The following is a 113,306-nucleotide window of genomic DNA, read 5'->3' as shown; positions in this document are numbered from 1 at the left end:
CGATCTGGCCCGCGCCATGGCTATCCCGCACGCGCGACAGGCCTTGGGCGACGGCTTGCAGCGCATCGGCCCAGGAGGCCTCTTGCCATTTGCCGTCGGTGCCTTTGATCATGGGTACGGTCAGACGATCACCGCTGTTCAGACCCTCGTAGGAAAAACGATCGCGGTCGCTGATCCAGCATTCGTTGATGGCCTCATCCTCGAAAGGCACGACGCGCATGGCGCGCTCGCCTTTGACCTGTACCACCAGATTGGCGCCCAGGCTGTCGTGCGGGCTGACCGTACGGCGGCGCGCCAATTCCCAGGTCCGGGCGGTGTAGCGGAACGGTTTGGAGGTCAACGCACCGACGGGACAGAGGTCGATCATGTTGCCGGAGAGCTCCGACTCGACCGAACGGCCCACGAACGTCGTGATCTCGGAATGCTCGCCACGGCCCAGCATGCCCAGTTCCATGACGCCGGCGATTTCCTGGCCAAAGCGCACGCAACGGGTGCAGTGGATACAACGTGACATTTCCTCGGCCGACACCAGCGGGCCGAGATCCTTGTGAAAGACCACGCGCTTTTCTTCGCGATAACGCGAAGCAGAGCCGCCGTAGCCCACAGCCAGATCCTGCAACTGGCACTCGCCGCCCTGATCGCAGATCGGGCAATCGAGCGGGTGATTGATCAGCAGAAATTCCATGACCGATTTCTGCGCGGCCTTGGCTTTTTCTGAGCAGGTGTGCACCACCATGCCATTCGTGGCCGGCGTAGCGCAGGCGGGCAGCGCCTTGGGCGCTTTTTCCACTTCAACCAGGCACATGCGGCAGTTGGCCGCGATGGACAGTTTCTTGTGGTAGCAGAAATGGGGCACATACAAGCCGATCTTCTGGGCCGCATGCATCACCATGCTGCCCTCGGGGACTTCGACCTGATTGCCGTCGACGGTTAATTCAACCATTGCTGTTCCTGAGACCTACAGATAATGCGGAACCACACACGATTTGTGCTCGATGTGGTGCGCGAATTCGTCGCGATAATGCTTGAGAAAACCGCGTACCGGCATAGCGGCAGCGTCACCCAGTGCGCAGATGGTGCGACCCATGATGTTGCCGGCCACGTTATCGAGCAGATCGAGGTCTTCTTTGCGACCTTGGCCGTGCTCGATGCGATGCACCATGCGGTAGAGCCAACCCGTGCCTTCGCGGCAGGGCGTGCATTGACCGCAGCTTTCTTCAAAGTAGAAATACGACAGCCGCAGCAGCGATTTCACCATGCAGCGGGTTTCGTCCATGACGATGACCGCCCCCGAACCCAGCATGGACCCGGCCTTGGAGATCGAGTCGTAGTCCATGGTCGTGTCCATCATGATGTCGGCGGGCAACACGGGCGCGCTCGAACCACCGGGGATCACTGCCTTGAGTTTTTTGCCACCGCGCATGCCGCCGGCCAGTTCCAAGAGCTTGGGGAACGGGGTGCCCATCGGGATCTCGTAGTTGCCCGGACGCTCGACGTCGCCCGAGATCGAGAACAATTTGGTGCCGCCGTTGTTGGGCTTGCCAACCTCGAGGTAGGCCTGGCCACTATTGCGGATGATCCAGGGCACCGCCGCGAAAGTCTCGGTGTTGTTGATGGTGGTGGGCTTGCCGTACAAACCAAAGCTGGCTGGGAACGGCGGCTTGAAACGCGGCTGGCCCTTTTTGCCTTCGAGGGACTCGAGCAACGCGGTTTCTTCGCCGCAGATGTAGGCGCCGTAGCCGTGGAAAGCGTGCAGCTGGAAGCTGAAGTCGGAGCCGAAAATCTTGTCACCCAGAAAGCCGCCCGCGCGGGCTTCTTCGAGGGCCTCTTCGAAGCGCTGATACACCTCGAAAATTTCACCGTGGATGTAGTTGTAACCCACGCTGATGCCCATGGCATACGCGGCAATCGCCATGCCTTCGATCACGATATGCGGGTTAAAGCGCAGAATGTCGCGATCCTTGAACGTACCAGGCTCGCCTTCGTCGGAGTTGCACACCAGGTATTTTTGGCCTGGGAATGCACGCGGCATGAAGCTCCATTTCAGACCCGTCGGAAAGCCCGCACCGCCACGGCCGCGCAGGCCAGAGGCCTTGACCTCGGCGATCACGTCCTCGGGCTTCATGCCCGTGGTCAGGATCTTGCGCAATGCCTCGTAGCCGCCGCGCTTGACGTAGTCTTGCAAGTGCCAGTTGCTGCCGTCGACGTCCGCCATGATTTGCGGCGAGAGGTGACGGCCATGCAAACACATGGAGCTCGACAGATCGTTCAGCGGGTTGGGATCCAGCCCCTGAGCCAGTTTTGTGTACAGATCGGGCGCGTTCATGCCGATTCTCCTTGCGCTTTCAGGCCTTGGACCAGCGCGTCGAGTTTTTCTTCGGTCATACGCACACACATATGTTTGTTGTTGACCAGCAGCACGGGCGAATCACCGCAAGCCCCCATGCATTCGCCTTCGACCAGCGTGAACAGGCCGTCGGGGGTGGTCTCACGGAACTCGATACCCAGCTTGCGCTTGAGGAAATCGCCCGCCTTTTCGCCATCGCGCAAGGCACAGGGCAAATTCGTGCACACGGAGATCTTGTGCTTGCCTACGGGCCGGGTGTCGAACATGTTGTAGAACGTGGCGACTTCCTGCACTGCGATAGGAGGCACGCCAATGTAATTGGCCACATCTTCGAGCACCTCGGGAGGGAGCCAGCCTTTTTCTTCTTGCGCGATGGCAAGCGAAGCCATGATGGCCGACTGGCGCTGGTCGCCCGGGAACTTGGCAAGTTCCCGATCGATTTTCTGATAGGCCTGTGCGGAAAGCAGCATAGTTTGAATCCGGGTTATGCGGGGCGGTCGGGCTGAGGGTTCAGCGGTCGATTTCGCCGAAAACGATATCCTGCGTGCCGATGATGGTGACGGCGTCGGCGATCATGTGACCGCGGGCCATCTCATCGAGCGATTGCAAATGGGCAAATCCTGGCGCCCGAATTTTCAGGCGGTAAGGCTTGTTGGCGCCGTCGGACACGAGATAAATGCCGAATTCGCCTTTGGGGTGCTCCACCGAGGCGTAAGCTTCGCCAGGAGGAACGTGGAAACCTTCGGTGAAGAGCTTGAAGTGGTGAATCAGCTCTTCCATGTTGGTTTTCATGTTGGTACGGCTGGGCGGCGCGACCTTGTGGTTCTCGATCATGACCGGACCGGGGTTGTTGCGCAGCCACTCCACGCACTGGCGGATGATGCGGTTGCTTTCACGCATTTCCGCCACGCGAACCAGATAACGGTCATAGCAGTCGCCATTCACCCCCACCGGGATGTCGAACTCGAGCAGATCGTAAACCTCGTACGGCTGCATCTTGCGCAAGTCCCAGGCTATGCCCGAACCCCGCAACATCGGGCCGGTAAAGCCCAGGGCTTTGGCACGATCGGGATCGACCACGCCAATGCCTACCAGACGCTGTTTCCAGATACGGTTGTCGGTCAACAGCGTTTCGTATTCATCGACGCAAGCCGGAAACCGGTTGGTAAAGTCCTCGATGAAATCCAGCAGCGAACCCGAGCGCGCATCGTTCATGATGCGCATTTCCTTGTCACCGCGGTATTTGCTGCTGTCACCGTATTGCGGCATGGTGTCAGGCAAATCGCGATACACGCCACCCGGCCGGTAATAGGCCGCGTGCATGCGTGCACCCGAGACCGCTTCGTAGCAGTCCATCAGGTCTTCGCGCTCGCGGAAGGCATACAGGAACACCGCCATGGCGCCCACGTCCAGGGCGTGCGAGCCCAGGGACATCAGGTGATTGAGCAGACGCGTGATCTCATCGAACATGACGCGGATGTACTGCGCGCGCAGGGGTGCTTCGACACCGAGGAGCTTTTCGATGGCCATGACATAGGCGTGCTCGTTGCACATCATGGACACGTAGTCCAGGCGATCCATATAGGGCAACGCCTGGATGAAAGTCTTGTGTTCAGCGAGCTTTTCCGTGGCGCGATGCAACAGGCCAATATGAGGATCGGCGCGCTGAATCACCTCGCCATCGAGCTCCAACACCAGACGCAGCACACCGTGCGCGGCCGGGTGTTGAGGACCGAAGTTCAGAGTGTAGTTCTTGATTTCTGCCATGATTTAACGCCCCAGGCCGTAGGAGTCTTCGCGTACGACACGCGGGGTAATTTCGCGCGGATCGATGGTGACCGGCTGGTACACCACGCGGCGCTGTTCCGGGTCGTAGCGCATTTCGACATTGCCCGACAGGGGGAAGTCTTTGCGGAAAGGATGACCGATGAAGCCATAGTCGGTCAGGATGCGGCGCAGATCGGGATGGCCTTCGAAAACGATGCCATACAAATCAAAAGCCTCTCGTTCGAACCAGTTGACCCCGGGCCAGCACCCTAGCAGCGAGGCCACGATGGGGAATTCGTCATCGGGCGCAAACGTACGCACACGCAGGCGCCAGTTGTGCGTGACGGACAGCAAATGCACCACCACCGCATAGCGCAGGCTCGGCGCGCCGCCAACCGCACTATCCGCCTCGAGCTGACGGCTGCCGTTACCCCAGGTCAGGTAATCAACGCCGCACAGATCGATACAGGTTTCGAAGTGCAGGCTGGCATCCGTACGCAGCTTGTTGCAGACCGTGATCCATTGATCGGCCGGCACCTCGAGCGTGAGCTCGCCGTATGCCTCGGTCAGGGCGATATCCGCCCCCAACGCAGCCTGCAGGTTATGTTTCAGGGTTTCGAGCCTGGTCATCGTCATGTCGCTTAGGTAAACCGATATGCTGACGGCACCGCCGGCGCACTACATCGCGCGGCGGAATGCGGTCAGCGGGCAATAGTGTTGGTCAGTCGGATCTTGTTCTGCATTTGCAGCAAACCATAGACCAATGCTTCGGCCGTAGGCGGACAGCCCGGCACGTAAACATCGACCGGCACAATACGATCACAACCACGCACCACCGAGTACGAATAGTGGTAATAACCACCGCCGTTCGCACACGATCCCATAGAAACCACCCAGCGCGGCTCGGGCATTTGGTCGTAGACCTTGCGCAGCGCGGGCGCCATTTTGTTACACAGCGTGCCGGCCACGATCATCAGATCGGACTGACGGGGGCTGGGGCGGAAAATGATGCCGAATTGATCCAGGTCGTAGCGCGCCGCACCGGCGTGCATCATTTCCACCGCACAACAGGCCAGACCGAAGGTCATGGGCCACATGGAGCCCGTTTTTGCCCAGTTGAGGAACTTGTCGGCACTGGTGGTGATAAAGCCTTGCTTAAGGATGCCGTCTATAGCCATAGTTGTCTCTGATAGCGTGCAGGAGAGCCTTGGGTTATTCCCAATCCAGCGCGCCCTTTTTCCATTCGTAGATGAAGCCGACCGTCAGAATCGCCAGAAAGACCATGACAGTCCAGAAACCGACGAGACCAACCGTGCCATGAGCAATCGCCCACGGGAACAAAAAGGCGATTTCGAGATCGAACAGGATGAAGAGGATGGCTACCAGGTAGTAGCGCACATCGAACTTCATACGAGCGTCTTCGAAGGCCTCAAAACCGCACTCATACGCTGAAAGCTTTTCAGCGTAGGGGCGGCGAGGCCCCAAGAGCGAACCTGCCGTCAGCAGCGCAAACCCGATCAGGGTAGCCACTGCGATAAACAGCAGGACGGGAAAATACTGTTGCAAGTTCATTTTGGCGTCCGTCAAATGCGCAAACCTTCAGATTGTAGCATTTGCAAAGTGACGATGCGCTGAACCCAGCCGCCCAAAAACAAGGAAGCGCGAACAAAAATGCCTTCGCGCCACCCCTGCGGTTTACAGCCCTCGCAGAGAGGACGTCCCCTCATTTTAAGACACCGCAACGACAAGAAAAGCCCATGAAAAAAGCCGCCCCGAGAGGCGGCTTTTTTCACAAGCAGACCAAAGGCCTGCTTATGCGCAATCCATCGAAGCGAGGCTTGCGCCTCGCAGTCGATTAGAAGCGGTGACGGATACCCAGACCAACAGCGGTGCTCTTCACACCGTCGATGAACGCGTAGTCCTGGATGTACGAACCGTAGGCGTACAGGTTGGTACGCTTGGACAGGTCGTAGGTGTAGCCCAGGCTCCAGACGTTCATGGTTTCGTCGCCGCCAGTCAACTTGTCGTTGCTGGGGTCAACCATTTGCCACGAACCGAAGATCTTCGAAGCGCCACCGATGGGGGCGGTCAAACCGACCATGTAGGTGTTCGACTTGAAGCCGTCAGCAAACATGTTGCTGCCCAGACCGTTTTGGCCCGGCAGGAACGACGTGCCGTTGATGCCTTGGCCAGCGAACCAGCCGTCGGTGGTACGGCCGTAGGCCAGCGCCAGTTTCACGACTTCGAAGTCGTACGAACCGCCGATGGCGTACATGCGCGGCGTGGCATCTTCGTCCAGGTTGTGCGGAGCGCTCAGTTGGTCAAACGAGAACGCAACGTTCAAAGGACCGTTCTGGTAACGCAGACCAGCCGTGATAGCACGGGTGTTGTCGTTGGTCTTGAACGAGCTGTCGCTGTTGTCGTCAGCGTTGAACGAGTAGCCGACGCCCAATTGGAAGCCGCTGAACGACGGGGTTTGGTACAGAACCAGGTTGTCGTAGCGAACCGTGTTGGCAGCGCTCAGGCCGACACCGATGTTGGCTTGGTTGAAACCAGCGCCGAACGGATCGATCGAACCGAAGTACTTGGACGAGATGTTGGTTTGACGGCCCAGATCCAGACGGCCCCAGCTGTCGCTTTGCAGACCGATGGTGGCTTGACGACCGAACAGACGGCCGCCTTGGGCGGAATTACCGTTGCTGGAGTTGAAACCGCTTTCCAGTTGGAAGACGGCTTGCAGGCCATCACCCAGATCTTCGGTGCCACGCAGGCCCCAACGCGAACCGTTCTGCACGCCATTGATCATGCCGACACGGCTACCGCTGTCCCAGCCGTCGCCCTTCACCTTGTTGTAGCCGATACCGGTATCGATGATGCCGTACAGCGTCACCGAGGTTTCTGCCTGGGCCACGCCGGCAAAGCCAGCGAGCAGGGCGGCAGCGAGCAGAGTCTTTTTCATTTAAGAAATCTCCGTTGATTTGAGTGACAAGGGCGCCTGGTTTTGCGAAGAACCTGCGCCCCCCTAACTCCGCGAAGGGAAGTTGACGCTATTGCATCAAAAAACCCTCGTACTGGCTACGGTTCCCCCCATAAAAGGGGGTGATCGATGCCCGAGATGTTGGGATACTGCAACACTCAACGATATCGGCCTAATTCCTCTAAGTGTTTACCCTAAACCCCTGTGAGAACCAGCATTGGCGCGACCTGACGTCCAGCTGATGATTTGCCTGCCGGTCTGCTACGCTCTTTCTTTAGTAACTCGAAACAATACTGGATACAGGTCTGCACAGACTGGAAACAACTCGCCAGGGAACACCATGAGCTCTTGCACGGACCCGACGTCCGCTCCCCAGCCCGCACGCATCAGCGTGACTGACTTTCAACGCCTGCTGGCGGAACAGCATCCATTCGCCGAGGTGTTGGGCATAGAAATTACCGACATTGGCTATGGCACCGCCCGCGCAGTACTACCCGCGCGGGACAGCCATCAACGTCTGGGCGGCATTGTCGCGGGACCTATGCTGATGGGGCTCGCCGATCTGGTGCTCTACGCGGCCGTGGTCGGTGCCACCGGCCAGGCGAACGCCGTAACGGCCAGCCTGACCATCAACTTTTTGCGCAAAAGCCCCGCCGGCGCCATTATTGCGGACGCCCGATTACTCAAGGTCGGCAGAATGACGGCAGGCGAAGTATTGCTGCACGGGGAGCGCTCATCCGAGCCTGTGGCCCACATCGTCAGCACCTGGTCGGTGCCTGCGTCTCATCACCCCAAGACATAGCGACAGCCAGGCCAGGCTCAAGGCAAAACCGGCCATCACATCGCTCAAATAGTGCACTTGCAGCAGTACGCGGCTGGCGCCGATCGCAGCGATCAGCATCGCACCGCTCACCAGGCAAACACGATGCCAACGTGCGGGCATCATGCGCACGGCAAGATAACAGGCGAATCCGTACACCGCCATCGACGCCGACGCGTGCCCACTGGGAAAGCTCCAGCCGACTTCCTGGACGTAGCCATGCACATGTTCCGGGCGAATACGCTGAAACGTGAATTTCATTGCCGTATTCAGGAGGCCGCCACCGCCCGTCACCACCGCACAGAGCAGTGCCATCGCGTATTCTCGCCGCCACAACAGCCATAGCGTCAACGTGATGGCGATCAATGCCAGTAGATTGCGATTCCCCAGATAGGTGAACCAAGACAGCACCCACAACAACGACGATGACATGGATTGCCCGAGCGCCGCAGCCAGCAGATTGTCGAACCGCACCAAGGGGCTGCCCAGACTCATCGCCACCGCGACCATGAGAAAAACGCCGCCCGCCCCCACGGCCACCAGCCAATATGGCGCCTCTCCGGCCAATGGCGACCGGGCGTCCCAGCGTCGGCTCAACCAGCCGACCACTCCCCCTGCCAGCGCCGGCACCGCCAATAAGATTAACAAGGGATAGGCAGCGGCCCAGTGCGCGGCGGTGTCCATACAAGGTCAACGAAAAACAAAAAATAAGAACGACGGCGATCCAGGGCCGTCGCTAACCCGCAGCCAGATGCTATTGCGTGCCACGGCGCCAACCCAACGTCTGGCTAGTGGCGCACGCGAACGCCTGGAGATCAGCCATATAGTCCCAGCGCTGGATGACGCACTGGTGCTGCCCTTGCCTGACCTCGTGTTCGATCAGATTGATCGAGTTTGAAATGCCGCCCCGCACGCGCCGTGACACTGCTGTCCCCGCCTGCACCACCCAGGCCCGGCGTCCGGCGTCGGCAGCGCCTGAAACCTCTGCGCTACTCGATGCATTTGCGCGCGCGGCACTGGCAGCCTCCGCGGCTTCCCATTGTGCAGGCGTGTTCATTGCGTCCAAGGCATTCGCAGGTATCGAATCCGCGGCCAGGCCAGGTGCTGCGACAGAGAGTTCTGACGCGGGCAGCACATACGGCAAATGAATATGCCCACCCAATATGAGATCCACACCGGCCTCGATCCAGGCGGGCACCGCCCACTCGCGGCCGATCAGTAAATTGCGCTGATCGCTTTCTACTGCGGCCCGCACAGGATGATGCAGCACCACAATCCTCAGACAATCAGCACTCGATTTCTTGAGCCGCTGCACGACTCTATCTACCTGCCTGCGATCCACTTGGCCGTTTTTATGCCGGCCTGGCCGGGTCGAATTCACCCCGATCGCCAGAAGCCCCGGCATCTCGACCGCCGGCTCCAGCACAGGGCCCATTGCCCGGCGATACCCCCCGTACGGATTCAACCAACGCGCCAGCACATTGAATAATGGAATGTCGTGATTGCCTGGCACGGCCAATACCGGCCGCTGTAATGCCTGCACGAATCGCCGCGCCGCTGCGAACTGACCATGCCGCGCTCGCTGAGTGATGTCCCCGCTCAGCAGAACCAGATCGGGTTGCCACTCACCCGCCAGCCTCAACAGCGCCTGCAGCACAGGCTCGCGCTCGGTACCGAAATGCGTGTCTGAAAGATGCAGAATCCGTGTCATCGATGTCTTTGCCATCCTCAAACGCGCTCTGCACGCAGAGATGGCGGAGGCACCAATAATTGCAACGGTTGATCCGACACCCGAAATTCCAGTGGCGCATCCAGCCAATGGATTTCTCCATCCAGGGCGACCTTGATGCGCCGCTTTGTCCGCGATACACGCACTGTCAGGTGTTCAAACCCAAAACTGAACACGTGATCCGCGTCGCCCAAACGACTGAGCCAGCCACGCAGCACCAATCCATATAGAGCCCATGTACCCACCGGCCGAACGCCCATCGCGACGAGCTGCCCTTGCTGCAGCGCGGCCGATTCGGCAATCCCGATCTGCTCCAACTGCAACTCGTTGTTACCCACGACGATGGTTGGCGTACGCAAGGTCCGCACCTGTCCTGCATGTTCGAGTTGCACGGTCAATTGCCGGTGAGCCCGGGCCAAGGTCACTAAGGCAGACCAGACCGCGACCAGCCGGCTGCGGCCATACCGCTGCTTGTACGCCTCGCGGTCCTCGAGCAATTGCGGATACAACCCCAGGCTGGCATTGATCAAAAACAGTCTGTCGTTGACCAATCCCACCTGCACCGGCTGCGGTTGTGCTGCCAGCAAGCATCGGGTCGCCAGTTCGGTGTCTTGGGCAATGCCGTAGGTACGCCCAAAATAGTTGAAGGTGCCCTGAGGCAAAATGCCGAACGGCAAGCCGCTGCTCAATACCGTCTGAGCCACTGCGCTCAACGTGCCATCACCACCCGCCGCCACAACGATACCGCCCTGCTCGCGCGCACGCGCGACCGCCTCTTGCGCCATGGCGGGCAACTGCCGGCCATCGTGAACCGGCATCAAGGTATAGCGGCGTCCCGCCTCGTCCAACACGCGCTGAATGGTCGCCTGGACATCACTGGCGTCATCCCGGCCCGAGCCTGTGTTCAGCACAATGAAAAATGGCTCGTCGCCAGTCAAATGAAGGGGCTTCATGCGGCAAAGATAGCGCGCCACGCCCCCGGCAAGCAAGCAGCAAGGGACTAGAATAGCGCCTGATCTCATTTTTTGGCCCCATCGTGCAGAGCCCCGACGCGCCTTTCAGTTTAAAAAAAATAGCCGTTCCGGCGTTCGGCCCATCGGTTCTCTACGGTGTCAGTAACGGCGCCATCCTGCCTGTGGTGGCCCTGAGCGCCCGCGAATTGGACGCCTCTGTCGCCACATCGGGGCTCATCGTGGCGCTGATCGGCATCGGGTCGCTCGTCAGCAATATCCCCGCTGCGCTGGTGACCTCGCGCTATGGCGAGCGGCACTCCATGGTCGGCGCGGCGGTGCTCAGTGTGCTGGCCCTGCTCCTGTGCATCTTCGCCAGCCATGCCTGGATGCTTGCGGTCGGCGTGTTCTTCATCGGCATGGCGTCGTCGATCTTCATGCTGGCCCGGCAGACTTACATGATCGATGCGGTGCCGGCCTATATGCGGGCCCGGGCGCTGTCGACGCTGGCCGGCACGATGCGGATCGGCGCCTTTGCCGGGCCGTTTGCGGGCGCCGCCTTGATCCATTTCATCGGCCTGGACGGGGCCTATTGGGTGGCGATCGCCGCCATGATCGGCGCCGGCCTGATCGCCTATCACGCACCCGATATGGCGCCGCCTGAGCGTCAACGGGGCAGCGCAGCCCACGCCAAGCCACGCCTGCTGGATATTGCACACTCGCACAGCCGGGTGCTCTTGACCCTGGGATTGGGCATCCTGCTGGTCAGCGCCGTGCGCGCCTCGCGGCAAGTCGTCATTCCGCTCTGGGCTGACCATCTGGGCATGAGTGCCAGCACGACGTCTCTGATTTATGGCTTGGTCGCGGCGATCGATATGTCGGTGTTCTACCCTGCCGGCACGCTGATGGACCGGCGTGGACGTTTGTGGGTCGCGGTGCCGTCTACGTTGCTGATGGGCCTTGCCCTGATTGGCACCTCGTTCAGCACGGGCGCCATCGGCTTTATCGTGGTGTCGATGATGCTGGGCCTGGGCAATGGCATCAGCTCCGGCATCGTCATGACACTGGGCGCAGACGCGGCCCCCATGAAGGGGCGTACCGAATTTCTCGGAATCTGGCGCCTGGTCGCCGACATGGGCAGCAGCCTGGGGCCCGTGGTACTGTCGGTCATGACAGGCGTTGCGTCGCTGGCCCTGGCCGTCGGCACCATGGGGATATTCGGCCTGGGGGCGGCGGCGGTGTTCTGGCGCTGGCTGCCGCGGGGCAACCCTTCGGTGAAGAACGGGTAAAGCGACCGTCGCCCAAAACGAAGATGCCGGTGCGGTCCCCTATCGGACCGCACCGGCATCTAAACCCTGTTTCGATTAAAACTACTTGCTATGCTGAGCGTGGTCTGCCTCGTGCATCGCCAAGCGCAATAGCATCAAGACACAGGCCAACAATCCAGCACCAGCCAGGATCCAGCCTTGTGGCTCACCGATGAGAGGCACTGCCAACAAGGGTGCTGCCAAACCCGCCAAAGGCGCCAGTAGCATGATCATCCAGAAAATCGCGCCACCTTGGCGAGCATGAACTGGTGCTGCTACCCGTTGTGCTGCTGCCGCGGTTGCGCGCTGATATGCTTTTGCGCGCTGTGATTTAGCACGGTAAGTCTTGACAGTACGGCCACCTTTGCCGCGCTCACGTACAAAATCCGCGTATACCACTGCCATATGCGCCTCCTCGCTCTACGCCTATGCAGACACATTGCCTGCACAGCTACTGGCCTGGCACTTCAGCGTGGCCGGACTTCTGCTGCCCCGGTCCACCAAAACACCAGCGTGTTAGTCACGAACTGCTGTTAGGTATAGAAATACTCCTATCCGGCGCGGACCGCAATGATAATTTGCACAGAAAACACAATAAATGGCAATGCGACCAATTGACGCACACCATTTCCCCCTCAAAGTCCCATTTAAATCGGCTCACGATGGAAACCTCTCGTAATTAACGGTGACACAGTCAATCACGACACCGAAGTCTCCAGAGACATACTGGCACCCGGCGGAAATAACGAGAGGAGAGAAGTATGTCTACGCAAGATAGCGCAGAACACCCCCAATTGAAACGGGTAATGGGGCCAAAGCTGCTGCTGTTGTTCATTATTGGCGACATTCTTGGCACGGGAATCTATGCCCTGACAGGACAAGTCGCGGCAGAAGTCGGCGGGGCGGCATGGGCGCCCTTTTTAGTAGCGTTTTTTGTGGCGTTGCTGACTGCATTTTCCTATCTGGAACTGGTCACCAAATATCCGCGCGCCGCTGGCGCCGCACTTTATGTGCATAAAGCCTTCGGCATCCATTTTCTGACGTTCATCGTCTGCTTTACGGTGATGTGCTCCGGGCTGACCTCTGCGGCTACGGCCTCAAGGGCATTTTCTGCCAATCTGTTTGTCGCACTGGGACTCGAGAATGACCCCACGGCCGTGACGATGGGTGCTCTGGGATTCATGCTGCTGATCATGATCGTCAATTTCCGTGGCGCGTCAGAAAGTGTGAAAGCCAACGTCGTCCTGACGCTGGTCGAGTTGAGCGGTCTCCTGCTGGTGATCCTGCTGGGCTTTTATGCCATCAGTAACGGCCAAGCCGATTTCTCGCGCGTCGTGGCATTCGAAACCCCGGAAAACAAGAGCGTCTTCCTGGCAGTGACTTCTGCGACCGCGCTGGCATTTTTCGCCATGGTCGGGTTTGAGGACTCGGTCAACATGGCCGAAGAGGTCCATGCCCCGCATCGCATTTTTCCCAAAGTCATGTTGACCGGTTTGGGCATCACCGCCGTCATTTATGTATTGGTATCCATTTGTGCCGTCGCCTTGATTCCGGTCGGTGAACTGGCCGCGAGCTCCACCCCGCTCGTGCTGGTCGTCCAACGAGCCGCTCCCGGCCTGCCAATGGAAACCATCATGCCGATCATTTCGATGTTTGCGGTGGCGAACTCGGCCCTGATCAACATGATGATGGCCAGCCGGCTGCTGTATGGGATGTCGCGCCAAGGCGTGCTGCCGAAGTTCCTGTCGTATGTGCATGCCCGCAACCACACCCCGTGGTCGGCGATTCTCTTTACCACTGCGCTGGGTCTGGGACTGATCGTGCTGGTGTCGTCCAGCAACTCCAAGGCAATCAGCGCCCTGGGCGGGACCACGGCACTGCTGTTGCTGGCGGTATTTGCCTTTGTCAACGTCGCGGTACTGGTGCTGCGCAAGGATCGAGTCGAACATGAGCATTTCCGCGCCAATACGGTGCTGTCATGCGTGGGCGCCGCCGCCTGCGTATTTCTGGTCACCCCGCTGACGGGCCGCGATCCGATTCAGTATCAAGTCGCGGGATGGTTGCTCGCGCTGGGGGTCGTGATGTGGGGCATCACCGTGCTGGTGCATCGCAAAGAACACCGTCACCTGGATCCGGAACACTTGACCGAGGATTGATAGACTAACCTGCCGCCATACGCCAAAAACGCCCCGCTCCCCCAGAGAGCGGGGCGTTTTTGTTGCATTTCGTCATGCCAGCAACCCTCGGCTGCTTGTTTTGGCACCCCGACAGAACGGCTGCGGCATACACTTGGTTCGCTGGTCGAATACTCAAAACAAGCAGGAGTCCATTACCATGCGCGCATCTTCACTAGCTACTGTCATTCTGGCCGCGATCTGCCAGGTCGCACTCATCAGCCAGCCTCTGGCGGCGCCCCCCGAGGGCAAGGGCAAGCCGTCGCAGTCCAGCCAAGGCGGCGGAAATGGAAATGGAAACGGTAAGAGCAAGAACCAGGGCAATGGCAACAGCAGCGGTAAAAGCAAAGGCCAAAGCAACGACAACCACTCCAATAAGTCATCCGGCTCAAAAGGCGGCAACAACGGCAAAGGCGGTCATGGCGGAGACAGCGACGTCAACATTTCGCTCACCTCTGCAGGCATCACGCTGTCGACTGCCCGCGGTTATGCTGTCGACTATGGCGCCACTCGATACACAGCACTGCCTCCCGGGATCCGCAAAAATCTGGCGCGCGGCAAACCCTTGCCTCCGGGGATAGCCAAAAAAACGATACCAGGCCCCATGCTGGCTCATTTACCGGTCCATCCAGGCTATGAATGGCAAGTGGCCGGCACGGATCTGATCCTGGTGGCCATTGGTACCGCGATCATCGCCGATGTGCTGTTTGACGTATTCGAATAGCGGGAAAAACGCTCAACACAACGCAAAACCGGTCGCCAACAGGCGACCGGTGCATCATGCTATTCCCTACGACACGGGAATCACTGCACGTCGAAACGGTCCAGATTCATCACCCGGCCCCAGGCGGCGACAAAGTCGCGTACGAACCGTTCTCGCGCATCCTCGGCAGCGTAGACCTCTGCATAGGCACGCAGGATCGAATTCGAGCCGAACACCAGATCATTGCGCGTGGCGGTGTATTTCACCTCACCCGTCTTGCGATCGCGCCCGGCAAAGACTTCGGCGCTGTCGTCGGTCGCCGTCCATGCCGTATTCATGTCGAGCAGATTGATAAAGAAATCATTGCTCAGGACCCCGACACGATCGGTGAACACGCCATGCGTACCGCCATCGTAATTGGCGCCCAACACACGCAGGCCGCCGATCAGCGCGGTCAACTCAGGCGCGGAGAGTGTCAATAACTGTGCACGATCAATCAGCCATTCCTCCGTGCGTACGCCATTGCCGCCCTTGCCGTAGTTGCGAAAACCGTCAGCGACTGGTTCCATCAAGTCGAACGTAGGTACATCGGTCTGTTCCTGCGTCGCATCGACACGGCCCGGCACGAATGGGACCTCGATTGCCACGCCGGCCGCCTTGGCGGCTTGCTCGACGCCGGCCACACCCGCCAGCACGATCACGTCGGCCAATGAAGCCTTGCCGCTGGCCTGCTGGATGGCCTTGAGAGTGTCCAATGCACAGACCGCCGTCTGGTTGACCGCCCAATCCTTTTGCGGCGCCAAGGCCAGGCGTGCGCCATTAGCCCCGCCTCGCTTATCGCCGCCGCGGAACGTTGCCGCCGAAGCCCAGGCCACCGAGACCAATTGACCCACGGTCAACCCGGATTCAGCGATGCGGGCTTTCAGATCGGCGATATCAGCAAGGGTCGGCGCATGCACCGGCGCGGGCAACGGATCCTGCCAAATCAAATCTTCTTTCGGAATCTCAGGTCCGAGGTAACGCGCCTTCGGTCCCATGTCGCGATGGGTCAGTTTGAACCAGGCTCGGGCAAAGGCTTCGTTGAATGCCTGCGGGTCCTCGAGGAATTTACGCGAGATTTTTTCGAACTCGGGGTCAAAGCGCAACGTCAGGTCCGTCGTCAACATCGTCGGTTTGCGCTTTTTCGACGGATCAAACGGGTCAGGGATGATGGCCTCGGCGTCGCTGGCTTCCCACTGAATGGCGCCTGCCGGGCTGCGTGTCTGCACCCATTCGTACTTGAACAGATTCTCGAAAAAGTGGTTGCTCCACTGGGTCGGCGTTTGGGTCCACACGACTTCGAGTCCCGACGTCACGGTATCTGCGCCTACTCCGCTGCCATAGCCGGAGGACCAGCCCAAACCCTGAGACTCGATCGAAGCGACCTCTGGCGCCTCGCCAATCTTGTCGGCCGGGAAAGCGCCATGGGTCTTGCCCAGCGTGTGACCGCCCGCGATCAGCGCGACGATTTCCTCGTCGTTCATCGCCATATTGCCAAAAGTCGCACGGATGAACGGCGCCGCTGAGACCGGGTCGCCACTGGCCTCTGGCCCCTCGGGATTGACGTAGATCAGGCCCATCTCCGTGGCCGAGAGCGGACTGCCCGTCAACGCCTCGGATTTGCGATGCGCCAGCCAGGCTTTTTCATTGCCCCAGTTCACATCCAGGTCGGGTTCCCACACATCCTCACGGCCGGCACCGAAACCAAAGGTGCGAAAACCACTGTTTTCCAACGCCACGTTGCCCGCTAATTGCATCAAATCGGCCCAGGAAATCGCCTGCCCGTATTTGCGTTTGATTGGCCACAGCAGGCGGCGCGCCTTATCCAGGCTGACGTTGTCCGGCCAGGAGTTCAAGGGCGCAAAGCGTTGCTGACCACGGCCACCGCCGCCACGGCCATCGACCATGCGGTAGGTACCGGCACTGTGCCAGGCCATGCGGATAAACAAACCGGCATAGCTGCCCCAATCTGCCGGCCACCAGTCCTGTGAATCGGTCAACAACGCACGCAAGTCTTTTTTCAGTGCGTGGTAGTCGAGCTTTTTGAATTCCTCTGCGTAATTGAACGTCTCGCCCAACGGATTGGAACGGTTGGAATGTTGATTGAGGAGATCAACACGCAATTGATTCGGCCACCAGTCCTGACTGGTAGTACCGCTGCCTGCGACGAGATGAAAAGGACACTTGGCTTCAGATGACACGATGAGGACTCCCTGGTGTGACTGGTGTCCACATCTTACTCAGGCTTTGTTAGGAGATGAAATTGAACTAAATAAAAGGATAAATAGTTTTTAACTATTTATAGAAATAAATAATTCACAAAATCAATGGTCAGGCGCTCAAAATCCGCACATCGCCGCCAGCGTTTCCCAGTTCAATTGCAAATCCGGCCGCATGTACCCGAGGAACCCCAGCGCGAGCACGGCCACCAGCGCGATCCCGCCCAAGGCCCGCCAGAAAGAGCGGCGCCTCATGTCAGGCCGCCGCCTGCGGTAGCGGCTGCGGTTCCAGCGATTGCTCGCGCACCGGCAGGCACAACAGCGCCGCAATGATGGCCAGCGCAATACCGATCCACCACATCAGATCGTAGTTGCCGGTTGTGGAGTAGACATAGCCTCCCAGCCATACGCCGATGAAACTGCCTACCTGATGGCCCAAAAAAGCAATGCCAGACAGGGTAGCGGCATATCGCAACCCATAAATCTGACCGATCAGTCCCTGGGTCAACGGCACCGTACCCAACCAGAACAATCCCATCCAGGCTGCAAACGCATACAGTACCCAAGGCGAAAGCGGCATCACCAGCAGTAACAACATGCCAAAGGCGCGCAAACCGTAGACGCCTGCCAATAGCTTCTTCTTGCTATAGCGCCCTCCCAGTTTGCCGGCGTAAAACGATCCCAAGACATTGAACAAGCCAATCAGCGCAATCGCCGTGGCCCCCTGACTGGCATTCAATCCGCCGTCGGCCACATAGGCGGGCAGATGCAAAGTAATAAATGCCGTGTGGAATCCGCAAACGAAATAACTGCTCGCCAAAAAATGAAATGACGGGTGCTGCAAGGCCTGACGGATGGCGGCAGACAGCGACTGGCCGCTGGCGTGAGCCGCAGGCTTGCCTCGCAAGTAGTAGGCCAATGGAATACCGGCCGCAGCCAGCAAGGAAAGCGCCCACAGTGCCCCGGTCCAGTCCAGCCCACTAATCAGCATTTGCCCTGCGGGCACCACCAAAAACTGCCCCATCGAGCCGCCCGCGCTGGCAATACCCATGGCCGTACTGCGAAATTCAGGCGGTACCGAGCGCGCCACCACAGGCAGAATCACAGGAAAAGTCGTACCTGCCTGCCCCAACCCCACCAATACACCCGCAGTCATGTACAGGCTGAATTCGTCGGTCGCCAGGCGCGTCCCGATCATGCCCACTACGTAGAGCAACGCCCCCAGCGCAATCGTGCGTCCCGAACCATATCGGTCGGCCAGCATGCCCATGAAAATACAGGACACGCCCCACACCAGGTTTTGCAGGGCGAACGCCATCGAGAACACATCGCGCCCCCACCCGTGCGCCAAGCCCATCGGCTGCATAAACAGGCCAAACGTGGCGCGCACGCCCATGGCGAGCAGCACGATCAACGTGCCCAACCACAGGGTACGCAGTGAAACCGATTGCGAGGAAGACATCTGATCTGCCTAGATGATTAGCGCGGGCGCCGAGATGGTGCAAAGCGCAGGCTCGAGCACCAATATTGTGCACATAACGAAATTTTGCCCATCATATACAACCTGCCGTAATAAAACGGTTTAGCCCCTGTCCAGGAGTGGGGTATCAATCCGGCTTTGCACGCAGCCAGACGGACGGTTCTTGCAATGCATCAAAACACCTTCGGCCAGATGCTAGAATTCGGCTCTCGCAAAGCGAATGGCCATGCCAACGATATGCTTTGTTATCAGGAACTTGCGCGTTCCGAGCCCGCCTCGCCGTAGTTAAATGGATATAACAGACCCCTCCTAAGGGTCAGTTGGTGGTTCGATTCCACCCGGCGAGGCCATCCGTTCAGAGGCCTCTATCTCAGGGCAAAAAAGCCACGCTTAGGCTCTGTTGCAATCCCGCGCTTGCGCCACAGTTAAAAAAACTGTTTAAATTCTGCACGTAAGTCTATAATTCATCTGACTTTTTCCCGGCTCCGCTCAAGCCGCCCTCTGACCAGTCCGGTCGCGTACCCTTTTTTGTCTCGGTAGTCTTATGGTGTTTTTCTGGAAACGCGCCGTTGTAACCATTCTGGTGCCTTTGACCATGGCACTGGCGAGTGTGCTGCCGGACGCGGCATATGCGGCCAAGGCCGATCCCTGCAAGACCAATGCAAAATCCGCAGCCTGCAAGGCGGCGAAATCCAAGACGACCGCGACGAGCAGCAAGTCCACCGCCAAGAAATCCACCAGGGCCACGGCAAAGTCCAGTACCCAGGCAAAAAAGACCTCGGCCAAGACCAGCGCTAAAAAGTCCGCGAGCCGCGCCACGAGCAAGAAAACCGCCGCGCGCAAGAGCACGATCATCGCACGCCAGCGCACCGCGGCCGCACATGCCAGCGCCGCCGCCCTGCCCGCCGCCGAAGCCTCCATCCGTGAGGAAATCCGGGCCTTGCGTTCCACCACGGCCTACGCCCAGGACCTGGAAACCTCGACAGTTCTGTTCGCCAAAAACGAAAACGTCGTGCGGCCGATCGCCTCGATTTCCAAGCTGATGACTGCGCTGGTCGTCGTGGACGCCAACCAGCCCATGGACCAGACCCTGGAAATCACTGCCGAAGACGTGGATGTCCTCAAGCACACGACTTCGCGCCTGCAGGTCGGAACGCGTTTGAGCCGCGGCGACATGCTGCATTTGGCATTGATGTCTTCCGAAAACCGGGCGGCCCACGCGCTGGGACGCAACTATCCGGGCGGTATCCCTGCCTTTGTGCGAGCCATGAACGACAAGGCGCGCGCGCTAGGCATGTCCAGCACTTACTTCATCGAGCCGACCGGCCTGTCCAGCCAAAACGTATCGTCGCCCCATGATTTGGCGCGCCTGCTGCGCGCAGCGGCCCAGCGTCCCCTCATCCACCGCTATTCCACCGACGACGAATACGAAGTCGACGTCGCCAACCGTACCCAGACATTCCGCAACACCAATCTGCTGGTGCGCAAGGCGGACTGGGACATCAAGGTTTCAAAAACGGGTTATATCAACGAGGCCGGCGAGTGCCTGGTCATGATGACCCGCATCAACGGCCGCGATATTGCCATCGTGCTGCTGGACTCCCAAGGCAAGTACTCGCGCATCGGTGATGCCGTGCGCATGCGCCGCATCCTGCAAAGCGACGTCGCCTCACTGGACCCCGCAACCGGCTCGAAAGTCATGTCGATGCGCTAGGCCGAGGGCGCCTGCCATCGACCTGGCGCGAAAGCGCTGCGAATAACGAATACGCGCCACGCCTGACGCCGTTCACTTGATAGCGTGATATCGCTGGACCAGCTCGAACCGTCAATGATCAAGCCGCAGCGCGCTGCAACACCGCCCCATCGTGCAGCGTTCCGGGCAAGCCGGCCAGCACGGCCCTGGCATCCAACGAACGAAGCGGGACGTCCATATCGGCCGGAATACGGCCGTCAACCTGCAGCACCTCATATCGCAGGCAACACACGCGCAAGAACGAGGTGAAATTCGCCGCCTCGCCCCGATACTCGATCAGCTCGTCATAAAGCCGTTCGATGAGTTGCGTCACCCGCATGCCGTCACGAGCGGCGATTTCCTCGAGCACCGACCAGAACAGACGTTCGAGCCGGACACTGGTGGCCACGCCGTGCAGCCGCAGCGAGCGGCTTTCGGGCGCATAAGAATCGGGATGGGCACGAATAAAGATTTCACACATGGCGCAAGTTCCTGGTAGCTCAACGTCACTGTACGATTGTGACGCTCCCACGGCAAGCCAGGCGGCACGACGTCAGACACGATACACGTCATACACGACACGCGACACACGTCATATGCGTCATATGCGTCATTCACGTCATGCGCGCAAGGGAAATCTGGCGATTTCCCGCCAAGCTCCATTGCCCTCGCGCGGGCAGGCACTGACAACGATCACACAGGCCGTGATGGCGATACCCGTAGCTGCTCGATGAGCAGGCAGGGGCCGGCCTGGAGATGAATCAATGTGTGATCTTGGTGCCCAGGACCTGCAAGAATTGCGCCAACCAGGCCGGGTGCGCCGGCCAGGCAGGCGCCGTCACCAAATTGCCGTCTGTGTGCGCCTGATCGATCGCGATCTCGGCGTAGGTGCCGCCCGCCAGACGGACCTCCGGCGCACAGGCCGGATAGGCCGAGCACGTACGCCCCTGCAAAATACCCGCTGCGGCCAACAACTGGGCGCCATGGCAGACGGCCGCGATAGGCTTACCCGCCTGATCGAACTGCTGCACGATCTCCAGCACGCGCTCGTTCAAGCGCAGATATTCCGGTGCACGCCCACCGGGAATCACCAGGCCGTCATACGACGCCACATCGACCTGCTCAAAATCATGATTCAGCGCGAAATTGTGCCCGCGCTTTTCACTATAAGTCTGCGCGCCCTCAAAATCGTGAATCGCCGTCGCCACGCTGTCACCGGCCTTCTTGCCCGGGCAAACGGCGTGCACCGTATGTCCCACTGCCAGCAGCGTCTGAAACGGCACCATGGTTTCGTAGTCTTCGGCGTAATCGCCGACCAGCATCAATAGTTTCTTGGCCATCGTTGTCTCCCTGTTCCTGGTTGCGACGCGACAATCAGGCTGATGGCGCTCGACGCCTCGGATCCAGCCTGATTGAGAACAGTCATTGTGCGGCATGAGCCGGCACAAGAGGTAGTAACCGAATACCGCTTTGACAGGAATCCGGCCGGACCGAAATTCCCGCACTACAGCCGCATGGCAACATGCATGGCAGCCACACGGCAAACCGTCGCGGCCACACGCGGCAACAACTATTCCAGCGCGACCGACACGGACTTGGCCCCCAACAAGCTGACCAGCACCTTGGGATCGATGCCGATCAAATACCCTCGACGTCCACCATTGATATAGACCACCGGATATTCCAGCACCTGCGCCTCGACCCACACCGGCATGCGCTTGCGCGTACCGAATGGCGAGGTCCCTCCCACCTGATACCCGGAATGCCGCTGCGCGACCTCGGGATGACAAGGCGCGACCTTTTTCAGCCCTGCCTGGCGAGCCAGATTTTTCGTCGAGACCTCGCGATCGCCGTGCATGACCACAACCAAAGGCCGCGCCGCCTCGTCTTCCATGATCAAGGTCTTGACCACGGCATGAGGGTCCAACCCCAACTGCCGGGCCGCCTCGCCTGCGCCGCCATGGTCGACATAGTCGTAAGTATGTTCGGTGTAATCCACCTTGTTTTTCTTCAACAACTGGGTGGCGGGCGTTTCGGAAACGTGACGGGCTTTACTCATGATGCAAGCAGGGGTTAGGCATAATCCAGAAGCTCGTTAGTGTAGACCTGGACGGCAAGTCAGAGCGTGCTTGCATTCAAGCGCGGGGATGATGCGCTGCATGCAGCGCCTTGAGCCGCTCGCGTGCCACATGCGTGTAAATCTGCGTCGTTGAAATATCTGCGTGTCCCAACAGCATCTGCACAACACGCAAGTCAGCCCCGTGATTCAGCAAATGGGTGGCAAAAGCATGACGCAACACGTGCGGCGATAACGGGGCCCGCACCCCTGCAATGATGGCGTACTTCTTGATCAATTGCCAAAACGCCTGACGCGACATCGGCTGCGCACGTCCCGTCAAAAACAAGGCGTCGCTCACGCGCGCGCCGGCAAGCTCGGGGCGTGCAGCCTGCATATAACGCTCGATCCAATGCGCGGCCTCAGCGCCCAACGGCACCAGGCGATCTTTGCCCCCCTTGCCCATCACGACGCGCACCACGCCTTCGTTCAAACTGACTTCGAGCACCTTGACGTTGACCAGCTCAGACACGCGCAGTCCGGTGGCATACAGCGTTTCCAACATAGCGCGATCCCTTAAACCGCGCGCGGTATTCAAATCGGGCGCTGCCAACAATGCCTCGACCTGCGCCTCGGACAGCGTCTTGGGCATACGGGGCGGCTGCTTTGCGGCGCTGAGCGTCAGACAGGGATCTTTTTCCGCACGGTGTTCCCGCAACGCCCACGCATAAAACCGCCGCAACGCTGCCAACCGGCGATTCGCAGTCGTCGCGCGGCTCTCCGCGTGGCGCGCGGCAAACCACGCCTCGATATCACCGGCCACGACCTCTCGCAACTGGCTCGACATTGCAGCCCCGCCATGCTCAGCGGGATTCTCCAGCCACTGTGCAAAGGCAGTCAGATCGCGTCGATAGGCCGCCAGCGTGTTCGCGGCCAGACCGTCTTCCAGCCATACCGCGTCAATGAAGGCGTCTATGTCAGGCTGTGAGGTTAATGGTGTGGAAGTCATCAGTATCTGAGAGATCATCTCTATTAAGGCGTCCCTGTTGTGTGCCTGAGTGTGGCGCTGGGCCTATCGCACGGACTCGCCCCATGAGCAGGGGGCTCGGCCTCGCTGCGCGAGGCTAAATCCGTGCTCAACGGCCCAGCGCCACACTCAGGCACACAACAGGGACTCACAATGGTGACATGCCATCGATGCCTGCACCCTATACCCACGCGCTTTCCCACATCGATGAATACGAGACGCTCTGAGCCGGGGATCGTCGTGTAAAGGGCGCGCTGGCCCGTAGAGCCTGCCGAACCTGCCTTGTCAGGCGGGGGGAAGTCGGCTGGGCATGTCTGAGTGGAGCGCAGCGGAGCGAGTTTGCCCAGCCGCCCCGCCTGACAAGGCAGGTGAAGGGAAGTCTGGCCGCGCAGGCGGCCAGACCGGGCGATAGGGCCAGCGCGCCCTTTACACGACGATCCCCGGCGCCTAAAGAACCCCGACCACCGCATTGCAAACGCCCCCCTACGCAACCGACCGCAACCACCGCTCAAACACCCTCAACGCCTCAGACCGTTCATCCCGTTGCGAATACCCAAAGTAATACCCCTGCCCCACCGTCAACACTTGCGGCACCGGCTGCACGAGCCGACCCTCCTCCAGTGCCGGATAAGCCAGAAAATGCGGCACCAACCCCACCCCTAACCCGGCCTCCGCAGCCGCCAGCATCATGGTGAAAAGCTCATAACGCGGCCCACCCGCCGCGTGCGGCCCGTAAGATTGATCATTAGCCGCATACCAGAGCCGCCAGGCATCCGGCCGGGAGCTCAAATGCAGATGAGTCAACCCAGCCAGACCGTCCTCCTCGCGGCGCGGCAAATGCGGCGCGCAAACCGGGACAAGTTCCTTTTCCGGAAATAGCAACACCCCTTGAGTCCCCGGCCAGAGACTGCTGGCGTGATACAGCGCGCCGTCGAACGGCTGATCCTTGAACTGAAATGGCAAAGTGCGAACAGACAAGCTCACACTAATGTCGGGATACTGCTGCTGAAAACCTGGCAAACGCGGAATCAGCCACGTCGTCGCCAAGGTCGGCACCACCGCAATGTGAATGCTGCGCCCCATGCCGGTGCGGCTGACCAGGCCGAACGTGTCCTTTTCGATCTGATCCAGATGATGGCGAATGCGGCCGGCATATTCGGCGCCGTGCTCGGTCAGCACGATACGCCGGCGCACACGCGTAAATAATTGCACGCCCAGGCGCGCCTCCAGGCTGGCCACCTGGCGATAGACCGCGCTATGCGTCAGTGCGAGCTCTTCCGCGGCGCGGGAAAAGCTCCCCAGCCGGGCAGACGCCTCAAAAGCCTGCAAGGCGCTCAGGTTCGGAATGCCGTTACGCATAAAAGAAACATCGCAAGGTTGAACACTACGTGCTGACAGGTCACTATATTGTGCAATTTTATCAATTGCATTGTGCAAGCGAGGAACATTATGCTCAGTAGCTTGCTATCCGGCTGATTTTGCCTGCCCGCTTATTTAATTACCGGCTTACCTATGACTATCGCGACGACTCCCTCCCGTGCCCGCCTGGGCGGACACATTCTGGTCGATCAACTGGCCGCCCACGGCGTCAAACACGTGTTCTGTGTCCCCGGGGAAAGCTACCTCGCCGTGCTCGACGGCCTGCATGACGCCAAGATCGACGTCACGGTATGCCGCCAAGAAGGCGGCGCGGCCATGATGGCCGACGCACACGGCAAGCTCACCGGCGAGCCCGGCATCTGCATGGTCACGCGCGGCCCCGGCGCCACCAACGCCATGGCTGGGGTGCACATCGCCAAACAAGACTCCACGCCGATGATCTTGTTTGTCGGCCAGATCGAACGTGGCATGCGCGAGCGCGAGGCCTTTCAGGAAATGGACTACCGTGCCGTGTTCGGCACGCAGGCAAAATGGGTCACCGAAATCGATCAGGTGGAGCGTATCCCTGAGCTGATCTCCCGTGCATTTCATATCGCCACCTCCGGCCGCCCGGGTCCGGTCGTGATTGCGCTGCCCGAGGACATGCTGACCGAGACCGCCACGGTAGACGATGCGCCGCATTATGAGGTCATCGAAAGCGCTCCGACCGCAGGCCAACTGGGCGATCTGGAACAATTGCTGTCTCAGGCGCGTTCTCCCGTGGCCATCCTGGGCGGCACACGCTGGAGCGCCGAGGCGGTCGAGCAGTTCACCGCCTTTGCCGAACGCCTGTCCCTGCCCACCGCGGTATCGTTCCGCCGCCAGATGTTGTTCCCCGCGGATCACCCCTGCTTTATCGGTGACGTAGGCTTGGGGATCAACCCGGCGCTGCTCAAACGCGTGGCCGATGCCGATCTGATTTTGCTGGTCGGCGGCCGCATGTCGGAAAACCCCAGCCAGGCCTATACCCTGCTCAACATCCCGGTGCCGGCCCAGAAACTGGTACACGTACACCCGGACAGCGCCGAACTGGGCCGCGTGTATCGCCCCACCCTGTCCATCAACACCTCGCCCGCCGCCTTTGCCCAGTCCCTGGCTGACGTCAAAGGCCCTGCGCAACCCGCCTGGGCTGCCGACACGGCGACCGCCCGCCAGTCCTATCTGGCCTGGAGCGATCCCACCACAGTACACACGCCGGGCCAGCTGCAGTTGGGCGAAGTCATGGCCTATCTGGAAAAAACGCTGCCTGCCGATGCCATCATGACCAACGGCGCGGGCAACTATGCCACATGGCTGCACCGTTTCCACCGCTTTACGCGCTACGGTACACAGTTGGCCCCGACGTCCGGCTCCATGGGCTACGGCCTGCCGGCAGCCGTCGGCGCCAAACGCGTCCAACCCGAAAAAACCGTCGTGTGTTTTGCAGGCGATGGATGCTTCATGATGCATGGCCAGGAATTCGCGACGGCCGTGCAATACAACCTGCCGATCCTCGTCTTGCTGATCGATAACGGCATGTACGGCACGATCCGCATGCACCAGGAAAAACACTATCCCGGCCGCATATCCGCCACCCAATTGCAAAACCCCGACTTTGCCGCGTACGCGCAGGCCTTTGGCGGCTATGGCGAGCGTGTCGAAACGACAGAGCAGTTTGCCCCGGCGTTTGAACGCGCCCTGGCCAGCGGCAAACCCGCCATCCTGCACTGCCTGATCGACCCGCAAACCATCACCCCGTCGACCACGCTGGACAAGATCCGCGACGCCGCGCTGCAGGCACAGCAATAAACAAATCAACGTATTAACCCGATATACGCATTCCCCGTATTTCGCTCTATACCGGAGACCCGCATGTCCTCGAATCCTTCTTTTCACTGGCAAGACCCGTTGTTGCTCGACCAGCAACTGACCGACGAAGAGCGCATGGTGCGCGACGCTGCTGCGGCCTATGCGCAAGACAAACTCGCGCCGCGCGTGCTCAACGCATTCCGCAACGAACAGACCGATCCGAAGATCTTTGCCGAGATGGGCGAGCTGGGTCTGCTGGGCGCCACGATTCCCGTCGAGTACGGTGGTGCTGGCCTGAACTACGTCAGCTACGGGTTGATCGCGCGCGAAGTCGAACGCGTGGACTCCGGCTATCGTTCGATGATGAGCGTGCAATCGTCGCTGGTCATGGTGCCGATCAATGAATTCGGCAGCGAAGTGCAAAAGAAAAAATATTTGCCCAAGCTGGCCAGCGGTGAATGGATCGGCTGCTTTGGCCTGACGGAACCCAACCACGGCTCCGACCCCAACGGCATGGAAACCCGCGCCGTGCTGACCGGCGACCGCTACAAGCTGAGCGGCGGCAAGATGTGGATCACCAACTCGCCTATCGCTGATGTATTCGTGGTGTGGGCCAAATGCGTGGGCGGTGAATTCGACGGCAAGATCCGTGGTTTCATCCTGGAAAAAGGCATGAAAGGCCTGTCCGCTCCGGCGATTCACGGCAAGGTCGGCCTGCGTGCGTCGATCACCGGTGAAATCGTGATGGACGAAGTCGACGTCCCGGCCGATCAGATGATGCCTGGCGTGTCGGGTCTGCGTGGCCCCTTCACCTGCCTGAACTCGGCTCGCTTTGGTATTGCCTGGGGTGCGCTGGGTGCCGCCGAGGCCTGCTGGCACACGGCTCGCCAATACACGCTGGACCGCAAACAGTTTGGCCGCCCCTTGGCTGCCAATCAGCTGATCCAAAAAAAACTGGCCGACATGCAAACCGAGATCACCTTGGGTCTGCAAGGCTGCCTGCGTTTGGGCCGCATGAAAGACGAAGGCACCGCCGCTGTCGAAATCACCTCGATCATGAAGCGCAATTCGTGCGGCAAGGCACTGGATATCGCGCGCCTGGCTCGCGATATGTTGGGTGGTAACGGGATTTCTGACGAGTTCGGCGTGGCGCGTCATTTGGTCAACCTCGAGGTGGTTAATACCTATGAGGGTACGCACGACGTGCACGCGTTGATTCTGGGTCGTGCTCAGACGGGGATTCAGGCGTTTAGCTGATCCTTTTCTTCGCGCCTTTTAGTTCTTTTTAGAATTCGCCTCAGCATCTTTGGATGCTGGGGCGTTTTCTTTGGGCAGCTCCTGGACTCGGGCGCTCAGGCCCTCACCAGCAGCGGCCAGGCCGCCATGGCCGAGGTGACGGCAGAGTTCAGCTCTTCCGAGCCAGTCCCGCCTCGCGCGCTAAGACTCAAACCCTTGTGGACGGTTGCATAGAAAGCGGCAACAGCGCGGATGTCGGTTCCGGCGGGAACATCGCCGTCCTCAACCCCCTGACGCAGCCGTGCCGAGAAGTTCTCGTCATTAGCTGCGCGCATTTCGCGAAGGCTCGCCACGAGTTCGGGAGACATATCGCAGGCCTCCCCGGCCGTCTGTTCGACCATGCATCCGCTCGGGAAATCGGTACGGGAAAAGACAGTGACGGCGTTGCGCAACAGGCCTTCAATACTTTCATGCGCCGTCGGCAATTCCATGATGCGCCGTACTACCTCCTTGTGAAGCGCCACGTAGTGTTCGAGGGCCGCCCGATAGAGGCTCTCCTTGGACCCGAAGGCCGCGTAGAGGCTGGGCGAGGCGATGCCCATGGCTGCAGTGAGGTCACTCATTGAGGCGCCGGCAAAACCCTTTGCCCAGAACACGCCCATTGCCTGTCCCAGCACCTCGTCACGATCGAAACTGACAGGGCGGCCCCGCTTCGGAGTGCGCGGCGTCGATGGAGGCTGCATCATAAGGTCCTTTTTTTACCGATCATTACATAATTATCTTTGCACTGGCAAAGCAAAAGCAGATACTATTTTTGTAATGATCAACACATAAATAATTTAACACAGGAGTCTCTCCATGAACATGCCCACCCTTCCCCTCGCTGGCAAGCGAGCCCTCGTTACCGGTGCAGCACGCGGCATTGGTGCGGCCATCGCACTGAAGCTGGCCGAAGACGGCGCAGACGTCGCTATCACCTACGAGAAATCGGCCGAAAAGGCTGAGGCGCTCGCTGCCAAGATTCGCGCCCTGGGCCGCAAGGCAGTCGCCATCCAGGCAGATGCCGCCAGCCCTGAAGCCGCGAAGACAGCAGTAGAACAGAGCGTCGCCGACCTTGGCGGCCTTGACATCCTGGTCAACAACGCTGGGGTTCTCTTTTCGGGTGACTTTGCCGAGCAATCACTGGAGGAAATAGATCTGCAGTTGAACGTCAACGTGCGCGGCGTTTTCGTCACCACCCAGGTTGCGCTCAAACACATCCCGAATGGCGGGCGCATCATCACGATCGGCAGCAATGCGGGCCTGTCTGTTCCGTTCACGGGCATCGCAGTCTATGCTGCCACCAAATCCGCGATGGAGAGCTTCACCCGTGGCCTCGCCCGTGAACTCGGCCCTCGTGATATTACCGTCAATCTGGTCCGCCCTGGCCCGATCGACACCGACATGAACCCTGCCGACGGCCCGCTCGCGCCCGCTATCCTCCCGAGCCTGTCGATTGCCCGCTACGGTAAACCCCGAGAAGTCGCCGAGGCCGTCGCCTTCCTCGCCGGGCCTGGCGCCGCCTATGTTACCGGGTCGGGCATTCTTGTCGATGGCGGCATAAGCGCTTGAGTTACCGCCCGAGGAGGACCGGCCTCCTCGGCCCTGCACTCACAACAAATTCAGTAGAGCGAAGAAAGACCATGACAAAGATGATTGTCGTTTGCGCTGGCGACGCCAACGTGAGATTTGATCGAGACTACTATGCGAACGATCATTTCAAGTTAGCGATGGCATGCTGGGAAGAGTATGGACTTCAATCGGCGGAGGCATTTTTTCCGTACGCTGAAGCCGGCAGCTGGAAATCCATTGGCATATACACCTTCTCGTCGGCAGAAGGAGTACATGCCGCGCTGAAGAGCCCAAAAACACAGCAAATAATGGACGACGTGAAGAATTTCACCGACGCCCCAATCGTGCTGCGTAGTCTGTTCACGGAGTTTTGAGGAATACGATGTCAATCGACGCGGGACGTTGACCCGTTGTGCACGTCCCTCGTCACTTCTTGGGATCGGCAGCCCAGCCAACGAAGGTACTCGCAAGCTGCCGACTACCGTCTCCAGCTGAGTCCAACTGCCAATGCCAGCGACGCGCCGATTGCCAATGAGGCCACTGCAAATCCGAGCTGCACTTCATGAGCGGCTGCGCCGTCAGGCGCGATCGCGATGAACAGACCGCCAATGATCGCGACGCATACTGCAGCACTAATCTGCAAAGTGGCAGTGACCAAACCCGAGGCCAACCCGGCCCAACGTGCATCGACCTGATCCACGTTCAATCGCACCAAGGCAGGCAATGCGATGCCTTGTCCAGCGCCAATCAGGAACAATGGCAACGCGAGCCAGGTCGCCGCATCGACGAAGGCGAGCGCTGCGACCATGACCAGACCGAACACTTCCAGGCTCATGCCGAACGCGGCGGTACGTGCCCCGAAGCGCCGGGCGATGCGTGGACCGCACAGCGGACCAAGAAAGAAACCGATACCAAGCGGCAGAATCGCCAAGCCGGTTGCCAACGCATTATTTCCCAGGCCTGCCTGTTCGTACGCCGCAAACACCAGGAAGAACGCCGCGAGAGCGTAAAAGAAGAATGTTGCTGCCAGGCTGCGCCTCAGTCCGGGAGCAGCGAGAATCGAGGGCAGAATCAGAGGCGTTCTGTCAGCGAGCTCCTGTCTTTTTTCATACTTCCAGAACATACACAACAACGGTATGCTCAAGCCAAGTAACGCGACGCACCACCACGGCCAGTGGTGCTCCCTTCCCTCGATGAGAGGCACGACCAAGGCCAGCAAGCCCGACGCTAACAGCAAAGCTCCTGACACATCCAGACGAGCAGAGCGCTCGGCCCGGCTCTCACGCAGCAGCATCAGTGCAGCAGGAACCGCAACGATGATGACCGGGATATTGATCAAAAAAACGCTGCGCCAGCCCAACCCCCACGGACTGGCCGAAACCAGCACGCCGCCCAGCAGTTGGCCACCCACAGAAGCCAAGCCGAACGTCGCACCATACAGACTGAGCGCGCGATTTTTCTCGCTTGCAGGAAAAAGGGAGTGTATCGATGCCAGCGATTGCGGCGCCATAATGGCCGCCGATATACCTTGCAGCAATCGCCCGCCAACGAGCATGCCCGGTGACGGCGCCAAACCACACAGCGCTGAAGCAACGCCAAAACCAAGCATACCGCCAATAAAGACTCGCTTGCGCCCATACAGGTCGCCAAGACGCCCTCCTAATATCAAGGTGACCGCATAGGCTGCGGCATAGACCGAGATCACCAGTTGCGAGACATCTGAAGATGCCCGCAGGTCAGTGCGAATGGCCGGCAACGCCACATTGACGATGAAGAAGTCCAAGGGCGGCAACATTGTGCCGGTCAGCAGAACAACAAGGGCGAGCCAACGGCGCGAATCAGGAGCCACGGGCTCGAACGCTTGAGTCAACGTATTCATGATTTGTAAACCTGTACCAGCGAACTAAAGAGCAACTGCCCGAACGCGCTGAGGTGTCATGGCGGTAAAGTGCGGCACATCGGCCATTACGGCGGAGACCTCCGGTGAGGCAAACGCGGCTTCGAACGCCGCTTCATTCCGGAAAACGCATTCACAGATGGCGATGGTCCCTTCCCGTTCGGTCGATGGGAAAAATGCTTCCAGGCTGAGCAAACCATACTGAGCCCATGCCTTGATGACCAGCGGCAGGTGGACGTTGACGTAATAGCTGCGGTCAAACGCATCTTGTGGCGTGCCTTGATAGGTCACGTAGATAACAACTGGGGCAGTCTGAGTATTCATGGAAGTTCCAGGTCAAGCAGACCCGGAATGGGACAGTTCAACGACAGGCGCAATAGTGACGTCTGCGAAACTGTTTGTGAACCGCCATTTCTGTACGTTTCTTGTACATTTTTGAACGGCGACTCACGGCATGGAATGGGGCGATGTTCGAATCTTTCTGTCGGCAGTCCGCGCGGGCCTTGTCGACGCGGCCGCCTGATCTAACCTAGCGAATAGATGCCTAGTCGTGATGACCGACTAGCCGCCCGATCGGCGTAGTTTCTTGCACATAAAAACACGCCGAAAGCCGTCTTGCTCAGCGCGTCGATATTCTTCCCATCCAAGCTTTTGATAGATTGCCAAGTTCTCACGCATCAGCTCGTTGGTGTAGAGTCGCAACTCGCTCTTTCCATTTTGAGTAGCGAATTCATCGGCAAAATCGAGGAGCCTTCTGCCAAAGCCTTTGCCTTGGCTCCCGCGTTCCACAGCTACGTTACTTACCAGCAAATGATCTGCCTCCATCCGCAACACCATGAGGCCAGCCAGACCCTCAGCAGTGTCTAGCACCCAAACCCTTTTTGCCTTGACATGCACGGTATAGTCGTCGGTCATCGGGGCAGGCTCGCGACCAATACGCTCGATGTAAACCGAGTAGGCATCTTTAACGATGTTTTGAATCTTCAAAACATCCGCTGATACTGCAGGTCGAATGGTGATTTTTGACATTTTCTAGTCGTCCCTGAATGCGCCGATATGGTCAAGAATGCCATCTATCACCCAGAGCATCGAGATAAACCAACGGGCGATTGCTTGCGTCAGCATAAGTTGCCAACATTACGCGAGCAGTAAATACGTATGCGCAATGCCGCTACGAGTCACGACATGTCGACCATCCATCAGTTGTCACCACAAGCCAAATCGATAGCCGACTCGCAATGGATAAGGGTTGTGTCGAAGACGGGAACGGAGACATTGCTTTCGTTGAGCAACATGCCGACCTCCGTGCAACCGAGGATCACGCAATCCGCTCCTTTCTCGACCAAGCCCCGTGCGATGTTTTCATAGATCGTACGGCTGCCCGTGGTCGTAACGTTCAAGCACAGCTCGTCGTAGATGATGCGATGCACCTCGGCTCGATCCGCAGCGTCGGGAATGATAGGCTGGAGTGAGGCTGCCTTGAGGCGGTCGATGTAGAAGGCTTGCTCCATGGTGAACGCGGTCGCCATCAGGCCAGGCGCATTCAGGCCCGCCTTCGTGATTCGATCCGCCGTCGCATCTGCGATGTGCAGTAGCGGAATGCCCACTCCGCTCATCATCTGCCCGGCCAGCTTATGCATGGTATTGGTCGCCAAAACAATGAAGTCGGCGCCGCCGCGCTCCAATGCCTTGGCCTCGGCGTTCAAGATGCCTCCCGCCTCATTCCATTGGCCGTTTTTCTGCAGCGTCTCGATTTTTGCGAAATCCAGTGACCGGATCAGCAGTTCGGGAGAATGCAGACCACCCAGACGTTGGTGCGTAATCTCGCACATCTTGCGGTAGTAGATCTGCGTCGAGGCCGCAGACATGCCTCCCAGGATTCCAATAGTTTTCAAGTCTTTCTCGATCGATCGCTGTGTTGTATCAACAGTAATGCCGCCATACCTCGCGCCGTTTTCACGGCCTGTGGACCTCGGTACACCGCGGCGGCGGTGGCGCCTTCGATCAGTATGAGGAGTTGCTCCACCAATTCCAAACAATCATCTTCGCCACGTTCCAGACAAAGGATGCGGTGGATTTTTTTTCTGAGACGGGCCTTGTGTTTGCGCATGGCTTTCGAAATTTCGGCTACTTCACCCCCGCTCTCGCCCTGGGCGCGCAAAAACAGACAGCCTCGGGCGCCTTCTTCGTGTATCCATTGCTCCAGTGATTCGAATAGCGCGTCCACAGTAGGCACATTCAGCAGCCGCATGAACCTATCGTCCCTTTCCGAGAGCACAGCGGCGATGAGAGCCGTCTTGCTGCCCGCGTACTTATATAGCGTGCGGCTGGACATGCATGCCGCCTGAGCCACGCGGTCCATGCCGGTCGCGGTAAAGCCATGCTGGTCAAAAAGACGCTCGGCGGTAGAGATGAGATGGCTGTCTGTATTCATATAGCCAGTCTAAAACGATCGTTTTACACATGTCAAACCTCCACGTACAGCCCGTTGAGCAGAGCCGATCAATGGTGGGCGACTGAAATTTTTAACAGTGGATGTAATAAATCCCCCCGGTTGCCGAATATCCATACTGAAGCGTCGCGCCGCTACACGCGGGGTGGCTCTTCTATGCGGATAGGCCAACCCTTGGCAACTCTGTGAACCACTTGGGGAATGTGCAAACCACAGGCCTTTGAAATCATTAGCTATTTTTATATCGAGATTCACCATGAAGAAGTCGTTTGTCTCCATCGCCATTGCCCTTTCAGCCCTGGCTGCAGCTGTCTCTGCGCAGGCCGCCAATAGCGCCGCCGTCCAGGACTCATTGCCAGCACAAGTCCAAACCGAACAGCCCGAGGCACGCGTTGCAGACAACGTCCAGCGTGGCGATCAAACCTATATACCTCCCACCTTTTCGACATTGTCGCGAGCCGAAGTCAATGCCGATACGGCAGCATGGCGCAAAGCTGGACTCGCTGACGAATGGCGCGGCAACGCAACGCCCGACATCTATAGCTTGGAATACCGAAGAAAACTCGCTTACTACCAACACCTGATTGGTCAGTAACAACCGCGTACGGGGGGGGGCGTAACCGTAAACAAGCCCAGCGTCTGGGAATCAAAAAAAGAAAGTACGGCCGCAACTTCAGCTCTGAAGGAATGTTCGGCCGTTATTGATTCTCCGATTTTTTTTCCCGCGTAATAAATCGATTCGATTGACGAATATTCATATTGAAACGCTGTGTTTCGCTCAATCAGGAGATCCTCATGAAAACATTCTTGTCTCGCTTTGCACTGATAATCGGGTTGGCCGTCTCTGCTCATACAGGATCCGCATCTGCACAAGAAACAGAACCTATCCGGGCAAAGAATATCGTCCTCGTCCATGGCGCCTGGGCCGACGGCTCTAGTTGGAGTGATGTCATCCCCTACCTGAGAGCGGCTGGGTTGCAGGTCGTATCGGTTCAAAATCCATTGACCTCGCTTCATGATGACGTTGCCGCGGCCAAACGTGCGCTTTCCTCGCTGGACGGTCCCACGGTACTCGTAGGACACTCCTATGCGGGAAATGTCATCAGTGAGGCGGGGGCTGATTCAAAAGTCTCTGCACTGGTCTATGTCGCAGCACGCGCACCGGATGCCGACGAGGACTTCAATGCACTTGCCGGCAAGTTTCCAACGATGCCTGTGAGAGCCGGCATCACGACTCATAATGGCTTCTCGACTATCAACGAAAATGCTTTCTTGAATTTCTTTGCGAATGGCGTGCCTGCAGAGAAGGCGAAAACGCTTTTCGCCGTCCAACAACCCATTGCGGCAGACCTGTTTATCGGAAAAACGACGACTGCCGCGTGGCATAATAAGCCGACGTGGTACGCGGTCTCAAAGAACGATCAAACAACATCCCCTGATCTGCAACGATTCCTCGCCAAACGCATGCATGCCACGACGGTAGAACTAGATTCAGGCCATTTATCATTGGTTTCCCATCCGAAAGCGATCGCCGATCTGATTCTCCAGGCTGCCGGAAAATAGCGGACATGAAGGGAGTAATTCAGCGTGCAACCCCATAGCCAGGAAGCCGATTGGGCGGTCGCGATGCTTAAAGAGCGGTCTGGCGACTGCTCTGCATATGAGCGTTTTCTTCAGGATTTCGCAGCGCATTTACGGCGAATCGTGAGGTGGAGGTTCAATAACCTTCGGCTGAACCTTGATGAGACCGAGGACGTGGTACAGGAAATATTGATCGCGATTCACTCGAGGCGCAATCAATGGGATGCCAACCGGCCCCTCATGCCCTGGTTAAACGCCATTGCACGCTACAAGATAATTGATGCGGCAAGACGCCTGCGTAAAGAAGCTCACCTTAAGACAGATCTTGACGATGCACAGTGGAGCTCGTTGCCCGCCCTTGAACAAACCGCCCTCGCGGCGTCAAGAACGGATATCGATCGACTGATTTCCGAGCTTCCACCGGGGCAGCAATCCGTCGCCCGTGTCATTGGCATAGACGGAGTTTCGCCCAGCGAAGCGGCCATCCAGCTGGGCATGAACGAGAATGCCGTAAGGGTGGCTTTTCATCGGGCTCTGAAGAAATTGATGGCAATGGCAACAGGACAGAAAAATGTCACCCGTAAATGAGAAAAACATACAAACAGATGAGCTGATCCATCGTCTATCCAGACAAGCGGGCACGAAAGAGCATATAACCATGCCTTTCGACCGAGCCTTGATGGCGAGCCTCGTGCTGTCACTTGCTACGGCCATTCTTGTCGTCATCGGCTTGTCTCGCGTTCGCCCTGATCTATATCAGATGCTAACGGCCTGGGTGTTTCAGTTCAAAGTTGCAACGATGGCCTTGCTCGCATGCGGCGGCATTGTTCTTGTTCGTGCCTGCGGAATCCCGGGACAATCGGTACGGCTGACTCAGGCTTTGCTCCCCGGTGCTGTGCTGTTGCTTGCTGGTGTGTTATTTGACGACACGGGCTATCCATTGTTGGGCGAGAATCAATTTTCCGTGCCGTTCTGCGTTGGCATCATTGTTGCGGCCTCATTGCCTGGTCTGATGGCCATCCTGGCCGGATTGCGTCACGGTATTCCGACACGGCCGGTCTATGCAGGAGCGCTCTCCGGCGTCTTGTCCGGCTCGCTCGCAGCATTGGTATACACCATCGCATGCCTCAATGATGGCCCTTCATTTGTAGCAGTGTGGTATGTGGTTGCCATTTCAATTACGGCGGCGATCGGCGCTATTGCAGGCCGGTACATATTGGCTTGGTAAAACCGATGTCTATTACCCGGCTGGACTTGAGTAATCAAGCGCCCGTGGATTTGACGTAGTTCAGCCGGACATACGCACGCGCAAACCCCGCTCGCACATAATTCGAGAACGAACGGTGCTGAGCCTCCTGTCCTGCGTCAGGCTGCCCAGTTTCCGCCGTAAATTCATTACTGCCCAGCGCCATGCCATGCTGCAACCGCGCACGGATCAAATGAGACTGTACGCCACGGCCTCGGAATTCGGGCAAAGTCGTATCCACACCCATCCACGAATAACCTGCGGCGCTATAGATCGCGCCACAGCCAACCGGTACGTCGTCCCAATAAGCGATCAATACACTCCAATTCGGACGCCCCACCAATTCAGAAAACCACTGTCCCATACTCGCGGGAAATCCAAACCCCGTACATACCAGCTGTCCGAATACTGCGGCGTCTTTCTGTTCGGCAACACGACTGTATAGATGAGGAATTGCCGGCATTTCCACCGTTGTCGGTGCATGCCGGAATTTTGCCCATCCATTACCTTTGGCCTCATACCCGAGATCTTCCAGCAAACCGCGTATCGCGGCATTTTCCTGCACTCGTGGTATCTGCAATGACCAGCCCGCAGGACAGTTTTCTTGCATCCATTGGATCGCTTCATCGATATACGCCGATGAAGAGACACCGACCACACGTGCCAGTTCCGTCACAACTAACTGGCCGTGAGATAGACATGCCCCATCGCCTATAAGCGTGGTGTTTAACGCATTCTCGCTTGCGTACGCTACGGGTGCGGCCTTGTACATGTCGTGCCAGGCGACCGCCTCAATATGCTCGATATTTTGGAATGAGGTGCCGCTATCGTTCATAAGAAAATTCCAGTTAAGAAAAGTCCGTCACTGCACCGCACATGGCGACTGACGGGATGTTGCAAATACAGGCCGCATGCGGCGCACTCAAACACGGCAGGTCTCAATTTTTCTCTGCAGCGATAACAGGCTCAGGATCTGGTGCAGAACGCTGGAGAGATGTACGAAAAAAAATTTTTGAATGGTTGAAGAATGCGCATGCCGGCAAAATCGCGAATGCGAACGCGATGCCGGAAATTTTCTCTCCTGCGTGTTCGATCAGATATCCAAATAACGGTGCACCCGCCATCTGCCCAATAGATATAGCTAGAAATCCGACAGTAATCCCAGTGGCGGGCCGGTTGGGCATCGCGCGTACGCCCCAAACGAGATACACACCCGTCAACGTCATGTAGGCAGCGCCGAACAGTCCGCCACTCGCGAGTATCATTGCCGAGTTGGCCAACAGCGTAATAGTCAGTACCGCGCCCGACATACCTAGCAAGCAAAAGACGTGTACCAGATTGAGGCCAAAACGCCGTATCAAAGTACCGCAGGCACCTCCAGCCAGACCGAAGATGCCGATCACGAACCAGAGCCAACCTACATCGTCGCTTGCCCAGCCGAGCGAACGTCTTGTTAGTTCGCTCCCGAACGACCACACTGCTGTACTACCCACACCCATAAGAAACGCCGATATGCATAGACGCTTCACATCAGCATCGAATGACAGCGGGTGTTTTTTGGACGGATCATTCGTCATAGTTTTTTTCGGTGTCGTACGTGTGACCACATAGGTTGTCATGGCGGCAATCATTGCGAAGACCGCAAAGGCTGCTCGCCAATCGCTGCCGAAAATGAACGCTGCGGGTGCAGAAAGTGCGATGCCGCCGCTCGCCCCAGCGTTGATAATCGTGTTTGCGCGATCCTGTAGATTCGACTCCAGAGTGTCAGCAACGGCCGCCGCCAGAGGCGGCGATGCAAGTCCGGTACTCAACCCCGCGAAGAGGACTGCGACAGCCATCATGACACCGTTTGGTGCAAGTACTATCCCTACCAACCCGATAGTAGCAATGCCTCCAGCTATCCCAGCGACGACGCGAGACCCGAGCCGCTCAGTCAACGTTGCCGAGGCAATAATCGCGAGGCAGTAGCCAAGAAAAGAGCCGCCAGAGATTAGACCGCTTAAGGATTCCGAAAGCGCAAGATCGGTTGCGATAGCGGGCAGAAACAGGCCAAAGGCAAAACGAGTGAGGCCATAACATGTGGCAATGAGACAGAAGCCACTCACTACGAAGGCCAGACGCGATTTATCCATGAACTATCCTCCCGTTCGGAGCGTTCGGCCGGAACTATCCGCCGCTCGCGTGATCGAGTTCAGGTCAGTCGTTATGGTCTCGCTCTTGCTCAATAACGATTCGACGGACGTGATGATAGAGATTCGTTCAGCCATGCTCAAAGTGTAAAACGATCGTTTTACCGTGACAAGTTAGATTCAGTGTGGACTAGTGATCTTGATCCGAATAAACGACGCAACACGATTCAAAATCAGGAATAGGCCATGATGCAGTAGCTTTGTGGCTAGTCCGATCCTTTTTGCATATCTAACATGTTCAGTTCGGTTTCAACCGCAAACAGAAAGAGCCTCTCATATTAATTTTCCCAGTTCATTGTCCGGGCTCTTGAATACCAATACATACGTTTAACCAAGTGCTAAATGAAAACTTCTATCCTGAAGAAAGCAATGACGGCGGCGCTTGCTGGTGTTGCGCTGACGTCTGTCACGCATTCCTCGTTGGCTGGAGTGGGTACACAGCAAGCGTTGCCGCTCGCGCGTTGGCAGACATTGCCGCCCACGCCCTCACCGCCTCATTATGATCATGTGGCCCATACCAGGCTGCGCGGTGTCCAACTCTACAGCGCAGAGGTGGGGCACGGTCGACCCGTGATTCTGCTGCATGGCGGATTAGCCAATTCTGATTGGTGGGCTCTGCAAGTGAACGCGCTACGCCGCCATCATCGCGTCATCGTGGTGGACTCACGGGGGCACGGCCGCAGCACGCGCGATACGACGCCGTACAGTTATGATCTGATGGCTGACGACGTGATCGCGTTGATGGACAAGTGGCACATCAAGCGCGCCGACATCGTCGGCTGGAGCGACGGTGCTGTGCAGGCGCTTGACATCGCCATGCGCTATCCGGATCGTGTGGGCAAAATTGTCGCGTTTGGCGCCAACACGAATACTGCTGGCTCGAATCCGGACATCGAGCAGAACGCCACATTTGGGGCGTTCATCGAACGGACTGGCAACGAATATGCGCAACTCTCACCGACGCCGAATGAATACGATGACTTTGTCGCGCAGATCGGCCAGATGTGGGGAACGCAGCCCAATTGGACGGATGAGCAGCTCGGGACGATCCAGTCCGAGGTACTCGTGCTGGATGGCGACCATGACGAAGCGATCAAGCTCAGTCATGCGGAATACATCGCCATGACGATTCCGCATGCTCGCCTGCAGATCCTGCCTGATACCAGCCACTTTGCATTTATTCAGGATCCGGCGGCGTTTAACCGCGCGATCTTGCAGTTTCTTGACGATGAGTGACAAGAGCCGGCTTGACAACTTACCGACCAACTAGTAGATTGGCAACTGTCACGAGCGACAGAAAGCTGATCTAGAGACGGCAGTTGTCGCGTTTGCGTATCCCGTCAGCCATCAAGGAAATGTTCTTGTGAGTGTGGAACTCTCTCCCCGCGCCACCGAAATCGCCGAGCAGACAAAGATCCTGCTCGCCGCCGGTGGCTACAACGGGTTCAGCTATGCCGATTTGTCCAAACGCATTCACATCGGTAAGCCCAGCATTCACCATCATTTCCCGAGCAAGGCGGAGTTGGTGCTCACGGTCGTGCAACGGCACCGCGAAGAGGCCCTTTCCGGATTAACGGCCTTGGCGCAACAGGTCGATGACCCTCTCGCGTGTATAACCGCGTACGCCGACTATTGGGCGCAATGCATTCACGAGGGCACGTTGCCTATCTGCATTTGCGCCATGTTGGCGGCCGAGTCGTCAATGCTGCCCACAGACATCGCAGATGAGGTCCATGGTTACTTTGACGACCTGGCCGCCTGGATCGCGTCTGTATTGGAAAAAGGCGCCTCACGGGGGCAATTTCACCTGCGCAACGGTGCGTCTGACGAGGCTCAGGTCTTGATGGCCACGGTGCATGGTGCGATGTTGTCGGCGCGGGCGGCCCGCCGGCCAGAGGTTTTTCGCACGGTAGTGAGTGCTGCTATTCATCAACTGACTGTGTGAATCAGGTCGCCTGTCCGTATGGGAACAAGGCGGCCATTTTTTTAGTTTACCAATCGACCAACTAGTTGGTTGTTTATCGAAAGTTTTCTCGGCGCGGCTTTCGACTGCTTGCTTCACCTCACACGCCGATTGTTCATTACGTGGTGTTTTCATCACCAGGAAAATCTGTATGCATCTCTCAACATTACGCAAATACCTCATCAACAGTGTGGCGGGTATCGCCCTTGTCGCTGGTGGCCTGACTGCAGCAACGGCTGCCAATCCAGCAGATCAAATCGTACGCGTACGCGGCACCGTGGTCTCGCTGGCTGGTGATCAACTACAAGTGAAATCACGCGAGGGTCAAGCACTGACGATTACGCTTAACAAAGGATGGATGGCGTCAGCTGTCGTGAAAGCCAGCATCAGTGATATCAAGCCGGGCGATTTCGTGGGCATTGCTTCGCTGCCCAAGTCCGCCGGCGGCGACGGCGCGTTGGAAGTGCTGATCTTCCCACCCGCACTCAAAGGAACCGGGGAAGGCAGCTATGGCTGGGACCTGAAACCCAATAGCACGATGACCAATGCTACCGTCGGCGACGCCGTCAAATCGGTGGATGGCAGCACGGTGACGGTCAACTATCACGGCAAAGAAAAGAAAATCTCCATCCCCAACGGCACGCCGGTGGTGACGCTTGCACAAGCTACGGCTGAGGACGTGCAACCCGGCACCGCTGTTTTCATCCCCTCGCAAAAGGATGCAAAAGGCATGCTGTCGACGGGTCAGTTGATCGTAGGCAAGAACGGTGTCGTGCCTCCGATGTAATGGGATCACAACGATGTCCGGCTGGCATCCAATGCCAGCCGAAAAGAGACCCTGTCCATGAATATCACTAATTCAACCTCTATCCGTGTTGCGGATAGTCCAACGCGCCGTCGTCGCATCCAGCGTCATTCTGTGACCGTGCGCATCACGCATTGGATCAACGTGCTGTGCTTTTCAATCATGTTGCTCAGCGGGTTGCAGATTTTCAATGCGCACCCCAGACTCTACTGGGGTCAATATGGCGCCGATACGGAGCATGCGCTGCTGGAGATTGGTTCACAGCAACGCGACGATGGCACGCACGGATTCCTTCGCATTGGTGCACTTCGTATCGAGACAACCGGCATTCTCGGCGTCTCTAACGTAGACGGTGCCGATACAGCACGAGCATTTCCTGCCTGGCTGACCATTCCGTCCTATTACGATCTGGGCGCAGCCAGGAACTGGCATTTCCTGTTTGCCTGGCTGCTGGTGATCAATGGTCTGCTTTATCTGGTACACGGACTCTGGCGAAATCATATTCGCGGGGAACTGTTGCCGGATCGGGATCAGCTGACGCCGCGGCACCTGTGGCGAGAAATCGTGGATCATGCACGCCTGCGTTTCGCCAAAGGCGACGAAGCACGGCGATATAACGCCCTGCAAAAACTCACCTATCTGATGGTCGCGCTGGTATTGCTGCCCCTCATGGTGTTGACAGGGTTGACTATGTCGCCAGGTATTGATGCGGCCTTTCCGTTTTTACCCGATTGGTTCGGGGGCCGGCAGTCGGCACGTACCTTGCATTTCATCACGGCATCATCGCTCGTGTTGTTTGTCATTGTGCATGTACTCATGGTCGTGTTGTCTGGTTTTTGGAACAACATACGATCGATGATCACCGGACGCTATGACATCGATCACTCAGGACATGAATCATGACAACAGGATTTTCCCGGCGAAAAATGTTGGCCAGCCTGGTTTCTGGCGCCAGCACATTGTTGCTGGCTGGCTGTGACCGCGTGACGCAGAGCGAGTCGTTCGGTACCGTGTTGCGCAATACCGAAAAGCTGACGATGGCCGGTCAGCGATTGCTGCTGGACCGTCAATCGCTGGCGCCAGAATACAGCGTGGCCGACTTATCACCGGTATTCCGCGCCAATGGTACCCAAGCACCTGACTCCGAGGAATATAACCGCCTGCTCGAAAATGACTTCGCCGATTGGCGGCTGCAGGTGGATGGGTTGGTGCAACAACCTCTCAGCCTGTCCCTCGCGCAACTGAAAAGCCTGCCGTCGCGCACGCAGATTACCCGGCACGATTGTGTCGAGGGATGGAGTGCTATCGGACAATGGCAGGGGGTCTCCCTCGGCCGGATATTGGATCTTGCGCGATTGAAACCGGGCGCGCGATATGTCGTGCTTCACTGCGCGGATGAGCTGGAGGTTACGTTTGACGGCAGCGGCCGTTATTACGAAAGCATCGATCTGCTCGACGCCTATCACCCACAAACGATTCTGGCGTACGCGATGAACGGAAAGAATCTGCCGGTTGCACATGGTGCGCCGCTGCGGCTGAGAGTCGAACGGCAGCTCGGCTACAAACAGGCGAAATATCTGATGCGCATCGAAGTCGTGTCGTCGTTCGACACGTTATGGGGCGGTCGAGGCGGCTACTGGGAAGATCGTGGTTATGAGTGGTACGCAGGTATTTGAAGGCGTGTCGGTGCGGCGTTCTGATGGCCAGGGTGAGTAGTTTCATGACGAACCCGAATACTGCCGAGTCTTGGCAAACCGAAATGGCTACGCTGGTTCGCCAGCTCACCCCGCATGAAGAGGATACAGGCTCACTGTGGGATGATGTACGGCTGATACGAATGAATCGGCCGGTGAGGTGTATGCCGGTCTTGTGCGAGCGGAGTATTGTGATCGTTTGCCAAGGGGGGAAACATGGTTATCTGGCTGGCCGGGCCTATCACTATGACGCTCGGCACTATTTGGTGCTTTCGGTACCTCTATCGCTTTCATGTGACACCGATGCCAGCCCAAAGGAACCCTTTCTGGCTGTTTCTGTGCGATTCGACATGACCGTCTTCGCAGAGCTGTCGATCACGGATGTGGATGATCGTGCCTATGCTGAAACGATCAACCCGCTGGGAATAGTTTCCGCTCCGTTGGATGCGGAGTTGGCGGATACGACCGTGCGCCTGCTTAGAGCATTAGCCTCCCCGATCCAGGCTCGTGTGTTGGCACCGACCATCGTACGTGAACTGTGCTTGCGAGCATTGACGGGGCCCAAGGGCCGAGAGATCCGAGCCGCATTGACTGGCCAGAGTGGCTTTGGCAGGATTGCACGCGCCTTGCATCGGATTCACACCGACTATGCGAGCAAGCTGGACGTTGGTTCGCTGGCGCGTGAGGCAGGCATGAGCGCCCCTGCGTTTCATGCACGTTTCAAGGCGGCGACCTCTGCGTCTCCGATCCAATACATCAAATCTGTACGTTTACATCAAGCGCGTCTCTTGATGATTCGAGATGATCTCACGGCGGCAGCAGCAGGTGCGCGCGTCGGCTATGGCAGCGCGTCGCAATTTGGCCGTGAATTCAAGCGGCTGTTCGGGCGGAGTCCAGGAGAGGACGTTCGTGCCAATCGGCAAGTCTTCCGTTCCAGGGAGTCTGAGCCGTTGTCTCAATAGCCCAGTGCCGTTTTCAGCGAAAAGCCGTCGCTGTTGCGTCTACGGATGCGCCATCCCATAGACCACCCTCTATAAGAGCCTGTACCACACTTTTAACCATCATCCGGGTCGCTAATGCTGCAACCGATAGTTCTTCGTCCGGTTGGCTGATCAACAGGCTGGATCGAAACAAGGACTGGTCGATAATTGGCATGGATACGATACTGTCGGCATGAATGAGCGCCATGGCACTACTTGGATGGATCGTCGCAGCCATCCCTTCCTGCACCACCGCCATCAATGTATTAAGGCCATCGACCTCAAGAACGATATTCGGCCGGACGTTCTTAAGCCTGAACGCATTCATGATAATACTGACGAGCGTATGCCGGCCCGTGGACATCACCAATGGCAACGCTTCAAGATGCTGGATCCCGCAATCCCGCCCGTTTGGCATACCCGGTAAATCCCGGCGCCCTATTACGAAAAGGTCCTCCTTCAGTAGGGGCAGAATGCTTAATCTCGGATTGCCTCCTATCTCAAAACCTATCAGTAAATCAAGTTTACGAGCGTCAAGCTGCGTGGTCAGATGACCGGACAGACCTTCCACGATTTGTACGCGTATCTTTGGATAGCGTTCTCGCATTGCGCGCAACAACGGCAGCGCAAGTTTCAGTGCCGTAGTGGGCGCCATACCAATGCTCACCCTTCCTGAAAGCCGCTCGCTCTGTGTCGCAGAGGCTGCCATTTCAACGTGATGCACGATGGTTTTTGCACGCTGGAGAAACTCCAATCCGGCGTCTGTAGGCACGACGCCAGTGGAGGTCCGCTGAAGCAGCATCGTGGACAGCTCGCCCTCCAAGCGGCTGATCTGCTGGCTCAAGGTCGAAGGCGTCACACCCAGTGACAGGGCAGCCTTACCCATGCTCCCACATTCGACAACCGTGATGAAGTAGTTTATTTGCCTCAGTTCCATGGGGGATACCAGCGTGAGCGTTGGACTGCATACGGGCAAGGATGCCCCAAGCCAAGTGAGAATCCTACGGCACGTGGAGTTCGGTGCGAATAAACCAGACTTCATACGAGCGGTAGTTAAATAAATTTAACACCCCCTCCATTTTGTAGGCTGGCGAGCGTGAGAAGCACTCCATAGAATGAAAAATCCAGCGCGTCATGCTCGCGCCACATCGAACTTATCGCAAGCAGACACAGCCTTGAAAAGCCGCCTAGCCCGAACCACCACCCCAGGGACACCATGAAACTCATTCGTTCTGCTCTCGTTACCGGTGCCGCCAGTGGCATCGGCCTCGCCATCGCCACGCAACTGGCGCGTGCGGGCTACCGCGTTCTACTCGCTGACCGCGACCCGGCGGTGCATCAAATCGCGGCGACCCTCCCCTATAACGGCCAACCGCACCTTGCCGTCACCGTTGACCTCGGCCAAGAAGACGAAGTCCTGTCGCTTGCGCGCGCAGCCGTTGAGGACTTTGGCGGCTGTGACATCCTGGTCAACAACGCAGGGATCAACATCAAGAAGCAAGGTGGACCCTTTCCCCTCGAAGAGGTGTCCAACGCCGACTGGGAGCGGGTGTTTCGCATCAACGTGATGGCGCCTTTCATGCTATGCCGTGCGCTCCTGCCGGAAATGCGCTCACGCGGATGGGGTCGCGTGATCAACATTGCCTCGCGCGCCGGCCGGACTTTCATTCCGAACACCAATCTCCATTACGCGACGACCAAGGCCGCCATCATTGGCATGACCCGCCAGCTAGCCGGCGACTTTGCGCCGAACAACATCACCGTCAACTGCGTATCTCCTGGCCCAGTGGATACTCCACTGGCCCGGCAGAACAACCCCGAAGTGGCGGCAAGGCTGCGGGCTGCCGTGCCGGCCGGGCGATCGGGCACTGCCGACGAAATCGCCTGCGCCGTGGCCTTTCTTGTCTCAGAAGACGCTTCGTTCATTGTGGGCGCATGCATCGACGTGAATGGCGGCGCCTTCATGGGCTAAATGAAATGCAGCAGGCCACTGAACGAATCGAAGACCTGGCGTAGACAAACCCAATCCCAACTTATCACAAGCACACACATCCATGAAAAGCTACGAGCTGTCTATTTCGTCAATGCGGGGAAAATGCACGCCGGAGGAATGGCAACGAAGAGTCGATCTAGCAGCCTGCTACCGGCTGATCGCCCTTTATGGCATGTCCGACATGATCGCCAACCATATCTCTGCGAACGTACCTGGCGAGAATGATGTTTACCTGATCAACGCCTATGGCATGCTGTACGAAGAAATCACGGCGTCCAGTCTGATCAAGGTGGATGTGAATGGCAACGTGCTGGCGGGCCCTGATTTCGGCGATCTGAACTATGGGATCAACAGAGCCGGACTGGTCATTCATAGTGCGATCCATCAGGCCCGTCCCGATGCCCAGTGCGTGATACATACCCATAGTTGGGCGTCCATGGCCATATCTACGCTGGAATGTGGCCTCTTGCCACTGACACAGACCGCGATGCGTTTCTTGAAAATAGGCTATCACGACTACATGGGCGTTGTGTTGAACGATGATGAGAAGGAATCGCTGATAAAAGATCTGGGCACCAATGAGGCCCTCATTTTGCGCAACCATGGCGCCCTGGTTACGGGACGGAGTATCGGCGAAGCGTTTAACTGGATGCATCGGCTGGAGCTCTCCTGCGTGTCCCAGCTAGCGGCCATGGCATGCAACTCGCCTTTGAGGCAAGTCAGTCCCGCCGTGCAAGAAGAAACCTGGAACAACTATCAGCCGGGGACCAGAAGACCGTACGGGCAAATGGAATGGGCCGCATTACTGCGCAAGCTGGATCGCCTGGACCCAGGCTATAGAAGCTAGATAACGATTTTATTTAAATATATCTGGAGACGAAAATGAAAATCAGGAATCTTGTTCTGCCACTTGCATCGATGTGTACGGTGATGATGCCGGCGCTCGCGCTCGCAGACTACCCGGACAAACCCATCACAATGGTCGTCCCATTTGCGGTCGGAGGAAACTCCGACATTACGGCACGTATTATTGCCCCCGCCCTGGGAAAAGCTCTGAACACAACGATTGTTGTCGTGAACAAACCTGGCGCCGGCGGCATCATTGGCACGGCCCAAGTTGCAAAAGCGGAGGCAGATGGATACACGCTGCTGATGACCACTCCCAATGCCATTGCCGTGGCGCCGTTTATGGCTCCGACCGGCTACAAAACCGCCGACTTCAGCTCGGTAGGCATGATTGCCGAAACGCCGCTGCTGATCGACGCAAACCCAAACGGAAAATACCAAACGATCCAGGAACTGCTGAAGTCCGCCTGCGATAAACCTGGAACCGTGACGGTGGGGCATTCGGGCATCGGCACGACTAACTATGTCGCACTCATTAACCTGGAAGAAGCGACCGGCTGCACATTCAATGCAATTCCGTATAAAGGGGCAGGCCCTGCGATCGTTGATCTCGCTGGCGGGCAACTCGACTTTGTGATTGACCAACTCAGCAGTTCTACCAGTCTGATCGCTGGCGGAAAAATAAAGGTGCTCGCTGTGATGACTGCTGAGCGCGTGCCTGCACTAAAAGACATTCCGACGTTGCGAGAATCCGGTATGGCCAGTATAGACGCCTCGACAGTCATTGGTGTCGTTGCACCAAAGTCAACCCCGGAAACTATCGTAAAAAAACTGAACGCCGCACTACGACAGGTCGCAGAAGACGACATCGTCAAGCGTGCGTTCGACGGAGTCGGCAGCACCGCCAAGTGGTCCTCCCCCGACGACTTTGACACCCTGCTAGGCAAAGAGGAAGAACAAGCGCGTCGGTTGAGCGACGCCGGGAAACTAACAGTGAAATAGCGCCTTTAGGTATATGGCGCTGGAGATGAAATGATGTCAAAGCTTTGCCTACCGCCGAAAGACTCGATGCAGCGAGTCCAATTCGAAATTCCGGCCCATGCATGCGATAGCCACGCGCATATTTTCGGCCCCAACGAGCTTTATCCTTTCGCACCGGACCGCAGCTACACGGCACCTGAAAGCCCGTTGGAAAGTTTCATCCAGCATTTGGAGCGGATGGGCTTTGAACGGGGTGTTCTTGTGACGCCGAGTCCGTACGGTACGGATAACCGATCCGTCTTGGATGCGCTAACTGCGTATCCCGATAGATTAAGAGCCGTAGCTGTCGCCGACACCGGTGTCAATGTGGACACGTTGCGCGTCTGGCGAAAAGCGGGTGTTTGTGGAGTACGCTTCAACCTATATGCTGTCGGCGGAGACAAGGTCTATAAAAATGGCGCTGGACTTGATGTATTGGAAACGTTGGCGCCGATGATGCGCGACCTGGACCTGCATGCGCAGATATGGATTCACGCCCCAGATCTGGTGGAATTGGCGCCCCGTTTGGAAAAATTGAATGTGCCTTTAGTCATCGATCACATGGGCCGCATGAACGCTGCGTTGGGTAGAGACAACCCAGGATTTCAAAAACTTTGCCAGATGCTCGGTGCTGGGAACACCTGGACGAAAATATCCGGCGCGGACCGCAACAGCAACCAGCAAGGTCAATATGGTGATATCGATGACTTTGCCAGCGATCTTATCGCGGCCAATCCAGAAAGAATTGTCTGGGGTTCAGACTGGCCACATACTAATTATTTTGATTCGACGATGGTTCCCGATGACGGTATTCTGCTGAATACGCTGCATCGCTGGTTGCCAGACGCTGATGTCAGACAGAAAATTCTTTGCGACAATCCGGGGCAGCTTTATCGGTTCTGAGCCCGCCGAGGGAATCACGCTGCATGGTGATTCCGTTCGCCATCCGCCACCAAGTGAGCTCGCTGGCTCACTCCTGGCTAGCGCTGCTTGGCTGCGTACTCAGCCGCGATCTGACCATGTCGCAGCACCACCTCTTTCATGATGGATTTCATGAGGCTCTCAACCAGATCCGGGTCCACGTTGGAATCCAGGGCAGATTGTCTCAACCTGGAAAGCTGACGTGCTTCCCGATCCGGATCCACAGGAGGGAAATTATTTTTTGCTTTCAGCAGACCGACCTCGTCGGTACAACGAAAACGTTCGGCCAGGATATACACAAGCGCATTATCGAAAGAGTCAATCACCTGCCTATAGGTTGCGAGTTGAGATTGTGCTTCGGACATCATTGTGTATTCCCTTCATTCAATGCAGGAAAGCCCTGCGGTAGATGATCATGACGATATGGTAAAGGGACCAACGAAAGCAGAACAGCGACAATCCTATTGAGCTGTAGCCCATTTCTCTTTTTTATATGGCTTGTACGGTGCTGAAACTACCAAGCTGCTGCTTCCTTTGCGAGGAGCTCGGCGCACCAGTCAATGAAAGCGCGAATTGCCGGAGAAAGATGGCGGCTTTGCGGATATAGGATGGAGATGGGCTCAGGCGGAGCTTCGATATTCGCCAATAGCCTGACAAGCCGACCGTCGGCGATATGCTGGCGCACCATATAACTCGCAACACGGATCAGGCCAAAGCCAGCCACGCCGGCAGCGACATAGGCATCAGTGTCGTTGACACTGATGCGGTTCACCATCGGAACCGTAATCACTCGCGCGCCGTCGCGGAAGGTCCAGTTGGAAGAATGACCAGAACGGTTGCCGACGTACCCTACCGCAACATGCTTCCTGAGTGCAGCCACGCTTGTGGGTTTCCCGTGCCGCTTTAGGTAGTCAGGCGAACCGCACAGGTACCAATGAAAGGCGCCTATGCGCCGCGCGACGAGTCGTGACGGCTGCAGCGCTCCAGTCCTGATGACGCAGTCGATGCCATGCTGAACGATGTCTACAGTGGCATCGACTAGATGAAAATCCAGATCGATCGCCGGATAGCGATCCGTAAAGTCCCGCAAGGCTGGAATGATGAAGTTCCTGGCCAATGTGGGCGTCGTGCCGATCCTGATTGACCCGCGCAATGCGCCTGATTGTTGCGACGCCATCTCCTCGGTCAACTGTACATCGCGCAAGAGCACCTTGCAGCCATCGTAATAACGCAGGCCGGCATCCGTGACGCTTAACGCGCGCGTGGTTCTATTCAATAGACGCACGCCTAAATGCGATTCGAGTTCCTTGATCGTGCGCGTCACGGTGGAGGCAAGCACCTGCATCGTGTCAGCGGCTTTCTTGAAGCTACCAGCCTCAACCACCCTCACAAAGGTTTCCATGGCCTGCAGTCGATCCATACGGCGTAGCTCCTCGGATTAATCGTAGCCGGGCTCGCTTTTGTGAAGGCTGCACCCCGCGACAACGTAAACAGCCTGACTATTATTGCAAAAAATCAAATTTTAAATTGTCCTGACCGAGCTTTATCACCATCAAAATCTGAGTCATCATCAAGCCATAAGCCTCGAAATTTCGTGGAAAAACACGACTTTTACCGACGAATCCGAATCGCTGAAATTTCTCTTGGAAATTCGAATTCGTATGTTTGATCACGACAATTACATCGAAATTATTAAGGAATCCTACGATGAATCATAGTGAATTGGAACGGCAGCATATGCTTGTGCTGGGAGCCGGCCAGCTTGGAATGGCGGTGCTGCGCGAGCTTGGCCCCCGTGCTCGTGCCTCACAGATATTGGTGACCGCTTTGGTATCTCCGGACACTGTCAATCGTCCATCGGGGCAAAGTACCGAAATTCTCGCCGAGCTTGATGATATGGGCATCAAGGTTATTGGCTTTGATCTAGCGTCCGATGAGGCATCACTGGCGAAGCTCTTTGAGAAGTACGACACAGTCTTGAACTGCTCGGGCTTCGTAGCCGGTCCTGGCACACAGTTGAAGATCACCAGAGCGGTGCTGACAGCCAAAGTCAGGCGTTACTTCCCGTGGCAGTTCGGCGTCGACTACGACATCGTTGGCCGTGGCAGCGGGCAACCTGTGTTCGACGAACAGTATGCAGTGCGGCAATTGTTGCGAAGCCAACAACACACGGAATGGGTGATAGTTTCGACAGGGATGTTTACGAGTTTCCTGTTCGAACCAACGTTCGATGTCGTGAATCTGGAACAACGAACCATTCACGGCCTAGGCAGTTGGGACACAAAAGTGACCGTGACCACCCCCGAAGATATCGGTCGGCTCACCACGGAAATTTTGCTGACCCAACCAAGAATTATCAACGAGGTGGTCTACGTGGCCGGGGACACGATCTCATATGGGCGACTTGCAGAGGTGATTGAGCGCGTCGCGGGTCAGCGCTTTGAGAAAAGCGTATGGACCTTGGATCAATTGCGCGCCTATCTAGCGGAAACACCAGACGACGTAATGGCACGCTATCGGGCCGCGTTCGCCCTGGGAGACGGGATGTGGTGGGAAAAGTCCCAGACTTTCAATGTGCGCAACGGCTACGAGACGACCGACGTTGAGCGCTACCTAAAGACTAAACTATCCGATAGGTCTGCATCACATATGTAGCGAGAGAAACACCCGCCATCTGCAGAACAACGTCTTATTCTTTTCGGCAATGCCGGCATTAGCGTGTCCGACAAATCATTACCGCTACGCTCTTAACTCCGAATGTGCCGCACGTTGTTTAACAAGTGCGGCCTCTTAGCATCCTTCGATGCTTTGAGATTCGATTTTTCTCATATTCAAAATTTGGAGAAATGATGCGTGAACTCTTTTTACATGAGATCTCGAGTGTCAGTGGTGGAATGGGCATAGCAACTTCAGCGAAAGCCATCACCGATGATCGCGTCCATGCCGACCGCTCCGCGGAAGTAGCCGTGCGCACATCGGATCACAAAACAGGCTCGATTTTCCCTCTGGTGATAGGCGCCGGAGCCATGGCTGCTGCAGCACTCTCCATGCAAAGTTGGTTAGCACGCGCCGCGATCGCAGGCGCCGGCATGGTAGCTCTCCGCAGCGCGTCACTCATGTACTACGACGTTGATGCCGATAGCCAGCGCAGTGATGCCGTATCACTTACGCAAAGGGCATAGCGCTCAGCAAATATCGTCACCAACATGATGCTCATCGCAATAACGCCCCGACACCTCTAACAACTGCGAGTCCCGGCCGCGTGCCCGAGGGGTGTGCCGGGCCGTTGAGCGCGGATTTAGTCCGCGTAGCGGACCGAGCCCCCTGCTAATGGGGCGAGTCCGTGCGATAGGCCCGGCACACCCCTCGGGCACGCGGCCGGGACGCCTAAATAGAGACGCCCGACGCCAGCAAACAAGAATCGCCGAACGTCACCAAGCCTCATCCTGCTCCCCCCAAGCCAACACCATCCAGCATCAGCAAGAAACCCACTCCGCAACACCCCCTAACTAGCCTGCCCCAAATCAAACAAGCTAGTCGCATCCAACTCCAACACAGCCTCATCATGCTGATTCAAAACCGTCCAATTCCAAGTAATAATCCCCAGATCATCCCGAGAAGTAGACCGCCGCACCGCCTGCACACGCGCATCCAACCGCAACGTATCTCCAGGCCGCACCGGCACTCGCCAACGAACCTCCCCCAGCCCTGGCGAACCGAACGATTCAGAATCATGCAGCGCCACCTCAACCGCCATACGCATCGCGAGCGCACACGTATGCCAGCCACTAGCGATCAAACCACCCCAGCGACCTTGAGTGGCTCGTTCCACATCGGTGTGAAACCATTGGGGATCATATTGGCGGGCAAATGTCAGGATCTCGGCCTCGGTGACCGTCACCGGACCACCATGGATCAACATGCCTTCCTTGAATTCTGCGAATTTCATTTTTTCGGCGTCTTCAGCAAAAACCGGCGCACCTGAGTACGCCGGTAGTTTGAGTACAAGACAGGCAGAGTGCCTGCGCCGAATAGCGCGATGCAGGGCACCTACAAAATGCCCCGAGCCCCTGCCAGCTAGTACGTCTCGAAATGCAACCGCCCCTCGCGGCGCAACACATCATGCAGGATAGTCCAATCCTGGCCGGATTGCACGACGACATCACGCAAAGCGTCCAAAACGCCGGTTTCCATTCCCTTTAGCCCACAAACGTAAATACAGGTATTTGTATCCTGCAGCAACGTCCACACATCGGCGGCGCGCTCGCGAATCAAATCCTGGACGTAACGGCGCGGCTGCGCCGCATCCCGCGACAGGGCCAGGTTGATATCGATGAAATCGCGGGGGAGTTTCATCAGTGGACCAAAGTACGGCAGCTCACGTTGCGTACGCGCGCCAAAGAACAACATCAGGCGGCCATTCGTGCCGCGTGCGATCCGGCGCCGATAACGCTCTGTCATCGCGCGCATGGGCGCCGACCCTGTCCCCGTGCAGATCATCATCAGATTGGCCCTCGCATGATTGGGCATCAAAAAGGTATTCCCAAACGGCCCGATGACTTGCACCGTATCGTTCTTGGCCAGATCGCAGAGATAGTTCGAACATACACCGCGTGCCGGCTGCCCTTGATGGTCCTCGGTGACGCGTTTCACGGTCAACGATAAATTGTTGTAGCCCGCGCGTTCGCCATCGCGAGGGCTGGCCAGCGAATATTGACGCGCGTGATGCGCACGGCCCTGCGCATCGGTGCCAGGAGGCAATATCCCAATGGACTGCCCTTCCAACACCGGAAACGGCACATTGCCGAAGTCCAGCACGATGTGATGAATATCGCTGTCGGTATCATCATCGGTCACACGATAATTGCCGACGACCGTCGCGAGAGCGGGTGTCTTGTGGCCGTACAGATTGACATAGGGATGCGCTGCAGACCACGGAGGAATCGTTGCGCCTGAGGACGAAAAAACGATGGCGGGAGCAGTGGCGGCATCGGCATCCTCGCCACCATTGGATGCCTGGAGTACTGCCTCCTCACCATGGGATGCTGCATTCGCAGACACCGCATCGGGTAGCGCTTTTTCGCCGGGCAACTCATCCCAGCCGAATTGCTCCTCGACACTGTAGGCCTCGGTTTTCAGCACCAGCCGCCAATTATCAATTGACCCCGTCGGACAAGGCGGCACGCAGGCCATGCAGCCATTGCAAATGGCGGGGTCCACCACGTAGTTGGTGCCATCATGCGTGATGGCGTCGATGGGGCAAGTTTCCTCGCAGGTGTTGCAGCGTATGCAGATCTCGGGATCGATCAAGTGCTGCTTCAACACCTCGGGCGGCAAAGGTGCGTTCATCTTTTGCTCCGAGAATTCCCGGCATGAATGCCGGGCGCCGGGATTCAGTTAAAACGGACGTACTCGAAGTTCACGGCCTGTCGATTCACACCCATGACAGGCGGTGCAATCCAGTTGGCGAACTTGCCTGTCTCGACGACACGGCCCATCAGCGAGGCCACGAATGCACGGTCCTCCGGCGTGGGCAGCCATTTGTGTTGATTGGCCTGCCACTGCGCTTCAGACAGGACTTCGCCATCGGGTGCAACACGGATGCCAGCGAGCGTGCCGATCTGACGATTGAATGCTTTGTGCGGTACAGACAGACGGAATGGCAGTCCGCTTTTCTCGATGACTTTGTTCCAGCGTCCCACGCCAGCCATGGAGTCCTTGATGAAATCATCGCGCAGCACCTCGTTCAGGGCATTCAGCATCGGGACTTCGATTTCGCGCAGCTTGCCGCCGTCGACGGTCAACACGCGATAGGTATCATTTTTCAGTTGATGATCGTCCGTGCGCTTGCCTTCTTCGTAGCGGCCTTTTAGACCCGCACTGTAAAAGATGGCTGCGTTCGAGGACTGATCCGCGCCGAACAAATCGATGGTGACGCTGTAGTGGAAATTCAGATAGCGCTGGATAGTGGGCAGATCGATCACACCGGCAGCGCGTATCGTGGCCGGATCATCGGTTTTCAGCTCGCGCATGACTTCGCAGGTGCGTTGAATGATACGTGAGACGCCCGATTCGCCCACGAACATGTGGTGGGCTTCTTCGGTCAGCATGAATTTGGTCGTGCGGGCCAAGGGATCAAAGCCGGATTCCGCCAACGCGCACAACTGGAATTTTCCATCGCGGTCGGTGAAATAGGTGAACATATAAAAGGCCAGCCAATCGGGCGTCTTTTCGTTGAATGCGCCTAGGATGCGTGGGTTATCCGCATCGCCGGAGCTGCGTTGCAACAAGGCATCCGCCTCCTCGCGGCCGTCGCGGCCGAAATAGCGATGCAGCAGATACACCATCGCCCACAGGTGACGGCCCTCTTCGACGTTGATCTGAAATAGATTGCGCAAGTCGTATTGCGACGGTGCGGTCATGCCCAGATGGCGTTGCTGTTCGATCGAGGCGGGCTCGGTGTCGCCCTGCGTGACGATGATGCGGCGCAGGTTGGCGCGATGCTCGCCCGGCACGTCTTGCCAGACATCGCGGCCGAGGTTTTCGCCGAAATGAATTTTGCGCTGGCCGTCTTGCGGTGCGAGGAAAATCCCCCAGCGATAATCAGGCATCTTCACATGATCGAAATGCGCCCAGCCATCGGGCTCGACGCTGACGGCAGTACGCAAGTACACGTCAAAACCGTGCGAACCGTCCGGGCCCATGTCCTGCCACCATTGCAGGTAGTTGGGCTGCCAGTGTTCCAGTGCGCGCTGCAGCGCGCGGTCGCTGGACAGGTTGACGTTGTTGGGGATTTTTTCACCGTAGTTGATGCCTGACATGTCTGCTCTCCAGGTCGGCGGCATGGCTGCTGCCGAATTGTTCTATGTGTGTTGCGGTTGAATCAGGATGGTCCGGGTCTGCGTTCTGTGCTGCTACACGCGGTTCCAATCGAACGACGCCTGCTCGCCTTTACCGTAGAGTTTCAGTGCACCCTTTTCACCCGCGGCATTGGGTCGATTGAAAATCCAGTTCTGCCAGGCAGTGAGGCGGCCGAATATACGGGTCTCCATCGTTTCGCGCCCGCCGAATCGCAGGTTCGCTTCCAGCCCCGTCAATGCATCGGGAGACAAGGCGCGGCGTTCTTCGAGCGCGAGACGGACTTCGTCATCCCAGTCGATACTGTCGGGCGCAAACGTCACCAGTCCCAGCGCTAATGCACGCGTGGCGGGCAATAGCTGCCCGCCCACTGCACGCACGGCCTCGAGCGGCAAGGTTTCTTCGTAAAAGCGGCGCTGCAGACGGCTTTGGCCATTGACCAGCGGATACGCGCCGAAATTACGCTCGCCCACGACGATCTGTGCAGGCACATCGGCATCCTCGTCGTCCAGCATGTAGATGCGGTCGGCAGCCAGGGCCAATTCAAACAAAGTGCCGGCAAAGCACGAACCCGGTTCGATCAGCGCAAAGAGAGAGCGCGAGGTCACGTCCAGGCGCGCCAGGGTACGGCGCAGCATGCCCGCGGTTTCGCGTACGAACCAGTGATCGGCATGCTGCTGCAAGGCCGCGTCAGCGGCGAGCACCGACGCCATATCGCCCTCGGTTTTCAGCACCCACGTGCCCAGGTCGGGTTCGTTGGTGCGCAGATTGAGAATCGCATCATCCAGCTCGCGGGCCATCTGCAGCGGCCACCAGGCAGCACCGGCAGCCACGATGGTGTCGATATCCTGCTCGACCGATGCCTGCGGACCGCGGATGGTCCAGGTGGCCAGGCGTTTCTCACGATCGTAGGTGACGTCCACGTATTGATAGGACAACCGGCTTGCTGTTTCGGTACGCGACAGCGGTGTCAGGGCAATGCCTTGCGCTTGCGCAGGACGGTCGCTCCCGGCGGCCAATTCGGCAGCCCGAGCCTGCACGGCATCCTGGAATTGCGCGGGTTTGATGACTTGATCGACCAGGCGCCAGTCCTTTGCACGCTGGCCGCGCACGCCCTCGACCAGGGTGCAAAAAATGTCGGCATGATCGTGCCGCACCTTGCGTTTGTCCGTCACGCGAGTCAGCCCGCCTGTGCCGGGCAGCACACCGAGCAAAGGCACCTCGGGCAATGCCACGGCCGACGAACGGTCATCCACCAGGAAAATCTCGTCGCACGCCAAGGCCAATTCATACCCGCCCCCGGCGCAGGCGCCATTGAGAGCAGCGATGAATTTCAAGCCGCTATGGCGGCTGGAGTCTTCGATACCGTTGCGTGTCTCGTTGGTGAATTTGCAGAAGTTCACTTTCCAAGCATGGGACGACAAGCCCAACATGAAAATGTTGGCGCCGGAACAGAAAACGCGGTCTTTCATGCTGGTGACCACGACCGTACGCACCTCAGGATGCTCGAAACGGATGCGCTGCAAGGCATCGTGCAATTCAATATCGACCCCGAGGTCGTAGGAATTGAGCTTGAGCTTGTAGCCCGGCCGCAGCCCGCCGTCCTCGGCGACATCCATGGCCAGGGTGGCTACCTGTCCCTCGAAGCTGAGTTTCCAATGGCGGTACTGGCTAGGATCGGTCTGAAAATCCACACGGGATTCGGGGCTGCTCATGGTTTGTCTCCTGATCGCCTGACATGAATAATACTGCATTAGATGCATTAAAATGCAGATTAATGCGCAAAGAAACTCGCGTCAAGCGAAAGATGCATAAAAATGCAGTTTTGATATCAGGCGACGGGAGCAGCGCTTTTAAAGCGGTAACCCGCAGGCCTTGCGCACCTGCGCACGCAGACCGCCAAAGCTTTCTTCCAGACTCAAGCCACTCGTCATCCAGGTCATGTCCGCTTTGGCATAGAAGGCCTCGCGCCCGGCCAGGATGCGTTTCAGATCCGCCATGGCTTCGCTATTGCCCGACATAGGACGGAAATCGCCCTGCGCCATGACGCGTGACATGTGCTCGTCCGGGGTGGCGCGCAGCCAGACGGTGTAGCAGTGCGTCAACAACAGATTCAGGGTCGCCGGCTCGGACACCAGGCCTCCGGGTGTAGCCAGCACCATTTCCGGGTAAAGCTGCACGGCCTCTTCCAGCGCCCGGCGCTCGTAGCGGCGATAGGCATTGGGGCCATAGAGATTGTGGATCTCAAGAATGCCGCAACCGGCAACACGCTCGATCTCGCGATTGAGCTCGACAAATGGATAGCCTAGATCATCGGCCAACATCGGCCCCAGCGTGGATTTGCCCGCTCCGCGCAATCCAATCAAGGCCACGCGCTGAAAGCGATTGGGCCGCTGCGCCCCCTCGCCCACGCCGAACAACTGCGTCAGCGCCTCGCGAGCCCGCTGTAAATCGGACTCGGTGCGGCCGCTGAGCAGTTCGCGAATCAACAGCCAGTCCGGCGACTCGGTGGTGACGTCCCCTACCAACTCGGCCAAGGCGCAGTTAAAGGCCTTGGCGATCTGCAGCAGCACGAGGATCGAAGCATTGCCGACGCCGTGTTCCAGATTCGCCAGGTGACGCTCGGATACGCCGGTGGCTTGCGACAAACTTTTGCGCGTCATGCCCCGGATCGCGCGCAGGCGCCGCACTCTCTCGCCCAAGGCGATCAAAAACGGCTCTCGGCGCAACTCCGAGGATTCCTTGTCTAGCGGGTGAACCATATTGATTGAGCTCCGAGGAAACCCTGATACCAGCAATTTTATGCACTATAGTGCTTGACTTGCTTGGTGTGAAGCACTATTTTTCCATTAACCCGGCTCGCAACCGGCACGCATGCCCGCCACAAAAAGCAATTCATTGCATACGCTGCAGCCGAAGCGCCACAGTGTAAAGGACGAGACAACGCATGAGTACGCCAGCTTCCTTCCACGATTTGATGTGCCGCATTACCTCTCCTATTGCTGGCCTGCCGCTGGACAGCTCCCTGCAAGCCCGGTTGAACCAGGAGATGGGGCCAGACAGCGAGCTGTATCGAGCCGTCTTTGCCGCCTGTAGACAGGGGGTTGCCGAGGGCTGGATGTGCAGCCGGGAAGGCGGCGGCATCCGCTACGGCCGCGTCCTCAAGCCCGAGGCGGGACTGGGCGGGTTCTCGGTGGATGTCGTGGACATGAATCGCCTGGCTGGTCCGCACCACACTCATCCGCAAGGCGAGATCGATCTGATCATGCCGCTCGACGACAGCGCGAAATTCGATGGCCATGGTGCCGGCTGGCTGGTCTATGGCCCGGGCAGTGCGCATCGGCCTACGGTCAGCGATGGACAGGCGCTCGTGCTGTACCTGTTGCCCAACGGCGAGATTGAATTCACCGCGGCTTGACCGCTCTGCGGCGCGCGGTGTTGGTGCATGCCGTGCAGGCTACGAGACCTAAGTGACAACGTCAGGACTGACCATAAAAATACGGAGACCTCGATGAACCCCTGCCCCACCGAGTTGAACTTTGCCAGTCACCTGGCGGCACTGAACGCGCCACGCGCCGCCAAGCTGGCCTATATCGACGACACGCGGCGCATCACGTATGGAGAGTTGGCCGAGCGCGTCGCGCGATGTGCCGGCGCACTAAGGCAACTGGGATTGCGCCGCGAAGAGCGTGTGCTGCTCTTGATGCATGACAACGTGGACTGGCCTGTCGCATTTCTAGGGGCACTGCATGCGGGCATCGTGCCGGTCGCGGTCAACACGCTGCTGACGCCCGAGGATTATGCCTACATTGCCGGGCACTGCCGTGCGCGCGCGGCATTGGTATCGGGGGAATTGCTAGGTACGCTGCAGACCGCTTTAGGCAAGGGTCCGCACGAGATCGAAAACATCATCGTATCTCGCCCCGCAGGCGCGTTGCCGGCGGGAAACCGGGATTTCGGGCAGTGGCTGGCTGACGCGCCGCTGGCGCCAGCCGTACGCACCCTATCCGATGAGATCGCCTTCTGGTTGTACTCGTCGGGATCAACAGGCAAGCCAAAAGGCGTAGTGCATACCCATGGCAATCTCTGGCACACGGTAGAGCTCTATGCCAAACCCGTTCTGGGCATACGCGAAGACGATATCGTGTTTTCAGCAGCCAAGCTGTTTTTCGCCTATGGGCTGGGCAATGGGCTGAGCTTTCCGCTGGCGGTTGGCGCAACAGTGGTCGTCATGAGCGAGCGCCCCACGCCACAAGCCGTATTCAAGCGCCTGACCGAACATCGTCCCACCGTGTTTTACGGTGTGCCCACGCTCTACGCCAGTATGCTCGCCAGCCCTGACCTGCCGGCGCGCGAACAAGTGGCCATGCGAGTCTGTACCTCTGCCGGTGAAGCCCTGCCGCGCGATATCGGCGAACGCTTCACGCGTCATTTTGGTTGCGAGATCCTGGACGGGATCGGCTCGACCGAGATGCTGCATATTTTCCTGTCCAATCAGCCGGGCAGTTTGCGCTATGGCACCACGGGTAAACCGGTGCCGGGATATGAGGTGCAATTACGCGATGAGGACGGCCGCATCGTCGCCGCAAATATGATCGGCGATCTGTATATCAAGGGGCCCAGCACGGCGCTGATGTACTGGAACAACCGCGATAAGACGCGGCAATGCTTTCAGGGGGAATGGCTGAAAAGCGGCGACAAGTATCAATGCGATGCGGACGGCTATTACACCTATGCGGGCCGCAGCGACGACATGATAAAGGTCAGCGGCCAGTATGTGTCGCCGGTAGAAGTCGAGAACGTGCTGATTCAACATGAGGCCGTCCTGGAGGCCGCGGTGATCGGCGTTCCCGATCATGACGGACTGATCAAAACCAAGGCCTATGTGGTGCTGCGCCCGGGATTTCAACCCAATGCCGATACCGGCGAGGCACTGCAGCAATATGTGAAGCAGCATCTGGCGCCGTTCAAATATCCGAGGCAAATCAACTTTACCGAGGACCTGCCGAAAACGGCGACAGGAAAAATACAACGCTTCCGGTTGCGGCAATTGGAAAGCAACGAGATTTCCCGGAGCATTGCATGAATACGGCCGCCACCGTCAAGGTCCTCGATACACAAGGCACGCAGACTGCGTGGGCCGATCTGCACGTGCAGGGACGCTCGATGCGCCTGGAATATCGCTGGCTATCGCCCGAACGGCAGGATGCCCCGCTGTTGATATTCCTGCACGAAGGACTGGGCTCGGTCGCCATGTGGAAAGACTGGCCGCAGCGCGTGTGCGATGCAGCGGCCTGCCGTGGGTTGGTGTTTTCACGCTATGGCTATGGGCAATCCACGCCGCGCCCAGCGGCAGAAAAATGGCCCGTGACATTCATGCACGATCAGGCGCGCGAAATCTTGCCTGCGCTCTTGAAGGCGCTGCATATCGATGCCGAACGCGATCGCCCTATCCTGTTTGGCCATAGCGATGGCGGCTCGATTGCATTGCTCTATGCCGCCATGCATCCTCAGGCTATCGCCGGCCTCGTGGTTGCGGCCCCTCACGTGTTCGTCGAGGACGTCACCATCGCCCATATCGAGCAAGCGCGCCAAGCCTACTTACACACAGACTTGCCCGCCAAGCTGGCGCGCTATCACGCCGATGCGGATTCGGCATTCTGGGGATGGAACGACATCTGGCTGAATCCCGCATTTCGCGCCTGGAATATTCAGGAATATTTGCCGCGTATCAAATGCCCTGTATTGGCGATACAGGGCCAGGACGATGAGTACGGCACGATGGCGCAGATTCACAGCATTCGCGAAGCGGCTGCACAAGCACGATTGTTGAAAATTCCTGATTGCCGTCACTCCCCGCACATAGACCAACCCGATGTTGTCATCAGGGCTGTCGCTGAATTCATCGACGGCCTGAACAAGCACGGCTGAGCTCGCGAGCCTGCCAACAATAACCAGGAGACAAACCATGATGCATCGCGCCCTGAATCGCGCCGTGATTGCCAGTGCACTCGCGTTGACCGCCAGTCATGCACTGGCTGCGGACAAAATCAAAGTGGGGTTCATGCTGCCCTATAGCGGCACCTATGCCGCACTGGGCACTGCCATTGAAAATGGATTCAAGCTCTACGTCGCGGAACAGGGAGGCAAACTCGGTGGACGCGAGCTGGAGTATTTCAAGGTCGATGACGAGTCCAATCCGGCCAAGGCATCGGAAAATGCCAATCGCCTGATCAAACGGGACCAGGTCGATGTGGTGATCGGCACGGTGCACTCGGGTGTGGCCATGGCGCTGGCCAAAGCGGCCAAGAGCAGCGATACCACGCTGATCGTCACCAATGCCGGCGCTGACGCCATCACCGGCGCCATGTGTGGACCGGGCATTTTCCGCACCTCGTTCTCGAACTGGCAACCGGGTTATGCCATGGGCCCGGTGGCGGCTGCCAAAGGTCACAAGACGGCGGTAACGATTACGTGGAAATATGCCTCGGGCGAAGAACAGATGGCAGGATTTCGCGAGAGCTTTGAAAAAGCCGGCGGCAAGATCGTCAAGGACTTGACGCTGCCCTTTCCCAATGTGGAGTTTCAATCGCTCTTGACGGAGATCGCTTCGATCAAGCCCGACATGGTGTTTGCCTTTTTTGCCGGCGGCGGCGCGGTGAAGTTCGTACAGGACTACCACGCGTCCGGCCTGCAGAAATCCATCCCGCTCTATGGCACAGGTTTTCTCACCGATGGCACGCTGCCCGCACAGGGCAATGCCGCACAAGGCCTGCTCACCACGTTGCATTATGCCGACGGCCTGAACACGCCACGCGACAACGCTTTTCGCGCGTCCTATGCCAAGGCCTATAACGACCTGCAACCCGATGTCTATGCGGTGCAAGGCTACGATGCCGCGCAACTCATGCAAAGCGGCTTGACTGCCGTGCAGGGCAACATCGCGGACAAGGCCAAGTTCCGCGATGCCATACGCAGCGCCACGATAGACAGCCCGCGCGGCAAATTCACGCTATCTGCGGCCGGCAATCCAGTGCAGGATTTCTATCTGCGTGAAGTCTCCGGCAAAGAAAACAAAGTCGTTGACGTCGCAGTCAAGCAGTTGGCTGATCCCGCTCAGGGCTGCAAGCTCTGATCACCGGGCGCGAATGCCATCATGGATACCAGCACCTTTCTCATCCAGTGCCTCAATGCCCTGCAACACGGTCTGCTGCTGTTTCTGGTCGCCAGCGGTCTGACATTGATCTTTGGCATCATGGGCATCATCAATCTGGCGCATGGCAGTTTTTACATGATCGGCGCCTACATGGCATTCGCGCTGAATCCGCTGGTCGAGCGGTGGCTGGGCGGCGGCTTTGTCACGACGCTCGTGCTGTGCGTCGTATTGGCCATCGTGCTCGGCTATGTGCTGGAGGCGGCGTTCTTCAGCTATCTGTATCGGCGCGATCATCTGCAGCAAGTGCTGATGACCTATGGGTTGATCTTGGTATTTGAGGAAATCCGCAGTCTGCTGGTAGGCAATGATGTGCATGGCGTACCGGTACCTGCCTGGCTCGCCGGCAGCGTGCCCTTGGGCGATATTCTCACCTATCCCGTTTATCGGCTGTTCATCTCGGCGGTCGGCATCGGCGTGGCGATATTGCTTTATTGGGTCCTGACGCACACGCGTCTGGGCATGATGGTGCGGGCAGGCGCCAGCAACCGGGAAATGATCGGTTCGCTCGGCATCGACATCAATCGTCTATACCGCATCGTATTCGCGGCAGGCGTCGCGTTGGCGGCATTGGCAGGCACGATTGCTGCCCCGGTATCGTCGGTCTATCCCGGCATGGGCAATAGCGTGCTGATCATGTGCTTTGTCGTGGTGGTGATCGGCGGCATCGGCTCGATTCGCGGCGCGTTTCTGGCAGCCATGTTGGTGGGGACGGTCGAGACTTTTGGCCAAGTGTTATTCCCATCGGCGGCCGGCATTCTGGTGTACGTGCTGATGGCCGTCATTCTCCTGTGCAAGCCCGAAGGGCTGTTCAAGCAGGGTTAGGCATGGGGCAGCTGATGAACTACGCACGCAAACTGATCCCTATTGCCGTACTGCTCGTACTCGCCGTCTTTCCGCTGTCGGGTAATGACTACTACATCGGACTGGCGATCAAGATCATGATCTATGCGATCTTTGCGCTCAGCCTGCAATTGCTCGTGGGCGGGGCGGGATTGATCAGTCTGGGGCACGCAGCATTCTTTGGCATTGGCGCTTATGCCGCAGCATTGTTGTCGCCGGAATCAGAGGCTGGAGGACTGTTGTGGCTGCTCGTGGCAGCGCTGGGCAGCGCAGCGATCTATGCATTGATCACGGGAGCCCTCGCGTTGCGCACGCGTGGCGTCTATTTCATCATGGTGACCTTGGCCTTTTCGCAAATGGCCTATTACGTGTTTCACGACACGGACATCGGAGGAGGCAGCGACGGGATTTATCTGTATTTCCGCCCACAGATCTCATTGGCGAACTGGATGCCTTTCGATCTCGAAAATCCTGGCGCCTATTACCTGTTTGTCCTGGTCTGTCTGGCATTGACATGGGGCTTTCTGGCCCTGCTCGGACGTTCGCCCTTTGGCGCAGCGCTGACGGGCATTCGCTTGAATGAACAACGCATGCGGGCTGCCGGTTATTCCACCTTTCCGTACAAGCTGACGGCTTATGTCATCGGCGCCACGTTGGCGGGGCTGGCGGGGTTTCTCTATGCATTGAAGGATGGTTTCGTTACGCCGGAGCTGCTGACCTGGGAGCAGTCTGGATTGGTGTTGCTGATGGTCATTCTGGGCGGCATGCATCGCCTCGGCGGCGCAGTGCTGGGCACCGTGACGCTGATCCTGTTGCAAGAGCTCTTTCAGTCGCAAGCCCTGTTTGGCGATTATGCAAAGCACTGGCATCTGACACTGGGGCTGGCCATCATCGCGCTGGTCGCGTTGTTGCCTAATGGCTTGGCCGGGCTGCCTGCTCAATGGCGCGAACGCCGCGAAGCGCGTCTCGCTGCCGCATCAGGCACGCCGAACAACGCGGCTGCAGCTCAGTCCCTATCCATTTCTGGAGGCCCTCATGCCTGACACCATGTTGGCCGCACGCGGCATCACGCGCCGTTTTGGTGGCTTGGTCGCCGTCAATGAGGTGTCGTTGGATTTGCATCGCGGCACCGTACACGCCGTGATCGGAACCAATGGCGCAGGCAAATCCACGCTCATCAACATTCTGTCCGGTGAGTTGCCTGCCAGCGCGGGCCAGGTCCTGATGAATGGCCAGGACATCACCGCCTGGCCACAGCCTCAGCGAGCGCGCCAAGGCCTGGGACGCAGCTATCAACGCTCAACGATTTTCCCCGCACTCAGCGTGTTCGAGAACTGCCGGTTGGCAGCGCAGGCCGGCAATCCGAGGTTCTGGCACTGGTGGCGGCGAGCCGATGGCTGCGCCCGCAGCCGCGAGCTCGCCCACCATGCGCTGGAGCGCACAGGTCTGGCCAGCCGCGGCAGCACCCCTGCAGGCCTGCTGCCGCACGGCCACAAGCGTCAACTGGAAATCGCCATGTGCCTGGCTGGCGAGCCGCAAGTGCTGTTGCTGGACGAACCGCTGGCAGGCATGGGCCCCGAAGAAACCGAACGCATCCTCGCCTTGTTGCAAAACCTGAAGACCGAGCACGCGATCTTGCTGGTGGAACACGACATGGATGCGGTATTCGGCAACGCCGACCGCATTACGGTGATGGTTAACGGTTGCGTCATCGCCTGCGGCAGCCCCACAGATATCCGGGCCAACCCGCAAGTCCAGGACGCCTATCTGGGAGACGGCTCATGCACGCACTGATCGACGCCAGCGGCCTGCATAGTTACTACGGCGCGAGTCACATACTGCGAGGTATTGATTTGCAGATCAGTGCAGGCGAATCCGTCGGGCTGGTGGGCCGCAACGGCATGGGCAAGACCACCCTGATTCGCACACTGATGGGACATGTGCGCAGCCGCCAGGGGCAGTTCGCTATAGGCGGCAAAGACTGCACCCGGGCACAACCGCACGCCATTGCACGTCTGGGCCTGGCATATGTCCCAGAGGGGCGCGGCGTGTTTCCGAATCTCAGCGTGCGCGAAAATCTGCTCGTCGCGGCGCGCCCCGGCACACGAGGGCAGACGGACTGGACCTATGAGCGCGTGCTCGCGACCTTTCCGCGTCTGGCCGAGCGCCTGCATCACGGCGGCCAGCAATTGTCCGGCGGCGAACAGCAGATGCTGGCCATCGGCCGCGCCTTGACCACTAACCCCAACCTCCTGATCCTGGACGAAGCCACAGAAGGACTCGCGCCGCTGATTGTGGCCGAGATCTGGAAGATCGTCGCCGCAATCCGCGCCACGGGTATGTCGACCCTGATCGTCGATCGCAACTACCGGGCAGTCCTGGCACACACCGATCGATGCCTGGTCATGGAAAAAGGCCGTATCGTGCACGAGGGCGCCAGTCCAGCGCTGGCGTCGCAGCCCGAACAGTTGGCGCGCTATCTGGGAGTGTGAGCCCAGTGAGGCCGACTCAGGGGAAATCCCGGTCGTGCTCTCGCCATTTTCCAGGCACTCTGTGCAGGCCCGCAATCCATAACACTCAGACCAACCTCACTGGCGGAGACAAGCTTATGGCATTTCATTTTTCCCGCAATGGCGGTAAACGGCCGGTGCGCCGCGCCATCCTGACAACCTTGCTGTCGGTGATTGTCGCCGGCACCGCCTGGCAGAGCCGTCCCGTCCAGGCTGCAGATACCTGGCCCGGCAAGCAGATCAAAGTCATCGTGCCGTACACCCCTGGCGGTGCCACTGATACCGTCACTCGCGTCGTGATGGAAAAGCTCTCGGCACGGCTGGGCCAGGCCATCATCATCGAAAACCGGCCGGGCGCCAATAGCACCTTGGGCTCTGCCATCGCCGCCAAAGCCGAGCCCGATGGCTATACCTTCTTGAGTATTCTGCCGGCTTACGTCATCAACACGCATCTGTACCAGCTCACGTTTTCTCCCGACCAGCTCGAACCCGTCGTCCACATGGCCGATCTGCCGCTATTTCTGTTTGTCAGCAAGGATTTGCCGGTCAAGACACTGGCCGAGCTGATCGAATACGGGCACGCACATCCTGACACACTGACCTATGCCTCTAGCGGGACGGGATCCAGCGCGCATTTGACAGGAGCAGACTTTGCGCTGCAAGCCAAGATCAAGATGACGCATGTGGCCTACAAGGGTAGCGCGCCCATTCTGACGGATCTATTGGCTGGACGCGTATCCATGGTATTTGATCCGATTCTTGTCCCTATGCAATATGTGAAGCAAGACAAACTCAAGGTGCTCGCTTTCACGGGAAAAAAACGCTGGGCTAGCGAACCCGATGTTCCCACTATGGAAGAAGCTGGCATCCCCGGATTTGTCACCGGATCATGGGCCGGATTACTAGCTCCGGCGGGGACGCCCAAGCCCATCATCGATCGCATGGCTAAGGAAATCAGTGAGATTGTCCACGAGCCTGACGTCACCCAGAAGTTCCTGGATGCAGGCTTTTTGCCAACCGGCAGTACCCCCGGTGAGTTTGCTGAATTGATGCGTACCGACTCTAAGCGCTACGCGAAGATCATCAAAGAGGCGAATATCACGGTCAACTAATGTGGCCAGCCTGCGGAGCACCGCCGTACGCCCTATCGGCGAACCGGCATAACCGCACCGCAGCATCACTCGCATGTTCATTTCGCACGGCCAGCACGATGGGATAACCCAGCGGCTGGCCGTGGGATGTGCAGAGATCAATGTATTGCACACCGGGTATGCCAATGCAGCGTGTGGATGCGGGGATCAGAGCAATACCCAATCCTAGTCGCACCAGCGTCAGTGTGGCCAATAAATCGGGCTCGGACTGCAAGACTTGCACCTGTGCACCGACTTGCTGCAGGATGACGCTGACTGCCGCGTGATAGCCGGGACTGGCCGTATGCGGATAATGCGTGACGAGTTTTTCGTTCGACAGCTCCGGCAAGCTCACCGAGGTTTTGCCTGTCCATCGATGAGTGACAGGCACGGCGAGACAAAAACGCTCCAGGCCAAATGCCTGTGTCTGCAAATGCGGATAGCTGCCGCCTCCCGGTACGCATACCCCTACGTCGATGCTACCGTTCTCCAGCGCAGAGATGATTTCTTGTGTGGAACCGGTACTGAGCGACAGGCGGATGCCGGGCTCCACCGCCTGAAAGCGCTCAAGTAGCGAAGGCAGCAACGTCAGCATGGCACTATCAATACTTTTGATCCGCAGCACCTCATGCGAGCCCTGTGCGGCCCCACGCGCCACCTCCACTGACACCTCTGACTGTCGCAACAAATAGCGGGCTTCGCGCAGAAATACGACGCCCGTGGGCGTCAGTGACACAGCCGAACGTGTGCGGTCAAATAGCGGCGCCCCTACGACCTGTTCCAATCGCTTGATGGCCGCACTGAGTGGAGGCTGCGTCATACACAGGCGTGTGGCTGCGCGCCGAAAATTCAGTTCTTCGGCGACCACGATAAACTGGCGGAGTTGTTTCAGTTCCAAAGTGCTCTCTCGGCTTACGATACCGAATCACTTCAACGTAATGCCCGTACGCTTCACCACATCCGTCCAGTAAATTTTATCGCTAGCGATCATCGCATTGAACTGTGTCGGCGTGATATCGCGCGACTCGATAGCCCGTTTGGCGAGCGCATCGCGAAATGCCAGGTTGGCGACGACATTTGCCCAGGCATCTTGCAGCCGTTGACGCACCGTATCGCTCAACCCTGCCGGCGCAAAAATACCCAACCAGCTCTCGGGCTCCAACCCGCCGATCCCCTGCTCTGAAAACGTGGGGACTTGGGGCAGCGCAGTCAGGCGCTTTTTGCCCGTCGAAGCCAATGCGCGAATACGCCCAGTGTGAATAAGGTCTTCGGAGCCTGCTACCGTTTGCAGAGAGAAGTCGACCTCACCGCTCAACAGAGCCAGGATCGCAGGATTTTGGCCTTGATAAGGTATATGCACTACGTCCAACTTCTGCACGATGCTCAGTTGCTCGGCCATCACGTGGGATGGAGCCCCCACACCGCCTGAAGCGTAGGTGTACTGACCGGGATGCGCCCGGATCAAGTCGATTAATTCGGCGGTATTCCGTGCCTGGATTTTCTGCGGATTCACCATCAGCACGAACGCTTGATCGCCTAGATAGCCAATGGTGGTAAAGCTTTTCAGGGGGTCATAATCGACCTCCGGCCTCAACACCTTGTTGATCACCATGCCGAACGATCCCAGACCCAGCGTATAGCCATCAGGCTGGGCCTTGGCGAGGCGAGCGGCACCAATCGTCCCACCCGCACCCGCGTAGTTCTTTACCACCACAGCTTGATGCAGCTCTTTGCCCAGCGCGTCCGCGGCCAAGCGCGCCGCCACGTCCAGCAGTCCTCCAGGCGCATAGGGCACGATTATCTCGATCGGGTGATCGGGAAAACTCTGGGCACAGGCCGCGTTGGCGGCCATGATCATCGTCAAGCCTAACAATGCGCGTCGGACGAGGCGCGTAAAAACACGATTCATGCGGTATTCCCCTTGTATGGTTCTTGTGATCATCGCTCGGCCGGGATTACGCCGCTGCATTTGCCGTGGCGCGCAGTGAGTCGATATAGGCGTTGGGCAGTTCCAGCGCAGCATTTCGACGACGTAGCCATAGCGCATGATCCGAGTCGCTATGCATGATTTGCTCGGAGGGCAGCGTTGGCCAACTGGGCGCGCGCAACCACATGCGCAGCAAATGCCGCCGATTTTCGATCTCTGGACTGTCCTCGTAATGCGTACGGCCGTGCAAGATAACGCGGTTGTTCAGAAACTGGATATCGCCGTCCTGGAATTGCATATCCAGGTAATACTCGGGAGACTCAGCCATGATCTCAATAGCCTTTACGGCGTCCAGGTCTGCATCGCTCAACCGAGCATGCCCGGCCTTGGCGGCATTACGGATATAGCTGCCCAGGAAATAGCAGGCTACCTGCTGCGGCCAATCCTGCAACCGCGTATAGACAGGAATAGGCGACACACTGGTGCGCCGTCCATCACCGAGTTGAGCGTCCTTCTCGCCCCGCATGAAGGTAAACCCGGCATACAACCGTGCTAACAGATCAGGTCTGGATTGTGCTAGCGCGTCGTGGATTGCCAGCGCACTGGAGATACGGCTCGCGCCCCCCGAACGCGCCGTACGCAGGCACATCAGACCGATGATGTCGCATGAGTCGGTGTGCATGTTCATTTCGCCACCGTTCTGGTAGGCGCGTGCCACGTCTCCATAGCCGGATAAATTCAATACATGACCCAGCAATTCGCCGCGATGAGACTGGGACATGGGGATACCCAGATAGATCGATAGTCCGAAGTAGATCTGTGCCATCTGATCGGCGTCGAACTGGTCGCGCGGCAAGCCTCGCAACATGGCAAAGCCTTTGCCCGCGTGCAGCTGCCGCGCTACCGCACCCAGTTTATCCGCGACACGATTGAGTGGAAATTCCGCTTGAGCCAAGGGCAAAGTCTTAGGGGGACGATGCGTACCGAGATAATCCAGCGCCTGGCGGATTTCGGCTATGTCGTCCGAGTCGAACTGCACCAGGCATTCGCGCATCCAATCAACGTCCGGGCCCCGCCAAGCGGAAGGCGCTCGCGTCGGAGACAAGGAAGATAAGACAGACATATCGCTCTCTTGGGTCGTTTTGAAGTGGACCTAGTATCGATGGCGAGTACTGATATGTCTAATCCTATTGAAGCGATCCTCTGATACTTTTGAAGCGAATTTTCGATGGCCTCAGGTGCCAGGCAGTCCTGCTGTATCCAACGAAAATGCTGCGGCGGCCCGTCCAATACGATCATTGACCGCACGCCACGCCGCATCCATCGGGGGTGCCTGCACCACAATGCGGGCATAACTGCTGCGATCGAGCTCGCGCAACATCGCATAGAGCGATTGCGCATAACGATCAGGATCCTTTGCCACCACATGCCAAGCGATATGCGAATTCATCTCGGCGGGAGCATTGTCGAAAGCCACGACGGCGATGCGGCCGTCAGGCATATCGATGCCGCGAATCACTTCGGCCAGGCGTTGAGACGTTGCCAGCTCCAGCGGCGTGTGCGGTGCGTAGTGGGCTTTTAGCGTGCCTGATGCACGTGGCGCGGCGTCATCGGGCATGCCTACGGGCTCGACCAACACGGCCTCGATCTGCGCGGGGGTAATATGACCGGGCCGCAACAACACAGGACCAACACCCTGCGCTAAACGTGACAGATCGAGAATGGTCGATTCAATCCCCACATCGGATGGGCCGCCGTCCAACACCGGCATGCCTTGCGCGACCTCGTCTGGAAACTCGTTACGCACATGGTCCGCATGCGTCGGTGATACTTGGCCAAATTTGTTGGCCGACGGGGCCGCTACGCCGCCCTGCCCATTGGGCTTTCCAGCTGCGAACGCACGAAGCAAGGCTTGGGCCACAGGATGCGAAGGGCAACGCAAACCGATGCTATCTTGCCCACCGCTGACCACGTCGCCTCTATGTGGCACACGCGGCAGGATCAGCGTCAATGGACCGGGCCAAAAGGCCTCGATCAAACGCTGGGCCTGAGGGGGAATCTCGCGAGCCCAATAGTGCAGATCCGCGCCGGGCGCGACGTGCACGATCACGGGATGATTGGAGGGACGTCCTTTCGCGGCATAAATGCGCGCGACGGCCTGCGGGTTTTCCGCGTCGGCGCCCAGGCCATAAACCGTCTCTGTAGGAAACGCGACCAGTTCGCCCGCCAACAGCCGATCCGCTGCACGGGCAATCGATACTTCATCGACAGGACTGCTGGCGCCCGCATCGCGCCTGGCATTTGCACCGGCAGACATTTCGGACGAAAAAGACGATCGCGTTGACATGGTGTTATTCGGGTGCAGCCATGCCCAGCGCAGCGGCAACGCGCGCGGCATCGGCACGCGCTTGATCCAGGGTCGCGGCGACTACGGTCACGTGACCCATTTTGCGGCCCCGGCGGGCTTCGTGTTTGCCATACAGATGGAGTTTGGCAGACGGCACCGCCAGCGCAGCCGACCAGTCGGGCTCACGAGGCGTCGTCGCGCCAGGCTCGAACCAGATATCGCCCAGGATGTTCAACATGACAGCGGGGGCCAGCAATGCAGTGCTGCCCAAGGGCAAACCCGCCATGACGCGCGCTTGCTGTTCGAATTGGCTGCTGACACAGGCATCGATGGTGTAGTGGCCGCTGTTGTGCGGACGCGGCGCGATTTCGTTGACGATCAGACTGCCGTCGGTCAATACGAAAAACTCGACGCACAGCACACCGTGGTAACCCAACCCCTGTGCAATGGCGCGTGCAGCCTCGGTAGCCTTGGCCTGCCGTTGAGCGTGTGCGGGATCGCTATCAGTAGCCGCCACTGTCGATACAGCCAGAATCCCATCGCGATGCAGATTGCGTGCGACCGGAAAGACGACATCTGCGCCATCAAAACCGCGTGCCAGGACGACGGAAATTTCGTAGTCCAGCGGCATCAGGGCCTCGAGCACGCACGGCACGCCGTCGAACTCGGCAAAGGCGGCTTGCGCCTCGGCGCGCGTGGCTACGCGTGCCTGGCCTTTACCGTCGTAACCCAAGCGGGCGACTTTCAGGATGCCCGGAAACAGCGTAGCCGGTGCATCAAGCAAATCCTGTTGCGCGCGGATCGCGGCATGCGGGGCAACAGGAATGCCCTGGGCTGCGATGAAGGTTTTTTCGGCAATGCGATCCTGGACAACAGCCACGGCGTCGCCGGCTGGGCTGACGCGGCATTGCGCTGCGGCCAATGCGCGCAGGCTGTCTGCCGGCACATTTTCGAACTCGGTCGTCACCGCGCGGCAGCTACGGGCGAGCTCAGCCAAACCCTCCGCGTCGTCATAGGCTGCCTGAATATGACGATCCGCCACGACGGCAGCAGGGCCGCCGGCGTCTGGGTCCAGCACGACCACGCGATAACCCAGGCTTTGCGCAGCGTGGCAGAACATCCGGCCCAGTTGGCCGCCGCCCAGCATTCCCAGCCAGTCGCCAGGTGCAATCGTGAAAGAATCAGTAGAAGAAGTCATACGCATAAGCGGCCCGCCACGCGGGCTCGTGGCAAGGTCAGGGCTGCGGGGGAACGATCATGTTGCGGGCCGCTTCAGTCTGGCGGGCACGGAATGCCGTCAGTTGGCGGTGCAACGCGTCGTCGGTCGTGGCCAAAGTGGCGATCACGTGCAAAGCAGCGTTCGCGGCGCCGGCCTCGCCGATGGCAAAGGTCGCGACCGGCACGCCCTTGGGCATTTGCACGATGGACAAGAGGGAATCCTCACCGCGCAAGTAGCGCGACGGGACGGGGACACCGAACACGGGAACCTCGGTCAGCGCGGCCATCATGCCGGGCAGATGGGCAGCGCCCCCTGCCCCGGCAATAATGCCGCGCAGGCCGCGGGAACGCGCCGCGGCGCCATATTCCGCCATGTCCTGCGGCATGCGATGCGCCGAGATGACGCGCGCCTCATACGGCACGCCAAAGGCCTCCAGCATGTCTACGGCGTTTTTCATGATGTCCCAGTCACTGGAGGAACCCATGATCACGCCCACCACAGGGGTAGCCGGCGCAGAGGCGGAAGAAGTCGTCGTCATAGCTAAATCGCAAGGCAAGAAGGCGCCGCGCCAGGGCGCGACGAGCGGAAAACCTGGTATTTTACCCGGCCTTTGCCTGCGGGCTGCGCAGCGTGCCCCGACGCGCCAACAAAAACGGGGCTCTACGCCCCGTTTTATCTATCCCACCGGCCGTGTAACGCCGGAACACCACATACGACCGCGCTTACGCCATCAGGCGATCCAGCGCCTCGCGGTATTTTGCGGCGGTTTTTTCCAGGACTTCTTGAGGCAGACGCGGGGCCGGCGGGGTTTTGTCCCAGGTCTGGGTTTCCAGCCAGTCGCGCACGAATTGCTTGTCGAACGACGGGGGGCTGATGCCTTCGCGATAGCCGTCGGCGGGCCAGAAACGCGACGAATCGGGTGTCAAGACCTCGTCCATCAGGTACAGCTGGCCGTCGTCGTCCAGGCCGAATTCGAATTTGGTGTCGGCAATGATGATGCCCTTGGTCGCGGCAAAAGCGGACGCCTCGGCGTACAGACGCAGGGTCACGTCACGAATACGCTCGGCCATTTCCTGGCCGACTTCGTTCACCACATGGGAAAAATCGACGTTTTCGTCGTGCGTGCCGAACTCGGCTTTGGCCGCCGGCGTAAAAATCGGCTCGGGCAGCTTGCTGGCCTGGTTCAGCCCGGCGGGCAGCTTGATGCCACACACGGAGCCGGTGGCTTGGTAGTCTTTCCAGCCCGATCCGATCAGATAGCCGCGCGCCACGGCCTCGACCAGGATGGGTTTCAGGCGCTTGACCACAACGGCGCGGCCACGCACTTGGTCCAGCTCGTCGGGAGCGACCACGTCCTCGGGTTTCACGCCCGTGGAATGGTTCGGCAGAATGTGCGCGAGCTTGCTCAGCCAAAACTCCGTCAACTCGGTCAGGACCTGGCCTTTGCCGGGGATGGGGTCGTCAAGGATCACATCGAACGCGGAAATGCGGTCGGACGCGACGATCAACAATTTGTCGTCACCCACGGCGTACATGTCGCGGACCTTGCCGCGACCCAGTAGCGGCAGAGATTTGATGCTGGATTGGTGCAGAGCGGAAGTCACGGATCGGCCTATCGCAAAAGAAGCATAGATTACTGCAAATGCAGACGCCGCCCCGGTGGGCGGCGTCTGCAACGGACAATAAGAAGCAGGCCTTATTGTACGACTTGCGTCAGCTTGCCCGAGGCGTACTGCTGGGCGATCTCGGTCAAGGGGACGGCCTTGATCTTGCTGGCGTTACCGGCGGTACCGAATTCGGTGTAGCGCTGGACGCAGATCGCCTTGGCGGCGGCACGGGCCGGCTTCAGGTATTCGCGCGGGTCGAATTTGCTGGGGTTTTCAGCAAAGAAACGACGGATCGCACCGGTCATGGCCAGACGGATGTCGGTGTCGATATTGATCTTGCGCACGCCGTACTTGATGGCTTCCTGGATTTCCTCGACGGGCACGCCGTAGGTTTCCTTCATGTCGCCGCCGAATTCACGGATCTCGGCCAACAGGTCTTGTGGCACGCTGGAGCTGCCGTGCATCACCAGGTGGGTGTTCGGCAGGCGAGCGTGGATTTCCTTGATGCGGGAGATCGACAGGATGTCGCCGGTGGGCTTGCGGGTGAACTTGTACGCGCCGTGGCTGGTACCGATGGCGATGGCCAGGGCGTCCAGTTGGGTCTTGCGCACGAAATCGGCGGCTTGCTCGGGATCGGTCAGCAATTGATCGCGGGTCATGGTGCCCTCGGCGCCGTGACCGTCTTCTTTGTCGCCCATCATGGTTTCGAGCGAGCCCAGGCAGCCCAGTTCGCCCTCGACGGTCACGCCCAGCTTGTGCGCGGCATCGACGACGGTTTTGGTGACGTTGACGTTGTAGTCGTAGTCAGCGATGGTCTTGCCGTCCTCTTTCAGGGAGCCGTCCATCATGACGCTGGAGAATCCCAGGTCGATGGCGCCTTGGCAGATCTTGGGGGATTGGCCGTGATCCTGGTGCATGACGACGGGGATCTGGGGATAGGATTCCACGGCGGCCTGGATCAAATATTTCAGGAAACCTTCGCCCGCGTACTTACGTGCACCGGCCGAGGCCTGCATGATCACCGGGCTGTCGGTTTCGGCAGCGGCTTCCATGATGGCCTGGACTTGTTCCAGGTTATTGACGTTGAACGCGGGAATGCCGTAACCGTGCTCAGCCGCGTGGTCGAGCAGCTGGCGCATGGAGACTAGGGCCATGAGGTGGTCCTCCTGAGTGATGAATGATAGGTTGGAGCCTTGCTGAATACCGGGATTTTAGCTGGGATTGTGGCAAGCGCTGTGTGACGCGTGTCACGGGAGGTGTCAGACCGCCCCAAACCTTTCAATTTGTTGCCGATTAGGCAGGTTTTTCCTCAAGCCGCGACCACTTCACGCTCGTGCCTGGGCGACGTGACACGATAGTGTGACGAGAACACCAGCCGCCCCGCAGACCAGGCATGTGTCACCATCGGTAAATCCCCCAGCAGCGTCACCGCCACCATATCGGCGCGCAGACCTTCGACCAAGCGGCCGCGGTCGCTCAGTTTGCAAGCGTCCGCCGGATTGGCGGTCACCAAGGCAATCGCCTGCGGCAAGGTCAGGTCAGTCTGTGCCGCGACAGCAAAAGCGGCGGCGATCAAGGTTGACGGCTGGTAATCGGAGCACAAGCAACCCGCCACGCCGGCGCGCACTGCGTCAATGGCCCGCATCGAGCCGCTCTGGCTTTGGCCGCGCAGGATATTGGGCGCCCCCAAAATCGTAGGCAGGCCGCAAGAAACCGCCGCCGTGGCCGTGTCCAGGTTGATCGGGAACTCGCTCATCGACACACCCAGATTACGCATGGTCGCAATACGTTGCACCGAATCGTCATCATGGCTGGCCGTGGGGATACCAAGACGATGCGCCTGCGCCAGCAGGGTCTCGACACGCTGCGCAGCACCATCGCGCGCCTGCAGTTTGGCGCGCGCCACCTCTTCGGCTTCGTCACGGCTCATCGCGTGGTTGCCCATCATGTATTGCAGATAGGCCTCCAGGGTCTTGAACTGCCCTTGCCCCGGTGAATGGTCCATCACGGAAAGCAGGTCGACCGCGGCCTCCTCCAGCAACGCCTGCAACACGGGCATGGCGGCGGCGTCGGTAATTTCGTAGCGGCAATGGACCCGATTGTCGACCAGGCTGTGCGTACGGAATGCCTGCACCGTGCGCGCCAACCTGGACGCCGTCTCGTTATTGCGCACGCCCCATTCGCTATTGGAGAACGACAACGCGTGGTAGGGAGTCGTGATGCCCGCCGCCGCGTTGCGCCGGTCCACCTGCGCCACCGCGAAATCCAGCGGAAACAGCACACGCGAGCGAGGCTCGGCTTCTTTCTCGATGGCATCGCAATGCACGTCGATCAGCCCCGGCAACAAGGTCTGGCCTTGCAGATCGACCTCTTCGGCATCGCGCACGCCCTGAGGCTCGATAGCGGCGATGACACCGTCCTGGATCAAAATGGCGCTGTTGGTCAGTACAGCGTCCGGCAACACGATGCGGGCATGAGTGAGGTACTGGGCTGACATGGATTACTCCGAGGCGCCGACAGGCACGGCCGGCTGAATGGGCAAAATGCGTGTCGCGACTTCGTCGCGTACCGCTTCGTCATGAAAGATGCCGATGAGACACCGGCCCGCGGCAACGGCCTCGCGGATCAGCGCAACAACGACGGCACGGTTATCCGCATCCAGCGACGCGGTCGGCTCATCGAGCAGCAATATCGGGTGGCCGCCGATAAAACCCCGCGCAATATTCACGCGTTGCTGCTCTCCGCCGGAAAAGGTCGCGGGAGGCAAGCCCCATAACCGCTGCGGTACGTTCAAACGGTGCAGCAACGCTGCCGCCTGCTCGCGAGCCGCCTCTGCATCCTGACCTCGCTCGCGCAAGGGCTCAGCCACCACGTCCAATGTGGACACCCGCGGAATCACCCGCAAGAACTGACTGACATAGCCAATGACGTCGCGCCGCAGCCGCAAGATCTGCTGCTCGGGTGCTCGTGTCAATTCGACCCAACGCTCGCCGTCGCGCATACGAATGCTGCCTTCGGTCGCCAAATAGTTGCCATAGAGACAACGCAACAACGTGCTTTTCCCCGTCCCCGAAGGACCCGCCAACACCAGGCAGTCTCCAGGACCAGCGTCGAAATCGACGTTTTGCAGGACCGGCAGGCGCACGCCTCCCTGGTTATGCAGGGTGAACATCTTGCCCAGCCCGCGAACCTGGACCAGGGTCGTATCGGACGAACCAGATTGTGTCCGCCGGTCCTGTTGAATGGCCTCGGGATCGCCTGCCAACGTTGCGACTGAGACATTCGAATCCGATTGCGCCGCCGCTGATGCAGACGACAATACATGTGATGTGTTCATAGAATCAGCTCTGCAATATCGAAGACACCAGCAACTGCGTATACGGATGCTGGGGGTCATCCAGAATCTGGTCGGTCAGGCCGCTTTCGACGACACGGCCGCCACGCATGACCAGGGTGCGATGCGCGAGCAAACGCGCCACTGCCAGATCGTGCGTCACGACAATGGCGGCAAGCTTGAGGTCGGCAACGAGTTGACGCAGCAGATCCAGCAATCGCGCCTGCACCGATACATCGAGCGATGCCGTCGGTTCATCCATAAAGACCATGCGCGGATACGTAACCAGGTTGCGAGCAATCTGCAGGCGCTGCTGCATCCCGCCCGAAAATGCGGCGGGTGCATCATCCAATCGGTCCGCATCGATTTCCATTTTTTCCAGCCAGGCGCCTGCTGTGCTGCGCAAGTCGCCGTAGTGACGCTCGCCCACTGCCATCAGGCGCTCGGCAATATTGGCGCCTGCACTGACCTGCATGCGTAATCCATCACGGGCGTTCTGACGTACAAACCCCCAATCCGTGCGCGCGAGCAATCGCAAATGCGCAGCAGACAGAGATGCCAGGTCTACGAAACCGCGATTACGGATGTCGTACCGGACGCTGCCAGATTCGGGTTGCATCTGCCATGACACGGCTTGCAGCAAGGTGCTCTTGCCCGAGCCCGACTCGCCCACTACGCATAGCACCTCGCCGGGGTGCAAATCGAAACTGATATCGCGGCAGCCATGCACGCCATCCCAGGTGCATGTCATGTCCCGCACAGAAAGCAAAGGTTGGGGATTCATACCGAGGCCTCCGCGTCTGCAGTAAAGGCCGGCCCCGTGTGGCCGTTGGCCTGCCGGTCGGCACAGTATTCCGTGTCCGAACACACGAAGCGCCGTGTGCCCTGATCGTCCAGAATGATTTCATCGAGATAGGTATGCGTCGAACCGCAGAGATCACAACACTGATCCCATTGCTCGACACGAAAGGGATGATCCTCAAAATCCAGGCTTTTCACGCGGGTATAAGGCGGCACCGCATAAACGCGTTTTTCACGGCCTGCGCCAAACAACATCAAAGCCGGATTGTTGTCTAGTTTGGGATTATCGAATTTCGGAATGGGAGAAGGACGCATCATGTAGCGGCCATTGACGATCACGGGATAGTCGTAGGTCGTCGCAATGTGCCCATGCTGTGCAATGTCTTCGTATAGCTTGACATGCATGCCGCCATACTCCGCCAACGCATGCATGGTGCGCGTCTCGGTTTCGCTGGGCTCCAGCCAGCGCAGGGGCTCGGGGATCGGCACTTGATACACCATGATCTGGCCCTCGCGCAGCGGCGTCTCGGGAATACGGTGGCGCGTCTGCACGATCGTGGCCTCGCGCGTGGATTCCGTCGTACGCACCCCCGTCACGCGGCCAAAGAATCGGCGGATGTTGATCGCGTTGGTCGTGTCATCGGAACCCTGGTCAATGACTTTCAACACATCGTCCGTGCCGATGATGGCTGCCGTCACTTGAATGCCGCCTGTCCCCCAGCCATAAGGCAAAGGCATCTCGCGGCTGCCAAACGGCACTTGATAACCCGGAATGGCAACTGCTTTGAGCAACGCCCGGCGCAGCATGCGCTTGGTGGACTCGTCCAGATACGCGAAGTTGTAATGGTCGTCGCGGGCGACCGTGGTGCTGACTGCGTTCATGATGACACCGCCTCATCGGCAAGAACAGGGGATGCCTCGGCAGCCTGCGCCGTGGCTTGCTCGTCGCGCATGTGGCGCAGCAACTCGAGATTGGCTTGAAAATCCACGTAATGCGGCAATTTCAAGTGTTGAACGAAACCCGACGCCTCGACGTTATCGCTGTGATACAGCACAAACTCGTGATCGTTGGCCGGCGCAGTAGCGGCCTCGCCGAGTTCCTCGGCCTTGAGTGCACGATCGACCAAGGCCATCGACATCGCTTTGCGTTCGCCATAACCGAAGGTCAACCCATAGCCACGGGTAAATTTAGGCGCCTCCTGAGCATTGCCGCTGAACTGGCTGACCATCTGGCACTCGGTCAATTCGATTTCGCCTATCGTGACGGCGAATCCCAGTTCTTCGATGAACATGTCGACTTCCAACGACCCGTAGCGGATCTCGGCAGCAAAGGGATGCGTATTACCGTAGCCGCGTTGCGTGGAATACCCCATCGATAACAGAAACCCCTCATCCGCGCGAGCCAGATTCTGCAGACGCGCATCGCGCCCGGCGGGAAAGTTCAAGGGCTGACGTGTCAAATCAAAAGGCGCGGGATCGCCTGGCGGGATAGGCTCTTGATCAATCAGATCGTCGTGCTGCAACAGATCCGTCACGCGCGGCATCGATGCCGCGACAGGCTGTGCTGCAGGGAGCAGCGGCTCACCACGCGCATCGTCACCGTCGGCCTCCAGAGAAAAATCCAGCAAGCGTTGGGTGTAGTCATAAGTGGGCCCGAGAATCTGCCCGCCCGGCACGTCCTTGAACGTGGACGATATGCGCCGCGCTAAACGCATACGGGCAGTATCTGCCGGCTGCGTATAGCCAAAACGCGGCAAGGTCGTGCGATAGGCCCTGAGCAAAAATACGGCCTCGAGCACATCTCCGGCGGCCTGCTTGATCGCCAATGCCGCCAAGTGCGGATCATAAAGCGCGCCCTCGGCCATCACGCGCGACACGGCCAATGGCATCTGCTCGCGGATCTGCGCCAGGCTCAGCTCGGGAATACTCGTATCGCCTCGCCGATAGGCATCAAGCATGCGATAGGAATTCAGGATGGCGCGTTCGCCTCCTTTGACAGCGACGTACATATCAGCCCTCCGCCATAACAGTACGAGGCAGACCGCACAGCTGGCTGCCCTGAATCAAAAATGCGTCCACACCTAACGGGAACAACTGGTGATTGGCCCGCCACTGCGTCCAGAAATCCGCCGGCAGGCCAGTCACCGACAGCGTTTGCCGAGTCGCAATACCGGGACCGCTCAATACGACCGAAGCGGTGCCCGGGTCCTGACTCAGCGACTCGACCTCGAGCAGCAACGTCGTAGACATATCGGGATAAGCAGGATCGCCGGGATCGCATTGCGTCAGGCCGGGGGCCATATGCCCGGCAGGCACCACGACGAAACGCGCCTGCATCGGCTCGTTCACCAGTGGGCATCCACAATGGAAACGTAAATAGTGGCGTACAGCGTCGTCTGCATCGGCGGGCAGCCATACCGGCGTGTCCACGTCGGCCAACGCCAGCAACATGGCCGTCATCCCCAGCGACAGCCCAGGCGGCACACCGCATTCGACGGCAATATCGTGAATGCTGCCGGGATGGGCCAACGCCTGCAGGGCCGCACGGAAAGTCTGCTGCGACTGCATCACCGCATCGGCGAACCCGGCGGCGGGCGGGGCACTCGGAACAGGAGTCGGTATCGTCAACATGTCAGTCTTCCCCCCGCACCATCGTGAAGAACTCCACTTGCGTTTGAGCGGCGACACGCGCGCGATGCTGCGCACGTTCGTAATGGGTCTGCGCCAACGGCGCAATCACTTGCGACTGAACGCGATCGTGCCAATCGTCTCGCTGCAACAGGGCATCCAGCACCGCCGCCAGCTCGGCATGTTGGCGCTCGCGCCCCTGAACATAGGCCACGCCCATGATGCCGTCCTCGAGGGTGACCGCACAGCGCGTGATGCTCATTTCACCCAAATTGAATTGCGCGCCCGTCCCACCACTGCGCGCGCGAACCATCGCCATGCCGCGCTCGGGCGCCCGTAGTGCGCGATGCGGGGGCAAGGGCCCCAGTGTTTTGACGGCCAGGTCCAAGGCGGCAGGCTCGGCCAACGCCAGAACACGCATCCAGGCAGCGCGGCTGGCAGCCTCGTCGGGTGGCGGAGAAGTCGTAGAAAATTGAGTCGATGCAGACATAGGTGGAGGTTTCCAGTGAGAGCAGACGTGTTCGGGATAACGGATAGAAGAAGGCGAAGTGTGGTGCGCCTATTATCTATACGTCTAGACGACTGGATGAAATATAATCTGGAACAGCGCTCAGTAAAACACCGGCGCGTGAATCTTTTATGACACGCTGCCACGATGCGACGCTGGCATTACATCAGCTCGCAGCTGATGCACAATCATGGCCGTGCAACATGAAGCTGCCATTACCGGAACGGATTTTTAATATGGTCGAACGAGGGTCAGGCGTCGCTGTGTGGCGGCAAATCGGCGAACTGCTGGCGGAAGACATCCGCAAGAAACTCTATGCTCCGGGTGAACGCCTGCCGACCGAGCCAGAGCTGGCCGCCAAATTTTCGGTCAACCGCCATACCATCCGACGCGCCATGAGCGAATTGGAGCAAGGCGGACTAGTGCGCATCGAACAAGGCCGCGGGACTTTTGTGCAAGAGCATGCGATCGACTATGCCATCGGCCGCCGCACCCGTTTTTCCGAAAACCTGTTGAATCAAGGCGTGCTCGGCCATATCGAGGTCATGGGCTGCCAGAGCCTGCGCGCCGCGGACATCGCCCGGCATCTCGAACTGGCACGCACCGCCCCGCTGCTGCGCGTGCAGTCCCTGGGTAAAGCCGAAAATCGTTGCATTGATGTCTCGGACCACTACATCGACGAAAACCGCTTTCCCGATTTTGCCGATCAGCTGCGCACACTGCGTTCCATCTCGCGCGCGTATGCACATTACGGCGTGACAGACTACACGCGCAAATGGTCGCGCATTACCGCGATATTGCCGTCAGCGGAGGTCGCGCGGTTGCTGAGCCAACCCAAAACCCGTCCTATCCTGCAGGTGGAGTCGCTGAATGTAGACAGCGACGGCACACCGCTGCAGTACAGCCTCACGCGTTTCGGCGGCGACTCGGTGCAATTGGTCATCGCCAACGACACGGCGTGAGCCTTATCCGGCTTGCTGCCTCCTGGGGACTTTTTTGTTTTGGGGCGGCCCGGCAACAAAAAATTCATCCATTGCTCCGAGAAACCTCGGCATTCATGCCGGGGAGGTAAGGGGCGCAGCCGCAAGGCTGCAAGATTGGTCTGATTTGAGTTGATGGCTGGATAAATATCCAGTTTTCTGATCTGGCGCGGATAGTATCTCGGGCATGCAAACCAAACGTGCCTACCGATTCCGGTTCTATCCGACGCCCGAGCAAGCGATCACGCTGGCTCGCACGTTCGGTTGTGTGCGTGTGGTCTATAACCACATGCTTAGCCTTCGTTCGACCGCCTGGGCTGAGCGACAGGCGCGCCTGGGGTATCACGTCACCTCTGCGGCCCTGACGGCGCTGAAAAAACTGCCGGACTACGTCTGGTTGAACGAGGTCAGCAGTGTTCCGTTGCAGCAGACACTGCGTCATCTGCAAACGGCGTTTGCCGGGTTCTTTGCCAAGCGAACGGGATATCCTCGCTTCAAACGCAAGGATGGCCCGCAATCGGCGGAATACACCGCCAGTGCCTTTAGATGGGATGGCCGTTCGCTCAAGCTGGCGAAGATGGCTGAGGCGTTGCCCATCCGTTGGTCCCGTCAGATTCCTAAAGCCGCCAAGGTCACTACCGTCACGATCAGCAAAGACCCGGCAGGACGATACTTTGTCAGTCTGCTGTGCGACGACGTTGTGGCGCAAAAAACGCCCACATCGAACTGTGTCGGGATTGATCTGGGGTTGTCTCATTTTGCGATTCTCTCAACAGGAGAAAAAGTCGATGCACTACAGATCTTCCGTAAGCATGAAGTTAAGTTGGCTAAGCTACAGCGCCGCTTAGCCAGAAAACAAAAGGGATCGGCTCGCCGCGCCAAGGCGAAGCTGAAAGTCGCCAAGCTGCATGCAAAGATCGCAGACACCCGCAGGGATTTCCTGCACCAGCTTTCTACCCGGTTGATCCACGAGAACCAAGTGATCGCCGTAGAAAGCTTGTATGTGTCCAACATGCAGAAAAACCGCTGTCTTGCTAAGTCCATCGGCGATGCCGGATGGGCGGAGTTTGTGAGGCAACTGGAATACAAGGCCCGTTGGTATTGGCGTGAGTTCGTGCGGGTAGATCGCTGGTACCCGTCGAGCAAGCGCTGCCACGTTTGCGGATATGTCTTACCAAAGCTGCCGTTGAGTGTGCGGCATTGGTCCTGTCCGCAATGCAACGCCGACCACGACCGCGACATCAACGCGGCGCATAACGTATTAGCCGCCGGGCTGGCGGTGTTAGCCCATGGAGAAACGGTAAGACCTGAGTGCATGAGTGATGATGTGCAACGGCTCGGTTCTGTGAAGTGGGAATCTCTTCCCCTTTTAGGGAAGGGAGCAGTCAACTAGACATCCAGTTGTCATAGTGGACGGATAAGGTGTTGCGGATGAACTCCATATCCTCTCCCTGCGCAGCGCTGGCGGGCATTTCCGGGCAGCGCCTACTGACACCCGCAGGCCTGGCCTGTGGCCGCTTCGCGTTTCATGATGGCTGCATCGCCGGCAGAAGCGGCTCTCCCATCACGGGCTCATCGTGGCTGGATGCCGGCAATCTGTTAGTCTTGCCAGGCATCATCGATCTGCATGGAGATGCTTTTGAGCGCGCCATCATGCCGCGCCCCGGCGTCACCTTTCCCTATGATGCCGCGCTCCATGATGTAGACCGGCAGTTGCTGGCTAACGGGATCACGACCGAGTTTCATGGCGTCACCCTGTCGTGGGAAGGCGGTCTGCGCGGCGAGCCTTATGCCGAACGCATGTTTGAGTCCTTGGCTCGCATGCAGGATGCAATGGGCGCGCGGCATCATGTGCACCTGCGTTTCGAAACGCATCATATCGGCGGCGTCGAGATTGCACAGCAATGGATACGCGATGGCCGCGTCCAGTTTCTGGCGCTCAATGATCACCTGCCCGGCATGGCGCGGCGCCTGGGTGACGACCGCAAGCTTCTGCAATATGCCGACCGCGCAGAATGCGGCCTGGACACGTTCCAGGCCCGCATCCGCCAGGCGCTGTCATGCGCCAACGAGGTGGCCGACGCGATGCGCGAACTGACTCAGTGCGCGCGCTCTGCGGGCCTGAGCGTAGCCTCGCACGATGATCCCGATCCCACCACGCGCCGCTACTACCACCAGCTGGGTTGCCGCGTCGCCGAGTTCCCGCTGACAGCCGATGTCGCGCGCCTGGCGCGCGACTTGGGTGATGCCACAGTATTCGGCGCACCGAACGTCGTGCGCGGCCGCAGCCATACTAATGCGCCCAACGCCACCGAAATGATCCGCGCCGGCCTGTGCGACATTCTGACCTCCGACTACTACTATCCAGCGCCTTTGACCGCCGCACTGCGCCTGGTCGAACAAGACATTCTTCCCCTGGATAAGGCCTGGAACCTCGTCTGCGCCAACCCGGCCCGTGCCGCAGGACTGACGGATCGAGGATCTCTGGCAACGGGACAAGCGGCAGATGCCATCATTGTGGATGACAGCGTGCCGGGACTGCCTCGCGTCTGCGCGGCGATTGTGGGTGGCGTATTGCGCTATGCTGCCCGTAGCTTTGCGTCGATCGAGGCGGACCGTCTCGCAGCGTAAATACTTATCAGTGAAGCGCTTGAGCCGGCGTCGCACAATGCACTTGAACACCCGGCGTTTCATCATTCGAATTTGAACGTAGTCATGCCCTCTGCTTATCGTTATGCCTTGTATCTGGCGCCTGTGGGCGCATGGCGCGAATTGGGCCGTCAATGGCTCGGCCGTTGCGAAGACACCGGCGCGCCCGTTCCTCGCGCTGCGGGAACCGATCCGCGACTGGATGAGTGGACCCGCGCACCACGCCGCTATGGCCTGCACGCCACGCTAAAGGCGCCATTTCGATTGCGCCATGGACAAAACGCTGCGGCATTGGACCGGGCAGTGCGTGCATTCGCCGTACAACAGGAGCCATTCGGCATTCCGTTGCGACGCGAATCCCTGCGCGGCTTTCTGGCTTGGTGCATCGACGACAAACATGCCCTATCCCGCACGAACGCGCTGGCCAATGCCGCCGTTGCCGATCTTGATGCGTTTCGCGCGCCGCCGGAACCTGCCGAGCTGGCGCGCCGCCAACCGCAACACCTCAGCCCAATGCAAAGGCAGATGCTCGATCGCTGGGGCTATCCGTATGTGTTCGAGACCTTTACCTTTCACATCACGCTGACGGGTCAATTGGACGACGCGGCAATGCGTGAGGCGCAAGCCCGGCTCGATGCATTGGAAAATTCCGCTTTGCAACGCCCTATGCCCGTCAATGCCGTCAGCCTCTACGTAGAGCCCGAGCCGGGCGCAGACTTTGTGGTGGCGCGCCACTATGGGTTTGATGGCACAACGCGTGATGGGGCTGGCGCGCGGTTCCTCCAGACGCAGGATGATGCTCAATACGCGTGAATACACCAACCCTGCCGCAGCCCACCCGCCCCGTTCACCAACAGGCACGGCGATGCGAGCTCCGCTTTTAGTCAAACACAAACGTGAACCCTATCCTCATCGCACCAGCGGCCACGTCCCCTGCCGCCGCGGAGGCACAGCGCGGACAACGGCTGATTTACCTCATGGGCGCGTCCGGCAGCGGAAAAGACACACTGCTGCGCCATCTGCGCACCACATTGCAGCCTAACGAGCCGGTACTGGTCGCGCACCGTTATATCACCCGGCCCAGCAGTGCCGACGAATCTTCGGTCGCCTTGAGCAACACCGAGTTCCAACGCCGCATCGATCTGGGTTGTTTTGCGCTGCACTGGCATAGCCATGGCTTGCATTACGGGATTGGCGTCGAGATCGATACGTGGCTGGCGGGTAACGCCGTCGTCATCATCAACGGCTCGCGTGCGCATCTCGCCTTGGCCCACGCACGCTATCCCTATCTGACAGCCATCGAAGTCACGACCCATCCCGACGTATTGGCCACGCGTCTGCGTCAACGTGGCCGCGAAACGGCGGCGCAGATCCAGGCGCGTTTGGAGAAAGCCGTGCAACCCTATCGTATCCCGGCCACCTGCTCCGTCAGCTCGCTGCCCAACAATACCGCCCCCGAAGACGCCGCCGGGCAATTACTGAAAATAGCGCGCAGGCTGCTGCCAGCCTAAGACTGCACCAGTACGCGGATGCGGGCGGCCCGGCAACAAAAAAAGCCCCCACGCTGCGCCTCCGGCTTGCTGCCCCCCCCCAAGGGGGCGTTTTTGTTTTGGGGCGGCCCGGCAACAAAAAAACCCGCATGTCGAATGACACGCGGGCCACAACAGCTATCTCTCAGGTCAGTATCGCACCCGCAGACCGACGGTACCGCTATAGCTGTAGCTTTCGCCGAAGTTCGCCAGGCTGGTCTTGGCCATCACTTCGCCATACACGCCATACTTGTCGTCGGCCCAGCTATACGTCGCGCCCGCTCCTAGACCCGCGGCGGCTCGATCATCGGCACTGGCGACCCGGCCTCCGGCCACCCGGACCGCCGTACCATCGAGCATTTCGTAGTACAGGTTGGCAATGCCGTAGACACTGCGTCGATGGACGACCTTGCCCATCGCGTCGCGCACCACATCCTGATGATCCGCTGCCACGCCCAGACGTCCCAGCAGGCTGTCGCCGCTCTCCAGCGAAACCCGTGCACCGTAGGGATCGGTAAAACTGTCAAAGTCCACCGACGAATACTGCAATTGCGCTTGCGGCGTCACACCCCATCCATTGCCGAGCCCAATACGTTTGCCGGTTTCCACGCCCAGCGCGTAGCCAAAGCCGTCGTTATCCTTGGACAGGCCTCGGCCCAAGGTGCGGGATGACAACGTGCTGCTGAACCAGCTCAGTTTCGCCTGACCGTCCACGTAGGAGCCGTTGTCGCCATACCACGTCAGCGACGTGCCTAAACTGTAGGCATCGGCCTTGATTTGACCCTTGCCATAGAACGAATCGACACTGGATGAGGCGTTGCCATATTGCGCGTTGACGCCACCCACCAGACGCCCACTCTGGTTCTCCGCTAACGAGTGATCCACGCCCACCTGGATTTTGTACTGGTCGGTATGGGTGGTGATGCCGGTGGATGAATGTTTGGGCTCGAAGCGGCTGTTCACGCCCTCTACGCGTGCCCATGCACCCTCTACAGGGCCAGACCGCGTGTACCGACCTGCGGCCTCGGACGGCGTCGCCCCGTTACCCGAATACCCATACTGATTGCCCACTCGCTCCTGCAGGGTCGACAAGCTGTTCAAACCGAGCAGCACCGACGGATACGCCTCGTAGAGGGGTACACCAGGCTGATACAGCGGGCCCGATGCGGGGGGTTGCGGCTCGTTGCCGCCCCCACCAGAGGGCACTAATGATGAGCGCAGGTACCAGTCGCCATCATCAGGAGTACTCACGCCGTTTTTCTGCAAGGTATAGGCGTACGCGCCGGCCACGACGGCCGGCTGTCCCTGTATGACGTAGTCTCCTACCAGCGAGAAAGCGCCAGCGGAGTTTCCGCCCACATCGATCAGCTTGATGCCCTCGACCGTCTGTGCACCGGCGCCGCCGTTGTTGATCACCCGCACGTTGGTGGCGCCCGACGTGTCACCGGTGACCACCAGCTTGTCCGTTGGCGAGTTGTCACCGCCCAGCACCGTTTCCATCTCCAGCGCGCCACCGGCGCCCACGTAGTTCCCCGCGATCGTCAACGTGCCGATCGAATTGCCCGGCGCCACCGTACCGCTGTTGGTCGTGCCGCACACCGAGCCGGTACCTTGCAGCCGCCCGCCCGCGCCGACGTTCATACCGCCGCAAAGGCTGCCGTTGACCGCCAGCGTGCCGCGCTCGATCGTCGTCGTGCCGGTGAACGCAGCGCTGTTGGCCGTCAGTGTGGTCTGGCCTGAACCGATGTGCCGGATTTGCCCCGAACCAGAGATCAAGCCGTCAAACCGCTGTGCGTCTGAACGGTTGAAAGCCAGCGCCGCGCGATCGGCAATGTCGACATTCCCCTGAATGCTGCCGGTAGTGCCGCCATCACCCAGCTGCAACGTGCCGTGCGTGATGCTCGTACCTCCACTGTAGGTATTGCCGCCCGTCAGTATGGTCGTGCCGCTTCCGCGCTGGATGACAGACCCGGCGCCGGTAATCGCGCCATTGAACTTCACGTTATCAGAGCGGTTAAAGGCAAGCGCCCCATCTTTGGTAGTCGTCACTTGGCCGGTAAGGCTGCCGCGCTCGCCACCGTCACCGAGTTGCAAGACGCCTTTGGAAATGTAGGTGCCGCCGCTATAGGTGTTCTCGCCCGTGAGCGTCGTCGTGCCGCCGCCCAGCTGCGTCACCGAGCCGGCGCCACTGATCGTGCCGCCCAGCACCAAGGCGTCATCGGAACGATTGAAAACGAGCCCGGCGTTGTGAGCGATCGCGACATCACCCGCGATGCTGCCGGTCGCGCCGCCCTCGCCTAATTGCAGCGTGCCTCCTCTCAGAATGGTGTTGCCCGTGTAGCTGTTGTTGCCCGTGAGCACCAGCATGCCGAGATCGGTCTTCGTCAGACCGCCGGTTCCAGTCAACGCCGACGCGATCGTCGCCGTCACGTCAGCACCATGTAGTCCGCCTGCCCCAGTGCGAACGATGGTCTCCTGCCGTGCCAGCGTGATCGGGCCGCCCTGTACCCGATAGCCGTCGGTGGAAAACTGCATTCCGGAAACCGATACACCATCGTTGTCGACAGTCACCGTACCGGGCTGGCCCTGAAATACGGCGAAGTTGCCGTTGACCCATTCGCCGTTCTCTCTGCCATCCGGAGTGGTCCAATCCGAATTCCCGGTGCGCCACGTCCCATCGCCGCCATCCACAACGCCGTTGTCTTGGTTCGATGCCGCTCCACCATCCCAGAAATGCAGCGTCACCCCTGTGGTGTTGACCAGATTCACCTCATTGGCCTGCGCTGTCTGCACGGTCATTCCCGCGCGGTCGATCCCCGTCGGAATGGTGCCGATATCCAAACCATTGTCGGTCAGGCTGCCGCCGTAGTTGAAGAGTCGATAAATGCCGGGGCCGAAGCCGCCAAGATCGGAAATGTTCAGCTGGCCGTCCAGGACGAGGTTGCCGGTCACATCGAACAGCCCCGAACTCTCAGGTGCGCCTAGTTCAACGTTAATTAACGAACCACCGGCAAGCGCAAGGTCGTCGCGGAATGTCAGCACCTGGCCCTGCTGCCCGAGCAAGATAGCCCCCGTGGCGACGGTCGCTGCGCCGCCCACGGTGCCCGTACCTCCCAGCGAGGCGCCGGTGGCGACATTCATCTTTCCACCCAGCGTGCTGTTGACCATCAGCGTACCCGCCTGAACGTCTACATCTCCGTCATAGTCATTGTGACCGGCCAGCGTGAGGACGCTGTCGCCGATCTTGGTCAACGAACCATTGCCGGAAAGCGCGCCACCAAGGGTGAATGCGGTACCGGTATTGAACGTGCCGCCGCCCGAAGATAGCGTCACGCCACGCTGCGTTATGAAGCTTGCGGTGTTGACGAGCGTCCCGCCGTTTAATGTCAGCGTACCTGCTGGTGTGCCGAGATTATCATCAGCCCCGACGCTCAGTGTGCCGGCATTGACCGTCGTACCTCCGCTATATGTATTGGCGCCCGTCAGAGTCGTGACCCCGGTCCCTTGCAGAACTACCGAACCGGTACCGCTGATTTCATTGTCAAAGGCTACGTTATCGGAACGGTTGAAAACGAGTACGCCGTTATTGGCGACATTGCCCGCAATGCTGCCGCTCGTCCCGCCTGTGCCGAGTTGCAGCGTGCCGCTCGAAATAGTCGTGCCGCCGCTATACGTGTTTGCGCCGCCAAGCGTAAGCGTGCCTGCGCCTTTCTTCGTAAGCGCGCCGTTTCCTTTAATGGCCTGCGTCACCGTGCTGATGGTGCCTTCCTCGGTCGCAATCGTACCGTTGCGTGCGGTAATGCTGACTGCACGATTCGGCGATAGCGTGACCCCTCCGTTCAACTGCAGCGTCCCACCGTCCAGCGTAAGCGCTCCTCGGGAGTCTCCCAGCGCGCTATCTGTATTGTCGGCGCTTGCGCTCATTGCGATCGTGCCGTTCGAAATAGTCGTACCGCCGAGATAGCTATTGCTGCCCGTCAGGGTTGTCGTGCCGCCTCCCAGCTGCGCCACCGCGCCGCTGCCGCTGATGGCACCGCCGAACGTGACGTTATCGGAACGGTTGAAAGCCAACACGCCATTATTGGCCACGTTGCCTGTAATAAGGCCCGTTGCACCGCCATTGCCCAGTTGCAGCGTGCCGCTCGTAATGGTCGTGCCGCCGCCATAGGTATTATTGCCCGTCAGCACCAGCGTGCCTAAATCGGTCTTGCTCAAGGCGCCGGATCCTGACAGCGCGGAATCTATGGTGGCCGTGAATTTGGCTGACTGAGCGCTGCCATCGCCGACGCGGATGGTGGCCGGTGTGCCGGATAAGGTAATCGCACTGCCCTGGATGCGATAGCCGCTGGTCGCAAACTGCATACCCGCCACCGCAATGTCGCTATTGCTGTCGACCGTGACCGTGCCGGGCTGGCCTTGGAATATCGCGAAATGGCCGTTTTCCCAAGACCCGTTGACGAGCCCATCCGCGGCGGTCCAGTTCTGGTCCGATGTGGTCCACGTCCCGTCACCGCCATTGACTGCGCCGTTGTCCTCGTTAGACACCGTTGCTCCATCCCAGAAGTTGAGCGTCACCCCGGTTTCGTTGATCAAATTAACTTGGTTGGCCACCGCTGTCTGTACTTGAATTTGTGTGGCATCCGCACCGGTCGGAACTGTACCGACGCTCAATACATTGTTGGTCAGATCACCGTCGTAGTTAATCAGCCGATAAACGCCCGCGCTGAAGCCGCCAAGATCAGAAATATTCAACTGGCCATCAAGTACGAGGTCGCCCTTGACCTCGAACAGACCGGTAGCCTCGGGTGCACCCAGCCCGGCGTTTATAAATGCGTTACTGCCAAGCGTAAGATCGCTGCCGAACGTCAGCACTTGCCCCTGGCGTCCGAGCAGCGTGCCATTCGAGTTGATAGTGACCGCACCCGCCACAGTACCCACGCCGCCCAGCGAGCCGCCGGAAGCAACGGTCGCCGTGCCACCCAGCGTGCTATTGACCATCAGCGTCCCGGCCTGTACGCGCGCGTCTCCGCTATAGTCGTTATTGCCCGCCAACGTGAGAATGCTATCGCCGGCTTTGGTCAACGGGCCGCTGCCGGAAAGTGCGCCGGTATGGACGAGCGCCACAGCGGTATTGAACGTACCGCCTCCCGCTGACAGGCTGATGTCACGTGCCGTCGTAAAGCCGGCGGTATTCAATAGCGTACCGCCATTGAATGTCAGCCCACCCGACGCTGCGCCGAGATTGTCGTCGGCTGCGACGCTCAGTGTGCCAGCATTGATCGACGTTCCGCCGGTATAGGTATTGACGCCTGTCAGGGTAGAGGTACCGGTGCCCTGCTGGACCACCAGGCCGTCGCCGCTGATCACGCCACCCAGCACGAACGCATCATCGGATCGATTCAAAGCAAGCACAGTGCCGGCATTGATGTCCACGTTGCCCTTGATATGCCCTGTCGAGCCGCCGTTGCCCACCTGCAGTGTGCCGCCGGCAATCGTGGTGCCCCCCTTATATTGGTTATCGCCACTAAGCGTAAGCGTACCCGCACCGCTCTTCGTGAGCGCGCCGGCGCCCTTGATCTCCTGCACCACCGTGCTGGTCGTGCCCGCCGCCGTCGCAATCGTACCGTTGCGCGCAGTAACGTCAATGGCACGCGTCGCAGCCAGGTCGATGCCGCTAGTCAACTGAAGCGTGCCGCCGTCCAGCATGACCGCTCCGGCTGCGTCACCGAGCACACCGTCGGCGTCAATTGCAATCGCACCACTCGATATGCGTGTGCCGCCATGATAGGTATTGGCGCCCGTCAGGGTGATCGTCCCGCTCCCCTCCTGAACCACCTCGCCGATGCCGCTGATGGCATTGCCAAAGGCAACGTTATCGGAACGGTTGAAAACGAGTATGCTGTTATTGAGCACACCGCCGGTAATGTTGCCCGTCGTCCCCCCATTGCCCAACTGCAATTTGCCTCCGGCAATCGTTGTCCCCTGGTAGACGTTATTGCCGGTCAACGTCAGCGTGCCCCCACCGTTTTTGAGGAGCGTGCCATCGCCACTGATCGCCTGGCTCACCGTGCTGGTCGTGCCCCCCGCGGTCACAATCGTACCGTTGCGCGAGGTAATGGCGATCGCGCGAGTCGGCGACAGGTCGATACCGCTGTTCAGATCCAGCTCGCCACCGTCCAGCGTGAGCGATCCCCCGGCATCGCCCAGCGCACTGTCTGTGGTGATTGCAATCGCACCGTTCGAGATGATCGTGCCGCCGCGATAGCTATTGTTGCCGGTCAACGTCGTGGTGCCAGCGCCCAGTTGGGTCACCGAGCCGCTGCCGCTGATGGCACCGTCAAACGTTACCGCATTGGCTCGGTTGAAAGCGAGCTTGCCGTTATTGGTCACGTCGCCAACAATGCCGCCGGCTGCCACGGTGCCGTCGCCCAGTTGCAGCGTGCCGCCCGAGATGGTCGTTCCACCGGTATAGGAATTCGCATCCGTCAAAATTGTGATGCCAGGCCCCTGTTGAGTCACCGACCCATCACCGCTGATCAGACGGTCAAAAGTAAACGTATCGGGCTGATTGAAAACGAGTTCCCCGCCTTCGTTGATGCGTACGTCGCCCTGGATACTGCCCGTATTGTTGCCGTCACCCAGTTGCAGCGTGCCGCCAGCGACCGTGGTACCCCCGATATAGGTGCTATTGCCGGTAAGCGTCAGTGTGCCTGCGCCGCTTTTAACGAACGCGCCGTCGCCGCCGATCCCCTGACTCACCGTGCTGCTTACGCCGGTGACGGTTTCAATCGTCCCGTTGTTCGCGGTGACGCTGATCGCACGGCTCGGCGACAAATCGACACTGCTCGTTAACTGCAGCGTGCCACCGTCTAGCGTGAGGGCTCCGTTGTCTGCGCCCAGCGCGTTATCTTTGCTAATGGCAATGGTACCGCCTGAGATTTTCGTGCCCTCGGTATGGGTATTGTCGCCCTCCAGCGTGAGAGTGCCGGCCCCGGTCTTGGTCACCGATCCGATGCCGCTCACCTTTCCTTTGTACGTGGCGTCGTCCTGCTGCGCAAAGACCATTTTTCCGCCGGTGACCCCTAGGTCCGGGACCATTGCGATATCACCCAATAAGCCTTGTGCGCTTGTTTCGAAGGTAGAGCTTGCGTCGATTTTCACCGAGCCGACGGCTTTGTTGGCCCCCGTCAGCACCAGCGTGCCCGGCCCCACCTCGATCGATATCAGAGAGCCATCATCATTCTGGACGATATCCCCCGACATCGTCCACGTACCCGGCCCCTTGGCGAAGAGCGTTTGAAAATTCTTGACGTTGCTGGTCAAGGTGTCCTGAGTGCCGACGTCCGAGCCTAGAAGCAACGCATTATTGCCCTTTCCCCCGTCTATATCGCCGGTAATTTTCGAGCCCGGATCGAGATTGAGATTGTCGTCGCCCCCTGCGAAGATCAAGCTGCCATTGACGACCCCAGTGAAATTGTTATTGAACCCCACGTCGATATCGTGCGAGCTGCCGATAACGCTTCCGAGAGAGCCATCGCTGTTGATAACGCCCGTCGTTACGATGCCATTATTGTGGATTACGTTCATTGTCGAGCCTGACCCAGTATCAAACCAGATCGCCGGCATCTGATCGCTGGAGAGCGTGCCGTTATTTGTGATGGCATTACCGCCGCCGATCACGTTGACCGCTTTTGTTTGCTGGCCCGTGACCGAGATACTCGCACCGCTAGCGACGTTCAAGTTGCCGCCCGACCCGACCTGGACCGTCGTCGTGGTCGTGCCGGTGCAATTTATGTCGTTTCCATTCGCGTCACAATTCGCGTTTGCCTGCCGGCTAAACATTCCGCTTGCCAACGCCACACCGATCAGTACAGCCAGCGGCCGCATACGCAGGCCTGCGGGGAACTTAGAACCCATTTGTCGTCTCCAGTTGCACAGTACGGCACGAGAGATCCGTTCTCCGTTCCGTCAGCATAGGTAACAATGGGTTTTGTGTAGTTCCGTCCTATTTACAAAAACATCTACCCGCCGGGATTCGCACAGCGTGGACGCCAGCGAGCGACGGGTATTTTGAGATTTTCTTTATTGACAAGTATCGGCTTTTGCCAGTAAGGCTCGCATCCGAACTAAATCAGCGCCTTTCGAATGCGCGCCGACAACAGGTCTATCACTACAACAAAGGCCACGATGATGATCATCACTGCGCAGGTCTCGGCATATTGAAAACTGCGGATGATTTCCCACAATACCGTGCCGATGCCCCCTGCGCCGACGATGCCCACTACCGAAGCCGAACGCACGTTCGATTCGAATCGGTACAACGCGAACGAAATCCACAGCGGCAAGACCTGGGGGATCACGCCGTAGACGACTTCCTCGACCGCGTTGGCGCCCGTCGCGCGCACACCTTCCACTGGGCGTGGATCAATGGCTTCGACGGCTTCTGCAAACAGTTTTGCCAGCACGCCCGTCGTGTGCACCCACAACGCCAGCACCCCGGCGAAAGGTCCCAGGCCCACGGCCACGATGAACAGCATGGCGAACACCATTTCGTTAATCGCGCGGCAAGCATCCATCAGGCGCCGCATGGGCTGATAAACCCATGCCGGCACAATATTGGCCGAACACAGCAAACCGAGCGGCACAGCAACCACAATGGCGAGAAAAGTCCCCCACAAGGCGATCTGCACGGTGATCAGCATCTCGCTCAAGTACATGCGCCAATCGCGGAAGTTCGGCGGAAAGAAATCTGCAGCATAGGCCGCCATGTTGCTGGATTGCGTCACCAGATCCATCGGGCGCATGTCCGCGCCACGCCATGACAGCATCAATAGCGCCAACACCACCGCCCACACCAACAAACTGGGCAAAGAGGATCGCGCAGCAGCGCGATGACGGGCAGAGGACAAGACAGCGCTCATAAGAAAAATATCCGGTAAAAATCCGTACACAAAAAATCAGACCGCATCGCCATACTGCGTCGCGCGCACCGTGCCCGCATTGGCAGGCCGGTGCCCGCGATCCCTATTACTGTTGTTTAGCGACCAGCTTGTCCAGTTCAGCCAATTGGCGATCCAACTCGGCTACCTTGGCTTTCTTGTCGGCCTCGCTCAACGTGGTGTCGCGTTCGATGTTGAGCTTGTTTTTGGCCAGCTCCATCTGACGGATCGGCACCAGTTGCGCGTTGCTCGACGCGCGGAACCCCTTGTAGGTCAGGTTGGCCAGAATTTTCTGCTGGCGCTCGGCATCGGGACCGGTGCCGTAGTTCACAAAGAACGCCTGAATGCGCTGCTTGATGTCCGCCGGGACGTCGCTGCGCACGACCATGGGATCAGCCGGAATCAATGGCGATTTCCACAGGATACGCACCGACTCGGTGGCATCTTTGCCGGTATTGCGGCGATAACGCTCCAGCATTTCGGTGTTATTGATGGCCACATCGACTTGCTTGTTGATCACCGACAGCAAGTTGGCTTCGTGGTTGGCAGCGCGCACCGACTTGAAGAACGTCTTGGGTTCGATGTGATTGGCCCCCCACAGGAAATAGCCCGGCACCAGCGTGCCCGATGTGGAGTTGGGATCACCCGTACCGTAGCTCAGTTGTTTGCCGTTTTTCAGCACGTCGTCGAGCGTCTGCAGGTTGCTGTCTTTGTTGACCAGCAACAAAGACCAATAACCCGGGTTGCCGTCCTTGTCGACGACCGAGGCGAATACCTCGCCCTGCGCACGGTCTACGGCCTCCATGGCCGACTTGTTGCCGAACCAGCCCAATTGCACTTTGTTAAAGCGCATGCCTTCGATGATGCCTGCGTAATCCGAGGCGAAAAACGGCTTGACGGGCACACCGATGGCCTTGCTCAAATCGTCGATCAGCGGCTGCCAGGCGGCTTTCAGATTGGTAGACGACTCGGTGGAAATAAAACCGAAGTTCAGCGGCTGGACGTCTTGCGCCCACGCGCCGGACGACAGCGCCGCAGTCGCGGCAAGAGCAAGAAAAGTTCTGCGTAACATGAGTAAAAACTCCGTGAGGGAATAGGGGCCAACTCAGGCCGCGGCCGCCAAGGGCCGAGGCGTAATCAAAGCGGGTTGCACAAGTGGGCGCTCGTTTTCTTGGGGCAGCAATTCCGCTGCATCGGCGCCATACAACTGATGCAACATGGTTTCCGTCAGGGCTGCCGCAGGACCGTCGTACACCACGCGGCCGTGACGCAACGCCACCACGCGCGGGCAATAACGCAAGGCCACATCGACCTGATGCAGCGACACCACGACTGCCACTTTGCGCGTGCGATTGATATGCGCGAGCGTGTCCATCACGCGGCGCGAGGATTCTGGATCAAGCGAAGCAATCGGCTCGTCGGCCAGGATGATGCGGGCGTTTTGCACCAAGGTGCGGGCAATCGCGGCGCGCTGTTGCTGCCCGCCTGACAGCGTCGATGCACGCTGAAACGCATAGTCGTCTATACCAACTTGGGCTAATGCATCCAGCCCGGCCTGTATTTCATCGCGGCGGAAATAGCGCAACAGACTGCGCCACAGCGGAACGCGCGGCAACATGCCGGTCAGCACATTGGTGATCACCGGCAAACGGCCCACCAAGTTGAATTGCTGAAACACGAATCCGATCCCGGCCCGCACACTGCGCACCCGCGTATTGATTCGGCCATCGCGCTGCACGGCCTGCCCGTTGACCATGATGTGATTGTGGCCGCGGTCGGCCGCTACAAAACCAGCCACATGGCGCAGCAATGTGGATTTGCCCGAACCGGAGGCTCCCAGTAGCGCCACCATCTCGCCGGGCGCGACAGTCAGATTGACGTCGTCCAGCGCCTTGATGCCCTCGCGGAAAGATTTGCTGAGGCCGCGCACCTCGATCGCATAGGTCATAGGAAATCCCCTTGTCGAACCATTGGCGGCATTCTGTGCAGCGGGGGTGACAAGGTGATGACCGGCGAAACGCCAGCGAGACCCTTAAAACAGTGACGCAGACGGCTTTTGCAACGAAAACGTCATGTAGTAACGGCCACGCCTCTGGCGTCCGCGCCCAGGCCCAGGTATATATTAGGGTTCCTACTCATCCCGGAGCGCTCCATGTTGAAAGGTTCCTGCTTGTGCAGCCGCGTCGCCTACGAAATCACCGGCCCGCTGACCCAAGCCGTGAATTGCCGCTGCGTCATGTGCCGCAAGGCTCATGGCTCGGCCTTTCGCACCCGCGCCACCGTGCAAGCCAAGGACTTTGCCTGGACTCGAGGGGAGAACCACGTCACCTGGTATAGCTCGTCACCCGGCAGCTATCGAGGATTTTGCAGCGCTTGCGGCACGCCGCTGCTGTCGCGCTTTGACCAGACTCCGGAAATCTATGGCTTGCCGCTGGGCGCGCTGGATGACGATCCTGGCATCAAGGCTGCGAGCCATGTGTATGTCGCCAGCAAGGCGCCGTGGCATGACATCACGGACGAGTTGCCGCAATACCCGGAGGCCGGCCCTGCATAGCGGGAAACGAAATACGGGAAAACCCTGGTCAAATAGCCAGGATTGGCGTATGATGTCTAGTTGTTCTGTGTATAAAGTCCCTGCCTGGGCAATAACGCCCCGATCAGGCATCGGTATTATCAAGCGCAGCCCGTACTACCCCGCTTCTTCCGGTGACGCGCACGTTGCACGACATCGCGACCAAGCCGCGCCTCGCGCGCATGTTGCCCCAGTGGCATGAGTACCCATCCCGGGTTCCGCCAGGAAATCCGGCCCGTACCCGAACCCGCCGGGACATGTTTATGTTCCATCGCGGCCCAAGCAGGCTTGGGCCCCCGCGTTTGCCGCCTGCGGGCGGCGCGTATGTCGTGAGCCGACCTGCGTGCGCATCGACCTAGGAGAGTCATATATGGCAAAAGAAGAACTGATCGAACTCGACGGCATTGTTGACGAAGTGCTGCCTGACAGCCGCTATCGCGTCACCCTGGACAACGGCATCGAAGTTGGCGCTTACGCCTCCGGCCGTATTCGTAAACACCGTATCCGTATCCTGGCTGGCGACCGCGTCACCCTGGAAATGTCGCCCTACGACCTGACCAAGGGCCGCATCAATTTCCGTCACAAGGACGAGCGCGCGCCCAGCACGCCCCGTCCCCCGCAACGCAATCATCACCGTTAATCAAGCCCCGACCTGGGCGCCCGCTCAGGCCAGTTCCTCAGTCACCTGCGGGAACACGCGCTGATAGGCCTCCGCATAGCGGATCTTTCGATCCGAGTTCCGCGAGGCCTGCGCACCACGCTGCAATGCCACGCGTGTGTAGTATTCCCACAGGTGCTCCTGCGCCGCCATCAATTCAAAAGCCTGGCGCTTTTGTTCCCAGACTTCAGAGATATCCAGCAGCACTTGCGGCTTCCACTCGCATTGTTCTGGCTGGTGGGGCTCGAACAGAAACACGGGCGGCGCGCCCAATACGGGCGTGTCCGGCTCATGGCCATGCGCTTGCGCGATGACGCGGGCCTCCTGGGCCACATGCGTGGCCAGCGGATGATCGAAGTTATAGGGGTCGCGCTGCGAATGTGTCAGCACGAACTCCGGACGCAGTTCGCGATAGATATCCGCCAACTGAAACAACGCCTCATCGGAGACGCGCAAGGGATAGTCTCCCAGATCCATAAAGCGAATGTTCGCGCCCAGGATTTCCGCGGCGCGTTCAGCCTCGCGGCGGCGGTCTTCTTTGACACGCGCCATGGTCATTCCAGCTTGTTTCCACAGCTTGGCCGACTCGCCCCTCTCGCCGAACGACAGGCATACGACCGTCATCGTCCAACCGCGTTTGGCATATAGCGCAATCGCTCCTCCCGCCCGCCAGACAAAATCCGCGGAATGCGCGCTGACGACTAATCCTTGCTTCGATGTTTCCATGAAAAATTCTCGCTATTGCTCATGTGTAAAGACTGTGATCGGCGCTCGCTGCGCCGAGCATTCATAAAGACAGTGCCTGAGGTTCACAGCATTGATCATGCATAAAGGCAGTGGCCGCGTTTCCTATTAATCGGCCTTGATGCCGGCCTGCTTGATGACTTTGGTCCATTTCGCGGTTTCGTCCGCCACGAATGTTCCAAAGGCCGACGCGCTGCCCGGTGTTGCCGTCGCGCCCAGATCCGCCAGGCGTTTTTGCACGCCGGGATCCTGCAATGCTTTCTGCAGGGCCGTGTTTAACTGCTGCACGACGGGCTGAGGCATACCTTTCGGGCCTATCAGGCCCCACCATACTGTGGCGACCGCCTCGGGCAGGCCCAAAGTCGCCGTGGTCGGCACTTGAGGCAGCAGGGCCGTCGGCTGTGCATTCAATACCGCCAAGGGACGCAACTTGCCGGACTGGATATGCGAAATCACCTCTAGCGGGTTGATCGACATGAAATCGATGCGCTGTCCCAGCAAATCGGTAATTGCCGGCGCACCGCCTTTGTACGGGACATGCAGCGCGTCAAAGCCTCCTTCGGCTTTGAGCAGCTCGCTGGCCAGATGGCCGGAGCTGCCACTGCCCGCCGAGGCGTATGTCAGTTTGCCCGGATGGGATTTCCCATAGGCGATCAGGTCCTTGAGGGTCTTGTTGGGTGACGCCTCGGGCACGACTACCACCAGCGGCGCGTAGCCGATACTGCCGACCGGCGCAAAATCATGCGCCGGGTCGAAGGTCAGGTTCGAAAACAGCGCTGCGTTGCTCGCCAGGGTGTTGGAGGCGGTCAGTAAGGTATAACCATCGGCATCAGCCTGCGCAACGGCGGCCATGCCAATATTGGTTGCCGCACCGGGACGGTTGTCCACGATGATGGTCTGGCCCAGGGCTGCGCCCATTTTTTCGCTGACCAGGCGCGTCACGATATCCACGCCGCCGCCAGCAGCATAGGGCACGACGATGCGAATCGGCTTGTCGGGAAAATCGGCGGCGTGTACTGGGCCACTGGATAACACCGCAGCGAGCCCCAACCCTGCCGCGGCGTTGCGGCAGGCAGAGGTCAACACGCGTTTTATCGAGTTCCCGCACCTAGCTGCGACAAGCCCGCTGGAAGCGCGCCGTGCGGGCATGGCAACACGCGCGACAAGCTGGTCTGAATTTGGCTCAATCATGTGAGTCTCCTGGTTTTATGACGTGATTCATGGCGCCACAAATCAATGTGACGATGACAGTTGCTGTTGCGGTCTATCGCCGACTAGCCCCGGGTTGAAACATGATCGCCCAGCCCATTAATATCGTCCAATACCGTTTTTTCCATCTATTTATTTGGAAATCAAATAGCCATGGATTTTCGCCAGCTTCGCTATTTCGTGGCCGTCGCCGAGGAGCTCAGCTTCAGCGGCGCGGCCCGCCGCCTGCACGTCAGCCAGCCTCCCCTCAGCCTGCAGGTCAAAGCCTTGGAAGAAGAACTGGGGTCGACGCTGCTAAACCGCACTAATCGCAAAGTCGAGCTGACCGAGGCCGGATCGCTGTTTCTGGAGCAGGCCCGCCATGCGCTGAACTATCTGGAACGCGCCAGCGATGTGGTGCGGCAAGCCGCTCGCGGCGAGGCGGGCGAGTTGCGGATCTCGTTCACGGCCTCGGTCCCGATGTTCGAGGCCTTTCCGCACATCGTGCAAACATTTCGCGGCCGTCACCCTGGTGCCCGTGCCGACCTGACGCATATGTCCACCGGCCAACAATTGCGGGCGCTGGCCGAGAAAACGGTGGATATTGGCTTTTTGCGCCCGTCGCCGTTGTTCGAACCGCCCGCCAATATCGCGGTGTCGCAACTCTGGCAAGACCGGCTGGTCGCCGTGCTGCCGAGCGATCATCCGTTGGCCCGGTCACGCCAGCCCCTGCCTATGTCTGCACTGGCGGATGAATCATTTATCTTGTTTCCGCGTGGCCTGGGGTGCGGGCTGTTTGAACACGTGACGGTCTTGGCCAGCCGAGCGGGATTTGCACCGCACGTTCGGCAAGAGGCGCGCGAAGGGGCCACCATTGTGGGCCTGGTCGCCGCCGGGATGGGAGTATCGGTCTTGCCAGAGACCTATATGAAAACCGGCATTCCCGGCGTCGCCTATTGCGAGCTCGCCACGCCCGATGCCGCCAGCCGGGTATTGCTGGCCTATCGGGCGGACGACGAGGCGCCGTTGCTCAGGCGCTTTCTGGACACGGCACTCCGAGCGAGCACACGCTGAAACACCGCAAAACGCCACAACCTCTGACAACCGTCATGCAAGCCGCGCGGAGCGCCGCAGATCGGTGCCATTCCCCTGAGCGGGGGCATGGCACCGTTCGGCACGTACCGGCGGTACGCCGCCCTCAGCGCTTGTTCACCGCGCCAATGAAGATCGCCGGATCGACCCGCGCATCGTTCAGACTGACGTTCCAGTGCAGGTGAGGCCCTGTCGCGCGCCCCGTAGAGCCGACTTTGCCAACCACGGCGCCACGTGCGACCTCGTCGCCGACTTTGACGTCAATCGCCGACAAATGGCAGAACATGCTGATAAAGCCCTGTCCGTGATCGACAAAAACCGTGTTGCCGTTAAAGAAAAAATTCCCCACGAGGACGACACGCCCTGCAGCGGGCGCTTTCACAGGCGTGCCAGTCGGCACGGCAAAATCCAGGCCCGAATGAGGATTGCGCTCTTCGCCGTTGAAAAACCGCCGCAACCCAAAGGGGCTGGACAAACGCCCGCCGGACACGGGGCGATCCAGAATCACATTGCTGGGCGTCACGCCATCGCGATAAATACGGTAGGCGGAGACTTGCTCTGCGAGTTCGCGTTCAATGCGTTTCAGATCATCGGGGTTGGGAGACACCTGCCGTTTGTTTTTCAACGTGATGTGCTGCGCGGCGTATTCCTTGGTCCCGACATTGAACTGGGCAGCAGGGCGGCCCTGCACTTGCAGCGTTTGAGACCCGGCCTTGGTACCCAGAGGAATCCCGACCACGGCGATCCATTGCTGATCGCTGTCGCGAATGACCATGACGCGATGGCCGTTGAAACTGGCCTGAGGCGCCTGAGCCGCAGCCCCCAAGGGCACCACAGCCACACCACCTGGCACAGGCACGTCAAGCGTGCGGCTGATGTAGCCCTGCGCATGGGCCACGGTCGCGCTGCAAGCAGCCACCAATAGCGTCACTTGACCCGCCAGACGGGCACATCGTTGCCGGAGAGTACGGCGGCTCCATACATCACGGGCCACCCCGGCCGTCAGCGTGCGACGGCTCAGCATCCGACGAATCCACTCTTGCATCATCGTGCGGCGACTCACCATGTTTACAGGCACAGATTTGCAGCCTCGGCCAATGCGGTGCTCGTGCGCTGGATACGCGTCGAGAGACTCGCGTCGGTCTTGCCTTTCCATGTCGTTGCCGTCAGGACAGCCTCGACGCCCATGGAGCCTTGCACGACCAGTTCGTAGCCATTATGCACAGGGCGGCGCTCGGCATTCGTGCCTTGGCCCTGCCAGGCCGAATCGACGCATTGCACGTATTCCTCTGCGGGCCGTGCCGTCGATCCATAAAACACGGGGTCGCGCGCGGTGATGTCTTTTACCGAGGCACAACCCGCCAGAGCTCCGGCACAAACCAAGAGCACAGGGACTTTCACATTCATGACGCTATATTCCAAGAAAAAAAAGCAGGACCCGGGCAACTATAGCGCACGAATCAGCTCGCTAAGGCCGGCTCAGGCGGCGGGCTTGCGCAGCGCAGACTTGGGGCGAAAGACTTTCACCACGGACTCATGCGTTTCCGAATACGGTCCGCCAATCAGATCGATGCAATAGGGCACGGCGGCAAAAACACCCTGCACCACCACGCCGCCCGACGCATCGCGCAGGCCCTCGAGGGTTTCGCGAATGGCTTTGGGCTGGCCGGGCAGATTGATGATCAGTGCGGCGTGATCCGCCGTTTCCCGGATCACAGCGACCTGTCGCGACAAAATCGCAGTGGGGACGAATTTCAGGCTGACCTGACGCATTTGTTCGCCAAAACCCGGCATTTCCTTGGTAGCCACCGCCAAGGTAGCCTCGGGCGTGACATCGCGGCGCGCCGGACCAGTACCGCCCGTCGTCAGAACCAGGTCGCAGCCCACCACATCCACCAATTCAACCAAGGCCGCAGAAATAGCAGCGGCATCGTCGGGCACCAAGCGTTCGGATGCCTGCCAGGACGAGGACAGCGCGGTCCCCAGCCAATCTCGCAAAGCAGGCAGACCTTCGTCCTGATAAACCCCGGACGATGCGCGGTCGGAAATCGAAACCAGACCCACCAGGAGATCGTCGGGATGGCGGCGGGAGAGAGGCTGGGCAGAGGTGGGCATGGCAGCAGGCATCAACGATTGAGAGAAAAAGTGATGCTATCGCATTATGGGCACCGCAGGGCCCGACTAGTGACAAGTCACAAATCTGCAATAATTGCGCCTACGCTCACCGCCCCATACCCCCTCCCCTCCCATGCTTCATCTCTTCTCTGGTCTGGATTTCTGGATTGGCGTCAGCCTGGTTCTGGCCCTGACATTCGTACTGGCCTTCGAATTCATCAACGGCTTTCACGACACCGCCAACGCCGTCGCCACGGTCATCTACACCAAGGCCATGCCGCCGCATCTGGCAGTGATCCTGTCGGGGATTTTCAATTTTCTGGGCGTATTGCTGGGCGGCGTTGGCGTCGCCTATGCCATCGTTCACCTGCTGCCGGTCGAATTGCTGATCAACGTCGACACCGGCCGCGGGCTCGCCATGGTATTCGCCATGCTGGCAGCCGCCATCGCCTGGAATCTCGGCACATGGTATTTCGGCATCCCGGCGTCCAGCTCGCATACCTTGATCGGCTCGATCCTGGGTGTAGGCCTGGCCAACGCCCTGATGACCGATCTGCCGATCGCCGCAGGCGTCAACTGGGGCAAGGCCATCGACATCGGCCTGTCGCTCGTAGCCTCCCCCATCGCGGGCTTTCTGGTCGCGGGCTGCCTGCTGCTGCTATTCAAGCGCTGGTGGCCTGCCTCCAAAATGCACAAAACCCCGGAGCAGCGCCGCGAACTCGACTCGAAAAAGCACCCGCCCTTCTGGAATCGTCTGATTTTGGTGTTGTCCGCCATGGGCGTGAGCTTTGTCCACGGATCAAATGATGGCCAGAAAGGGATCGGTCTGATCATGCTGGTATTGATCGGCATTGTGCCCGCTCAGTTCGTCCTGAACGAAAACAGCACCTCCTATCAGATCGACCGCACACGCGATGCCGCGACGCACCTGAGCGCGTTCTACCTGCGGCACCAGGCGACCCTCGACGACTTCCTGGCTATCTCCAAGAACAAGAACGACAGCACCGATCTGCCCAAACAATTTCACTGCCACCCGCAGCTGACACTGGCCACCATTGACGCGTTACAAAACGACCTGCGCGGCGTCACGCACTACGAAGATCTCTCCCCTGAAAAACGCATCACAGTACGCCGCTATCTGCTGTGCCTGGACGACACAGCCAAGAAAGTCGCAACCCTCGATGGCCTGGAAAGCCGCGATCGCGAGGACCTGCACAGACTGCGTGCGGACCTGACTGCAACCACGGAATACGCACCGCTCTGGGTCATCGTGGCAGTCGCCCTGGCCCTGGGTATCGGCACGATGGTCGGCTGGCGTCGCGTGGTGCTGACAGTCGGCGAAAAAATCGGCAAACAGGGCATGACCTACGCCCAAGGGATGTCGGCACAGCTCACTGCCGTAGCGGCCATCGGCATGGCTAACGTTTTCAGCTTGCCGGTTTCCACGACACATGTGCTGTCGTCGGGCGTAGCGGGGACGATGATTGCCAACAGAAGCGGCCTGCAAGGCAGTACGGTGCGCAATATCCTGCTGGCCTGGGTGCTGACGTTGCCGGCGTCGATGCTGTTGGCGGCAGGGTTGTTCTGGGTTGGCGTGCAGATTGCGGGGTAACCGAGAGGCACGCTAGGTAAATGAGTCGGGGTTTCGTTCAGTACAGAGCAGATCTATTAAGGCGTTCCTGCCGCGTGCCGGAGTGTCATGCCGGGCCTATCGCGCGGACTCGCCCCATGAGCAGGGGGCTCGGCCTCGCTGCGCGAGGCTAAATCCGCGCTCAACGGCCCGGCATGACACTCCGGCACACGGCAGGAACTCACAGTAGCGGCTGGCCTTGGATGCTACTGTTTTGAGCGCGTGGATTGAAGATTACGCGAGCCGTGCATCGCTGGACAAAGGCCATGCCGGCCCGTTGAGCCCGCCGAACCTGCCTTGTCAGGCGGGGGGCAGTCGGCTGGGCATGTTTGAGTGGAGCGCAGCGGAGCGAGTTTGCCCAGCCGCCCCGCCTGGCGAGGCAGGTGAAGGGGAGTCTGGCCGCGCAGGCGGCCAGACCGGGCGATAGGGCCGGCATGGCCTTTGTCCAGCGATGCACGGCGCCTTAAGAACCAACTCCCTACCAACAGAACCAACGCCTCCCAACAAAACAAACAACCCCTACCCCACCGCCAACAGCAACCCCCCATACACCACCACCCCCACAATCACCGCCACCCCAGCATTCCCCAACCGACGCGCAGACAAAGCCGTCGCCAGCAACCCTCCCGCATAAGGCAAAATCTGCGACACCCCCGATAACGCCATCACGTCAGGCACGATGACAGCCGTAGCGATTCCTGCCAACAAAGCAGGACCTAAAGCGGCCAGAGACGACCCCTCCGTCAATCGCCTCAGCCACCGACTGCGGCTCGATAGCAAAAAGGGCAGCGCGCGTGTCAGGTAGGTAATGACGGCCATTGCGATAACGGCAACCCAGAATTCAAGGTGACTGCCTATCATCATGCCCCCTGTAACCGGTGAGTCACGCAGCCCACCACAGCCGCGGCAAGAATCGCCAGCGTCGTATGACCCAAAGCAGAACATGCAGCACCGACGATCAACGCAGCAATGATGGCCCCTCGGAGAGGACGCGTGACGCTTTGACAGACCAGCGCCAGGAACAGCGCGGGCAAGGCGAAACGCATGACTTGGGACAACACGGGAAAGTGACGCTCCAAACCATCACCGGCATACACACCCACCGCAGTGCCCGCAATCCAGGTCAACCAGGCCCCCAAACCGAGCAACGTCATCCACCGGTTTCGCTGTTCTGGCGGGACCGGCTCAATGCGATTCAGCGCCGTGGCGAAAACCTCGTCAGTCAGCAAAAACGCGAGCTTCAACCGCGTACCGAGCCGTTCCGGCAAAAACCGCGAGAGCAACGGCCCATACAGCAGATGACGCGCATTCAGCAGCGAACAAAGGGCGACAACCCATAGCCACGGCGTACCGGCCTTAATCGAGGCAAGCAGCAGAAACTGGCTGGCCCCGGCATAGACCAACACCGAAATCAGCACGACCTGAACAGGCGACAAGCCGGTAGACAACCCCGCAACGCCAAATGTCACGGCCACGGGAAAATAACCGATCATGATGGGCAGACAGGCCTTTAAGCCCGCCCAGCCATTACCACCCGGCAAAGCCAGATGCGGCTCTGGGACGGATGAATGAGACATGGGAAAACTCCAATCGCAGCGGATCAATGTATGCAGGCAGTTTACCCACTCGACGGCCAAGCATAATGTCCGCATCCAGCGCAACGCCCCCTCGCCAAGCATGGGACGGCCCGCCCCCCGCAATTTCAGACCAAAAGACCCGCACGGCAGCGCACGGCATAATGTGATCCTGTACCTGTTTTGAGCTGCATCATTACCCTGCAGCCACCGATATTGGACGTCATCGTGCTGACCATCATTAATGCTGATTTCAACAACCCCGCTCATGGCGACATGGTCGTCTCGCTGCTGAACGAATACGCCGAGGGCCCCATGGGGGGCAACGAGCCGTTATCCGACTACACCCGCACCCACCTGATTGCCGAGTTGGCAAAGCGCCCTACGGCAGGCGCGTTAATTGCTCTGCAAGACGGTCAACCCGCCGGTTTAGCGATTTACCTCGAGGGTTTTTCCACCTTTGCCTGTAAGCCGTTATTGAACCTGCATGATTTCATGGTGTCCGAGCGGTTTCGCGGACAGGGGATTGCGCAACAACTGCTGGCAGCGCTGGATCAAACCGCGCTGGCACGCGGCTGCTGCAAAATCACGCTCGAGGTCTTGCAAGGCAATGAGCCCGCCATGGCGCTTTATCGCAAAAGCGGTTATCAAGGCTATGAACTGGCCAGCGACACCGGCCAAGCCATGTTCTGGCAAAAGAAAATAGTGGCCTAGCACGGCAGACGAGAGCGACTGAAACATGAAAATGCACGACATCCCCTTCGGCACCACCGATTGGCAAACGATCGAGCCAACCGAGCACCCCGGCGACACTGGCGTGGCCTATTGGCGCACGTGCCAATTTGGCGATATCCGAGTGCGCATGGTCGAGTATTCAGCTGGCTATCTGGCCGATCATTGGTGCAGCAAGGGGCATATCCTGCTCTGCCTGGAGGGCGAGCTGCACACTGAACTGGAAGACGGCCGCCGTTTTGTCTTGACGCCGGGAATGAGCTATCAGGTCGCCGACCAAGCCGAGGCCCATCGCTCGTCGACCCCCATCGGTGCGCGGCTGTTTATCGTCGATTGACGAACGGCCGCCGCACGGCGTGGGCGGAACACAACGCTCGCCTCGTTCTCAGCGGCACCCAGATGCCGTAACAGCGCGATTGCGTTACGCTGTGACCTGTGCTCGATAGTGGAAGCGGCCCGCTACGGCACTGCAGTTTGACTTGGTTTGCCGCCACGGAAACTTGATCTTGTCGGATACGCTTGCTTCTCCCTTGACACTCTACGTCGACGCCCAGTTGCTGAGCCCCTACGCCATGTCCGCCTATGTGGCGCTGACGGAAAAAGGCCTGCCTGTCGAACTGCGGCTGGTGGATTTGCAGGCGGGCGAACAGCGCATGGTGCCTTATACGAGCCGGGCCCCTACCTGTCGCGTCCCCGCCCTGACACACGATGCGTTTCACTTGACCGAATCCAGCGCCATCATCGAATACCTGGAAGACGTTTTTCCCGCCCCCGAGTATCCGGCGCTCTACCCCGACACCCCCCAACAACGGGCGCGCGCGCGGCAGATTCAGGCGTGGCTGCGCAGCGATCTGGCGGCCCTGCGCGACGAACGGCCGACCGATGTCGTGTTCCATGGCGCCCCCCCGTCGCCCCTCAGCGACGCTGGCCAGGCGGCAGCGGCAAAGCTGCTGCGGGTCGCGCAGACCCTGTTGCCAGAAGGCCAGGCACAGCTATTCGGCTCGTGGAGCATTGCCGATACCGAACTCGCCCTGATGCTGCGCCGGCTGGCAGGCGCCGACGAGCTGCCCGCGGCTCTGCAGGCCTATGCGGATGCACAGTGGCAACGCCCAGCGGTTCAGACTTGGCTGCAATTCAATCAAGACGCGCGGGATTGACGGTGAACTGACCCTCCGTCTGTCCCGGCAATCTGGGCGAATTGCACCCCATCGATACAGCTCTCACGATATCCGGGACAGATCAATCTGTCCCTTTTTCATATACCCTCTCTTTCTCCGTTCCGTCGGCAGGAAATCCCTGCAAACGAATGCAAACCGATGTTGCGTTGCAACATTTAATGCGCTGTAATTGGGATCATTGATAACCCAATCTCGTCAGCGCAGCCGCACCCCGGCTAGCTGCCCTACCGGAGATCGCTGTGGCCAAACCTGCCTACGATCGCAACGCCCCCGCCTCTGTGCCGGCCACCCCTTGGACGGCCGCGTACGACTATGCCATCGATACCCTGCAACGCAGCGTGCTGTACGCCGACGTCATGCGCCAGCGGGGCAACCAGTATCACCGCCACATGGCCAAGCGCCATCCGAACGTACTCAGCATGAAATCCGAGCTGATATTGGATGGCCGCGAACTCAACCGGCCGGTCAACTATGGCCTGCTGCGCATCCTGCCGCCTGCAGATGTGCCCGTGGACCCGCAAAAACGGCCTTTTCTGGTCGTGGATCCGCGTGCAGGCCACGGGCCTGGTATCGGGGGATTCAAACCGGAAAGTGAGATCGGCGTGGCTTTGCGCGCCGGCCACCCCTGCTACTTTGCCTCGTTTCTGCCACAACCCACCAACACGCAAACCGTCGAAGACGTCATGCGTGCCGAGGCGCGCTTTCTAGAGGAAATCATCGCGCGCCATCCCGAGTCCGAAGGCAAACCGGTAGTGATCGGTAATTGTCAGGCCGGATGGCAAATCATGATGACGGCCGCCATGCGGCCCGAACTATTCGGCCCCATCATCGTCGCCGGTGCGCCGTTATCGTATTGGGCAGGCTGGCGTGGCATGAATCCCATGCGCTACAGCGGCGGACTGCTGGGCGGCAGCTGGCTGACGGAGATGGCCAGCGACCTGGGCCAAGGACGTTTTGACGGCGCCTGGCTGGTGCAGAATTTCGAAAACCTCAATCCCGCCAATACGCTGTGGAGCAAACAGTACAACCTGTATGCCAGAGTCGATACAGAGGCCGACCGCTATCTGGATTTTGAACGCTGGTGGGGCGGCCACGTGTTTCTGAATGCGCCGGAAATCCAATACATCGTCGATAACCTGTTCATCGGCAATCGCTTGGCAACGGCAGGCCTGGTGACCTCGGATGGCATCCGCATCGACCTGCGCAATATTCGCTCGCCCATCATTGTGTTCTGCTCCAAGGGCGACAACATCACGCCTCCGCCGCAGGCTCTGGGCTGGATCCCGGACTTGTACCAAGATGACGCCGAGGTGCTGGCGCATGGCCAGACTATCGTTTACGCCGTGCACGAAAGCATCGGGCACTTGGGCATTTTTGTCTCTGGCGCCGTCGCCCGCAAAGAACACCAAGAGTTCACCGCCAACATCGATTTGATTGATGTCCTGCCTGCTGGCATTTATCAAGCCGAGATCACGGACAAAACGCCCGACACGCTCAATGCCGACCTCGCCGAGGGCGACTATGTCGTGTCGTTCGCGCGCCGCAAGCTCGATGATGTGCGCGCCATCGTACAGCGCAACGAAGAAGACGACCGCCGATTTGCCGCCGTGGCACGAATTTCGGACATCAACCTGGGCCTGTACCGCAGCTTTGTCCAACCCTGGGTCCGAGCCGCCGTGACGCCGCAGTCGGCCGAATGGATGCAACGCATGCATCCGCTGCGCCTGCCCTACGAGCTGATTTCCGACACCAACCCCTGGATCGCACCGATAGCGCAGGTGGCGGACCGAGCCCGCGAACATCGCCGTCCGACCGACTCGACGAATCCCTTTGTCATGATGGAACGCATGGTGTCCAGGAACATCGTGACCGGCCTGAACATGTGGCAAGAGCTGCGTGACGCCGCCGGGGAACAGTTGTTCATGAACATTTATGGGTCGCCCCTGGTGCAGGATTGGGCGGGCCTAGGTGCCAAAAAAGGCGTTGCCCCGCGCAACCATCCGGGTGTCTCTCCCGAACACCGGGCGTTCATGGAACAACGGGCAAACGAATTACGCAGCCAGTTGGACCAGGGCGGCGTATCAGAAGCCGCCATCCGCATGATGCTGTATGTCTCCAGCGCCGAAGGCAGCTTTGACGAGCGCAGTTTTGCCATGCTGCGCAAGCTGCGTGCAGATAGCGACTCCGACCTGGCTTTGCAGGAATTCAAGGATCTCGCTCGCGATCAAGCGCTGATGATGCGGCTGGACCGCCAAGGCGCCTTGCAGGCCATGCCGCAGCTGCTCGAAGGCGCGTCCGCAGACGAGATCCGCAATGCGTTTGGCACCATGCGCAACGTGCTGGAAGCCACTGGCCCGCTGAGCGAGCGTGCCCGCGCCTGCCTCGACGAAGTCGAAGCCATTTTCCGCGAAGCCGCACAGCAGGCGTTGGCGCGGGAGAAAAAGGCAGTCGAGCCGAAACCGGCCAGCAAGACTGTCGCCAAGCGAGCGGCAAAAACTGCGGCTAAATCGATCACGTCGACCACTGCACCGCCCACGAAAAGAACCGCGAAGTCCGTTGCAGCTGCAGCGCCTCAGGCCGCCACAGAAAGCGTTGACACGGCACCGGCCAGCGCCTCCACAGCCAAACGCGCATCCACGCGCGCTACGCCATCACGGCGTCGACCCGCAGCGAGTAAACGCAGCAGCAAATAAGAAATCATCGAGGCCCCGAGACACTGTGTGTCGAGGGGCCTCGGCATTTAGTGCTTCTTGGTTTTATCAGTGCAGTCAGCTTGTCCTTTGTTTTTTGCGTTGCCCCCAAACCGCATATTCTCAGGAGAACCACGCCCATGATGACCCGTGCCGAAGTCACCGAACTTGTCGTTACCCAAAAGCTGAAGAAAGGCCTGAAATGGCCAGCCATCGCCGAAGTCATCGGTCAGAGCAAGGAATGGACCGCCGCCGCGCTCCTGGGACAAATGACCATGACCGCCGAGCAGGCCCAAGCCGCAGGCAAGCTGCTCGACTTGCCCGAAGACGCCGTCCTCCAGTTGCAAGTCACGCCCTACAAGGGATCGCTGCCGACAGCCATACCGACAGATCCGTTGATCTACCGGTTCTACGAACTGGTGAACGTCTACGGCACCACCTTTAAATCGCTGATCCACGAAGAGTTCGGCGACGGCATCATGAGCGCTATCGATTTCAAGATGGATCTGGCGCGGGAAAACGATCCAGCGGGGGATCGTGTGCGGATAGTGATGAGTGGGAAATTTTTGCCGTATAAGCAGTATTAAGGGGGCGGCTGAGGGGGGATGGGTGTGTTTGGATTGTGGGGAGGTTGAGTGCTATTGGACGTCGATGCGGGGCAGTGGCTGCGTGGGGGCTTCACGTTGGCGGTCCGGCGCGCGGGCGCCGGACACCGCGTTCGTTCGTCTCGTCCGCGCCTTCGCGCTACCTTCGACATCCACTCCGCTCGCCAACGAGGCGCCCCCACGCAGCCACTGCCCCGCATCGACTCGCAGTAACTCAAGCTCATCACATCGCTGGCACGACTTTCTTGCTTGGCATTTTTCTGCATCAGCCTGGGTAAAGAGAAAGATCTTGCAGGGCTGCGATGACCGGGTGCCCTGCACACCCGGTCATCGCGTTCGGGATCTGCATGCAGAGGCTGTGGCACCGTTACTCGACAAAAGATCTCTCGAGTCACATTGACGTAATGCCACGCATGGCACTCGTTATAGCGCGCTCATGGTGAGCGCAAATCACGTCCTCGGCGATGAATGAACTGACCCCCAGAAGTTGGACAAAAATCCAACCTTCGGGGGTTTTTATATGGCGCAGTACGATGAG

At 59.0% G+C, this 113,306-nt stretch carries 110 protein-coding genes and 1 tRNA gene (1 of these 111 running past the window's edge); 49 read left to right on the top strand and 62 right to left on the bottom strand.

Annotated features, from left to right (window positions below; all coding sequences use genetic code 11):
- The 8 genes from nuoG to ACYVI2_RS02040 form a co-directional block, all read right to left on the bottom strand.
- Positions 1 to 943: the 5' portion of an NADH-quinone oxidoreductase subunit NuoG gene (gene nuoG, locus ACYVI2_RS02075; protein WP_415821894.1), read on the bottom strand. Its footprint begins 1,385 nt before the window's first position; 943 of the gene's 2,328 nt are visible here — the first part of the coding sequence; it begins with the start codon at positions 941 to 943; its stop codon lies off the left edge, out of view.
- Between the two features lie 15 nt (positions 944 to 958).
- Complete coding sequence (nuoF, locus tag ACYVI2_RS02070) at positions 959 to 2,326, bottom strand: NADH-quinone oxidoreductase subunit NuoF (protein WP_415821893.1); 1,368 nt, start codon at positions 2,324 to 2,326, stop codon at positions 959 to 961.
- Positions 2,323 to 2,817, bottom strand: a complete 495-nt coding sequence (gene nuoE, locus ACYVI2_RS02065) for an NADH-quinone oxidoreductase subunit NuoE (protein WP_094821466.1) — start codon at positions 2,815 to 2,817, stop codon at positions 2,323 to 2,325. Before nuoE ends, nuoF begins: the two co-directional genes overlap by 4 nt.
- A gap of 40 nt (positions 2,818 to 2,857) precedes the next feature.
- Positions 2,858 to 4,114, bottom strand: a complete 1,257-nt coding sequence (locus ACYVI2_RS02060; RefSeq protein ID WP_415821892.1) for an NADH-quinone oxidoreductase subunit D — start codon at positions 4,112 to 4,114, stop codon at positions 2,858 to 2,860.
- Positions 4,115 to 4,117: 3 nt separating this feature from the next.
- Positions 4,118 to 4,750, bottom strand: coding sequence for an NADH-quinone oxidoreductase subunit C (locus ACYVI2_RS02055; RefSeq protein ID WP_415821891.1), 633 nt, complete (start codon positions 4,748 to 4,750; stop codon positions 4,118 to 4,120).
- A gap of 65 nt (positions 4,751 to 4,815) precedes the next feature.
- The gene (locus ACYVI2_RS02050; protein WP_006217960.1) at positions 4,816 to 5,292 is read right to left on the bottom strand and encodes a NuoB/complex I 20 kDa subunit family protein; all 477 of its coding nucleotides are present in this window, start codon (positions 5,290 to 5,292) and stop codon (positions 4,816 to 4,818) included.
- Between the two features lie 34 nt (positions 5,293 to 5,326).
- Positions 5,327 to 5,686, bottom strand: a complete 360-nt coding sequence (locus tag ACYVI2_RS02045; RefSeq protein ID WP_094821469.1) for an NADH-quinone oxidoreductase subunit A — start codon at positions 5,684 to 5,686, stop codon at positions 5,327 to 5,329.
- A gap of 283 nt (positions 5,687 to 5,969) precedes the next feature.
- On the bottom strand, positions 5,970 to 7,073 hold the full coding sequence (locus ACYVI2_RS02040; protein WP_415821890.1) for a porin: 1,104 nt from the start codon (positions 7,071 to 7,073) through the stop codon (positions 5,970 to 5,972).
- 358 nt (positions 7,074 to 7,431) lie between these two features.
- Between ACYVI2_RS02040 and ACYVI2_RS02035 the strand changes: the two genes are divergently transcribed.
- Positions 7,432 to 7,893 (top strand): PaaI family thioesterase, encoded by a 462-nt coding sequence (locus ACYVI2_RS02035; RefSeq protein ID WP_415821889.1) that lies wholly within the window; start codon positions 7,432 to 7,434, stop codon positions 7,891 to 7,893.
- Here the strand turns inward: ACYVI2_RS02035 and ACYVI2_RS02030 are convergent.
- From ACYVI2_RS02030 to ACYVI2_RS02020, 3 genes are all read right to left on the bottom strand, one after another.
- Positions 7,825 to 8,595, bottom strand: coding sequence for a phosphatase PAP2 family protein (locus tag ACYVI2_RS02030; RefSeq protein WP_415821888.1), 771 nt, complete (start codon positions 8,593 to 8,595; stop codon positions 7,825 to 7,827). The genes ACYVI2_RS02035 and ACYVI2_RS02030 overlap by 69 nt on opposite strands.
- A gap of 70 nt (positions 8,596 to 8,665) precedes the next feature.
- Complete coding sequence (locus tag ACYVI2_RS02025) at positions 8,666 to 9,622, bottom strand: metallophosphoesterase family protein (RefSeq protein ID WP_415821907.1); 957 nt, start codon at positions 9,620 to 9,622, stop codon at positions 8,666 to 8,668.
- 17 nt (positions 9,623 to 9,639) lie between these two features.
- Positions 9,640 to 10,593, bottom strand: a complete 954-nt coding sequence (locus ACYVI2_RS02020; RefSeq protein ID WP_415821887.1) for a diacylglycerol/lipid kinase family protein — start codon at positions 10,591 to 10,593, stop codon at positions 9,640 to 9,642.
- An 83-nt stretch (positions 10,594 to 10,676) separates the two neighbouring features.
- On the opposite strand from ACYVI2_RS02020, the gene ACYVI2_RS02015 reads away from it, so the two are divergent.
- Positions 10,677 to 11,879 (top strand): MFS transporter, encoded by a 1,203-nt coding sequence (locus tag ACYVI2_RS02015; RefSeq protein WP_415821886.1) that lies wholly within the window; start codon positions 10,677 to 10,679, stop codon positions 11,877 to 11,879.
- Between the two features lie 81 nt (positions 11,880 to 11,960).
- Here ACYVI2_RS02015 and ACYVI2_RS02010 read toward each other — a convergent pair whose 3' ends face one another.
- On the bottom strand, positions 11,961 to 12,302 hold the full coding sequence (locus ACYVI2_RS02010; RefSeq protein ID WP_415821885.1) for a hypothetical protein: 342 nt from the start codon (positions 12,300 to 12,302) through the stop codon (positions 11,961 to 11,963).
- A gap of 356 nt (positions 12,303 to 12,658) precedes the next feature.
- On the opposite strand from ACYVI2_RS02010, the gene ACYVI2_RS02005 reads away from it, so the two are divergent.
- Together ACYVI2_RS02005 and ACYVI2_RS02000 are read left to right on the top strand one after the other, a co-directional pair.
- Positions 12,659 to 14,053, top strand: a complete 1,395-nt coding sequence (locus ACYVI2_RS02005) for an APC family permease (RefSeq protein WP_415821884.1) — start codon at positions 12,659 to 12,661, stop codon at positions 14,051 to 14,053.
- 178 nt (positions 14,054 to 14,231) lie between these two features.
- Positions 14,232 to 14,795 carry an anti-virulence regulator CigR family protein gene (locus tag ACYVI2_RS02000; protein ID WP_415821883.1) on the top strand — a complete coding sequence of 188 codons (564 nt, stop codon included), beginning with the start codon at positions 14,232 to 14,234 and terminating at the stop codon, positions 14,793 to 14,795.
- 80 nt (positions 14,796 to 14,875) lie between these two features.
- Here the strand turns inward: ACYVI2_RS02000 and katG are convergent, their stop codons facing one another.
- The 3 genes from katG to ACYVI2_RS01985 all read right to left on the bottom strand — a co-directional run bounded on the left by katG (position 14,876) and on the right by ACYVI2_RS01985 (position 18,494).
- Entirely contained in the window at positions 14,876 to 17,014 is a 2,139-nt protein-coding gene (gene katG, locus ACYVI2_RS01995; protein ID WP_415821882.1) for a catalase/peroxidase HPI, read from the bottom strand.
- Between the two features lie 138 nt (positions 17,015 to 17,152).
- A complete protein-coding gene (locus ACYVI2_RS01990; protein ID WP_415821881.1) occupies positions 17,153 to 17,287 on the bottom strand; it encodes a hypothetical protein in 135 nt (44 codons plus the stop codon).
- 1 nt (position 17,288) lies between these two features.
- Positions 17,289 to 18,494: an MFS transporter gene (locus ACYVI2_RS01985; protein WP_415821880.1), complete on the bottom strand. Its 1,206-nt coding sequence runs from the start codon at positions 18,492 to 18,494 to the stop codon at positions 17,289 to 17,291.
- Between the two features lie 293 nt (positions 18,495 to 18,787).
- On the opposite strand from ACYVI2_RS01985, the gene ACYVI2_RS01980 reads away from it, so the two are divergent.
- Together ACYVI2_RS01980 and pbpG are read left to right on the top strand one after the other, a co-directional pair.
- Positions 18,788 to 18,862, top strand: a tRNA-Arg gene (locus ACYVI2_RS01980).
- 194 nt (positions 18,863 to 19,056) lie between these two features.
- On the top strand, positions 19,057 to 20,226 hold the full coding sequence (gene pbpG, locus ACYVI2_RS01975) for a D-alanyl-D-alanine endopeptidase (protein ID WP_415821879.1): 1,170 nt from the start codon (positions 19,057 to 19,059) through the stop codon (positions 20,224 to 20,226).
- Positions 20,227 to 20,344: 118 nt separating this feature from the next.
- Here pbpG and ACYVI2_RS01970 read toward each other — a convergent pair whose 3' ends face one another.
- The 5 genes from ACYVI2_RS01970 to ACYVI2_RS01950 form a co-directional block, all read right to left on the bottom strand.
- Complete coding sequence (locus ACYVI2_RS01970; RefSeq protein WP_415821878.1) at positions 20,345 to 20,725, bottom strand: ribbon-helix-helix domain-containing protein; 381 nt, start codon at positions 20,723 to 20,725, stop codon at positions 20,345 to 20,347.
- 280 nt (positions 20,726 to 21,005) lie between these two features.
- Entirely contained in the window at positions 21,006 to 21,584 is a 579-nt protein-coding gene (locus tag ACYVI2_RS01965; protein ID WP_415821877.1) for a DJ-1/PfpI family protein, read from the bottom strand.
- A 230-nt stretch (positions 21,585 to 21,814) separates the two neighbouring features.
- Positions 21,815 to 22,303 carry a Cys-tRNA(Pro) deacylase gene (ybaK, locus tag ACYVI2_RS01960; RefSeq protein ID WP_415821876.1) on the bottom strand — a complete coding sequence of 163 codons (489 nt, stop codon included), beginning with the start codon at positions 22,301 to 22,303 and terminating at the stop codon, positions 21,815 to 21,817.
- A 76-nt stretch (positions 22,304 to 22,379) separates the two neighbouring features.
- Complete coding sequence (gene xerD / locus ACYVI2_RS01955) at positions 22,380 to 23,312, bottom strand: site-specific tyrosine recombinase XerD (RefSeq protein ID WP_415821906.1); 933 nt, start codon at positions 23,310 to 23,312, stop codon at positions 22,380 to 22,382.
- 498 nt (positions 23,313 to 23,810) lie between these two features.
- Positions 23,811 to 24,686 (bottom strand): LysR substrate-binding domain-containing protein, encoded by an 876-nt coding sequence (locus tag ACYVI2_RS01950; protein ID WP_415820790.1) that lies wholly within the window; start codon positions 24,684 to 24,686, stop codon positions 23,811 to 23,813.
- Positions 24,687 to 24,839: 153 nt separating this feature from the next.
- On the opposite strand from ACYVI2_RS01950, the gene ACYVI2_RS01945 reads away from it, so the two are divergent.
- Together ACYVI2_RS01945 and ACYVI2_RS01940 are read left to right on the top strand one after the other, a co-directional pair.
- Positions 24,840 to 26,534, top strand: a complete 1,695-nt coding sequence (locus ACYVI2_RS01945; RefSeq protein WP_415820791.1) for a thiamine pyrophosphate-binding protein — start codon at positions 24,840 to 24,842, stop codon at positions 26,532 to 26,534.
- A 63-nt stretch (positions 26,535 to 26,597) separates the two neighbouring features.
- Positions 26,598 to 27,791: an acyl-CoA dehydrogenase gene (locus ACYVI2_RS01940; RefSeq protein ID WP_415820792.1), complete on the top strand. Its 1,194-nt coding sequence runs from the start codon at positions 26,598 to 26,600 to the stop codon at positions 27,789 to 27,791.
- Between the two features lie 95 nt (positions 27,792 to 27,886).
- Here the strand turns inward: ACYVI2_RS01940 and ACYVI2_RS01935 are convergent, their stop codons facing one another.
- Positions 27,887 to 28,516, bottom strand: coding sequence for a TetR/AcrR family transcriptional regulator (locus ACYVI2_RS01935; protein WP_415820793.1), 630 nt, complete (start codon positions 28,514 to 28,516; stop codon positions 27,887 to 27,889).
- 112 nt (positions 28,517 to 28,628) lie between these two features.
- Here ACYVI2_RS01935 and ACYVI2_RS01930 point away from each other — a divergent pair, with 112 nt between their 5' ends.
- Together ACYVI2_RS01930 and ACYVI2_RS01925 are read left to right on the top strand one after the other, a co-directional pair.
- The gene (locus ACYVI2_RS01930) at positions 28,629 to 29,381 is read left to right on the top strand and encodes an SDR family oxidoreductase (protein ID WP_415820794.1); all 753 of its coding nucleotides are present in this window, start codon (positions 28,629 to 28,631) and stop codon (positions 29,379 to 29,381) included.
- A gap of 71 nt (positions 29,382 to 29,452) precedes the next feature.
- Entirely contained in the window at positions 29,453 to 29,755 is a 303-nt protein-coding gene (locus ACYVI2_RS01925; RefSeq protein WP_415820795.1) for an EthD family reductase, read from the top strand.
- 104 nt (positions 29,756 to 29,859) lie between these two features.
- Here the strand turns inward: ACYVI2_RS01925 and ACYVI2_RS01920 are convergent, their stop codons facing one another.
- From ACYVI2_RS01920 to ACYVI2_RS01900, 5 genes are all read right to left on the bottom strand, one after another.
- Positions 29,860 to 31,260: an MFS transporter gene (locus tag ACYVI2_RS01920; RefSeq protein WP_415820796.1), complete on the bottom strand. Its 1,401-nt coding sequence runs from the start codon at positions 31,258 to 31,260 to the stop codon at positions 29,860 to 29,862.
- A 24-nt stretch (positions 31,261 to 31,284) separates the two neighbouring features.
- A complete protein-coding gene (locus tag ACYVI2_RS01915; RefSeq protein WP_415820797.1) occupies positions 31,285 to 31,602 on the bottom strand; it encodes an EthD family reductase in 318 nt (105 codons plus the stop codon).
- Positions 31,603 to 31,839: 237 nt separating this feature from the next.
- On the bottom strand, positions 31,840 to 32,307 hold the full coding sequence (locus ACYVI2_RS01910; protein WP_415820798.1) for a GNAT family N-acetyltransferase: 468 nt from the start codon (positions 32,305 to 32,307) through the stop codon (positions 31,840 to 31,842).
- A gap of 170 nt (positions 32,308 to 32,477) precedes the next feature.
- Entirely contained in the window at positions 32,478 to 33,173 is a 696-nt protein-coding gene (locus ACYVI2_RS01905; RefSeq protein WP_415820799.1) for an aspartate/glutamate racemase family protein, read from the bottom strand.
- Positions 33,170 to 33,712, bottom strand: a complete 543-nt coding sequence (locus tag ACYVI2_RS01900; protein WP_415820800.1) for a TetR/AcrR family transcriptional regulator — start codon at positions 33,710 to 33,712, stop codon at positions 33,170 to 33,172. The genes ACYVI2_RS01905 and ACYVI2_RS01900 overlap by 4 nt, the downstream gene beginning before the upstream one ends.
- A gap of 274 nt (positions 33,713 to 33,986) precedes the next feature.
- On the opposite strand from ACYVI2_RS01900, the gene ACYVI2_RS01895 reads away from it, so the two are divergent.
- The 4 genes from ACYVI2_RS01895 to ACYVI2_RS01880 all read left to right on the top strand — a co-directional run bounded on the left by ACYVI2_RS01895 (position 33,987) and on the right by ACYVI2_RS01880 (position 36,539).
- Positions 33,987 to 34,325, top strand: a complete 339-nt coding sequence (locus tag ACYVI2_RS01895; protein WP_415820801.1) for a hypothetical protein — start codon at positions 33,987 to 33,989, stop codon at positions 34,323 to 34,325.
- A gap of 200 nt (positions 34,326 to 34,525) precedes the next feature.
- Positions 34,526 to 35,293 (top strand): alpha/beta fold hydrolase, encoded by a 768-nt coding sequence (locus ACYVI2_RS01890; RefSeq protein WP_415820802.1) that lies wholly within the window; start codon positions 34,526 to 34,528, stop codon positions 35,291 to 35,293.
- Positions 35,294 to 35,317: 24 nt separating this feature from the next.
- Complete coding sequence (locus ACYVI2_RS01885) at positions 35,318 to 35,899, top strand: sigma-70 family RNA polymerase sigma factor (protein WP_415820803.1); 582 nt, start codon at positions 35,318 to 35,320, stop codon at positions 35,897 to 35,899.
- A gap of 70 nt (positions 35,900 to 35,969) precedes the next feature.
- On the top strand, positions 35,970 to 36,539 hold the full coding sequence (locus tag ACYVI2_RS01880; protein ID WP_415820804.1) for an NrsF family protein: 570 nt from the start codon (positions 35,970 to 35,972) through the stop codon (positions 36,537 to 36,539).
- 34 nt (positions 36,540 to 36,573) lie between these two features.
- Here the strand turns inward: ACYVI2_RS01880 and ACYVI2_RS01875 are convergent, their stop codons facing one another.
- Both ACYVI2_RS01875 and ACYVI2_RS01870 read right to left on the bottom strand, forming a co-directional pair.
- Entirely contained in the window at positions 36,574 to 37,392 is an 819-nt protein-coding gene (locus ACYVI2_RS01875; protein ID WP_415820805.1) for a GNAT family N-acetyltransferase, read from the bottom strand.
- Positions 37,393 to 37,495: 103 nt separating this feature from the next.
- A complete protein-coding gene (locus ACYVI2_RS01870) occupies positions 37,496 to 38,689 on the bottom strand; it encodes an MFS transporter (protein ID WP_415820806.1) in 1,194 nt (397 codons plus the stop codon).
- Positions 38,690 to 39,088: 399 nt separating this feature from the next.
- Here ACYVI2_RS01870 and ACYVI2_RS01865 point away from each other — a divergent pair, with 399 nt between their 5' ends.
- The 6 genes from ACYVI2_RS01865 (at position 39,089) to ACYVI2_RS01840 (ending at position 44,170) form a co-directional block, all read left to right on the top strand.
- Positions 39,089 to 39,982 (top strand): alpha/beta fold hydrolase, encoded by an 894-nt coding sequence (locus ACYVI2_RS01865; protein ID WP_415820807.1) that lies wholly within the window; start codon positions 39,089 to 39,091, stop codon positions 39,980 to 39,982.
- Positions 39,983 to 40,109: 127 nt separating this feature from the next.
- Positions 40,110 to 40,691, top strand: a complete 582-nt coding sequence (locus ACYVI2_RS01860; RefSeq protein ID WP_415820808.1) for a TetR/AcrR family transcriptional regulator — start codon at positions 40,110 to 40,112, stop codon at positions 40,689 to 40,691.
- A 169-nt stretch (positions 40,692 to 40,860) separates the two neighbouring features.
- The gene (locus ACYVI2_RS01855) at positions 40,861 to 41,496 is read left to right on the top strand and encodes a hypothetical protein (protein WP_415820809.1); all 636 of its coding nucleotides are present in this window, start codon (positions 40,861 to 40,863) and stop codon (positions 41,494 to 41,496) included.
- Positions 41,497 to 41,553: 57 nt separating this feature from the next.
- Complete coding sequence (locus tag ACYVI2_RS01850) at positions 41,554 to 42,417, top strand: cytochrome b/b6 domain-containing protein (RefSeq protein WP_415820810.1); 864 nt, start codon at positions 41,554 to 41,556, stop codon at positions 42,415 to 42,417.
- Positions 42,414 to 43,190 (top strand): molybdopterin-binding protein, encoded by a 777-nt coding sequence (locus tag ACYVI2_RS01845; RefSeq protein ID WP_415820811.1) that lies wholly within the window; start codon positions 42,414 to 42,416, stop codon positions 43,188 to 43,190. The genes ACYVI2_RS01850 and ACYVI2_RS01845 overlap by 4 nt, the downstream gene beginning before the upstream one ends.
- Positions 43,191 to 43,234: 44 nt before the next feature.
- Positions 43,235 to 44,170 (top strand): AraC family transcriptional regulator, encoded by a 936-nt coding sequence (locus tag ACYVI2_RS01840; RefSeq protein ID WP_415820812.1) that lies wholly within the window; start codon positions 43,235 to 43,237, stop codon positions 44,168 to 44,170.
- A gap of 13 nt (positions 44,171 to 44,183) precedes the next feature.
- Here ACYVI2_RS01840 and ACYVI2_RS01835 read toward each other — a convergent pair whose 3' ends face one another.
- A complete protein-coding gene (locus tag ACYVI2_RS01835) occupies positions 44,184 to 45,125 on the bottom strand; it encodes a LysR substrate-binding domain-containing protein (RefSeq protein ID WP_415820813.1) in 942 nt (313 codons plus the stop codon).
- Between the two features lie 279 nt (positions 45,126 to 45,404).
- Here ACYVI2_RS01835 and ACYVI2_RS01830 point away from each other — a divergent pair, with 279 nt between their 5' ends.
- From ACYVI2_RS01830 to ACYVI2_RS01815, 4 genes are all read left to right on the top strand, one after another.
- Positions 45,405 to 46,160, top strand: coding sequence for an SDR family NAD(P)-dependent oxidoreductase (locus tag ACYVI2_RS01830; protein WP_415820814.1), 756 nt, complete (start codon positions 45,405 to 45,407; stop codon positions 46,158 to 46,160).
- 82 nt (positions 46,161 to 46,242) lie between these two features.
- Positions 46,243 to 47,028, top strand: a complete 786-nt coding sequence (locus ACYVI2_RS01825; protein WP_415820815.1) for a class II aldolase/adducin family protein — start codon at positions 46,243 to 46,245, stop codon at positions 47,026 to 47,028.
- Between the two features lie 35 nt (positions 47,029 to 47,063).
- Positions 47,064 to 48,029, top strand: coding sequence for a Bug family tripartite tricarboxylate transporter substrate binding protein (locus ACYVI2_RS01820; RefSeq protein WP_415820816.1), 966 nt, complete (start codon positions 47,064 to 47,066; stop codon positions 48,027 to 48,029).
- 30 nt (positions 48,030 to 48,059) lie between these two features.
- The gene (locus ACYVI2_RS01815) at positions 48,060 to 48,950 is read left to right on the top strand and encodes an amidohydrolase family protein (RefSeq protein WP_415820817.1); all 891 of its coding nucleotides are present in this window, start codon (positions 48,060 to 48,062) and stop codon (positions 48,948 to 48,950) included.
- Between the two features lie 77 nt (positions 48,951 to 49,027).
- Here the strand turns inward: ACYVI2_RS01815 and ACYVI2_RS01810 are convergent, their stop codons facing one another.
- Positions 49,028 to 49,336, bottom strand: a complete 309-nt coding sequence (locus ACYVI2_RS01810; RefSeq protein ID WP_415820818.1) for a chorismate mutase — start codon at positions 49,334 to 49,336, stop codon at positions 49,028 to 49,030.
- A 146-nt stretch (positions 49,337 to 49,482) separates the two neighbouring features.
- Positions 49,483 to 50,388 carry a LysR substrate-binding domain-containing protein gene (locus tag ACYVI2_RS01805; RefSeq protein WP_415820819.1) on the bottom strand — a complete coding sequence of 302 codons (906 nt, stop codon included), beginning with the start codon at positions 50,386 to 50,388 and terminating at the stop codon, positions 49,483 to 49,485.
- A gap of 287 nt (positions 50,389 to 50,675) precedes the next feature.
- Between ACYVI2_RS01805 and ACYVI2_RS01800 the strand changes: the two genes are divergently transcribed.
- Positions 50,676 to 51,623 carry an aromatic alcohol reductase gene (locus ACYVI2_RS01800; protein ID WP_415820820.1) on the top strand — a complete coding sequence of 316 codons (948 nt, stop codon included), beginning with the start codon at positions 50,676 to 50,678 and terminating at the stop codon, positions 51,621 to 51,623.
- Between the two features lie 191 nt (positions 51,624 to 51,814).
- The gene (locus tag ACYVI2_RS01795) at positions 51,815 to 52,150 is read left to right on the top strand and encodes a hypothetical protein (protein WP_415820821.1); all 336 of its coding nucleotides are present in this window, start codon (positions 51,815 to 51,817) and stop codon (positions 52,148 to 52,150) included.
- 323 nt (positions 52,151 to 52,473) lie between these two features.
- On the opposite strand, the gene ACYVI2_RS01790 is transcribed toward ACYVI2_RS01795, so the two are convergent.
- From ACYVI2_RS01790 to ACYVI2_RS01770, 5 genes are all read right to left on the bottom strand, one after another.
- Positions 52,474 to 52,917, bottom strand: a complete 444-nt coding sequence (locus ACYVI2_RS01790; RefSeq protein WP_415820822.1) for a MaoC family dehydratase — start codon at positions 52,915 to 52,917, stop codon at positions 52,474 to 52,476.
- Between the two features lie 128 nt (positions 52,918 to 53,045).
- Positions 53,046 to 54,317 carry a benzoyl-CoA 2,3-epoxidase subunit BoxA gene (gene boxA, locus ACYVI2_RS01785; RefSeq protein ID WP_415820823.1) on the bottom strand — a complete coding sequence of 424 codons (1,272 nt, stop codon included), beginning with the start codon at positions 54,315 to 54,317 and terminating at the stop codon, positions 53,046 to 53,048.
- 44 nt (positions 54,318 to 54,361) lie between these two features.
- Positions 54,362 to 55,789 (bottom strand): benzoyl-CoA 2,3-epoxidase subunit BoxB, encoded by a 1,428-nt coding sequence (gene boxB / locus ACYVI2_RS01780; protein WP_415820824.1) that lies wholly within the window; start codon positions 55,787 to 55,789, stop codon positions 54,362 to 54,364.
- Positions 55,790 to 55,882: 93 nt separating this feature from the next.
- Complete coding sequence (gene boxC, locus ACYVI2_RS01775; protein ID WP_415820825.1) at positions 55,883 to 57,541, bottom strand: 2,3-epoxybenzoyl-CoA dihydrolase; 1,659 nt, start codon at positions 57,539 to 57,541, stop codon at positions 55,883 to 55,885.
- A 138-nt stretch (positions 57,542 to 57,679) separates the two neighbouring features.
- The gene (locus ACYVI2_RS01770) at positions 57,680 to 58,588 is read right to left on the bottom strand and encodes a helix-turn-helix transcriptional regulator (RefSeq protein WP_415820826.1); all 909 of its coding nucleotides are present in this window, start codon (positions 58,586 to 58,588) and stop codon (positions 57,680 to 57,682) included.
- 185 nt (positions 58,589 to 58,773) lie between these two features.
- On the opposite strand from ACYVI2_RS01770, the gene ACYVI2_RS01765 reads away from it, so the two are divergent.
- The 9 genes from ACYVI2_RS01765 to ACYVI2_RS01725 all read left to right on the top strand — a co-directional run bounded on the left by ACYVI2_RS01765 (position 58,774) and on the right by ACYVI2_RS01725 (position 67,504).
- Complete coding sequence (locus ACYVI2_RS01765; protein ID WP_415820827.1) at positions 58,774 to 59,244, top strand: DUF4863 family protein; 471 nt, start codon at positions 58,774 to 58,776, stop codon at positions 59,242 to 59,244.
- 93 nt (positions 59,245 to 59,337) lie between these two features.
- On the top strand, positions 59,338 to 60,912 hold the full coding sequence (locus ACYVI2_RS01760) for a benzoate-CoA ligase family protein (RefSeq protein WP_415820828.1): 1,575 nt from the start codon (positions 59,338 to 59,340) through the stop codon (positions 60,910 to 60,912).
- Positions 60,909 to 61,757, top strand: coding sequence for an alpha/beta fold hydrolase (locus tag ACYVI2_RS01755; protein WP_415820829.1), 849 nt, complete (start codon positions 60,909 to 60,911; stop codon positions 61,755 to 61,757). Before ACYVI2_RS01760 ends, ACYVI2_RS01755 begins: the two co-directional genes overlap by 4 nt.
- A 40-nt stretch (positions 61,758 to 61,797) precedes the next feature.
- Complete coding sequence (locus ACYVI2_RS01750) at positions 61,798 to 62,961, top strand: ABC transporter substrate-binding protein (protein WP_415820869.1); 1,164 nt, start codon at positions 61,798 to 61,800, stop codon at positions 62,959 to 62,961.
- A gap of 21 nt (positions 62,962 to 62,982) precedes the next feature.
- The gene (locus tag ACYVI2_RS01745; RefSeq protein ID WP_415820830.1) at positions 62,983 to 63,864 is read left to right on the top strand and encodes a branched-chain amino acid ABC transporter permease; all 882 of its coding nucleotides are present in this window, start codon (positions 62,983 to 62,985) and stop codon (positions 63,862 to 63,864) included.
- Positions 63,865 to 63,878: 14 nt separating this feature from the next.
- On the top strand, positions 63,879 to 64,925 hold the full coding sequence (locus tag ACYVI2_RS01740; protein ID WP_415820831.1) for a branched-chain amino acid ABC transporter permease: 1,047 nt from the start codon (positions 63,879 to 63,881) through the stop codon (positions 64,923 to 64,925).
- Positions 64,918 to 65,676, top strand: a complete 759-nt coding sequence (locus tag ACYVI2_RS01735) for an ABC transporter ATP-binding protein (RefSeq protein WP_415820832.1) — start codon at positions 64,918 to 64,920, stop codon at positions 65,674 to 65,676. Before ACYVI2_RS01740 ends, ACYVI2_RS01735 begins: the two co-directional genes overlap by 8 nt.
- Complete coding sequence (locus ACYVI2_RS01730; protein ID WP_415820833.1) at positions 65,664 to 66,374, top strand: ABC transporter ATP-binding protein; 711 nt, start codon at positions 65,664 to 65,666, stop codon at positions 66,372 to 66,374. The genes ACYVI2_RS01735 and ACYVI2_RS01730 overlap by 13 nt, the downstream gene beginning before the upstream one ends.
- Before the next feature lie 116 nt (positions 66,375 to 66,490).
- The gene (locus ACYVI2_RS01725) at positions 66,491 to 67,504 is read left to right on the top strand and encodes a Bug family tripartite tricarboxylate transporter substrate binding protein (RefSeq protein ID WP_415820834.1); all 1,014 of its coding nucleotides are present in this window, start codon (positions 66,491 to 66,493) and stop codon (positions 67,502 to 67,504) included.
- Here ACYVI2_RS01725 and ACYVI2_RS01720 read toward each other — a convergent pair.
- From ACYVI2_RS01720 to phnG, 15 genes are all read right to left on the bottom strand, one after another.
- A complete protein-coding gene (locus tag ACYVI2_RS01720; RefSeq protein WP_415820835.1) occupies positions 67,497 to 68,420 on the bottom strand; it encodes a LysR family transcriptional regulator in 924 nt (307 codons plus the stop codon). The two genes, ACYVI2_RS01725 and ACYVI2_RS01720, sit on opposite strands and share 8 nt — an antisense overlap.
- A gap of 27 nt (positions 68,421 to 68,447) precedes the next feature.
- Complete coding sequence (locus ACYVI2_RS01715) at positions 68,448 to 69,431, bottom strand: Bug family tripartite tricarboxylate transporter substrate binding protein (protein WP_415820836.1); 984 nt, start codon at positions 69,429 to 69,431, stop codon at positions 68,448 to 68,450.
- 46 nt (positions 69,432 to 69,477) lie between these two features.
- Positions 69,478 to 70,572, bottom strand: coding sequence for a TauD/TfdA family dioxygenase (locus tag ACYVI2_RS01710; RefSeq protein WP_415820837.1), 1,095 nt, complete (start codon positions 70,570 to 70,572; stop codon positions 69,478 to 69,480).
- Positions 70,573 to 70,683: 111 nt separating this feature from the next.
- Positions 70,684 to 71,766, bottom strand: coding sequence for an L-threonylcarbamoyladenylate synthase (locus ACYVI2_RS01705; protein WP_415820870.1), 1,083 nt, complete (start codon positions 71,764 to 71,766; stop codon positions 70,684 to 70,686).
- 34 nt (positions 71,767 to 71,800) lie between these two features.
- On the bottom strand, positions 71,801 to 72,994 hold the full coding sequence (locus ACYVI2_RS01700) for a 5-(carboxyamino)imidazole ribonucleotide synthase (protein ID WP_415820838.1): 1,194 nt from the start codon (positions 72,992 to 72,994) through the stop codon (positions 71,801 to 71,803).
- 37 nt (positions 72,995 to 73,031) lie between these two features.
- Positions 73,032 to 73,553 carry a 5-(carboxyamino)imidazole ribonucleotide mutase gene (purE, locus tag ACYVI2_RS01695; RefSeq protein ID WP_415808532.1) on the bottom strand — a complete coding sequence of 174 codons (522 nt, stop codon included), beginning with the start codon at positions 73,551 to 73,553 and terminating at the stop codon, positions 73,032 to 73,034.
- A 184-nt stretch (positions 73,554 to 73,737) separates the two neighbouring features.
- Positions 73,738 to 74,619: a phosphoribosylaminoimidazolesuccinocarboxamide synthase gene (locus ACYVI2_RS01690; protein WP_415820840.1), complete on the bottom strand. Its 882-nt coding sequence runs from the start codon at positions 74,617 to 74,619 to the stop codon at positions 73,738 to 73,740.
- Positions 74,620 to 74,711: 92 nt separating this feature from the next.
- Positions 74,712 to 75,776, bottom strand: coding sequence for a class II fructose-bisphosphate aldolase (gene fba / locus ACYVI2_RS01685; protein ID WP_415820841.1), 1,065 nt, complete (start codon positions 75,774 to 75,776; stop codon positions 74,712 to 74,714).
- 155 nt (positions 75,777 to 75,931) lie between these two features.
- Positions 75,932 to 77,119: an alpha-D-ribose 1-methylphosphonate 5-triphosphate diphosphatase gene (locus ACYVI2_RS01680; protein WP_415820842.1), complete on the bottom strand. Its 1,188-nt coding sequence runs from the start codon at positions 77,117 to 77,119 to the stop codon at positions 75,932 to 75,934.
- 3 nt (positions 77,120 to 77,122) lie between these two features.
- The gene (phnL, locus tag ACYVI2_RS01675; protein WP_415820843.1) at positions 77,123 to 77,959 is read right to left on the bottom strand and encodes a phosphonate C-P lyase system protein PhnL; all 837 of its coding nucleotides are present in this window, start codon (positions 77,957 to 77,959) and stop codon (positions 77,123 to 77,125) included.
- A 4-nt stretch (positions 77,960 to 77,963) separates the two neighbouring features.
- Positions 77,964 to 78,740, bottom strand: coding sequence for a phosphonate C-P lyase system protein PhnK (gene phnK, locus ACYVI2_RS01670; RefSeq protein ID WP_415820844.1), 777 nt, complete (start codon positions 78,738 to 78,740; stop codon positions 77,964 to 77,966).
- Positions 78,737 to 79,639: an alpha-D-ribose 1-methylphosphonate 5-phosphate C-P-lyase PhnJ gene (locus ACYVI2_RS01665; protein WP_415820845.1), complete on the bottom strand. Its 903-nt coding sequence runs from the start codon at positions 79,637 to 79,639 to the stop codon at positions 78,737 to 78,739. Before ACYVI2_RS01665 ends, phnK begins: the two co-directional genes overlap by 4 nt.
- Complete coding sequence (locus ACYVI2_RS01660) at positions 79,636 to 80,766, bottom strand: carbon-phosphorus lyase complex subunit (RefSeq protein ID WP_415820846.1); 1,131 nt, start codon at positions 80,764 to 80,766, stop codon at positions 79,636 to 79,638. The genes ACYVI2_RS01665 and ACYVI2_RS01660 overlap by 4 nt, the downstream gene beginning before the upstream one ends.
- Position 80,767: 1 nt before the next feature.
- A complete protein-coding gene (phnH, locus tag ACYVI2_RS01655) occupies positions 80,768 to 81,388 on the bottom strand; it encodes a phosphonate C-P lyase system protein PhnH (protein WP_415820847.1) in 621 nt (206 codons plus the stop codon).
- Between the two features lies 1 nt (position 81,389).
- On the bottom strand, positions 81,390 to 81,875 hold the full coding sequence (gene phnG / locus ACYVI2_RS01650) for a phosphonate C-P lyase system protein PhnG (protein WP_415820848.1): 486 nt from the start codon (positions 81,873 to 81,875) through the stop codon (positions 81,390 to 81,392).
- Between the two features lie 254 nt (positions 81,876 to 82,129).
- Between phnG and phnF the strand changes: the two genes are divergently transcribed.
- The 5 genes from phnF to phnN all read left to right on the top strand — a co-directional run bounded on the left by phnF (position 82,130) and on the right by phnN (position 87,033).
- Positions 82,130 to 82,855 carry a phosphonate metabolism transcriptional regulator PhnF gene (gene phnF, locus ACYVI2_RS01645; RefSeq protein WP_415820872.1) on the top strand — a complete coding sequence of 242 codons (726 nt, stop codon included), beginning with the start codon at positions 82,130 to 82,132 and terminating at the stop codon, positions 82,853 to 82,855.
- A gap of 205 nt (positions 82,856 to 83,060) precedes the next feature.
- Positions 83,061 to 84,266, top strand: a complete 1,206-nt coding sequence (locus ACYVI2_RS01640; RefSeq protein WP_415820849.1) for an RNA-guided endonuclease TnpB family protein — start codon at positions 83,061 to 83,063, stop codon at positions 84,264 to 84,266.
- A gap of 38 nt (positions 84,267 to 84,304) precedes the next feature.
- Positions 84,305 to 85,504, top strand: coding sequence for an alpha-D-ribose 1-methylphosphonate 5-triphosphate diphosphatase (locus ACYVI2_RS01635; protein WP_415820850.1), 1,200 nt, complete (start codon positions 84,305 to 84,307; stop codon positions 85,502 to 85,504).
- 84 nt (positions 85,505 to 85,588) lie between these two features.
- Complete coding sequence (locus tag ACYVI2_RS01630) at positions 85,589 to 86,335, top strand: DUF1045 domain-containing protein (protein ID WP_415820851.1); 747 nt, start codon at positions 85,589 to 85,591, stop codon at positions 86,333 to 86,335.
- Between the two features lie 83 nt (positions 86,336 to 86,418).
- Positions 86,419 to 87,033 (top strand): phosphonate metabolism protein/1,5-bisphosphokinase (PRPP-forming) PhnN, encoded by a 615-nt coding sequence (gene phnN, locus ACYVI2_RS01625; protein ID WP_415820852.1) that lies wholly within the window; start codon positions 86,419 to 86,421, stop codon positions 87,031 to 87,033.
- Between the two features lie 168 nt (positions 87,034 to 87,201).
- Here phnN and ACYVI2_RS01620 read toward each other — a convergent pair whose 3' ends face one another.
- From ACYVI2_RS01620 to phnC, 4 genes are all read right to left on the bottom strand, one after another.
- On the bottom strand, positions 87,202 to 94,968 hold the full coding sequence (locus ACYVI2_RS01620; RefSeq protein WP_415820853.1) for an autotransporter-associated beta strand repeat-containing protein: 7,767 nt from the start codon (positions 94,966 to 94,968) through the stop codon (positions 87,202 to 87,204).
- Between the two features lie 209 nt (positions 94,969 to 95,177).
- Positions 95,178 to 95,972: a phosphonate ABC transporter, permease protein PhnE gene (phnE, locus tag ACYVI2_RS01615; RefSeq protein WP_415820854.1), complete on the bottom strand. Its 795-nt coding sequence runs from the start codon at positions 95,970 to 95,972 to the stop codon at positions 95,178 to 95,180.
- 106 nt (positions 95,973 to 96,078) lie between these two features.
- Complete coding sequence (gene phnD / locus ACYVI2_RS01610; protein WP_415820855.1) at positions 96,079 to 97,062, bottom strand: phosphonate ABC transporter substrate-binding protein; 984 nt, start codon at positions 97,060 to 97,062, stop codon at positions 96,079 to 96,081.
- A 33-nt stretch (positions 97,063 to 97,095) separates the two neighbouring features.
- Entirely contained in the window at positions 97,096 to 97,938 is an 843-nt protein-coding gene (gene phnC, locus ACYVI2_RS01605; RefSeq protein WP_415820856.1) for a phosphonate ABC transporter ATP-binding protein, read from the bottom strand.
- 204 nt (positions 97,939 to 98,142) lie between these two features.
- Between phnC and ACYVI2_RS01600 the strand changes: the two genes are divergently transcribed.
- Positions 98,143 to 98,544, top strand: a complete 402-nt coding sequence (locus ACYVI2_RS01600) for a GFA family protein (RefSeq protein ID WP_415820857.1) — start codon at positions 98,143 to 98,145, stop codon at positions 98,542 to 98,544.
- Between the two features lie 388 nt (positions 98,545 to 98,932).
- On the top strand, positions 98,933 to 99,202 hold the full coding sequence (gene infA / locus ACYVI2_RS01595; RefSeq protein ID WP_415820858.1) for a translation initiation factor IF-1: 270 nt from the start codon (positions 98,933 to 98,935) through the stop codon (positions 99,200 to 99,202).
- Positions 99,203 to 99,226: 24 nt separating this feature from the next.
- On the opposite strand, the gene ACYVI2_RS01590 is transcribed toward infA, so the two are convergent.
- Both ACYVI2_RS01590 and ACYVI2_RS01585 read right to left on the bottom strand, forming a co-directional pair.
- On the bottom strand, positions 99,227 to 99,946 hold the full coding sequence (locus ACYVI2_RS01590; RefSeq protein ID WP_415820860.1) for a PIG-L deacetylase family protein: 720 nt from the start codon (positions 99,944 to 99,946) through the stop codon (positions 99,227 to 99,229).
- A 126-nt stretch (positions 99,947 to 100,072) separates the two neighbouring features.
- The gene (locus ACYVI2_RS01585; RefSeq protein ID WP_415820862.1) at positions 100,073 to 101,050 is read right to left on the bottom strand and encodes a Bug family tripartite tricarboxylate transporter substrate binding protein; all 978 of its coding nucleotides are present in this window, start codon (positions 101,048 to 101,050) and stop codon (positions 100,073 to 100,075) included.
- Positions 101,051 to 101,326: 276 nt separating this feature from the next.
- On the opposite strand from ACYVI2_RS01585, the gene ACYVI2_RS01580 reads away from it, so the two are divergent.
- The gene (locus ACYVI2_RS01580; RefSeq protein WP_415820863.1) at positions 101,327 to 102,226 is read left to right on the top strand and encodes a LysR family transcriptional regulator; all 900 of its coding nucleotides are present in this window, start codon (positions 101,327 to 101,329) and stop codon (positions 102,224 to 102,226) included.
- A 124-nt stretch (positions 102,227 to 102,350) separates the two neighbouring features.
- On the opposite strand, the gene ACYVI2_RS01575 is transcribed toward ACYVI2_RS01580, so the two are convergent.
- From ACYVI2_RS01575 to mog, 3 genes are all read right to left on the bottom strand, one after another.
- The gene (locus tag ACYVI2_RS01575) at positions 102,351 to 103,268 is read right to left on the bottom strand and encodes a peptidoglycan DD-metalloendopeptidase family protein (protein ID WP_415820864.1); all 918 of its coding nucleotides are present in this window, start codon (positions 103,266 to 103,268) and stop codon (positions 102,351 to 102,353) included.
- A gap of 44 nt (positions 103,269 to 103,312) precedes the next feature.
- Entirely contained in the window at positions 103,313 to 103,651 is a 339-nt protein-coding gene (locus ACYVI2_RS01570) for a hypothetical protein (protein WP_415820865.1), read from the bottom strand.
- A gap of 72 nt (positions 103,652 to 103,723) precedes the next feature.
- Positions 103,724 to 104,359 carry a molybdopterin adenylyltransferase gene (gene mog / locus ACYVI2_RS01565; protein ID WP_415820866.1) on the bottom strand — a complete coding sequence of 212 codons (636 nt, stop codon included), beginning with the start codon at positions 104,357 to 104,359 and terminating at the stop codon, positions 103,724 to 103,726.
- Positions 104,360 to 104,492: 133 nt separating this feature from the next.
- Between mog and ACYVI2_RS01560 the strand changes: the two genes are divergently transcribed.
- Positions 104,493 to 105,971: an inorganic phosphate transporter gene (locus tag ACYVI2_RS01560; protein ID WP_415820867.1), complete on the top strand. Its 1,479-nt coding sequence runs from the start codon at positions 104,493 to 104,495 to the stop codon at positions 105,969 to 105,971.
- Positions 105,972 to 106,508: 537 nt separating this feature from the next.
- Here ACYVI2_RS01560 and ACYVI2_RS01555 read toward each other — a convergent pair.
- Complete coding sequence (locus ACYVI2_RS01555) at positions 106,509 to 106,850, bottom strand: AzlD domain-containing protein (RefSeq protein WP_460490262.1); 342 nt, start codon at positions 106,848 to 106,850, stop codon at positions 106,509 to 106,511.
- Positions 106,850 to 107,566, bottom strand: coding sequence for an AzlC family ABC transporter permease (locus ACYVI2_RS01550; RefSeq protein WP_415822582.1), 717 nt, complete (start codon positions 107,564 to 107,566; stop codon positions 106,850 to 106,852). Before ACYVI2_RS01550 ends, ACYVI2_RS01555 begins: the two co-directional genes overlap by 1 nt.
- Before the next feature lie 225 nt (positions 107,567 to 107,791).
- On the opposite strand from ACYVI2_RS01550, the gene ACYVI2_RS01545 reads away from it, so the two are divergent.
- From ACYVI2_RS01545 to cynS, 5 genes are all read left to right on the top strand, one after another.
- Positions 107,792 to 108,277, top strand: coding sequence for a GNAT family N-acetyltransferase (locus tag ACYVI2_RS01545; RefSeq protein WP_415822583.1), 486 nt, complete (start codon positions 107,792 to 107,794; stop codon positions 108,275 to 108,277).
- A 25-nt stretch (positions 108,278 to 108,302) separates the two neighbouring features.
- Complete coding sequence (locus ACYVI2_RS01540; RefSeq protein WP_415822585.1) at positions 108,303 to 108,632, top strand: DHCW motif cupin fold protein; 330 nt, start codon at positions 108,303 to 108,305, stop codon at positions 108,630 to 108,632.
- 169 nt (positions 108,633 to 108,801) lie between these two features.
- The gene (gene yfcF, locus ACYVI2_RS01535) at positions 108,802 to 109,452 is read left to right on the top strand and encodes a glutathione transferase (protein ID WP_415822586.1); all 651 of its coding nucleotides are present in this window, start codon (positions 108,802 to 108,804) and stop codon (positions 109,450 to 109,452) included.
- Positions 109,453 to 109,712: 260 nt separating this feature from the next.
- Complete coding sequence (locus tag ACYVI2_RS01530; RefSeq protein ID WP_415822588.1) at positions 109,713 to 112,166, top strand: DUF3141 domain-containing protein; 2,454 nt, start codon at positions 109,713 to 109,715, stop codon at positions 112,164 to 112,166.
- 140 nt (positions 112,167 to 112,306) lie between these two features.
- Positions 112,307 to 112,750: a cyanase gene (gene cynS, locus ACYVI2_RS01525; protein ID WP_415822589.1), complete on the top strand. Its 444-nt coding sequence runs from the start codon at positions 112,307 to 112,309 to the stop codon at positions 112,748 to 112,750.
- The last annotated feature ends 556 nt before the right edge of the window (positions 112,751 to 113,306 follow it).

It is taken from the genome of Bordetella tumbae, assembly GCF_054780995.1.
Note: the sequence above shows the minus strand (reverse complement) of the source record. Positions and strands in the feature narration are given on the sequence as shown.

What these genes read in the sequence shown, in the direction of transcription:
- nuoF (WP_415821893.1), bottom strand. Translation starts at nt 2,326, where the DNA reads ATGAACGCGCCCGATCTGTACACAAAACTGGCTCAGGGGCTGGATCCC.
- nuoE (WP_094821466.1), bottom strand. Translation starts at nt 2,817, where the DNA reads ATGCTGCTTTCCGCACAGGCCTATCAGAAAATCGATCGGGAACTTGCC.
- ACYVI2_RS02060 (WP_415821892.1), bottom strand. Translation starts at nt 4,114, where the DNA reads ATGGCAGAAATCAAGAACTACACTCTGAACTTCGGTCCTCAACACCCG.
- ACYVI2_RS02055 (WP_415821891.1), bottom strand. Translation starts at nt 4,750, where the DNA reads ATGACGATGACCAGGCTCGAAACCCTGAAACATAACCTGCAGGCTGCG.
- ACYVI2_RS02050 (WP_006217960.1), bottom strand. Translation starts at nt 5,292, where the DNA reads ATGGCTATAGACGGCATCCTTAAGCAAGGCTTTATCACCACCAGTGCC.
- ACYVI2_RS02045 (WP_094821469.1), bottom strand. Translation starts at nt 5,686, where the DNA reads ATGAACTTGCAACAGTATTTTCCCGTCCTGCTGTTTATCGCAGTGGCT.
- ACYVI2_RS02040 (WP_415821890.1), bottom strand. Translation starts at nt 7,073, where the DNA reads ATGAAAAAGACTCTGCTCGCTGCCGCCCTGCTCGCTGGCTTTGCCGGC.
- ACYVI2_RS02035 (WP_415821889.1), top strand. Translation starts at nt 7,432, where the DNA reads ATGAGCTCTTGCACGGACCCGACGTCCGCTCCCCAGCCCGCACGCATC.
- ACYVI2_RS02030 (WP_415821888.1), bottom strand. Translation starts at nt 8,595, where the DNA reads ATGGACACCGCCGCGCACTGGGCCGCTGCCTATCCCTTGTTAATCTTA.
- ACYVI2_RS02025 (WP_415821907.1), bottom strand. Translation starts at nt 9,622, where the DNA reads ATGACACGGATTCTGCATCTTTCAGACACGCATTTCGGTACCGAGCGC.
- ACYVI2_RS02020 (WP_415821887.1), bottom strand. Translation starts at nt 10,593, where the DNA reads ATGAAGCCCCTTCATTTGACTGGCGACGAGCCATTTTTCATTGTGCTG.
- ACYVI2_RS02010 (WP_415821885.1), bottom strand. Translation starts at nt 12,302, where the DNA reads ATGGCAGTGGTATACGCGGATTTTGTACGTGAGCGCGGCAAAGGTGGC.
- ACYVI2_RS02005 (WP_415821884.1), top strand. Translation starts at nt 12,659, where the DNA reads ATGTCTACGCAAGATAGCGCAGAACACCCCCAATTGAAACGGGTAATG.
- ACYVI2_RS02000 (WP_415821883.1), top strand. Translation starts at nt 14,232, where the DNA reads ATGCGCGCATCTTCACTAGCTACTGTCATTCTGGCCGCGATCTGCCAG.
- ACYVI2_RS01990 (WP_415821881.1), bottom strand. Translation starts at nt 17,287, where the DNA reads ATGAGGCGCCGCTCTTTCTGGCGGGCCTTGGGCGGGATCGCGCTGGTG.
- ACYVI2_RS01985 (WP_415821880.1), bottom strand. Translation starts at nt 18,494, where the DNA reads ATGTCTTCCTCGCAATCGGTTTCACTGCGTACCCTGTGGTTGGGCACG.
- pbpG (WP_415821879.1), top strand. Translation starts at nt 19,057, where the DNA reads ATGGTGTTTTTCTGGAAACGCGCCGTTGTAACCATTCTGGTGCCTTTG.
- ACYVI2_RS01970 (WP_415821878.1), bottom strand. Translation starts at nt 20,725, where the DNA reads ATGTGTGAAATCTTTATTCGTGCCCATCCCGATTCTTATGCGCCCGAA.
- ACYVI2_RS01965 (WP_415821877.1), bottom strand. Translation starts at nt 21,584, where the DNA reads ATGGCCAAGAAACTATTGATGCTGGTCGGCGATTACGCCGAAGACTAC.
- ybaK (WP_415821876.1), bottom strand. Translation starts at nt 22,303, where the DNA reads ATGAGTAAAGCCCGTCACGTTTCCGAAACGCCCGCCACCCAGTTGTTG.
- ACYVI2_RS01950 (WP_415820790.1), bottom strand. Translation starts at nt 24,686, where the DNA reads ATGCGTAACGGCATTCCGAACCTGAGCGCCTTGCAGGCTTTTGAGGCG.
- ACYVI2_RS01945 (WP_415820791.1), top strand. Translation starts at nt 24,840, where the DNA reads ATGACTATCGCGACGACTCCCTCCCGTGCCCGCCTGGGCGGACACATT.
- ACYVI2_RS01940 (WP_415820792.1), top strand. Translation starts at nt 26,598, where the DNA reads ATGTCCTCGAATCCTTCTTTTCACTGGCAAGACCCGTTGTTGCTCGAC.
- ACYVI2_RS01935 (WP_415820793.1), bottom strand. Translation starts at nt 28,516, where the DNA reads ATGATGCAGCCTCCATCGACGCCGCGCACTCCGAAGCGGGGCCGCCCT.
- ACYVI2_RS01930 (WP_415820794.1), top strand. Translation starts at nt 28,629, where the DNA reads ATGAACATGCCCACCCTTCCCCTCGCTGGCAAGCGAGCCCTCGTTACC.
- ACYVI2_RS01925 (WP_415820795.1), top strand. Translation starts at nt 29,453, where the DNA reads ATGACAAAGATGATTGTCGTTTGCGCTGGCGACGCCAACGTGAGATTT.
- ACYVI2_RS01920 (WP_415820796.1), bottom strand. Translation starts at nt 31,260, where the DNA reads ATGAATACGTTGACTCAAGCGTTCGAGCCCGTGGCTCCTGATTCGCGC.
- ACYVI2_RS01915 (WP_415820797.1), bottom strand. Translation starts at nt 31,602, where the DNA reads ATGAATACTCAGACTGCCCCAGTTGTTATCTACGTGACCTATCAAGGC.
- ACYVI2_RS01910 (WP_415820798.1), bottom strand. Translation starts at nt 32,307, where the DNA reads ATGTCAAAAATCACCATTCGACCTGCAGTATCAGCGGATGTTTTGAAG.
- ACYVI2_RS01900 (WP_415820800.1), bottom strand. Translation starts at nt 33,712, where the DNA reads ATGAATACAGACAGCCATCTCATCTCTACCGCCGAGCGTCTTTTTGAC.
- ACYVI2_RS01895 (WP_415820801.1), top strand. Translation starts at nt 33,987, where the DNA reads ATGAAGAAGTCGTTTGTCTCCATCGCCATTGCCCTTTCAGCCCTGGCT.
- ACYVI2_RS01890 (WP_415820802.1), top strand. Translation starts at nt 34,526, where the DNA reads ATGAAAACATTCTTGTCTCGCTTTGCACTGATAATCGGGTTGGCCGTC.
- ACYVI2_RS01880 (WP_415820804.1), top strand. Translation starts at nt 35,970, where the DNA reads ATGCCTTTCGACCGAGCCTTGATGGCGAGCCTCGTGCTGTCACTTGCT.
- ACYVI2_RS01875 (WP_415820805.1), bottom strand. Translation starts at nt 37,392, where the DNA reads ATGAACGATAGCGGCACCTCATTCCAAAATATCGAGCATATTGAGGCG.
- ACYVI2_RS01870 (WP_415820806.1), bottom strand. Translation starts at nt 38,689, where the DNA reads ATGGATAAATCGCGTCTGGCCTTCGTAGTGAGTGGCTTCTGTCTCATT.
- ACYVI2_RS01865 (WP_415820807.1), top strand. Translation starts at nt 39,089, where the DNA reads ATGAAAACTTCTATCCTGAAGAAAGCAATGACGGCGGCGCTTGCTGGT.
- ACYVI2_RS01855 (WP_415820809.1), top strand. Translation starts at nt 40,861, where the DNA reads ATGCATCTCTCAACATTACGCAAATACCTCATCAACAGTGTGGCGGGT.
- ACYVI2_RS01850 (WP_415820810.1), top strand. Translation starts at nt 41,554, where the DNA reads ATGAATATCACTAATTCAACCTCTATCCGTGTTGCGGATAGTCCAACG.
- ACYVI2_RS01845 (WP_415820811.1), top strand. Translation starts at nt 42,414, where the DNA reads ATGACAACAGGATTTTCCCGGCGAAAAATGTTGGCCAGCCTGGTTTCT.
- ACYVI2_RS01840 (WP_415820812.1), top strand. Translation starts at nt 43,235, where the DNA reads ATGACGAACCCGAATACTGCCGAGTCTTGGCAAACCGAAATGGCTACG.
- ACYVI2_RS01835 (WP_415820813.1), bottom strand. Translation starts at nt 45,125, where the DNA reads ATGGAACTGAGGCAAATAAACTACTTCATCACGGTTGTCGAATGTGGG.
- ACYVI2_RS01830 (WP_415820814.1), top strand. Translation starts at nt 45,405, where the DNA reads ATGAAACTCATTCGTTCTGCTCTCGTTACCGGTGCCGCCAGTGGCATC.
- ACYVI2_RS01825 (WP_415820815.1), top strand. Translation starts at nt 46,243, where the DNA reads ATGAAAAGCTACGAGCTGTCTATTTCGTCAATGCGGGGAAAATGCACG.
- ACYVI2_RS01820 (WP_415820816.1), top strand. Translation starts at nt 47,064, where the DNA reads ATGAAAATCAGGAATCTTGTTCTGCCACTTGCATCGATGTGTACGGTG.
- ACYVI2_RS01815 (WP_415820817.1), top strand. Translation starts at nt 48,060, where the DNA reads ATGATGTCAAAGCTTTGCCTACCGCCGAAAGACTCGATGCAGCGAGTC.
- ACYVI2_RS01810 (WP_415820818.1), bottom strand. Translation starts at nt 49,336, where the DNA reads ATGATGTCCGAAGCACAATCTCAACTCGCAACCTATAGGCAGGTGATT.
- ACYVI2_RS01805 (WP_415820819.1), bottom strand. Translation starts at nt 50,388, where the DNA reads ATGGATCGACTGCAGGCCATGGAAACCTTTGTGAGGGTGGTTGAGGCT.
- ACYVI2_RS01800 (WP_415820820.1), top strand. Translation starts at nt 50,676, where the DNA reads ATGAATCATAGTGAATTGGAACGGCAGCATATGCTTGTGCTGGGAGCC.
- ACYVI2_RS01795 (WP_415820821.1), top strand. Translation starts at nt 51,815, where the DNA reads ATGATGCGTGAACTCTTTTTACATGAGATCTCGAGTGTCAGTGGTGGA.
- ACYVI2_RS01790 (WP_415820822.1), bottom strand. Translation starts at nt 52,917, where the DNA reads ATGAAATTCGCAGAATTCAAGGAAGGCATGTTGATCCATGGTGGTCCG.
- boxA (WP_415820823.1), bottom strand. Translation starts at nt 54,317, where the DNA reads ATGAACGCACCTTTGCCGCCCGAGGTGTTGAAGCAGCACTTGATCGAT.
- boxB (WP_415820824.1), bottom strand. Translation starts at nt 55,789, where the DNA reads ATGTCAGGCATCAACTACGGTGAAAAAATCCCCAACAACGTCAACCTG.
- boxC (WP_415820825.1), bottom strand. Translation starts at nt 57,541, where the DNA reads ATGAGCAGCCCCGAATCCCGTGTGGATTTTCAGACCGATCCTAGCCAG.
- ACYVI2_RS01770 (WP_415820826.1), bottom strand. Translation starts at nt 58,588, where the DNA reads ATGGTTCACCCGCTAGACAAGGAATCCTCGGAGTTGCGCCGAGAGCCG.
- ACYVI2_RS01765 (WP_415820827.1), top strand. Translation starts at nt 58,774, where the DNA reads ATGAGTACGCCAGCTTCCTTCCACGATTTGATGTGCCGCATTACCTCT.
- ACYVI2_RS01760 (WP_415820828.1), top strand. Translation starts at nt 59,338, where the DNA reads ATGAACCCCTGCCCCACCGAGTTGAACTTTGCCAGTCACCTGGCGGCA.
- ACYVI2_RS01755 (WP_415820829.1), top strand. Translation starts at nt 60,909, where the DNA reads ATGAATACGGCCGCCACCGTCAAGGTCCTCGATACACAAGGCACGCAG.
- ACYVI2_RS01750 (WP_415820869.1), top strand. Translation starts at nt 61,798, where the DNA reads ATGCATCGCGCCCTGAATCGCGCCGTGATTGCCAGTGCACTCGCGTTG.
- ACYVI2_RS01745 (WP_415820830.1), top strand. Translation starts at nt 62,983, where the DNA reads ATGGATACCAGCACCTTTCTCATCCAGTGCCTCAATGCCCTGCAACAC.
- ACYVI2_RS01740 (WP_415820831.1), top strand. Translation starts at nt 63,879, where the DNA reads ATGAACTACGCACGCAAACTGATCCCTATTGCCGTACTGCTCGTACTC.
- ACYVI2_RS01735 (WP_415820832.1), top strand. Translation starts at nt 64,918, where the DNA reads ATGCCTGACACCATGTTGGCCGCACGCGGCATCACGCGCCGTTTTGGT.
- ACYVI2_RS01730 (WP_415820833.1), top strand. Translation starts at nt 65,664, where the DNA reads ATGCACGCACTGATCGACGCCAGCGGCCTGCATAGTTACTACGGCGCG.
- ACYVI2_RS01725 (WP_415820834.1), top strand. Translation starts at nt 66,491, where the DNA reads ATGGCATTTCATTTTTCCCGCAATGGCGGTAAACGGCCGGTGCGCCGC.
- ACYVI2_RS01715 (WP_415820836.1), bottom strand. Translation starts at nt 69,431, where the DNA reads ATGAATCGTGTTTTTACGCGCCTCGTCCGACGCGCATTGTTAGGCTTG.
- ACYVI2_RS01710 (WP_415820837.1), bottom strand. Translation starts at nt 70,572, where the DNA reads ATGTCTGTCTTATCTTCCTTGTCTCCGACGCGAGCGCCTTCCGCTTGG.
- ACYVI2_RS01705 (WP_415820870.1), bottom strand. Translation starts at nt 71,766, where the DNA reads ATGTCTGCCGGTGCAAATGCCAGGCGCGATGCGGGCGCCAGCAGTCCT.
- ACYVI2_RS01700 (WP_415820838.1), bottom strand. Translation starts at nt 72,994, where the DNA reads ATGACTTCTTCTACTGATTCTTTCACGATTGCACCTGGCGACTGGCTG.
- purE (WP_415808532.1), bottom strand. Translation starts at nt 73,553, where the DNA reads ATGACGACGACTTCTTCCGCCTCTGCGCCGGCTACCCCTGTGGTGGGC.
- fba (WP_415820841.1), bottom strand. Translation starts at nt 75,776, where the DNA reads ATGGCCCTAGTCTCCATGCGCCAGCTGCTCGACCACGCGGCTGAGCAC.
- ACYVI2_RS01680 (WP_415820842.1), bottom strand. Translation starts at nt 77,119, where the DNA reads ATGTCAGCCCAGTACCTCACTCATGCCCGCATCGTGTTGCCGGACGCT.
- phnL (WP_415820843.1), bottom strand. Translation starts at nt 77,959, where the DNA reads ATGAACACATCACATGTATTGTCGTCTGCATCAGCGGCGGCGCAATCG.
- phnK (WP_415820844.1), bottom strand. Translation starts at nt 78,740, where the DNA reads ATGAATCCCCAACCTTTGCTTTCTGTGCGGGACATGACATGCACCTGG.
- ACYVI2_RS01665 (WP_415820845.1), bottom strand. Translation starts at nt 79,639, where the DNA reads ATGAACGCAGTCAGCACCACGGTCGCCCGCGACGACCATTACAACTTC.
- ACYVI2_RS01660 (WP_415820846.1), bottom strand. Translation starts at nt 80,766, where the DNA reads ATGTACGTCGCTGTCAAAGGAGGCGAACGCGCCATCCTGAATTCCTAT.
- phnH (WP_415820847.1), bottom strand. Translation starts at nt 81,388, where the DNA reads ATGTTGACGATACCGACTCCTGTTCCGAGTGCCCCGCCCGCCGCCGGG.
- phnG (WP_415820848.1), bottom strand. Translation starts at nt 81,875, where the DNA reads ATGTCTGCATCGACTCAATTTTCTACGACTTCTCCGCCACCCGACGAG.
- phnF (WP_415820872.1), top strand. Translation starts at nt 82,130, where the DNA reads ATGGTCGAACGAGGGTCAGGCGTCGCTGTGTGGCGGCAAATCGGCGAA.
- ACYVI2_RS01640 (WP_415820849.1), top strand. Translation starts at nt 83,061, where the DNA reads ATGCAAACCAAACGTGCCTACCGATTCCGGTTCTATCCGACGCCCGAG.
- ACYVI2_RS01635 (WP_415820850.1), top strand. Translation starts at nt 84,305, where the DNA reads ATGAACTCCATATCCTCTCCCTGCGCAGCGCTGGCGGGCATTTCCGGG.
- ACYVI2_RS01630 (WP_415820851.1), top strand. Translation starts at nt 85,589, where the DNA reads ATGCCCTCTGCTTATCGTTATGCCTTGTATCTGGCGCCTGTGGGCGCA.
- ACYVI2_RS01620 (WP_415820853.1), bottom strand. Translation starts at nt 94,968, where the DNA reads ATGGGTTCTAAGTTCCCCGCAGGCCTGCGTATGCGGCCGCTGGCTGTA.
- phnE (WP_415820854.1), bottom strand. Translation starts at nt 95,972, where the DNA reads ATGAGCGCTGTCTTGTCCTCTGCCCGTCATCGCGCTGCTGCGCGATCC.
- phnD (WP_415820855.1), bottom strand. Translation starts at nt 97,062, where the DNA reads ATGTTACGCAGAACTTTTCTTGCTCTTGCCGCGACTGCGGCGCTGTCG.
- phnC (WP_415820856.1), bottom strand. Translation starts at nt 97,938, where the DNA reads ATGACCTATGCGATCGAGGTGCGCGGCCTCAGCAAATCTTTCCGCGAG.
- ACYVI2_RS01600 (WP_415820857.1), top strand. Translation starts at nt 98,143, where the DNA reads ATGTTGAAAGGTTCCTGCTTGTGCAGCCGCGTCGCCTACGAAATCACC.
- infA (WP_415820858.1), top strand. Translation starts at nt 98,933, where the DNA reads ATGGCAAAAGAAGAACTGATCGAACTCGACGGCATTGTTGACGAAGTG.
- ACYVI2_RS01590 (WP_415820860.1), bottom strand. Translation starts at nt 99,946, where the DNA reads ATGGAAACATCGAAGCAAGGATTAGTCGTCAGCGCGCATTCCGCGGAT.
- ACYVI2_RS01580 (WP_415820863.1), top strand. Translation starts at nt 101,327, where the DNA reads ATGGATTTTCGCCAGCTTCGCTATTTCGTGGCCGTCGCCGAGGAGCTC.
- ACYVI2_RS01575 (WP_415820864.1), bottom strand. Translation starts at nt 103,268, where the DNA reads ATGCTGAGCCGTCGCACGCTGACGGCCGGGGTGGCCCGTGATGTATGG.
- ACYVI2_RS01570 (WP_415820865.1), bottom strand. Translation starts at nt 103,651, where the DNA reads ATGAATGTGAAAGTCCCTGTGCTCTTGGTTTGTGCCGGAGCTCTGGCG.
- mog (WP_415820866.1), bottom strand. Translation starts at nt 104,359, where the DNA reads ATGCCCACCTCTGCCCAGCCTCTCTCCCGCCGCCATCCCGACGATCTC.
- ACYVI2_RS01560 (WP_415820867.1), top strand. Translation starts at nt 104,493, where the DNA reads ATGCTTCATCTCTTCTCTGGTCTGGATTTCTGGATTGGCGTCAGCCTG.
- ACYVI2_RS01555 (WP_460490262.1), bottom strand. Translation starts at nt 106,850, where the DNA reads ATGATAGGCAGTCACCTTGAATTCTGGGTTGCCGTTATCGCAATGGCC.
- ACYVI2_RS01550 (WP_415822582.1), bottom strand. Translation starts at nt 107,566, where the DNA reads ATGTCTCATTCATCCGTCCCAGAGCCGCATCTGGCTTTGCCGGGTGGT.
- ACYVI2_RS01540 (WP_415822585.1), top strand. Translation starts at nt 108,303, where the DNA reads ATGAAAATGCACGACATCCCCTTCGGCACCACCGATTGGCAAACGATC.
- cynS (WP_415822589.1), top strand. Translation starts at nt 112,307, where the DNA reads ATGACCCGTGCCGAAGTCACCGAACTTGTCGTTACCCAAAAGCTGAAG.